We start from the raw sequence: 113,517 nt of genomic DNA on the forward strand, positions 1-113,517 counted from the left end.
GAGACACCGTAGGGAAGGAAGCGGACCTTGCGATTCGGATCCACGTTGTCCCGGTGGGCACGCAGAGCATCGAGTTCGGTCGCGAAGACCTGATCGACGCTCGCCGACCCGTCGGAGTCGACGGAGTAGACGGCCCACACCCCGTCGCCCTTCTGACCCGTGGTCTCCGGCTCCGGGGTGGACTTGGTCGCGGCGGGCGTGAACATGCCGACCCACGGAGCGCCTCCGCCCGACTGATCGGCCATCTTCATGGCCTGGCCCAGCATGTCCCGCAGGCCCTCGCCCGCTTCGCGAGCGACGCGCTCGAAGTCCTCGGGATCGAAACCGAACTGTCCTTTACCGCTCATGGTGTACCTCGCAGAGTGTGGTGTGACGGGCTTTACTCCCCCAACGACCGGTGAGCTTCATCCGTTCCCGGGTCAGTGCGGCGCGGACGGGTACACCATGACGGCAAGTACCCCTCGACGAACGGACATCACCGCATGACGAAGCTTCTGTACGTGGTCACCGGATCGGATCACTGGACGCTGAAGGACGGAACCGCGCACCCCACCGGGTACTGGGCGGAGGAGCTCGTCGAGTCGCACCGGACCTTCACCGAGGCCGGCTGGGACATCGTCGTCGCGACGCCCGGTGGTGTGACCCCGACCGTCGACGAGGGATCGCTGGCCGTCGAGGCGAACGGCGGCGACGAGGCGAAGGTCGCCGATCTGAAGTCGTACCTGGAGTCGGTGAAGGACGTGCTCGCGTCACCCGCGCGCCTCGAGGATCAGACGGCGTCGTCCTTCGACGCGGTCTTCGTCCCCGGTGGCCACGGTCCGATGGAGGACCTCGCGGTGTCGGACGACTTCGGCGCCCTGGTCACCGAGTTCCTCGACTCGGGCAAGATCGTGTCGGCCGTGTGCCACGCACCCGCCGCGCTGCTGTCGGCGAAGCGCGACGACGGCAGCTGGCCCTTCTCCGGCTACCAGCTCACGGGCTTCACCAACCAGGAGGAGGAGCAGGCCGGACTGGCCGACAAGGCGCCCTGGCTGCTCGAGACCCGTCTGCGCGACGGTGGAGCGAGCTTCTCGGCGGCGGATGCCTGGTCGCCCCACGTCATCGTCGACCGCACCGTCTACACCGGCCAGAACCCGGCATCGACCAAGGCATTGGCGGATCGGCTCGTCGCTGCTCTGAGCTGACGGCACCCCGGCTGACTCCCGGCGCCCGCTGACCCCCCCCGCGAGTACGTCCACACTGTCGCGATTCCACGCCGATTCACGACGCTTCGGACGTACTCGCCGGGAGCGGGCGGGGGGAAGGGGGTCAGACCATCGCGGCTGCAGCCCGCTCGGCCAGGTCGAGCAGCGGTTGCGGGAAGACCCCGAGCACCACGGTGGCGACGGCCGAGACGGCGACGGCCACGGTCGCGCCCGTTCCGTGGGTGATCGTCGCCGAGGGTCCCTCCGGTTCGGTGAAGAACAGCACCACGATGACGCGGATGTAGAACGACGCGGCGATGGCACTGCTGACGACGCCGACGATCACCAGCACGGCACCGCCGTCCTCGAGTGCGGCCTGGAAGACGGCGAACTTGCTCGTGAAGCCGCTCGTCAACGGGATGCCGGCGAAGGCGAGCAGGAACAGCGCGAAGGCCGCTGCGGTCAGGGGCGACGATCGTCCGAGGCCCGCCCACCGGGACAGTTCGGTGACCTCGCCGCCCTGATCCCGCACGAGGGACACCACGGCGAAGGCGCCGAGTGTGCTGAAGGCGTAGGCCGCGAGATAGAACAGCGTGGCGGACACGCCCGCCGCTCCCGCGGAGACACCCGTGAGGATGAAGCCCGCGTGGGCGATCGACGAGTACGCCAGCATCCGCGTGACGTCGGTCTGCGTCACCGCGATCACGGCTCCCACGAGCATGGTGACGATGGCGACGGCCCACAGCATCGGCCGCCACGCGTCCTGGAGATCGGGCACGCCCACGACGAGAATGCGCAGCAGCGCTCCGAAGGCCGCCACCTTCGTGGCCGAGGCCATGAACGCGGTCACGGGCGTGGGTGCGCCCTGGTACACGTCGGGGATCCACGAATGGAACGGCACCGCACCGACTTTGAACAGCAGGCCGACGGCCACGAGACCGACCCCCAGCACGCCGAGAACCTGGTCCCCGTCGGCCACGTCGGCGATGTCGTCGAGTCGGACGCTGCCTGCGTAGCCGTAGAGCAGCGCCGTGCCGAACAGGAAGAAGGCCGACGAGAACGCTCCGAGGAGGAAGTACTTGAGCGACGCCTCCTGGGACAGCAGACGCCGACGACGCGCGAGACCGCACAGCAGGTACAGCGGGAGCGAGAGCACCTCCAGCGCGACGAACATGCTCAGCAGATCGTTCGAGGCCGGCAACACCATCATGCCGCCGACGGCGAACAGGGTGAGCGGGTAGATCTCGGTACGGGTGACCCGGGCAGTGACGGCACGGGCCTCGGCGACCGTGCCCGGCACCGTGGACGCCGCGGGCGTGAAGGCATCGACCGCAGCCACTTCGGGATGGTCGGACGAGCGATGCGCCATCAGTACGACCGACGCCGCGGACACCGCGACGATGACCCCCTGCAGGAACAGTGTGGGCCCGTCCACGGCCACCGACCCCACCGCGGCGACGGTGCTGGTTCCGGCCAGCGCGACGACGGCGGCGAACGCTGCCGCGAGTGCGCCGAGGGCGAGCACGAGATGGGTGACGCGGCGCCGATCGGCGGGAACGAACGCCTCGACCAGGACGCCGATCACCGCGGCCGCCAGCACGATGATCATGGGCGACAGCAGGCTGTACTCGAGGGACGGGGTGTCGATGGTCATGGCGCGGCCACTCCTGTCTCGAGTTGCTCGACCGATGTGCGTTCGACGGCCGGCGTGAGGATGTCCAGCGCGGGTCTCGGGTACACGCCCAGCGCGATGACGAGCACGAGAAGTGGCGCGACGACGGCGATCTCGCGCGGCACGAGATCGCGGATCCGTTCCGAGCCGGCGGCGACGGGCCCGGTCATCACCCGTTGATACAGCCACAGCACGTAGATCGCCGAGAGCACCAGCGCCGACGCCGCGATCACCGCCGCGACGCCGTAGCGCGGGAACGTTCCCACGAGGACCAGAAATTCGCTGACGAACGGGGCGAGTCCGGGAAGCGACAGAGTGGCCAGTCCGGCGACGAGGAACGTGCCGGCGAGCACGGGCGCCACCTTCTGCACACCCCCGTGGTCGGCGATGACCGCGCTCCCGCGCCGGGTGACGAGGAACCCTGCGACGAGGAACAGTGCGGCCGTGGCGATCCCGTGGTTCACCATGTACAGCGCGGACCCCGCCTGCGACTGGCTCGTCATGGCGAAGATGCCGAGGATGATGAACCCGAAGTGCGAGATGGAGGTGTACGCGATGAGGCGCATGATGTCGGTCGCGCCGATCGCCAGCACCGCGCCGTAGACGATCCCGACGACGGCGAGCGTGATCACCGCCGGCGCGAAGGTCGCCGACGACTCCGGGAACAGCTGCAGGCAGTACCGCAGCATCCCGAAGGTGCCCACCTTGTCGACGACGGCCATCATCAGTACCGCGGTCGCCGGGGTGCTCTCGGTCGCCGCGCCGGGCAACCAGGTGTGCAGCGGCCACAGCGGCGCCTTCACGGCGAAGGCCACGAGGAATCCCAGGAACAGCGCGTTCAGCACGCCGGGCGAGGCGCCGAGTTCGCCGGCCGCCGCGGCGTCCGCGATGGCGCGCAGGTCGAACGTGCCCGCCGAGAAGGGACTCGCATCCGAGGCGGTGACGACGTACAGGCCGATGACGGCCGCCAGCATGACGAGCCCGCCCGCGAGGTTGTAGAGCAGGAAGGTCACCGCGGCGGAACGCGCTCGTCCGGCGTCACGGCCGAAGCCGCCGATGAGGAAGTACATCGGCACGAGCATGGCCTCGAAGAAGAGGTAGAAGAGCAGGATGTCGAGGGAGACGAACGAGACCATGACCATCGACTCGACGACGAGGATCAACGCGACGTAGGTGTGGGTGCGGCGTGAGCGCGACGCGGGCGGGGTGTCGTTCCACCCGGCCAGCAGGAGGATCGGTACCAGGACCGCGGTCAGCAGTACGAGAGTCAGTGCGATGCCGTCGATCCCGAGTGTGTAGCCCGCACCGAAGCTCGGGATCCACTCGTGCTCCTCCACGAACTGGTATCCCGGCGCGCCCGCCTCGAATCCGATCGCACACAGCACGGCGAGGATCAGCACGACGCACGATGTCGTGAGCCCCACCGCGCGGGCGGCCGGAGACCGGGTGGGCGGCACGGCGATCACTACCAGCGCTCCGATCAGCGGGACGAGCCAGAGCGCGCTCAGCACGGGAAGGTCGGTCATCGCGTCACTCCCAGTGCCACGGTCAGGGCGACGACCACCAGGACGGCCCCGGCGAACATCGAGAGGGCGTACGACCGGACGAACCCGTTCTGCCACCGGCGCAGTCGTGTGGAGGACTCCCGGACCGCGGTGGCGACGGCACTCACCACTCCCTCGACGCCGACGCGGTCGGCGGTGACCACCGCGGCGGTCGCCCGCTGACCCGGCCGCATGAAGACGGCCTCGTTCACCGCGTCCCCGTACAGATCTCGGCGAGCGGCCGCGGTGAGGACCGACCCCGTGGGTGCGGTCACCGGGACCGCCGATCGGCCGTACATGCGCACGGCCACGCCCACCCCCGAGGCGACGGTCACGAGCACCGCGAGGGTGACGGCCCACGCGGGTACGAGGTGTGCGGGGTCGTGTTCTCCGACGACCGGGGCGAGCCATACCTCCAATCGGGTGCCGATCGCGAGAAGCGCACCGGCACCGACGGATCCGACGGCCAGCACGATCATCGGGCCGGTCATGCTCGCGGGTGCCTCGTGCGGGTGGACTCCGCTGCGCCACCGCCGCTCGCCGAAGAACGTGAGGATCATGACCCGCGTCATGTAGAAGGCGGTGAGTCCCGCGCCGACCAGGGTGGCCGCGCCGAGTGCCGCACCCTTCGCACCGCCGGCGTCGATCGCGGCCTCGATGATGCCGTCCTTCGAGAAGAACCCCGAGAACGGTGGGACACCGATGATGGCGAGATAGGCCAGCCCGAACGTCACGTAGGTGATCGGCAGGACGGTGCGCAGTCCGCCGTACCGCCGCATGTCCGTCTCGTCGTTCGTCGCGTGCATCACGGACCCGGCGCCGAGGAACAGGCCGGCCTTGAAGAATCCGTGCGTGAGCAGGTGCAGGATCGCGACCGCGTACCCGGCGGGGCCGAGACCGGCCGCGAGCACCATGTACCCGATCTGGCTCATCGTCGACGCGGCCAGAGCCTTCTTGATGTCGTCCTTCGCGCAGCCGATGACGGCCCCGAAGAGCAGCGTCACGGCGCCGACCAGCACGACGACGTTCTGGGCGGCCGGGGACGCCTCGAAGACGGGCCCGGACCGGACGATGAGGTACACACCGGCGGTGACCATCGTCGCGGCGTGGATGAGCGCCGAGACGGGCGTCGGGCCCTCCATCGCGTCGCCCAGCCACGATTGCAGCGGCACCTGCGCCGACTTGCCGCACGCGGCGAGCAGGAGGACGAGGCAGAGGGCGGTCGCGGTGCCATCGCCCATGCCGTCGACTCCGGCGAACACGTCGTCGTACGAGACGGATCCGACGGACGAGATCATGATCATCAGCGCGACGGCCAGTCCGATGTCGCCGACACGATTGACGACGAACGCCTTGCGTGCGGCCGAGGCCGCCGACGGACGGGTGGACCAGAACCCGATCAACAGGTACGACGCGAGGCCCACGCCCTCCCATCCGACGTACAGGCCGAGGAAGTTGTCCGCCATGACCAGCAGCAGCATCGCGGCCACGAACAGATTGAGGTACGCGAAGAATCGGCGGCGCGCGGGATCGTCCCGCATGTACCCGATCGAGTACACGTGGATGAGGGTTCCGACGCCGGTGATGAGCAGGACGAAGCACACCGACAGCTGGTCGAGGCGGAGACCGAACTCGATCTGCAGCGACTCGACCGGAACGTAGGTGAAGACCGTCTGCGAGAGCGCGCGGTCCTCCGCTGCCCGCCCGGCCATGTCGACGAAGGCGACGACGGCCAGCGCGAACGACGCGAGCATCGCCGCGCACGCGAGGAGGTGGCCCCACGCATCGCTCCGGCGTCCACCCAGCAGCAGCACGACGGCTCCGGCGAGGGGAATGAGCGGCAGCAGAACCAGAGTCGTCGCCATGTCAGTACTTCAACAGACTGTCGTCGTCGACCGAGACGGATCGACGAGAGCGGAAGATCGCCATGATGACGGCCAGACCCACCACCACCTCGGCGGCGGCGACGACCATCGTGAAGAACGCGAAGACCTGTCCGTCCAGGCCGCCGTGCATCCGCGAGAACGTCACGAAGGCCAGGTTCGCGGCGTTGAGCATCAGCTCGATGCACATGAATACGACGATGGCGTTGCGGCGCAGGAGGACACCGGCGGCGCCGATGGTGAACAGGGCCGCGGACAGGTACAGGTAGTACTCCGGGTTCATCGGCTCGGCCCGTCGCGGAACTGCCGACTGACCGACGACTCGGCGTCGCTGCCGTCGGGGAGACGAGCGGGCCGGTCCACACCGTTGTGGCGTGCGTAGACACCTGGGCTCGGCAGCGGTGTCACGCGGTCTCCGAACCGGAACCTGTCCTGCGACAGCTCCTTCTGGGTTCTGGTCCGGCCGACGGCGTCCCGGTGGGTCAGCACCATGGCACCGATCGTGGCAGTGATGAGCAGCGCTCCGGTGAGCTCGAAGGCCCACACGTAGCGCACGAACACCAGCTCGGCGAGCCCCTCGACGTTCGCCGGCGACTGCGCGGTGAAGCCGCGGAAGTCGCTCAGCGCGGCATTGCCGAGCCCCCCGATCAGCAGGACACCGAATCCGAGACCCACGACGATGGCCGCGATGCGGTGCCCCCGTAGCGATTCGACGAGCGAGTCCGACGAGTCCACCCCCACGAGCATGAGTACGAAGAGGAAGAGCATCATCACGGCGCCGGTGTAGACCACGATCTGGACGACACCGAGGAAGACGGCACCCTGGACGATGTAGAAGATCGCGAGCACCACCATCGTCGATGCCAGGAACAGAGCCGAGTACACGGCTTTCGCCGACGCCACGACGCCCAGCGCGCCGATGAGAGCGAGCGGGGCGAGGATCCAGAAGGCGATGGCCTCGGCGGTCGAGACGATCATCGGTCCGCCTCCCGCCGGGCGATGACGGCCCCGCGGTAGTAGTCCTCGTCGGTGGCGCCGTCGGCCATGGCGTGCGGGGGCGCGTCCATCCCCTCGGCGAGCGAGGCCAACAGATCGGTCTTCTCGTAGATCAGATCGGCGCGGTTGTCGTCGGCCATCTCGTACTCGTTGGTCATGGTCAGGGCGCGGGTGGGGCACGCCTCGATGCACAGACCGCACCCGATGCACCGCAGGTAGTTGATCTGGTAGACGCGCCCGTACCGTTCGCCGGGCGAGTACCGCTCGGTCTCCGTGTTGTCGGCGCCCTCGACGTAGATGGCGTCGGCGGGGCACGCCCACGCGCACAGTTCGCAGCCGATGCACTTCTCCAGGCCGTCCGCGTAGCGATTCAGCTGGTGACGGCCGTGGTACCGCGTCGCCGTCGGTACCTTCTCCTCCGGATACGACTCGGTCTCCGGCTTCTTGAACATGGTGGCGAAGGTGACGCCGAAACCCGCGACAGGTCCCAGGAATTCAGGCATCGGTCGTCTCCTTGGTGATGGGTCGAGGGCGTGCCGGACCGGGTGAGCGGTCCGGCATCGGAGGCACGGGGAACCCGCCCGCCGCGGCATCGACCCCCTGCTGGTCCGCCGTCGCACCGGAGTGGGTCCGTTCCAGGCGCCCACGCCGTAGCGTCCGGGCGAGCACGGCGATCAGGGCGGCGGTGTAGACCAGTGACACCACCACGGTGACCGGCCGGACGTGCGGGGAGTCGAGGAGGAGGACGCGCACGGCCGCGATGACCATGATCCACAGCAGCGCAGCGGGAATGAGCACCTTCCACCCGAAGTTCATGAACTGGTCGTAGCGCAGGCGTGGCAGGGTGCTGCGGAGCCAGACGAAGACGAACAGGAAGCCCCACACCTTGATCGTGAACCAAAGAACGGGCCACCAGCCCTGATTGGCGCCGTCCCACAGGCTGATCGGGAAGGGGGCGCGCCAGCCGCCGAGAAAAAGCGTGGTCGCGAGCGCCGAGACGGTGACCATGTTCACGTACTCCGCGAGCATGAACATGGCGAACCGGAGCGAGGAGTACTCGGTGTGGAATCCGCCGACCAGTTCGCCCTCCGCCTCGGGGAGATCGAACGGCGCACGGTTGGTCTCGCCCACCATCGAGGTGATGTAGACGAGGAACGACGGCAGCAGCATCACGACGAACCACAGGCGCTCCTGCGAGGCGACGATGCCGGACGTCGACATGGTGCCCGCGTAGAGGAACACGGCCGCGAAGCTCAGGCCCATGGCCACCTCGTACGAGATCACCTGCGCGGTCGAGCGCAGTGCTCCCAGAAGCGGATACGTGGAACCGGACGACCACCCGGCCAGGACGATGCCGTACACACCGATCGAGGTCACGGCCAGGATGTAGAGCACCGCGACGGGCATGTCGGTCAGCTGGAGCGGCGTGATGTGCCCGAACACCGACACGGTAGGGCCGAACGGGATCACGGCGAAGGCCATGAAGGCGGGGACGACCGAGATGATCGGTGCCAGCAGGTAGATCGGACGGTCCACGCCCCTCGGGACGATCCCCTCCTTCATGGCGAGCTTCACACCGTCGGCGAGGCTCTGCAGGATGCCCCACGGCCCGACCCTGTTGGGGCCGATGCGCATCTGCATCCAGGCCATGACCTTGCGCTCGGCGTAGATCGCGATGAGCGGTGTCAGCACTAGGAAGCCGAAGACGGCGAGCGCCTTGGCGACGACCAGCCACAGTGGGTCGATCCCGAAGACGGAGAGGTCGGTCATGACGGGGCTCCTGCCGAGAGACGCACGGCGGCACCGGGTGCGACGTGGAGGGTCGCACTGACGCGGGACGGTGCCGAGTTCCACGGCAGCCACACCACGTGGTCCGGCATGGCGGTGACGCGGAGCGGCAGCGTGATCGACCCCGAGTCGGTGGAGACGGTCAGTGGCTCACCGTCGGACACCCCGGTGTCGGCCGCGGTCGCGGGCGACAGCCGGGCGACGGGGGTCCGCGCCGTGCCGGCGAGATCGGTCTCCCCGTCCTGCATCCGCCCGGCGTCGAGCAGCATCCGCCAGCCGGCCAGTACGGCGGTTCCTGCGCCGAGGGCGGTCGGTGCCGCGCTGCCGCGGTCCGGAACGTCGGGGGATCCGGGTGCCGACCCGGCCGCGTCGAGTTCGCGGCGTGCCGCGTCGGCGTCCGGCAGTCCGAGGCGGTGACCCATCTCGGTGGCGATCGCGTCGAGGACCCGCAGGTCGGCCATCATGGACGGCGTCGGGAGTGCTGCTCCGAACGTGCGCCGGCGGCCTTCCCAGGTGGTGAACGATCCGGCTTTCTGCGCGACGGCGGCGACCGGGAACACGACGTCGGCCCGGTCGGTCACCTCGCTGCTGCGCAGATCCAGTGCGACGACGAAGGGGGCTCGGTCGAGCGCGGCGCGGGCCGCGTCGGGATCGGGGAGGTCGTCGAGCTCGACACCGGCCACGACGAGCGCGCGGAGGTCGGCGCCGAGGATGCCGACCGTGTCCCGGCCCGGTGTCGCCGGCAGATCGTCGACACCCCACGCCGCGGCCACCGCGTGCCGAGCCGCGGGGTCGTCCACCCGGCGACCTCCGTGCAGAAGGGTGGGGAACGCACCCGAGTCGAGGGCGCCGCGGTCACCGGCACGGCGGGGGATCCACGCGACGCGGGCGCCGGTGGTGTCGGCGGTGCGCGCGACCGCGGCGAGGGTGCCGGGGCTCGACGCCGCGCGCTCGCCGACGAGGATCACCGCGCCCGGCACGCGCAGCTGGTCGAGCACGTCCGGGTCCGCCAGCCCCGCGGCCTCCGTCCCCGGCACCGTGGGACGCACGTCGGCTCTCAGCTTCGTGCTGCCGGGCGACGTGAAGGGCGCCAGTGTCAGTACGCGAGTGTGTCCCCCGCGCACTGCCTTCCGCAGGCGGAGGAAGACGATGGGGCTCTCCTCCTCCGGTTCGACGGACACGAGGACGACGATCGGTGCGTCCTCGAGTGCCGCGTACGTGACGTCGATCCCGCGGCCGGCCACCCGAGCGGACAGGAAGTCGGTCTCCTCCTCGGAGGTCTGGCGGGCCCGGAAGTCGATGTCGTTGGTACCCAGCGCGATCCGCGCGAACTTGCTGTAGGCATACGCGTCCTCGACGGTGAGACGGCCACCGGTGAGCACCCCGGCGTGTCCGCGAGCCTCCGCCAGGCCCCGAGCGGCCACCGCCAGGGCCTCCGACCACGACGCGGGCTCGAGGGTGGTTCCGCGTCGGACCAGCGGGGTGTCGAGGCGATCGGGCAGCGTGCCGTACGCGAACGCCCAGCGGCCCTTGTCGCAGCTCCATTCCTCGTTGACCTCGGGATCGTCGCCGGCCAACCGACGCAACACCTTTCCGCGGCGATGGTCCGTGCGCTGGGCGCACCCACTGGAGCAGTGCTCGCAGACGCTGGGAGTCGACACCAGGTCGAAGGGCCGCGCGCGGAATCGGTAGGCGGTGTTGGTGAGTGCACCCACCGGGCAGATCTGCACGGTGTTGCCGGAGAAGTACGACTCGAACGGCTCGGCGCCGTAGATGCCGACCTGTTGCAGCGCACCGCGTTCGAGCAGATCGATGAACGGGTCACCGGCGATCTGCTCGGAGAAGCGCGTGCACCGGGCGCAGAGGACGCACCGCTCCCGGTCGAGCAGGACCTCGGTCGACAGGGGGATCGGCTTGGGATACGTGCGTTTGGTCTCCGTGAAGCGCGACTCGGTGCGGCCGGTGGACATGGCCTGGTTCTGCAGCGGGCACTCGCCACCCTTGTCGCACACCGGGCAGTCGAGCGGATGGTTGATCAGGAGCAGTTCCATCACTCCGCGCTGCGCCTTCTCGGCGATCTCCGAGCTGTGCTGCGTCCGGATCACCATGCCGTCGGACACCGTGGTGGTGCACGACGCCAAGGGCTTGCGTTGGCCCTCGACGTCGACCAGGCACTGCCGGCACGCGCCGACCGGGTCGAGCAGCGGGTGGTCGCAGAACCGCGGGATCTGCACACCGAGCATCTCGGCCGCCCGGATGACCAGGGTGCCTTTCGGGACCGACATCGGGACGCCGTCGAGGGTGATGTCCACCGTCGTCTCGGCGCGCGCGCCGTCGTTCTGCACCGCGGTCATGTCAGTTGTCCTGCCATCAGGGTGGAGAGGTGCGGATCGAAGGGGCATCCACCCTGCTCCACGTGCGCCACGTACTCGTCCCGGAAGTGGGCGATCGACGAGACGATGGGGCTGGCCGCCCCGTCTCCCAACGCGCAGAACGACTTTCCCAGGATGCTGTCGGCGACGTCGAGCAGCTTCTGCAGGTCACCCTCCGATCCGGTGCCGTTCTCGAGGCGCGCGAGTATCTGCACCAGCCAGTAGGTGCCCTCGCGGCACGGGGTGCACTTCCCGCACGATTCGTGCGCGTAGAACTCGCTCCAGCGACGGACCGCGCGGACCACGCACGTCGTCTCGTCGAAGATCTGGAGTGCTTTCGTGCCGAGCATCGATCCCGCGGCACTCACGCCCTCGTAGTCGAGCGGGACGTCGAGGTGCTCGGCCGTGAAGATCGGGGTGGAGGATCCGCCGGGTGTCCAGAACTTCAGCGTGTGCCCGGCGCGGACACCGCCCGCGTGCTCGAGCAACTCGCGCAACGTGATGCCGAGCGGCGCCTCGTACTGTCCGGGGCGGGTGACGTGGCCGGAGAGCGAGTACAGCGTGAAGCCGGGTGACTTCTCACTGCCCATCGAGCGGAACCATTGCGTCCCGCGCGCCAGGACCGTCGGCACACTCGCGATGGACTCGACGTTGTTGACGACGGTGGGGCTCGCGTAGAGGCCCGCCACGGCGGGGAACGGTGGCCGCAGCCGGGGCTGGCCGCGGCGCCCCTCGAGGGAGTCGAGCAGTGCGGTCTCCTCGCCGCAGATGTAGGCGCCCGCCCCCGCATGGACGACGAGGTCCAGATCGAACCCGGAGCCCTGGATGTCCGTGCCCAGATACCCCGCGGCGTAGGCCTCGGCGACCGCGGCCTGCAGCCGCCGCAGCACCGGCACCACCTCACCGCGGAGGTAGACGAACGCGTGCGACGAGCGGATGGCGTACGCCGCGATCACGATGCCCTCGACCAGCGCGTGGGGTGTGGCCATCAGCAGCGGCATGTCCTTGCACGTGCCCGGCTCCGACTCGTCGGCGTTCACCACCAGGTAGTGCGGCACGGTCTGGTCCGCGGGTGTCGGGCCGTCCTGGGGGATGAAGCTCCACTTCGTGCCGGTGGGGAAGCCGGCGCCGCCGCGACCACGCAGGCCGGAGTCCTTGACCGTGCCGATCACCTCGTCGGGTGTCATCGCCAGGGCTGCGGCGAGACCGTCGTACCCGCCGTGGCGGCGGTAGGTGTCCAGAGTCCAGGACTCGGGCTCGTCCCAGTAGCGGCTCAGAACCGGGGTGAGTGTCACGGCCGGGCCTCCTTCGCTGCAGTGCCGTCCGGGCGGGGCACATCGGCCGACGGGGCGGGCGCGGGCTTGTCCGGGGTGGAGTCCGTCGGCGGCTCGGCTGCCGCCGCCGCGTCGGGTTCCGCGTGATCGGGGGCGCGCATGTCCTTCTCCCGCGCGACACGCAGGCCTGCCAGCGTCGCCTCGCCGGCGGTCGGTGCGTCGAGCGCGCCGGGCCGGGTGTCAGGGAAGCCCGCCAGGATGCGCGAGGTCTCGCGGAAGGTGCACAGGGTCGCACCGCGCGTCGGGGTGACCGGGCGCCCGGCGCGGAGTTCGTCGACCAGCGTGCGCGCCGACTCGGGAGTCTGGTTGTCGAAGAACTCCCAGTTCACCATCACCACCGGTGCGTAGTCGCAGGCGGCGTTGCACTCGATGTGTTCGAGCGTCACGGTGCCGTCCGTGACGCCGTCGAGGTGGTCGACGAGGGCCTCGTGAATGGCGTCCCCGCCCATCACGGCGCAGAGAGTGTTGGTGCACACGCCGACGAGGTAGTCGCCTGTCGGCTCGCGGCGGTACATCGAGTAGAACGTCGCCACCGCCGCGACCTCGGCACCCGTGAGGTCGAGTGTGTGCGAACAGAAGTCGATCGCGGCGGGGGTGAGGTACCCGTCCTCGGCCTGGAGCAGATGAAGGATCGGGATGATCGCGGACCGGGCGCGCGGGTAGCGGGCCACGATGGTGGCGGCGTCCGCCTCGAGGCGAGCCAGCACGTCCTCGGGGTAGGTCCGCCGGGCGCCTGGTCGCACGAGTTGGACGCGTTCCTCCGGACGGGGTCCGAAGGGTATCGCCACCGGTTCCCGTGCGCTCATCGGTCCACCCCACCCATCACGGGATCGATGCTCGCCACGGACGCGATCACGTCGGACACCATGCCGCCCTCGCACATCGCCGCGACGGCCTGCAGATTGGTGAACGACGGGTCCCGGAAGTGCACACGGTAGGGCCGGGATCCACCGTCGGAGACCATGTGCACACCCAGCTCGCCGCGGGGTGACTCCACCGCGACGTAGACCTGTCCCTCGGGCACGCGGATGCCCTCGGTGACGAGCTTGAAATGGTGGATCAGCGATTCCATCGATCCGTCCATGATCTTCTGCACGTGCTCGCGGGAGTTGCCCAGTCCGTCGGGGCCCGAGACCAGGTCCGCAGGCCACGCGATCTTCTTGTCCGACACCATCACGGGCCCCGGCGCCAGTCGGTCGAGGCACTGTTCGACGATCTTCAGCGACTCGCTCATCTCGTCGACACGGATGAGATACCGCGCGTAGCAGTCACTCTCCTGTTCGGTGATCACGTCGAACTCGTAGGTCTCGTAGCCGCAGTAGGGCTCCGTGCGACGGAGATCGTGGGGCAAGCCCGTGGCACGCAGCACCGGACCGGTGATCCCGAGTGCCATGCACCCGGTGAGATCGAGGTACCCGATGCCGCGGGTCCGACCCTTCCAGATGGGGTTGTCGTCCAGCATCGCGCTCATGTCGCGCAGGCGGATCGGCAACAGGTGCAGCAGGTCCCGGATCTTCGGCACGGCGTCGTCGGGCAGGTCCATCGCCAGCCCGCCCGGCCGGACGAACGCGTGATTCATCCGCAGGCCCGTGATCGTCTCGAAGATGTCGAGGATCAGTTCACGTTCCCGGAATCCGAAGAGCATGGCGGTGACCGCGCCGAGCTCCATGCCGCCGGTGGCCAGAGCGACCAGGTGCGAGGAGATGCGGTTGAGTTCCATCAGCAACACCCGGATCACGGTCGCGCGTTCCGGCACGTCGTCGGTGATGCCGAGCAGCTTCTCCACGCCGAGGCAGTACGCCGTCTCGTTGAAGAAGGGCGACAGGTAGTCCATCCGCGTCACGTAGGTGACGCCCTGCGTCCAGTTCCGGTACTCGAGGTTCTTCTCGATACCGGTGTGCAGGTAGCCGATTCCGCACCGCGCCTCGGTGACGGTCTCCCCCTCGATCTCGAGGATGAGGCGGAGGACCCCGTGCGTGGAGGGGTGCTGCGGTCCCATGTTGACGACGATGCGCTCCTCACCGGCGGTGCCGGCCAGGTCGACGATCTCGTCCCAGTCCTGGCCCGACGCGGTGTAGACGGTCGGCGTGGTGTGATCCTTCTCGAGTGTCATCAGTTGTACGACCTGCGCTGATCGGGGGGCGCGATCCGCGCGCCCTTGAACTCCACCGGGATGCCGCCCAGCGGGTAGTCCTTGCGTTGCGGGTGCCCCACCCAGTCGTCGGGCATCTCGATGCGTGTCAGGGACGGGTGCCCGTCGAACTCGATGCCGAAGAAGTCGTACGTCTCGCGCTCGTGCCAGTCGGTGGTGGGGTAGATGCCGCACAGCGACGGAACGTGCGGGTCGGACTCCGGCACAGACACTTCGAGACGCAACCGACGACCGTGCGTGATGGACTGCAGATGGTAGACGGCGTGCAGCTCGCGTCCGGTCTCGCCGGGCTGGTGGACGCCACTGACGCCGAGACACAATTCGAAGCGGAGTGCCTGATCGTCGCGTAGCGCGGACGCGACAGCGGGCAGGTGCGTACGCGCGATGTGCAGAGTCAGCTCACCGCGGTGGAGCACGGCACGCTCGACGGCGTCGTCCCAACGTTCGTCCCGAGCCGCGAGCGCCGACTCCAGTGCGTCCGCCACGACGTCGTGGTCCCCACCGAACGGTCGACTCGCGTTGTCGTGTCGGGGTTTCGGCGGCGCCAGTCGGCCGTAACCCGACGTGTCGCCCGAACCGCGCACTCCGAACATGCCCCGCGCTCTCATCGCAGCAGCGTCTTCGCGTCGATGACGGACGGAGAACTCAGCGCGGCCTTCTCGGTCTCGGCGATGGCCCTCTCGCGGTCGACGCCCAGCGGCATCGCCTGGATCGACGCGTGCAACTGCAGGATGGCGTTGATCAGCATCTCGGGCCGCGGCGGACAACCGGGCAGATAGATGTCGACCGGTACCACGTGGTCGACGCCCTGCACGATGGCGTAGTTGTTGAACATTCCTCCCGAGGATGCGCAGACACCCATCGCCAGAACCCATTTCGGCTCGGCCATCTGGTCGTACACCTGCCGGAGCACCGGTGCCATCTTCTGGCTCACCCGTCCCGCGACGATCATGAGATCGGCCTGGCGGGGGGAGGCGCGGAAGGCTTCCATACCGAACCGGGCGAGATCGAACCGGCCGGACGTCGTCGACATCATCTCGATCGCACAGCACGCCAGTCCGAAGGTCGCGGGCCACAGAGACCCCTTGCGGGCGAAGCCGGCGAGGCCTTCGACAGTGGTCAGCAGGAAGCCGCTCGGCAGCTTCTCTTCCAATCCCATGCGATCACTTCTTCCACGGCGAGTGGATCAGTCCCAGCTGAGACCTCCACGACGCCACTCGTATGCGTAGGCGACGGAAACGTTGACGATGAACAGGGCCATCGCGGCGAGACCGAACACACCCAGTGCCTCGAAGTGCACAGCCCACGGGTACAGGAACACGATCTCGATGTCGAAGATGATGAAAAGCATTGCGGTGAGGTAGAACTTGACCGGAAAGCGACCGCCGCCGATGTGCTGCGGGGTGGGCTCGACGCCACATTCGTACGCGTCGAGCTTGGCGCGGTTGTATCGCTTCGGTCCCACTTCCGATGCCACGAGGACCGAGAACAGCGCGAAGGCGACCGCGATCGCGCCGAGGACGAGGACCGGCACATATGCGTTCATGCCACTCGAACTCCTGCCCGTGTCGTGGGTTCCGACCGGAACCGCCTTACGCCTCGAGGTGATCTGTGCCACACAGTAGGACTTTTTCGTCGCGATGGGTCCGGTTTGGTGACTCGGGCTCACAATCGTCGCGAATCGGTGATCCCCCGGCGTCGCGGATCGGAGATCCGGCGGGACCTCAGGCAGGGTCGCGGAGCAGTCCCACCACGGCGCGGCCGAGTTCGAGTGGGTCGATGGGGTGCGACACCGACGCGTCGGCACGCGACCAGGTGGCCAACCACGCGTCGTCGGGGCGGCCGGTGAGCACGAGAAGTGGTGGACACGGGTCGATCTCGTCGCGCAGTTGCTTCGCGAGGCCCATCCCGCCGACGGGAGCGCTCTCACCGTCGAGGATCACGAGATCGACACCGCCGCGATCCAGGTGCTCGATCACGACGGGCGCCGTCGCCACGTCGAGATACTCGATCTCGGGCAGGCCGGGGTGCGGGCGACGGCCCAGCGCCTGGTGGACGAGCGCCCGCGTGGACGCGTGGCTGCTGTAGATCAGCACCGACAACGTTGCGTCCGCCACGGGTGGGACGTTACCCAGTGCGCTTCGCGCCCGTGCGCCTTTTGCGTATGCCTGGATGCGCAAAAGGCGCACAGGCGCGGAGCGCATCTACGACCGGTACAGCGACTCCTCGTATGCCGGCCCGTAGTACGCCCGCAGTTCCTCGAGCGATTCCGGCGAGTCGGGGATCAGCGTCTTGGAGATCTCTGCGACCGTCGGCAGCACCGACGGATTCCAGGTGTCCGGCTCCCACAGCCGTGACCGCAGGAACGCCTTGGCGCAGTGATGGAAGACCTGCTCGATGTCGACGACGAGCGCGAGGATCGGGCGGTGTCCCTTGACCACGAGGTCGTCGAAGAACGGCGCGTCGGAGATCAACCGCGCGCGGCCGTTGATGCGCAGCGTGTCCCCGCGTCCGGGAACCAGGAAGTCGAGACCCACGAACGGGTTGCTCAGCACGTTGCGGTACCCGTCCATCCGCTTGTTGCCGGGCCGTTCCGCCAGCGCGATGGTGGCGTCGTCGAGGACGTGCACCAACGAGCCGGGCGGGTCTCCCTTCGGCCCGACGTCGCACCGTCCGGTCTCGTCGGCGGTGGCCACCAGGCAGAACGGCGAGGCCGCGAGGAAGTCGCGGTCGAGCGGATGCAGCCGGGGGCGATCCTTGTGGGCGGCGCGGAAGCTCGGCGTGCCGAACATCGCCGTCAGCGTCTCGCCGTCGGTCACCTGTGTCCACGTCACGACGCGTCACCCACCGGGAGTGCCGGGAGATTCTGCTCGATCTGCTCCCGCGTCGGCTCGAGCCACGGCGGCAGCTTCAACGAGCGCCCGAGTTCGAGCAGTGGCTCGTCGACGTCGAATCCCGGCGCCTCGGTCGCGATCTCGAACAGCACGCCGCCCGGCTCCCGGAAGTAGATCGACTGGAAGTACTGCCGGTCCAGGATCTCGGTGACGTGCGCGCCGCTGTCGACCAGCTCGGTGCGCCAGGCGGTGAGCGTCTCGTGGTCGGGCGCACGGAAGGCGACGTGGTGAACGGTGCCGCCTGCCTGCAGACCACGGTCGCTGCGGTCGGTGACGACGTCGACCAGCGCGCCCGCGCCGCCCGCGGCCATGGCGAACCGCGCGCTCGCGGCACCGTCCGCGGCGACGGTCATGCTCATCCGGTCGGTGAGCAGCTCGGCTGTCGCGTCGAGTGTCGTCTCGGTGAGGGTGACCGAGTGCAGTCCGCGCACCGCGTGTTCGGTGGGCACCGATGCCACGCCGTCCCAGCCGGAGCGGGTGTCCCCGTCGGAGGCGATCAGGTCGAGGACCATGCCGTCGTGGTCGTACAGGCGCAGGACCTCGTCGTCGCCGCGGGTCACCGGCGCCTCGACGCGCACGTTCAGCTCCCGGAGCCGGTCGTGCCAGAAGGACAGCGACGAGCCCGGAACGCTGAACGCTGTCGAGGTCGCGAGTCCGGTTCCCTGTCGTCCGCGCTCGACGTCCTTCCACGGGAAGAAGGTGATGAGCGACGACGGGCTACCGTGCTCGTCCCCGTAATACAGGTGGTAGGTGCCGGGGTCGTCGAAGTTGACGGTCTGCTTCACCAACCGCAGGCCGAGCACGCGCGTGTAGAACTCCACGTTCCGGCCGGGGTCCGACGCGATGGCGGTGACGTGGTGAAGACCGAGAGGGGCGAGTGTCGTCATGGGACCATCGTCCTACGTGTGCGCCGATATCTCCGTGAAAGGGATGCAGTGACCGAAACGAACGATGCCTGGCCGGAACTCGTCGTGGACTCGTGGCAGGACACCCGCGACACCGTGCACATGTGGACGCAGATAGTCGGCAAGGTGCGCATGGCTCTGGCGCCACCGCTCAACCACTGGTGGGGCGTGACGTCCTACGTCGATGCGTCCGGACTCACCACCTCGCTCATGCCGTACCGCGGCGGCGGAGTCGAGATCCGCTTCGACTTCCTCCGACACCGGCTGACCATCGAGACCACGTGGGGCGACGCACGCGAGATGGAGTTGCGGCCGCGCACGGTCGCGGACTTCCACGACGAGTTCTTCGCCCACCTCGAGGCGCTCGGGGTCCACGTCTCGATCATGGGCTCCCCCGTCGAGGTCGACCCGTCGATTCCGTTCGCCGAGGACACCGTGCATTCCAGCTACGACGCCGAAGCGATGACGCGATACTGGCGCTCGCTGGTGTCGGCTCATCGGGTGTTCTCCGCGTTCCGCGGCGGGTTCCGCGGGAAGTCCAGTCCGTCCCACTTCTTCTGGGGGGCCTTCGACCTGGCTGTGACCCGGTTCTCGGGTCGCCCCGCGGCGCAGCATCCGGGCGGGGTGCCCAACTGCCCCGACTGGGTGATGCACGAGGCCTACAACGAGGAGGTGTCGAGCGCCGGGTACTGGCCCGGCGGGGCGTCGGAGGGCATCTTCTACTCGTACGCCTACCCGCAACCCGACGGGTTCGACACCGCGGTCGTCGAGCCGGCGCAGGCGTACTTCGATCGCGATCTCGGCGAGTTCGTGCTCCCCTACTCGGCGGTGCGTGAGGCCGAGGACGGCGATGCCCTGCTGCGGGAGTTCCTCGAGAGCACTGCACGCATCGCCGCGGACCTCGCGGAGTGGCCCGACGGTCAGGGCAGGATCGAGTCCACGTAGCCGCCGTCGACTCGCAGTGCGCCGCCCGTGGTGGCCGACGCGAGAGGTGAACTGAGGTAGACCACCATGTTGGCGATCTCCTCGGGCTCGATGAGTCGCTGGATCAGGCTCTGCGGGCGGTACTTCACCATGAACTCGTGCTGCGCCTCGGCCCATGGCAACTCGTCGCCCACCAGATCGCGGACGAAGGTCTCGACACCTCCCGTGTGTGTCGGTCCGGCGATGACGGAGTTGACGGTCACGCCCGAGCCGGCCGCCTCCTTCGCGAAGCCGCGCGACACCGCGAGCAGCGCGGTCTTGGACATGCCGTAATGGATCATCTCGGCCGGAATCACGACGGCCGAGTCGCTGGCGATCGACAGGACCCGTCCCCAGCCCCGGTCCTTCATACCCGGAAGGTAGGCGCGGATCAGACGCACGGCGGCGAGGACGTTGACCTCGAAATAGCGGCGCCACTCGTCGTCGTCGATCTCCAGAGCCGGTGTGGCGCCGAAGATTCCGAGATTGTTCACCAGGACGTCGACATCGGGGTGTGCCTGCACCAGGGCGCGTGTGCCGTCCTCCGTGCTGACGTCCGCCGGGGCCGCGACGACCGTCGCGTCGGGTACCTCCGCGGTGAGATGGTCGAGTGCCGCACCGACGGACGCGTCGGACCGGCCGTTGATCAGCACGGTCGCTCCCGCTCGGGCGAGGCCGACGGCGATGGCGTAGCCGATGCCCTGCGTGGAACCCGTGACGAGGGCTGTCCGGCCGCTCAGATCGATCTGCATGTGTCCTCCTGGTGTCAGGTACGGGTCAGCAGCATCGGCAGGTGGTCTATTCCTGCCTCCAGATAGTTCGGCCCGGTGCGCACGAAGCCGAGGCGCACGTACCACTCCTCCAGGTAGGCCTGGGCGGAGATCGCGACGTCGGTGCCCGCGAACTCGATCGCCGCCCGCACCAGGTCGGCGGCCAGCCCACGTCCGCGTGCCGCCGACGCCGTGGCGACGCGGCCGATGTGGGCCGGCACCTCGTCCTGCAACACCCGCAGTGTCGCGAGCACGTCGCCGTTCGGCTCCTCCGACCAGAACAAGGTGGTCGTGGGTTCGAGATCGCGCCCGTCGATCTCCTGCTCGCCGACGATGCCCTGCTCGTGAATGAACACCTCGGTGCGCAACTGCAAGACGCGGTACAGCGCAACGGGATCGACGTCTCGAACGGTGGCGTGATGGATGCTGGTCACCGCACCACTATCCCAGGGCCGCGAACCCCACCGGATCCGAGAGCAGGGTCGCGACGGTGGACAGGAACTTGGAGCCCTGTTCGCCGTCGACGAGCCGGTGGTCGAACGACAGACTGAGGGTCGTGACGTGTCGCAGCGCGATCTCCCCGCGGTACTCCCACGGCTGACGCCGGACGGCCCCGAAGCACAGGATGGCGGCCTCGCCGGGCGTGAGGATCGGGGTGCCCGAATCGATGCCGAACACGCCGATGTTGGTGATCGTGATGGTCCCGTCGGCGAGCTCCGCCGGACCGGTCTTCCCCTCCTTGGCGACGGCGGTGAGCGCGGACAGTGACGAGCACAGGTCGCGGAATCCGAGGGTCTGCGCGTTCTTGATGTTGGGAACCATCAGCCCGCGCGGTGTCGCCGCGGCGATACCGAGGTTCACGTACTTCTTGGTGACGATCTCGTTCGCCGCCTCGTCCCATGACGAGTTGAGGCTCGGGTGCTCCCGGACGGCGATGAGCAGGGCCTTCGCGACGAGAGCGAGCGGCGTCACGCGGACACCGGCCAGCAGTGGGCTCGCCTTCAGCTCGTCGAGCAACTCCATCATCGGTGTGACGTCGACGGTGACGAACTCGGTGACGTGCGGCGCGGTGAACGCGCTGCGCACCATGGCCTCGGCGGTGTGCTTGCGGACGCCCTTGATCGGCGTGCGCTCCTCGTCCGCGTGCGGCGCGGAGGAGACGGCCAGGTCGTCGCGGGTCACGTTGCCGTGCGGTCCCGTCGGGGCCACGGTCGCGAGGTCGATACCGCGCTCACGCGCTTCCTTGCGTACCGGCGGCGCGGCCAGGGGCCGACGACTCGATGTCTCCTCCGCGACGCCGTAGCCGACGAGGACGGGCGTCCGCGTCGGCGCGGCCTCGACCGTCTCGGACTCCGCCTTCTCGACCGACGGCTCGGGACGCGCGTCGGCTGCCGCCTCGTCGGCGGTCTCGGGCGAGGCCGGACCGGTCGTCGCCGGACCCGCCACCTCGATGTCGAGGAACGGTGCGCCCACGTCGATGGTGGTGCCCTCCTCGGCGTGCCGCGCCACGACCACGCCGGCATAGGGAGACGGCAGTTCGACGGACGCCTTCGCGGTCTCGACCTCGGCGATGGTCTGGTTGAGCGTGATGGTGTCGCCGACGTCGACCGACCAGGTGAGCAGCTCGGCGTCGGCGAGCCCCTCGCCGAGGTCCGGCAGCAGGAATGTCTTGACCGTGGACATGGCGGATGCTCCTCGTGAGTGCACTCGTGAACGCTGTGTGTCAGGTCACACAATCACCACACCGCACAGTGCGCAAGAGACGGTCGACCGAGTGAGCACGATGACCAACGGCGGCGGTCGAGCGAGGCAGTCGGTCGTGCACCGTGCGTCAGCGCAGTGCAGCCACGATCTCGCGCGCGGTGTTCTGGTGACTCGCCGCCGTGGGGTGCAGCGGCACCACCGCGTCCGGAGACGTCGGCACCGCGCCGACCATCCAGCTGTCGGCGGCGCACACGTCGTGGTCACGGGTGGTCGGCGCGAGGTCGACGAACGTGGCGTCGTGCGCGGCGGCGGCGCGACTCATCACCGAGTTGAGCTGATCGATGCGGGCCTGTAGGTAGGTCGCGTCCGCGGGCCGCACGGGCTGCGAGTCGAGGCAGCCGCCGGGCCGGATGCCGGTGGGATACCCGACCATCACCACCTGCGCGGCCGGCGCCCGGCGGGCGATCTCGTCGAGGATCGTGTCGTACGTCGCGGCGAACGCGTCGATACGGTCGCTGTAGGTGTCCGGACGATCGGAGCACGACGGCGTCAGAGGAGCCGGGAGCACGCTGATACAGCCCGCCGCGAGCTGAACCAACTGGATGTCGTTGCCGCCGATTCCCAGGGTGACGAGCGTGGTGTCCGGACCGAGCGCGTCGAACTGCGGTGCGGCGACTCCGCCGCCGAGCCCGGTCTGCGGTCCCGCGAGGTTCTCGCTCTCCGCGGCGCCGCACGTCACGTCGCGCACCGTGTCGATGCCGAGTTCGCGAGCGACGAGCGTGGGGTAGTTCACCGCGGACCGGCCGCAGATCCCGGACGGTGTCTGCGGTGCGATTCCGCTGCCGGCGGAGAACGAATCACCCAGTGCGACATACGCACCGGGTGCCGGCGCGGCGGCCGCGGGAGCGGCGGACAGAGTGATCGCGGCGGCGGCAGCCGCCACTGCGACGACGAGTCGGCGTGTCGACATGGGCGCAGTCCTAGTCGGCGTCGTTCGATGCTTCCGACTCCGCGACGTCGGGTGCGTTCTCCCGCGTCGCCATACCGCCGGCGCCGCCCTGATCGGCGGGTCCGGGTCGGCCGCCCTTGGGCTCGTCGGTGGAGTCGTTCGTCGTCGTCTTCTCGGCCATGGACTCAGCGTAAACGGCCGTGGCGCCGTCGGACGTCGAAAGGTCGGGACCGGGTGCGCGCATCCCCACCGCCGCCAGTTCGAGCGCCGCGAGCGAGCGGACCACGTCGGGGTCGCCCGCGCGCCAGGCGCCGGCAGGATCGGGATGGATGTGCGTCAGTTCCGTCAGCGGTCGCCGTGCGAGAGCACGCAGCGCGAAGAGGTCGAGGTCGGCGCCGGACCGGAGAAGCGCCGCCGCGGCGGTGGCCTGCCGGGCGAAGCGGATCCGCCGCGGGAGCCACAGGAGCAGCAGCGCGACGATGGGGAGCAGGGCGACGGTGACACCGAGGAACGACGCCAGCGCCTCGACCGCCGCGACCTGCGCCTCACCTGCGCCGCGCAGTGCGGCGCCGGCGTCCCCGGCCCGGTCGAACGGTGTGCGGACGTCGTCACCGATGAGTGGGACGGAGGACACCCGTTCGCCCGCGGACCGGAGGTTGTTCTCCAGTCCGCTTCCGGCGTCGGCGATCTCGCGTCCGGGCGCCGCCAACGCCATCACCGCGTCGTGCAGCGCCAGGCCCACCCGGATCCAGACCACGGTCCACACCGCGACCACCACGTCGGCGACCACCTGGCGGGTCCGGCGGGCGGGCAGCTCCGAGTAGAGGGTCAGCACACGGACTCCGACCAGACGCCTGTCGCGAGGAAGTGGTCGATGCAGGCGCGGTGTGCGTCGAGGTTCATGCCGTGGCTTCTCACCCAGGCGTCGTCGTAGTAGGTGCCCTCGTAGCGCTCTCCGCCGTCGCACAGCAGCGTGACGATGCTCCCCTGCTCTCCGCGAGCCTTCATGTCCGCTGCCAACCGGAACGCGCCGACGAGGTTGGTCCCGGTCGATCCACCGGCGTGCAGGCCCGTCACCTGGTCGAGCATGCGGACGGCCGCCACCGAGGCGGCGTCGGGGATCCGCACCATGTGCTCGATGACGGCGGGGACGAACGACGGCTCGACGCGGGGCCGACCGATTCCCTCGATGCGCGATCCGGTGCCGACGGCGTCGCGGGTGTCGTCGCGCCACGCCTCGAAGAACGCGGATCCCTCGGGGTCGACGACGCACACCCGGGTGGGCACGCGCCGGTAGCGGCAGTACCGGCCGATGGTCGCGCTGGTGCCACCGGTGCCGGCGCCGACCACCACCCAGGTGGGGACGGGGAACCGTTCGAGGGCCATCTGATCGAAGATGGAGGCGGCGATGCTGTTGTTGCCACGCCAGTCGGTGACCACCGACGCATTGGTGAACTGGTCGAGATACAGCCAGTCCTTCTGCGCACCCAGTTCCTCCGCGACGTCGTACACGGCACCCGAGTGCTCGACGAGGCGACAGATGCCGCCGTAGCGCTCGATCAGCGCGATCTTCGTCGGGCTGGTGGTGGCCGGCATGACCGCGACGAACTCGAGGCCGATGAGCCGGGCGAAGTACGCCTCCGACACGGCGGTCGACCCGGACGACGCCTCGACGAGCGTGGTGCGGGGCCCGATGTCCCCGTTGGCCAGGCCGAAGAGGAAGAGCGACCGTGCGAGCCGATGCTTGAGCGATCCGGTGGGGTGGACCGACTCGTCCTTGAGGTAGAGATCGATGCCCCACTCGGCCGGCAGTGGGAAGGGATGCAGATGAGTGTCCGCGCTGCGGTTCGCGTCGGCCTCGACGATGCGCAGAGCGTTCTCCACCCAGGAACGGTCCTCGATTCTCATGACGGTCATTCTGTCCGACGCGCGGACCCGCTCGGTGGTTGACTGCGGTGGTCAGGGGGAACTCGACCTGTCGAGCCCCCACCTTCACGAGAGGCACCTGTGACGATCGCATACATCAATGCCATCTCGACCGCCGTTCCCGAGCACGACGTCCACGACGACTTCGTCGCCTACGCCGACAGCACGTTCACGCTGCGACGTAAGCAATTGCTGTTCCGCCGCATGGCGGATCGCGCGCAGATCTCGCACCGGTGGTCCGCGTTCCCGTCCATCGCCAGTTTCTACGGCGACGATCCCAACGCCGTCGACACGCAGGCGCGGATGCAGGAGTTCGAGCGCACCGCTCCCGGACTCGCCGTTCGTGCCGTCGACGGGCTCGGCCTCGGCGAAACGGCAGGGGCCATCACCCATCTCATCGTCCTGACATGTACCGGGTTCTACACTCCGGGAATCGATTTCGAGATCATGAAGCAGTGCGGCGTGCCCACCACGGCAGAGCGCACCCAGGTCGGCTTCATGGGCTGCTTCGCCGGCATCAACGGTCTCAAGCTCGCCCACCACATCGTGCGCTCCGAGCCCGCCGCGAAGGTGCTCGTGGTCAGCGTCGAACTGTGCTCGCTGCACATGCAGCAGACCGACGATCTCGAGACGATGCTGTCGTTCCTGGTGTTCGGCGACGGCGCCGCGGCCGTGCTGGTCACTGCCGAGTCCACCGGTCTGGCCATGGACTCCTTCCAGGCCCTCATGATCGAGGACTCCCGCGACCTCATCACCTGGCGCATCGGCGGCATGGGGTTCGACATGGTGCTCTCCGGCAAGGTGCCGGGCTCGTTGTCACGCGCGTTGGACGAGACCACGATGAAGACGGTGCTCTCGGGGGCGGAGACGTCGTCGATCGACCTGTGGGCCGTGCATCCCGGTGGTCGCTCGATCCTCGACGCGGTGGAGGGCGCGCTGCACCTCGACGCAGACGCTCTGACGTCGTCGCGCCGCGTGCTCGAGAACTACGGCAACATGTCGTCGGCCACCGTGCTGTTCGTGCTCGCGGACATGCTCGAGCGGGGTGACACCGGGTCGGGATGCGCGATGGCGTTCGGCCCCGGACTCACCGCCGAGACCATGCTGTTCCACGCAGCCTGATCACCCCAGCCGTTCGATCGACCCAGCCGTTCCGTCAATCCAGCAGGCGCGTGGCTTCCTCGCGTAGTTCGATCTTGCGGATCTTGCCGGTCACGGTCATGGGGAAGGCATCCATGACGCGCAGGTAGCGCGGGATCTTGTATCGCGCGATGCGGCCGTCGCAGTAGGCCAGGAGATCGTCGACGGTCATGGCCGCCGCGCCCTCACGCAGACGGACGCAGGCCATCAGTTCCTCGCCGTACTTGTCGTCGGGCACACCGATGACCTGGGCGTCCAGGATGTCGGGGTGGGAGTACAGGAACTCCTCGATCTCACGGGGGTAGATGTTCTCGCCGCCGCGGATCACCATGTCCTTGATGCGCCCGGTGATGGCGACGTAGCCGTCGTCGTCCATGGTGCCGATGTCGCCCGTGTGCATCCAGTGCTCGGAATCGAGTGCCTCGGCGGTCTTCTCGGGGTCGTCCCAGTAACCGAGCATCACGGAGTACCCCCGTGTGCACAGTTCACCGGGCTCTCCGCGGGGAACCGTCTCCCCGGTGACGGGGTCGACGATCTTCACCTCGAGATGCGGTCCGACTCGTCCGACCGTGGACACGCGCTGCTCGATCGTGTCGTCGGAGCGGGTCTGCAGTGACACCGGGGACGTCTCGGTCATCCCGTAACAGATGGAGACCTCCGCCATTCCCATGACGTCGATGACCTGCTTCATCACCTCGGTGGGACAGGGTGATCCGGCCATGATGCCCGTGCGCAGCGACCGAAGATCGTGCTCCGCCAGGTCGGGAACGGCCAGTTCCGCGATGAACATGGTGGGAACTCCGTAGAGCGAGGTGCACCGCTCGGCGGAGACCGCGGCCAGTGTCGCTGCCGGATCGAACAACGGCCCCGGGATCACCATGGTCGAACCGTGCGAGGTGCAGGCGAGGTTTCCCATCACCATCCCGAAGCAGTGATAGAACGGCACGGGAATGCAGACACTGTCCGCCTCGGTGTAATGGCAGAGCTCGCCGACGAAGTAGCCGTTGTTCAGAATGTTGCGGTGGCTCAGCGTCGCGCCCTTGGGGAATCCCGTGGTGCCGGAGGTGTACTGGATGTTGATGGCGTCGTCGGGACCGAGTTCGGCACTGCGCCGGTCGAGTTCGTCCACATCGACGGACTCACCGTCGGTGACGAGGTCGCTCCAGTCGTCGGTGCCGAGGTACACGACGTGGGCCAGATCGGTGCACTCGCCGCGCACGGCGTCGATCATCGAGGCGTAGTCCGAGGTGCCGTGCGCCCGGACCGCCACCAGCATGGTGGCGCCGGACTGGTCGAGCACGTACTGCAGCTCGTGCGCACGGTAGGCAGGGTTGATGGTCACCAGCACCGCGCCGATCTTCGCGGTGGCGTACTGGACGATGGTCCACTCCGGGCAGTTCGGTGCCCAGATCCCCACGCGATCCCCGCGACGGATTCCGCGCGCGAGCAGGCCGCGGGCGAGATCGTCGACGTCGGATCGCAACTCGTCGTACGTCCACCGGCGACCGGACGCGACGTCCACGAGAGCGTCCGACGAGCCCACCCGCGCGGCGGTGCGATCGAAGTTCCGTCCGATCGTCTCGTCGAGCAGCGGCGTGTCGGTCGGGCCGGACGAGTAGGAAGTCTGCGGTGACAAAGTCGCTCCTCGAGGCTCGGGTACCTCCGCGACGCTAATCCATGGGACGGCCGCCCGTCTGCGGTTTCCCCGATTTCGGTTAATCATGATTCATCGAAGTGGCGGTGGTTTCGTTCGGCGTTCACCGGGGGTCCCTATGCTTCGTCGATGCCGCTGCAACGACGACTGACCACGCGCGACGCCGTCGTCATCGGCGTGGGGTCGATGGTCGGCGCCGGGGTGTTCTCCGCCTTCGGCCCGGCCGCGGCGGCCGCGGGTGGCGGGCTGCTGGTCGGGCTCGCCGTCGCCGCCGTCGTGGCGTTCTGCAACGCGACGTCGACTGCCCAGCTCGCCGCGGTGCACCCCACGTCCGGCGGCGCCTACGCCTACGGGCGAGCGCGACTCGGTGACCGGTGGGGCTTCCTGGCGGGCTGGAGCTTCGTGGTCGGCAAGACCGCGAGTTGTGCCGCCATGGCCCTGACGTTCGGCGCGTACGCGTGGCCCGAGCACGCACGGGCGCTCGCCGTGATCGCGGTGGTGGCGCTGGCGGCGGTCAACTGCCTGGGCATCACCCGCACCGCGTCGGTCACGCGCGTGCTCGTGGCGGTGGTGCTCGTCGTGCTCGTCGCGGCACTGATCGTCGGTGCGACCGGCTCGTCCACCGTGACGGGCGCCGGGTTCTCGGCGACCTCGGGTCCGGTGGGCGTTCTGCAGTCCGCGGGGATCCTGTTCTTCGCCTTCGCTGGGTACGCGCGCATCGCGACGCTCGGAGAGGAGGTGCGGGACCCGGCGCGCACCATCCCGCGCGCCGTGGTCGGCGCCCTCGCGTGCGCGGTCGTGATCTACGCGGCCGTCGCAGTGATGCTGCTGCACGTTCTCGGGGCGGACGCACTCGCGCGCTCGACGGCTCCGGTGGCCGCGGCAATGGACGCGGTCGGGGCACACTGGGCGGGCCCGGTGGTGCGCGTCGGGGCATCGGCCGCGGCTCTCGGAGCCCTGCTGGGACTGATCGCGGGGATCGGCCGCACCACGATGGCGATGGCGCGGGAAGGGGACATGCCGCGATACCTCGCGCACGTCGACGAGCGCCGCTCGGTTCCGCGCGCCGCGGAGATCACCGTGGCCGCCGTGGTGGTCGTCGTGGTTCTCACGCTCGACGTGCGGAACGCGATCGGATTCTCGTCGTTCGGAGTTCTCGTCTATTACGCCGTGGCCAATGCCGCGGCATTCACGCAGACCGGTTCCGATCGCCGGTGGCCGCGGGCACTGCAGATGCTCGGGCTCTGCGGCTGCGTCCTGCTGGCGGTCACACTGCCCGCGGCGGCGGTGGTGGTCGGAATCGGGGTTCTGTCGGCAGGGTCGGCCGGACGGTGGATGCTGCAGCGCCGGCGCGCACTGCGGTCATGACATCACTACTGCCCTGACGTCACTGGGCGGAGTTGTACGCCTCTTCGACCTCGGCCGGAATACGTCCGCGGCTCGAGACCGTGTACCCGTTCTGATTCGCCCACTCGCGAATGGCTCTGGTCTGCAGAGGATCTCGCGGAGACGAGCCGACCTGCGTCGCCGTTCCGGTCGCCTTCTTCGCCGTGGCCTTCTTGCCACGTGACGACACCTTCGTGGCGTGCTCGGCCCAGTAATCGAGTTGCTTGCGGAACTCCTTGGCATTCTTCACACCGAGGTCGATCTCGTACTCCACACCGTCGACCGAGAAACCGATGGTCTCCCCTTTACCCGATTTGATGGGTGCGCCGTCGATATCGTCGACCAATTCCACGAAGACCTGTTTCGCCATGACGCTGTGGTTCCTTTCGATGATGAGTTCCCCGACCGAACCGGACATGGATTCATCGAGCCGTCGTCGACTCGTGGGTCCGACCACCATCGCGGTTCTTCCGCCAGAGTTTATCCATCTCGAAGCCCGATTAGCGAGTCACCGCCAATTCCGGTTCGATGTCGTGTACTCGTGCCGGTCCTTCGATACCGCACGGTTCGGTCGTTCGAGGTCACGCGGCTCGGGAAATATTCTCCGCCGGGCGGGCGTTCGCACCTGAGAAGTCTTCTTTTTCTCGAAAGGGTGAACGCACGTGGCCGTACCACTGTCCGTACTCGATCTCGCACAGGTCGGCGTAGGTGAAACTCCTCGAAGCAGTTTCGATGCCAGTGTCGCGTTGGCCCGCCTCGCGGAGGAGAGCGGATATCGGCGAGTCTGGTACGCGGAGCACCACAACATGCCCTCCATCGCGTCCTCGGCGACGTCGGTCCTCATCGCACACGTGGCCGCGCACACCTCGTCCATTCGTCTCGGATCGGGTGGAGTGATGTTGCCGAACCATTCTCCGCTGACCATTGCCGAGCAATTCGGAACGCTGGCCACACTCCATCCGGACCGTATCGATCTCGGTCTCGGCAGAGCGCCGGGATCCGATCAGACCACCATGCGTGCGCTGCGCCGTGACCCGTCGTCGGCCGATTCCTTCCCGCAGGACGTTCTCGAACTCCAGGGCTACCTGTCGGGTTCGAGTCGGGTTCCGGGAGTACAGGCAGTGCCGGGCGCGGGAACCGATGTGCCGCTCTACATTTTGGGATCCTCGCTCTTCGGTGCTCAGCTCGCAGCACATCTCGGCCTTCCGTATGCCAACGCGTCGCACTTCTCTCCCGACTCGCTCGAGGAGGCCGTGGCCGTCTATCGGGACACGTTCGAGCCGTCCGCACAGCTCGCCGAGCCCTACGTCATCGCCGCCGTCAACGCGACGGTCGCACCGACGTCCGCTCGCGCGCACGAGCTGTTCACGGCCGGTCTGCGGCGCCGGGTGGTGCAGATGGTGGGACGCGGCCGTTCCTTCTCCGAGGAGGAGGTCGACATGATCATGGACTCTCCCGCGGGCCGACAGATTCAGGAAATGGTGAAGTACTCGGCCGTCGGAACGCCGGCGGAGGCGTCGGACTACATCGATCGTTTCGCCGCGCACGCCCGGGCGGACGAGGTCATCGTCGCCAGCGGTATCGACGACACCGACGAGCGACTGCTCTCCTACCGCCTGCTCGCCGAGCAGCATCTGCACGCCACCGCGGCCTGACGCCGCACGACCGACACCGCCCGAGCGATGACTTTTCCGCCCGGGCGGTGTCGGTAGTGGTGAGTGGCTCTGACGCCGGGGCCGACGACACCACACCAGGAGACACCATGTCCGGCATGATCTTCGTCAACACCTTCGTCCAGGACGTCGCCGCGAGCCGCGCGTTCTTCACGTCGCTGGGATTCTCTTTCAACGACACCTTCAGCGATGAGAACACCGCGTGCCTGATCGTCAACGAGCAGGCCGTCGTGATGCTGCTGAACGTCCCGCGCTTCAAAGATTTCATCCGCGACGACGTCGCGGACCTCTCCACCTCGCGCGAGATGCTGCTGGCCGTGTCGGCCGACAGCAAGGAGGCCGTCGACGCCATGGCCGACGCGGCGCTCGCCGCGGGCGGCAGTGACTGGATGGATCCGCAGGACCACAGCTTCATGTACGGGCGGTCGTTCCGCGACCTCGACGGTCACGTGTGGGAAGTGACCTGGATGGACCCGGCCGTCGCCTCGGGCGAGGCCACGCCTCCCGACATGTGAGCCGCGGCTGGTGACCCGGGCTCAGCCCGGGTACACCGGTGGCAGTCCGAACCGATCGAACAGCGTGAGATCGAAGAAGCACGCCACATGCGCGACGCGGGCGTCGATGATCTCGAGGACGTGCAGCTGGAACGGACGGTGTACCCCGTCCTCTCCGAGCATGTAGAGGCCGAAGGCCGGCTGCCCGTTGGCGGTGGTCGCCATCATCCGCATCGATTCGGGGCCGGTCGCGGGGCACTTCGTCGAGATGAGGGCGCCGATGTCGGCCGGGCCGCGGTACCACCCGGTGAACGGCGGCATCTCCCAGACCGCCTCTGCGGCGAAGAGTTTCACGATGCCGTCGATGTCGTACGTCTCGAATCCCTCGACGTAGCGTCGCAACAACTCTCGCGTCTCCGGTGACTCCGGCTCGGACACGGAGTTCTCGTCGGGCATGATCGCCTCGATCTGGCCGCGCGCACGTTGCAGCAGGCTGTTGACTGCAGCAGTGGAGGTGCCGAGCAGTTCGGCCACCTCGGACGCCTTCCACTGCAACACCTCTCGGAGTACGAGGACGGCTCGCTGCCGGGCGGACAGATGCTGCAACGCGGCCACGAACGCGAGCCGCACCGATTCACGCGAGCCGATCAGCGATGCCGGGTCGTCGTCCACCGGATCGCCGAACGGCGGCGCCGGCTCGAGCCACGCGATCTCGTGGCGCTCGACCAGCTCGTCCGACGGATCGGACGACGGCGTACCCAGCCCCGACGGCATCGGTCGGCGCTTGCGGCCCTCGAGCGAGGTGAGGCAGGTGTTCGTGGCGATGCGGTAGAGCCACGTGCGCAGCGACGAGTCGCCCTTGAAGTTCGCGTACCCCTTCCACCCTCGGACCAGGGTGTCCTGCACCAGATCCTCCGCGTCGTGGATGGATCCGGTCATGCGGTAACAGTGCGCGAGGAGCTCGCGGCGGTACGGTTCCGCGAGAGTCATGAAGTCGTTGCCGAGCTCCTGCGTCGCAGTCATGCGAGGAGGATAGTCCTCGCAGGAACGACTCGCCGAGGAAAATTTCGGGGCTTCGTGATGAGTTTCCGTGGCGTACGCGGTCGACAGTCACATGACCACACACCTCACCCGCGCCACCACCACCGCACCGTCCCGCGGAGCCGTTCGAGCAGGATGGATCGTCAGCGCGCTGGTGGTCGTCTTCATGCTGTTCGACGCCGTGATCCATCTGCTGAACCTGGACGTCGTGAAGGACGCGTCCGCCGAACTCGGACTCCCCGTCGACATGGCCCCGAAGATCGGCGTCGTCTGCCTCGTGATCGTGACCCTGTACGTGATTCCGCGGACCGCGCCGCTGGGTGCCGTCCTGTTGACCGGCTACCTCGGTGGAGCGGTGATCACGAACTGGCGCACCGACCAGCCACTCGTCAGCACGGTGTTCTTCGCGATCTACGTCGGCATCGCCGCGTGGCTCGGACTCTGGCTGCGTGACGGCCGAGTCCGAGCCCTGCTCGCAGGCTGAGTCACACCACCGAGGACCGGAAGGATCGGAGCCGCAGGCTGTTGGTGACGACGAAGACCGACGACAGCGCCATCGCGGCACCGGCCAGCATGGGGTTGAGCAGTCCGGCGGCCGCGAGCGGGATCGCCGCGACGTTGTAGGCGAAGGCCCAGAAGAGATTGACCTTGATGGTGCGGAGGGTCGCGCGCGAGAGGCGCACCGCGTCGACCGCGACGCGCAGATCTCCCCGCACCAGCGTGAGGTCGCCGGCCTCGATCGCGACGTCGGTGCCCGTGCCCATCGAGAGTCCGAGGTCCGACGTCGCCAGTGCCGCAGCATCGTTGACGCCGTCACCGACCATGGCGACGACCTTGCCCGACGCCTGCAGCTCGCGGATCGCGTCCACCTTCTGCTCCGGCAGCACACCGGCGATGACGGTGTCGATACCGACCGAGGCGGCTACCGTGCGGGCTGCGGACTCGTTGTCACCGGTGAGCATGATCGGATCGAGACCCAGTGCGCGGAGCTCCGAGACCGCCTGCGCGGACGTCTCCTTCACGGTGTCGGAGACCGCGATGACGGCGCGGGCCTCGTCGTCCCACCCGACGACCACCGCGGTGGCCCCGGTGGCCTCGGCGTCCTCGAAGGCCGTCTGCAGAGCGCTGGGCAGTGCGCCGCCCACCAGGCCGGGGCGTCCGACGACCACGCGGTGGCCGTCGACTGTCGCGGTCACACCGCGTCCCGCCGTGGTGGTGAAGTCGGTGGCCGCGACGGGCTCTCCGTGCGCGGTCCGGTACGCGTCGACGATCGCGCGGGCGACCGGGTGCTCGGAACCGGACTCCGCCGCCGCGGCGAACCGCAGCGCGTCGTCGCGAGCGTCTCCCACGACGGACTGCACGCTCATGACACTGCTGGTGATGGTGCCCGTCTTGTCCAGCACGATGGTGTTCACGCGGCGGGTGCGCTCGAGCACCTCGGGTCCCTTGATGAGGACGCCGAGTTGGGCGCCGCGTCCGGTGCCCACCATCAGGGCTGTCGGAGTGGCCAGGCCCAGCGCGCACGGGCACGCGATGATGAGGACCGCGACGGATGCGGTGAACGCGGCGGACCAGCTGCCGCTGACGAGGACCCAGCCCAGCAGGGTGGCCAGGGCGAGACCGATCACGACGGGGACGAAGACGCCCGAGATGCGGTCGGCCAGGCGCTGCGCCTCGGCCTTGCCGTTCTGCGCGTCCTCCACGATGCGGGCCATGCGCGCGAGCTGCGTGTCCGCGCCCACGCGGTCGGCGACGACGGTGAGCGCGCCACCCACGTTGACGGTCCCGCCCGTGACCGTGGCGCCCGGACCGACCTCCACGGGGATGGACTCACCGGAGATCATCGAGGCGTCGACGGCGGACGTGCCGCTCTCGACGGTGCCGTCGGCGGCAATCTTCTCGCCCGGCCGGACGACGATGCGGTCTCCGACCACGAGCTCGTCGGCGGGCACGCTGACCTCACTGCCGTTGCGCAGCACGGTCGCGTTCCTGGAGCCGACCTCGAGCAACGCACGCAGAGCGGCGCCGGCACTGCGCTTGGACCGCGCTTCCAGATACCGACCGGCGAGCAGGAACGTCGTGACGCCGGCCGCCGCCTCGAGATAGATGTTCGCGCTGCCGTCGCCACGCGAGACGGTGAACTCGAAGGCGTGGCGCATGCCGGGCATGCCCGCGTGGCCGAAGAAGAGCGCGTACAGCGACCAGCCGAAGGCGGCCAGCGTGCCCACCGACACGAGCGTGTCCATGGTGGTCGCGCCGTGCCGCGCAGTGGTGACGGCGGCGCGGTGGAACGGCAGTCCGCCCCACACGACGACGGGCGCGGCGAGGGTGAGCGAGAGCCACTGCCAGTTGTCGAACTGCAGCGGCGGGATCATCGCCATCGCGATGACGGGAACGGACAGCAGCGTCGACACGAGCAGACGCGTGCGCAGGGGATCGGACTCGGCTGCGGCGGCATCGGACTCGGCTGCGGGAGGGCCGGCCGGTCGGTGGGGTTCGTGCACGGTCGCGGTGTAGCCGGCCTTCTCGACGGTGCCGATGAGATCCCCGGTCTCGACGGTCGCGTCCGTGGCGATGCTCGCCTTCTCGGTGGCGTAGTTGACCGTCGCGGTCACACCGTCGAGGCGGTTGAGCTTCTTCTCGATGCGATTGGCGCACGACGCGCAGGTCATGCCGCCGATGTCGAGCTGGATGTTCGCGGCCTTCTCCCCGGTGGTCACGGCTGAGCCAGCTCGTACCCGGCCTCGTCCACCGCGGCTGCGAGGGCAGCGTCGTCGACGGGTGTGTCGGACTCGACATCGACGCGTCCGGACTCGAGGTCGACGTGGACCGAGGTGACTCCCTGCAGGGCGCTCACCTCCTCCGTCACCGCTGCGACGCAGTGCTGGCAGGTCATTCCGAGGACGGTGACAGTCTTCGTGGTCATGAGAACTACCATACCCCCCTACGGTATGCCGTCAACCCCGTGTCGCCCGGCGTTCGGCGGCTCGACACCTCCTGTGGTTAGTGTGGACGAGCCCGGTACACACAGGGTGACCGAGCTCCGATCCGGGAGCACTGGGAAGCGAGAACTCATGGAGCCAGTCGAGCAGACCTGGCGCACCGCCGAGCATCCACGGCCGGACCATTTCCTCCTGCACATCAGTGACACGCACCTGGTCGGCGCCGGCGAGTTGTACGACGCGGTCGACAGCGAGGCGCGTCTTCGCCAGATCTTCGCGGAGCTCGAGGCGACGGGTGCCCGGCCGGAGGCTCTGGTGTTCACGGGTGATCTCGCGGACAAGGGCGAGCCCGACGCGTACGACTCGTTGCGCGCGCTGGTCGATCCGGTCGCCGCAGCACTGGGGTCCGAGGTGATCTGGGCGATGGGCAACCACGACGACCGAGCGGCGTTCCGTCGCGGCCTGCTCGACGAGCGCGGATCGACCGAGCCCGTGGACAGGGTCTACGACATCGGTGGGCTGCGAGTCATCACGTTGGACTCGACCGTCCCCGGCCACCACTACGGCCAGATCTCCGAGGAACAGTTGCGGTGGCTCGCAGCAGAACTGGCGATGCCGGCGCCGGACGGCACAGTGCTCGCGCTGCACCATCCGCCGGTTCCCTGCGTGCAAGATCTCGCGGTGTTGGTGGAACTCCGCGACCAGGACTCGCTCGCGGAGGTGCTCGCGGGCAGCGACGTGCGGGCGATCCTCGCGGGCCACCTGCACTACTCCACGTCCGCGACCTTCGCCGGAATCCCGGTGTCGGTGGCGTCGGCCACCTGCTACACGCAGGACCTCAACGTTCCGGTGGGTGCGCAACGCGGGCGCGACGGGGCGCAGGCCTACAACTTGGTGCATCTGTACCAGGACACGGTGGTCCACTCGGTGGTGCCCATCGGGACGGGCGACACCGTCGGCACCTACGTGTCGGCCGACGAGGCCGCCCAGCGCCTGCACGATGCCGGCGTCGTCATCGCCGACGCTCCCCAGAAGGCGATCAGCCGGCAGTCGTAGCTGTGGCGATCAGCCGGCAGTCGTAGCTGTGGCGATCAGCCGACCGGTGTGACGGCGTGTTCCCAGGGCGCCGGCACCGGGAAGTAGGTGCTCAGGAACGTCGTCACCGCCGCTGCGCGCTCGTCGGCGTCGATCTCGGGGAAGCTGCCGTCGTTGAGGCAGAAGAAGTCCATCGACCGCTTCGCGAGCAGGCGGTCCATGTCCCGCAGTCCACTGCGCATCGTCGTGTCGACGTACTTGACCGAGGCCTGCGTCTGCACCACGGCGCGGCCGGTGAGCAGGGCGTAGTAGTGGTACAGCGAGTTGGTCACCGAGATGTTGGAGCTCGCGCGGAATCGACTGGCGGCCGTGGCCGCGAACTCGTCGGGGAACTCCTTCTCGAGCTCGAACATCACACTGCGCCGGAGCGGCACGGGAGCGTGCTCGAGGTGGCGCGTCGTGATGCGACCGAATCGGTCGTGGAGCAGGCGACGGTTGACCCGCGCGGCGTTCTCGAATCCGCTGCGCTGCTCGTCGTTGGCGCCCAGTCCGATCCGGGTTCCCGCCTCGACGAACATGCTGATGCCGCCGGGTGAGAAGAACATCTGGGGACCGACCGGGCGGCCGAAGAACATGTCGTCGTTCGAGTACAGGAAGTGCTCGGCGAGACCGTCGATGTGGTGGAGCTGGCATTCCACGGCCTGCGAGTTGTAGGTGGGCAGCACGGAGGTGTCGGTGAAGAACTCCTCGCTGCGCACGAACGTGACGTCGGGATGATCGTCGAGCCACCCCGGCTTCGGTGAGTCGGTGACGACGAAGATGCGCCGGATCCACGGCGCGTACAGGTGTACCGAGCGCAGGGCGTACTTGAGTTCGTCGATCTGGCGGAAGCGGGCCTCGTGATCGTCGCCCTCGCCCACGACGACCTCACGCAGCATCGCCGCGCGTTCCGCCTGCCACTCCACGTCGGTGCCGTCGACCCAGGAGAAGATCAGGTCGATGTCGAAGTCGATGTCCGACGCGTGGTCGGCGAACATGTTCTCGATGGTCGGCCAGTGTCGGCCGAAGCGCTCGACCGTGCCACGCACCGCCTCGTCCTGACGGATGGTGCGTCGGGTCAGCGAGTTCTCGACGGGGAGAACGATCGTGTCGTCCGAGAACTCCCACAGTTCGATCTGGATGCCCTTGCCGGATCCGTAGAAGAGCCCGCTCGGGCGGTGCGCACGAGGGCGGAACAACCGGAAGATCCGCGCCTGCGTGGCCGACGCCAGGAGTCCGTCCGCGATGAGCAGGGCCGGGGATCCCTTGACGTCCATCGGCTTGGAGTAGAACGGCTCGTCCGCGCAGGCCGCGACCAGGGCGTCGCGCAACGTCGGCCTGTCGTGCCTGTCGATGGCGATGACGGGCCGCTCGTCGTTGCCGCGGACGAGCAGGTACTCGATCGCGGTCGCGTCCAGCACATCGCGGACGAACAGGAGGTCCTCCACCATCGCCTCGTGGGGCGTCGTGGTGGTGATGGACAGTGCGAACTTGTCCTTGACCCACACGATGTCGGAGCGCTCGGTCAACCGATGTCGGGACGCCGCGGACGCGACGCGCGCCCGTTCGATCTCGCCGCTGTCGGGCGGGACGAGGTAGACATCGGGCGTCTCGACGTTCTGCAGGGCTGGCGGCTGTGTGATGGTGGACCTTCCCGACGTGCTGGTGGGCGAGCCTGTACGGCGCTGTGACCTGCTCATTCTAAGTGATGCCGAGGGTGGGTCCGGACCACGGGAGTCATCGGCCGCGAAGCTGGCCGAGTGCGTCCTGCACGTGCGTCAGGTGTCGGCTCATCGCCTCGGACGCGGCCTCGCCGGACCCCGAGTCGATGGCGTCGACGATGCTCTCGTGCTCGACGTTGGACCGGTGCCGACGGTCGGGCAGCAGGTTCACCATCTCGGACTGCTGCGACAGGGCCTCGCGGATCTCGGTGATGACGGCGGCGAAGACGTCGTTGCCGCTCGCGGTCGCGATGAGCAGATGGAACTCCGCGTCGAGACGGACCCACTCCTTGGGATCGTTCTCGGCGATCATCCGATTCAACAGGCTGCGGATCGCGTCCATCTGCTCCGGTGTCCGCCGTTCGGCAGCGAGTGCGGCGGCAGGAATCTCGATGTGCGGGCGGGCCTCGCGCAGGGACTCGACGGAATGGTTGCCGAAGACTCTGTCGGTCTCGACGGTCTTCGCCAGGACGAACGTTCCCTTGCCGGTGTGCGTCTCCGTCAGTCCGAGAGCCGTGGTCGAGCGCAGTGCCTCGCGGACCACCGACCGGCTCACGCCGAAGCGCGTCGCGAGAGCGGCCTCGGACGGGAGCTTGGTGCCGACCTCGAGTTCGCCGCTCTCGATCGCCGAACGCAGCTCGCGCAGGACGGCCTCGGCCGCCCCCACGCGCGTCACCGTGGCCTGTTTGCTGGCCCAACTGTCCGACAGGGTCATGGCGTCACTGTGAACGAGGAATGGTGGTCAGGCAAATCGGACGTGCGCAGGACGATATTCATGTTTCTAGTCGCATCGCTAGAGAGCGAGAGAGAGCCCGATGGAACGGTGATCGGGTGCAGTCCGACACACATCCGTGCACTCGGTCGACTGCCGGATCTACGGTCGAGGGGGAACGAAGGAGTTCACATGGCGCACAGCATCGTCACCGTCACAGGCGCGGCCGGCAGCATCGGCTACGCGGCACTGTTCCGCATCGCATCGGGTGCGATGCTCGGTCCGGACACGGCCGTCACGTTGCGGCTTCTCGAGATCCCGCCGGCACTGCGCGCAGCCGAGGGCACGGCCATGGAACTGCACGACAGTGCGTTCCCCCTGCTGCGGTCGGTGGAGATCCACGACGATCCGGTCGACGCCTTCGACGGCGCGAACGTCGCGCTGCTGATCGGCGCTCGCCCTCGTACCGCGGGGATGGAGCGCGCCGACCTGCTCGAGGCCAACGGGTCGATCTTCGGGCCGCAGGGCGCCGCTCTCGAGGCGGGCGCCGCGTCCGACATCCGGGTGGTCGTCGTGGGCAATCCCGCCAACACCAACGCGGCCATCGCCGCGGCGCACGCACCCAGCATCCCCGCCGATCGGTTCACCGCGCTGACCCGGCTCGATCACAACCGCGCCGTCGCGCAACTGTCCGCTCGTGCGGACGTCCCGGTGGGTGAGATCTCGCGGGTCAGCATCTGGGGCAACCATTCCGCCACGCAGTACCCGGACATCTTCCACGCGCGAGTCGGTGACCGGTCGGGCGCCGAGTTCGCCGCGGACACCACCTGGCTCGAGGACGTCTTCGTGCCGACGGTGGCGCGCCGCGGTACCGCGATCATCGAGGCGCGCGGTGCGTCGTCCGCTGCCTCCGCGGCGAACGCCACCATCGATCATGTGCGCGACTGGGTCCTGGGCACTCCCGCCGCCGACTGGACGTCCGTCGCACTCCCGTCGACGGGCGCGTACGGCGTGCCCGAGGGACTGGTGTCCTCGTTCCCCGTGCGGTCCTCCGGCGGCGCCTGGCAGATCGTGGAGGGCCTCGAGATCGGCGAGTTCTCCCGGCGCCGTATCGACGCATCCGTCGCGGAACTGCAGGCCGAGCGCGAGGCCGTCACGAGACTCGGGATGCTGCCGAACTGACTCGACCGTCCATGTCCCGCCGTCGAGGCTGTCGTGGCCACACCGTGTAGGTGATCGCGGCGACGACGTCGACGGCGAGCACGACGAGGGGCACGGGCATGAAGGCCGTCAGCGCCTCGGTTCGCTCGGGAGACCCGACCAGCGCGACGAGGCCGGCGAGCAGCCCGACGGTGACGGCCACGGCGATCAGGGTTCTGACCACGTCCGCCCAGCACGCTCTCGCATAGGCAGCGCCGTGGAGACGAACCGGCGCGGGCCCGCCGCGGAAGTGGTGGGCCACTCGCACGTCTGCCCAGCGAATCATGCGGTGTCCGTACGCGATCGAGAAGCCGATGTAGGCAGCGGCCAGCGCGTGATGCCACGTGGCGGTACTGCCCGACCGCAGGTCGATGACGGTGGCGCAGAGCAGGACGAGATCGACGACCGGGGCGCAGGCCAGAACCACGGCACCGGCACGAGGTCGCCGTGCGCCGTACCGGAGCGTGAGGCCGGCGGCGATGGCCACCCAGAATCCGATCTCGCACGCGACGATGACTGCCAGAACCATGAGCGCTCCTTGTTGGTACAATCGTGTTCACAACAAAGTAGCACAACTGTGTACATTCAGGGAGTGCCGAAACTGATCGATCACGACCAGCGGCGACGCGACGTCGCCGACGCCGCCTGGCGCATCATCGGTCGAGACGGCCTGCTCGATCTGTCGGTGCGCAACGTGGCCGAGGAGGCCGGGCTGGCGACGGCCTCCCTCCGTCGCTCCTTTCCCACTCAGGACGACCTGCGAGCGTTCTGCCTCGAACACGCAGCCGAACGCGTCGTCGAACGCCTGGAGCGCATCGACCCGCAGCTGTCACCCCGCGAGTACTGCGAGGCGAGCCTGCGAGAGTTGTTGCCGCTCACCGACGAGAGTCGCCTCGAGATGGAGGTGCAGATGTCGCTGGGCGCTCTCGCCTTCACGAACGCCGCGATGCGCGTCGCCTACGACCGGGCGCACCAGTACCTGGCCGCGGGGTGCAGGCGACTGGTGAACCTACTCGCCGAGAACGACACCGACTACGCGTCACTGTCCGACCGGGTACCCGACGAGGCGCGTCGACTTCATGCATTCCTGGACGGACTCGCGCTGCACCTGGTCCACGCGCCACACGACGAGAACCGCGCGTGGGCCGAGGCGGAGCTGGCGGCACATCTCGACTCGCTGCGAGGGCCGTAGGGTCTACAGCCATGCCCGACACCTGCCCGTGCGGCACTCCCCTACCGATGTCCGAGTGCTGTGGACCCTTGCTCGAGGGACGGATCGGTGCGCCGACCGCCGAGCGGCTCATGCGCTCGCGGTACACCGCCTTCACGGTGCTCGACGCCGAGTATCTGCTGCGCACATGGCATCCCGATACTCGACCGTCGGCGCTCGACCTCGACGACCGCCGCCGGTGGACCGGGCTCGAGATCCTGGGCACCACCGGAGGCGGCATGCTGCACACCACGGGCACGGTCGAGTTCGTGGCTCACTTCCGTGACGCGGGTGCCCGGCGACCGGGTTCGCAGCGGGAGAACAGCACGTTCTCCCGCGTCGATGGAGCCTGGGTCTACGTCGACGCGGTCTGACGCCGCGACTCGATGCCGTCGACGAACTCGGACGTGATGCGCGCGATGTCCCACGGATGCGACAGCGGCGACCAGTGTCCTGCATCGAGATCGGTTCGCGACAGGTCGGCCACCCAGCGCGGCGTGTCCTCGTAGTGGAACGGACGCACCGCCGCGTCACGGGTGTTGACGATCAGATGCACGGGCACGGTGACGTAGCGACGTCGCGGAGAGGTGAAGCGCGGCAGAAGATTTGCTCGATAGATGCTCAGGCCGTTCCACGCGTCGTCGAGAAGTGTCGGTGACTCCTCCACCATCGCGGCGGGGACGTCGGAGAACTCGCCGATGAACTGGGTCCAGCCCTTGCGCTTCATGCGGTACATCCGCACCCGAGCCAACGGCGGGACGTGGAAGGTGACCGTGTACCAGGACGCTCGCGTCTGGGCGAACACCTGTGCCAGGTTGCGCGGTGTGGGCCTACGGAGCCGCGAGCGGGCCCACAGTGCGAGGTGGTCGAGGTTGGGTCCCGACACGGACGTGTAGGACGAGATGCGGAGCGGCGCATCGGCTTCGGCGACGAGCTCCCAGGCCTCCACCGCGCCCCAGTCGTGACCGAGCACGTGGACCGGGGCGTCGGGACTGACCGCGTCGATCACCGCTCGCAGATCGGAGGCCATCGCGTCGAGTCGGTACCCGCGGGTCCGTGCGGGGACCGTGGAGTCACCGGCGCCGCGTGAGTCGTAGGTGACGACGCGGTAGCGGTCGGCGAGCAGGCCGACGACGTGGTTCCAGAGAGTGTGATTGTCCGGCCAGCCGTGCACCAGCACGAGAGTGGGGCCGTCGGACACGCCGGCGGTGTACACGGCGAGCTCGACGTCACCGTTCCGCACGGTGGAGCGCTCGGACTCGAACGGGCGGGTGACGGTCATGGACGCTCCGGAATCGGTGGACGTGGGGTGTGCGGGGGACATCAGACGTCGAGCGTGAGGTGGTCGGAGTCTGCCCGAGACACGCACGGCAGCATGTGTTCCCGCTGCTCGGTGGGACTCAGTCGAGTCTCGCGGTGCTCGGGCGTCCCCGCGAGAACACGCACCTTGCAGGTGCCGCAGAAGCCTTGGCGACACGAGTACGCGACTGTCGGGTCCTCGTCCACGATGACGGACAGTGCAGACCTGTCGGCGGGAACTGTCAGCGTGCGCCCGCTTCTCGCGAGAGTGACCGTGAACGGCCGACCGCCCACCACGGGTGGGGCCCCGAAACGTTCGAAGTGCAGAGCAGACGCGCCGCAGCCCGCGAACGACGTGCGCACGGTGTTCAGCATCGGCGTCGGTCCGCAGCAGTACACCGCGCCGCCACGGGCGGCCGGACCCAGAAGGTCCGTGGCAGTGGGCAGTCCGTCCTCGACGTCGGTGCGGACGGCGACACGCGGCGAATCCCAGCTCTCGATCTCGTCGAGAAAGGGCATGCTCTCGCGGGAGCGTCCGCAGTAGACGAAGGTCCAGTCCAGGCCGAGATCGCGAGCGGCGCGGACCATCGGCAGGATCGGGGTGATGCCGATGCCGCCGGCGACGAAGTGCACCGAGCGTTCCTGCGCGAACAGGAAGGCGTTGCGGGGACCGCGCACCGTCACCGTGTCGCCGGGGCGCAGGGCGTGCATCCGCTCCGAGACGGTGCCGATGCGTCGGACGGCGATGCGGTACCGCGTCGTGTCGGCGGGGTCGCCGCACAGCGAGTACTGCCGCCGGAGCGGTCCCGACGTCGCGTCGCCCTCCAGGTGCACGTCGATGTGGCAGCCCGGCTGCCAGGCCGGCAGTGACGATCCGCCCGCATCGACGAGATCGATCTGCGCGACATCGCCGTCGCTGGTCACCGGCGTGACACTCGCGACCGTCAGTGTGGCCGCGGTGTCCGGGGGACGCAGGGCCACCCGAGGGTCGTAGGGGACACGCGACATCGCACCGAGGTAGTTGCCGACGACCAGGCCGATCAGGCCGAGGGCCCGGTCGCCCCGAGGTCGTCCGCGGAGGTCGCGTGGTGCGTCGATCATCGCGACGCTGCCCGCGCCGCGGGCGAGGAGGCCAGATAGGCGACGGCCTGCGCCGTCGAGCCCTCCTGACTGGGGTGGTAGCTGCGACGGAAGTAGCGCGAGAGCCGCAGGCCGAGATCGACAGGCCCCGGCACGGTGCCCTTCTTCGCCGCGCGGCGCCAGGCGAGTGGCGTGGGACGGCGCCGGGACGCCGGTCCGTCGGCGAGAAGCGGATCGTTCTGCATGAGGAAGCGGGTTCCGCGGATCCACAGGTAGACCAGCAGCGGTGCCGCGAGTGCCTGGGTGCGAAGGCGTCGGACCTCGCGGCGATCGAAGTAGCGCATCGTCTCGTAGGCGACAGAGCGGTGCTCGACCTCCTCGGACCCGTGCCATCGCAGCAGGTCGAGCATGGTCGGGTGGATGTCGGCGCGGTCGAGCCCCTCGGCGTTCAGCACCCAGTCGCCGAGAAACGCGGTGATGTGCTCGATGGCCGCGATGATCGCCAGGCGCTCGACGAGGTAGTTCTTCTCGCGGCTGCTGGTGATGGGTCGAGGGCCGATGACCTTGCCGAAGACCCAGTTCATCTGGTCGGTGAACGGCGTCGGATCGAGTCCGCTGCGCTGCAGGTGCTCGAGGACACCGGAGTGCGCCGACGAGTGCATGGCCTCCTGGCCGATGAACCCGATGACGTCCTCGCGGAGCTTCTCGTCCTCGATGAACGGGAGCGCCTGGCGGAACGTCTCGACGAACCATTCCTCCCCGGCGGGGAGGAGCAGGTGCAGCACGTTGAGCGCGTGTGTGGAGAACGGCTCACCCGGGATCCAGTGCATCGGCAGGTCGTCCCAGTCGAAGTGCACGTCGCGCGCCTGCAGCACGAGATTGTCGGCATCGGCGGTCATGTCGGGTCCTTCCGGTGTGGCTTCGTTCACACAAATCTTAGTATGACAACTGGTAACAGTAAAGCACCTCGGGTAAGCGAGAACACATGTGACGTGACGCGAACGACCTTGCCGAGGTCACACGCTGCGCGGACGCTGGACAGAAGGTCGGACACGCAGGACACCCGCCGCCGTCACGGCGCACGGGGTCCGTGACGCAGGCAGGACACGAGACGATGGCGGACAATTCCAAGAGGGCGGAGCGCGGGACCGACGACACTCGGCGGACCGTGGCGCGCACACCGCGCAACCCGCTCGTTCGAGGCGTCGACCGCGCGGAGGCTCGACTGCACCGTCTTCTCGTGACGCTGTTCCTGCTCGCCGTCCCGTTCGTCGCCGTGATGGGCGTCAGCCTCTACCACGATCAGCAGACCATGGCGGCCGACGCCGTGACGTCGTCCTCGTCGGTGCTCGCCACGACCACCGCGGACGCCGTGGCGCCGGTGGCGTCGGACGAATTCGCGGCGGTCACTCCCACCGTGTTGGCTCCCGCGACCTGGTCCTCCGACGGCGTGAAGCACGTCGGGTCGGTTCCTGTTGCGGCGCAGAGTCCGTCGGGTACCGAGGTGACCATCACCGTCGACGCGGACGGTCGTCGCATCGCACCCCCGCCCACCGGGGTCGACGTCGTGGTGGTCAGCATCTTCGGCGCTGCAGCACTTCTCGCGCTCGTGGCGATCGTGCTCGTGATCGTGCGCAGCGTCTTCGCGCGGGTCTACGACCGTCGCCGGGACCGGGAGTGGGACGACGCGATCGCGCGATTCCTGTCCTGACGGACGCGTGGAGAAGGCTCTCGCTACCTCGTCAGAGCGTCGCGAATCGCGACGCCGAGTTCTGCTCTCGGTGAGTCCGGGAACGTGTGATGGGTGGCGCCGTCGAGGATTCGGGTACTGATCGACGGCCAGTTCTTCTGGATGCGATCTCGCACCGCAGCACTGTCGTGAATCCGGCTGGACCCGGCGAGAACGACCGTCGTGGTCGCCTGGAGCGAGTGCAGCGCCGAAGAACTCGGCCGCCTCGGAACGATGGGTCGACGACGAGGGTGATGGGCTGTTCCGAGTTCGGACAGTCGGGACAGGTCGGCGTCGAGAACTGCGTCGCCCGTCTCCCACGCCGTGAATCGTCTCTGTCGCTCTTCCGACGGTCGCAGCAGGAGCGGTAACGCATGAGCCAGGTAGGCGGCGCGCATGCCGGCGAAGCACGAATTCGGATCGAGCAGGACGAGGCGGTCGACGTCGGCCGGCCGACGGAGAGCGAACGCCAGAGCGATCATCGCGCCGTACGAGTGAGCGAGAATCGACGGTCGCCGCAGTGCCGACCCGGCGAACACATCGTCCAACCACAGCATGAGGTCGTCGACGTTCCTCGCGGGTTCACCCGCCGGAACCGATCGCCCCACGTCACCGAGAATGTCCACCGCGACCACTCGGTGGCGACGACTCAGTTCGGTCGCCTGGCCGGTCCAGGCCATCGAGGTAGCCCCGGATCCGGGGAGCAGTACGACAGGGCGACCGTCGGTGGGACCGGCCGAGGTGACATGGGTGTCGCCGAATCGTGTCGGCACCATCGTCGTGGTCGTTTCCGCCGGCCACGTCCCGAGTACGCGGTCGTAGGCCGCAGCGAACTCCCGCCCCTCGGGCGATCGATGGAACGTCTGCATCGCGTCTGTCATGCGGCACCCCGTTGTCTCGATGGTCGAGTAATACGATAGGTGACATACTGATGCCGTGGACGAAGTCGATGCAACCCCCTCGGTGGACACGGACGTCATGGACCTGGTGCACGGCCTGCGTGCGCTCGTCGTCGAGCTCGATCTGCTGGGTGCGGGATTCGCCGAGAAGCACCGCATGCACAGCACCGACGTGCGGGCATTGATCGTTCTTCTCGATGCTGCTCGTGCCGGTCGAACGGCTACTCCGTCCTGGCTGCGGACGCAGCTGGGAATCACCTCGGCGACCACGACGGCACTCGTCGACAGGCTCGAACTCGCCGGCCACGTCGAACGGCAGTCGGTCGTCGGTGACCGCCGCAAGGTGGCCCTGAGGGTCACCGACAAGGCACAGCGACTGGGCACAGAGTTCTTCGGCCCGCTGATCCTCAGGGCGGCCACGCAACTCTCCGAGTTGTCGGACGACGACCGAGCAACCATCCGTCGGTATCAGTCCGCGATGCTGGCCGCCATCAGATCGACTGCGCCGGGCTCGTGAGAGCCGTGTGATCGCCGACTACTGGTTCTGCATCCGATTAGCCGCAGCGACAAGGGCTTTGGCGGTCGACTCTGTCGGATCCGAGCCCGTCCCCATGGCCCACGTAGTGCGGTGATCCTGCTGTCCGCGGATGTAGGTGACGTATCCCGTCTCGGTGATCTGCTGGTGGAACGACAAGATCTCGAGGTTGACGCCGGCGTCGTAGAGCATCGACGTCATGGCCTCGGCGGGCCCGTGGCAGACGATCGACGAACTGCGGATGGTGTCGCCGATGGCGAGGGTGGCCGTGAACTCGAACCTGCCCGCACCCTTCGGCGCACACTCTGCAGAACCGAGCCGGATGGGGCCCGAGGTGGGCGAGTAGGTGTGGACGAACTCCGCGAAGGACATGCCGTCAGCCTCCGCGCGCAACCCGTGCGGCAGAGCTGACGAGGCGTGAATGGCAGCGGAACTGTGCGAGAAGTGTTCGGTGAGGGAATGTGCGCTGGTGCTCATGTCGCTGGGGTCTTTCCGGTGAGAGGAAGGACCGACGGGCGCTCGTTCGACCCGCAGCGGGGGGTCGGTCCGAGATCAGACCCCGCTGCGGTGAACTACGAGAATGCGCGACATGGCCCCAGAGTAGCTGCGTCGCGGCGTCACAGGCAAGGGTCCGGTTCTCGATTGCTCTCTGTTCGGTTCTAGGACACGCGCTAGAGAAGGGCAGAGAACGCTACCGACGTTGCTACCGTCACGCCATGGACCCCGTTCGCAATCCGTACGCACCCGGCGCCGGCCAGCGGCCACCCGAGCTCGCCGGCAGGTCCAAGCAACTCGACGCGTTCGACGTGGTGCTCGAGCGCATCGCGCGCGGTCGGCCCGAACGCAGTGTCGTGCTCACCGGGTTGCGCGGCGTCGGCAAGACGGTGCTGCTGAACCACCTGCGATCGGCGGCGATCTCGCGGAAGTGGGGAACCGGGAAGATCGAGGCCCGCCCCGACCAGGACCTGCGGCGACCGCTGTCGTCGGCGCTGCACATGGCAGTGCGGGAGATCGCGGTGGCGCATCGCGATCCCGAACGCGTGGACCAGTTCCTCGGTGTGCTGAAGTCCTTCGCTCTTCGTGCGTCCGCAGACAAGGGCATGCGGGACAAGTGGCAGCCCGGCATCGACGCGCCCGCTCTCAAGGGGCGCGCGGACACCGGTGACATCGAGATCGACCTGGTCGAACTGCTGCTCGACGCCGCGTCGCTGGCTCGGGACGTCGGCGTCGGTATCGCCATCTTCATCGACGAGATGCAGGATCTCGCGGCGGAGGACATCTCCGCGATCTGCGGCGCGTGCCACGAACTGAGCCAGGACGCGGCTCCGCTGATCGTCGTCGGCGCCGGTCTTCCCCACCTGCCTGCGGTGCTGTCCGCGTCGAAGAGCTACTCCGAGCGCCTGTTCAGCTACCACCGCATCGACCGCCTGGACCGCGCTTCGGCGGACCGCGCCCTCATCGCACCGGCCGAGCGGGAGGACGTCGAGTACACGAGTGAGGCACTCGACGCGCTGTACGAGGCCGCGGACGGGTACCCCTACTTCGTTCAGGCGTACGGCAAGGCGACGTGGGATCTGGCCGCGGACAGCCCGATCACGGTCCACGACGTGCGGGTCGCAGCACCGACGGCCGAGGACGAGCTGGCCGTCGGGTTCTTCGGATCCCGTTACGAGAGAGCAACTCCCGCCGAACGCGAGTACATGCGAGCGATGGCCGACCTGTCCGGCGACGACGGTCCCGTCTCCACGTCGAAGATCGCCGTGGAACTCGGACGGAAACCTGCGTCGCTGTCCCCCGCACGCGACGGGTTGATCAAGAAGGGACTGATCTACTCCGCCGAGCGTGGGTCGATCGGCTTCACCGTCCCCCACTTCGGGCGGTACCTGAGGGCGCAGGCCGACTAGCGCCGACCTGCACGCTTTCGGTGTGTCGACACCCCTTGCAGCAGGCCGCTCGGGGTGTGGGTGGCTGGAAAGTGTGCGCCGCTCGAGCCGGAGCCCCGCACACCCCTCCCCGCCGCGGCACGGGCCGCGCGCGGCGGGAGGGGGTGTGGAACCGGCTACTCGGCTGCGGGAACCCGCAGGATGAGGGCGTCGCCCTGTCCGCCGCCGCCGCACAGTGCTGCGGCGCCGACTCCGCCGCCGCGTCGCTGCAGCTCCAGTGCGAGGTGCAGGGCGATGCGGGCGCCGGACGCGCCGAGGGGGTGACCGATGGCGATGGCGCCGCCGTTGACGTTGACCTTCTCGGGGTCGATGCCCAGTTCGCGGGTGGAGACGATGCCGACGGCGGCGAACGCCTCGTTGATCTCGACGAGGTCGAGGTCGGTCGGGGCGATGCCCTCCTTGGCGCAGGCGGTGGTGATGGCGTTGGCGGGCTGGGACTGCAGCGAGGAGTCGGGTCCGGCGACGACGCCGTGGGCGCCGATCTCGGCGAGCCACGTCAGTCCCAGTTCCTCGGCCTTGGCGCGGCTCATGACGACGACGGCAGCGGCGCCGTCGGAGATCTGGGACGCGGAGCCGGCGGTGATGGTGCCGTTCCTGTCGAACGACGGGCGGAGCTTGGCGAGGCTCTCGCTGGTGGTGTCGGCGCGGATGCCCTCGTCGCTGGTGACGACGACGGGATCACCCTTGCGCTGCGGGATGCTGACGGGAACGACCTCGTCGTCGAAGACGCCGTTCTTCCAGGCTGCGGCGGCGCGCTGGTGCGACGCGGCGGCGAAGGCGTCCTGCTCCTCGCGGGTGACGAAACGGGTGTCGGCGTTGCGGTCCTCGGTGAGGGCGCCCATGGCCTGGTCGGTGAAGATGTCGTACAGGCCGTCGTAGGCCATGTGGTCCTTCATGGTGACGTCGCCGTACTTGAATCCGCTGCGGCTCTTCTCGAGCATGTGCGGGGCGAGGGACATCGATTCCTGGCCGCCGGCGACGACGATGTCGAACTCTCCGGCGCGGATCATCTGGTCGGCGAGGGCGATGGCGTCGACACCGGACAGACACACCTTGTTGATGGTCAGGGCAGGAACGCTGAGGGGGATGCCGCCGGCGTGGGCGGCCTGGCGTGCGGGAATCTGGCCTGCGCCGGCCGTGAGGACCTGGCCCATGATGACGTACTGGACCTGGTCACCGCTGATCCCGGCCTTCTCGAGGGCGCCGGCGATGGCGACGCCGCCGAGGTCCGAGCCGGAGAGGGTCGACAGCGATCCGAGTAGACGGCCGATGGGAGTGCGGGCACCGGCCACGATGACGGACGTGGTGCCGGAAGGTGCGGTCATGCTGTTTCCTCACTGGTGGGGGCAGATGTGATGGTGGATGCGGCGGGGTCGATCCCCAGAGCGGTCAGAGCCATGGTGGACAAACGGTGTCGGAGCAGCGACGCGGGCACGCGGCCCATCGACTGCGGAGTGGAGTTGAGCAGACCGAACGCCGCGTGAGCCTGGACGCGAGCGTCGTCCTCGGAGCAGTCCGAGTCGAGTTCCCGCAGGGTTCGGACCCAGATCTCGACGTAGCGGCGCTGCAGCGAGCGCACCGAACGCTGGGCGTCGGTCGGCAGGTTCGCGAGATCGCGGAACTGGATCTCGATGAGGCGCGGCGAGGTCATGGCGAAGTCGAGGTGGAACGCGACCAGTTCGTGCAGCGTCGGCAGCGGTGCCGACCGTCGCGCCAGGACCTCTTCCCCACCGGCGTGAAGGTACTCGGAGATTCCCACCAGCAGTTCGACGAGGACGGCTTCCTTGTTCGGAAAGTGGCGATACACGGCGGGACCGCTGATCCCCACCGCGGCGCCGAGGTCCTCGAGTCGTAGACCGTGGTACCCGCGCTCCGCGACGAGGACGGCGGCGGCGTCGACCAGTGCGCTGCGGCGCTCGGCCTTCATCCGTGAACGTTCGGTGGACGCGGAGCCCGCCGCGATACGGTTCACCACCCGGGCCTCCCACCTGTCGTCGGTCGCGAGCAGCCAGTTTACCGTATTCGGTTAGTGACCATTCACTTGGTGACCGCGCTCTCTTCGCGGGATTTCCGCGATGCGCGCCCGTCGGCGGCGGTACATTCATTCCGTCCATGTCGGTCGGGGTCACGAGAGAGGCAGCATGGTCTCGATGTCCTCGCCGACCCGTTTTCTCGTGGTAGGTGCGCTCGCGATCGCCGTGTACGCGACGCTTCCGCCCGGCGTGGTGTCCAGCGTGCTGTACTGCGTCATCGCCGTGGGTGCGGTGGCGTCCATTCCTGTCGGCATCCGCGCACACCGCAAGGTGAGCACCCATTCGTGGTGGATCGTCGCGTCGGCGCTGTCGTTCTGGGTCGTCGGCGACATCGCGATCGCGGTGATGGAGAACTCGGGCGGCGGCGTACCTCTCCCGTCGGTGGCGGACGCCGCCTACGTCCTGGGGTACCTCCTCATCGTCGTGGCCCTGCTGTCGGTCCGCAGTTCGGGGACCCCGATGCTGAGTCCGGCGGACGGACTCGAAGCCGCGATCATGACCGCGGGGGTGGGTCTCGCGTCCTGGGTCGTGGTGTCCGGTCCCCGAGGCGAGCGCGTGCCCGACGCCGGAACGTGGCTCGGCATCTTCTACACCGAGATCGACGTCTTCCTGCTGGTACTGCTCGTCTTCGTCGTGTTGAAGCGACGCGCGGGCTCCACCACCCACTGGCTGCTGGGTGCGGCCACGGCACTGATGGTGGTCGCCGACTACACCTCGTACGTGGTGGTCGCGGACGGTCCCGCCGAGAGCACGATCCTCAACGTCTGCTGGCTCGCGTCCTACGTGCTCTTCGGGGCGGCGGCGTTGCGACACGACGAGCGTCCGCGTGTCAGCACCATCAGTCGTGCGCAGACGGGGATGGCTCGACTGATCCTGCTGACCTCGGCCGTGGCGATGACGCCGGTCGTCATGAGCATCGAACTGATGCGCGGCACTCCGGTCACTCGCTGGGGGCCCGCGGTGGTGATCGCCGCCTCGATCATCGTCGTCCTCGGCGCCGTGCGGATGACCTCGTTCCTCACACTGCTGCAACGACAGTCGCGGGCACTGCGCCTTGCGGCCGACACCGATTCCGTCACGGGACTGGCGAACCGCGGCCGGCTCGGGCGTCGGCTGCACGAGATCCTCGGTCCGGAGGGCCGCGACGGAGTGGCCCTGGTGCTGGTGGATCTCAACCGGTTCTCCGACATCAACCAGACCTTCGGCTACGCGGTGGGAGATCAGGTGCTCACCGAGATCGGTCGCCGCCTCGTCGACACGGTGGACTCGTCGGCGACGGTGGGACGTCTCGGGGGTGACGAGTTCGCCCTCGTCCTGCCGGGCCCCGTCGACAGGCACGACGCCGTGGCGGTCGCGATCGCGGCGCAACGCGCGGTCGGGGCCCCGCTCGAGGTGCGGGACATGAAGCTGACGCTGGAAAGCAGTGTGGCCGTGGCACTGTCGACCGACACGCCGCACCCACGATCCGAGGAGCTGGTGCAGCGGGCGTACGCCGCCGTGGTGGCCGCGAAGTCCCGGCAACCGCGACTGGCCGTCTACGACCACACGATGGACATCGACAGGATCGATCAGCTCCGCAGGATGGGCGAGTTGGAGGACGCCATCACGGGAGGTGAGCTCGAGGTGTTCTTCCAGCCCCGCCTCGATCTGCGCACCGGAGCCGTGTCGGGAATGGAAGCCCTTCTGCGGTGGCGACATCCGCGCGAGGGGCTGCTGCTGCCGGCCGCGTTCCTGCCGAGTGCGGAGCAGACCGGCATGCTCCCGGCCGTCACCTCGTTCGTCATCGACACGGCGATGGCCGCGTGCCGACGCTGGCGGCTGGCGGGACTGGACATCGACGTGGCCGTCAATCTCTCCGTCCGGGATCTCGTGGACTCCTCCCTGGCGTCCCGAGTGCGAACGGCTCTGGACGACCACGGCCTTCCCGGGCACGCCGTCGTCTTCGAGGTCACCGAGTCGTCCGCGATGACCGATCCCGAACGATCCATCGACACGCTCGAAGCGCTTCGCGCGCAGGGAGTCTCACTCTCCATCGACGACTTCGGCACGGGGTACAGCTCCTTGACGTACCTGGCGTCGCTTCCGGTGCAGCAGCTGAAGATGGACCGGTCCTTCGTCACCTCGCTCGCGTCGGACTCCGCCAACCTCGCGATCGTCCGATCCACCATCGCTCTCGCGCACAGCATGGGTCTGCACATCGTGGCCGAGGGCGTCGAGGACGAACACACCCTCGACGTGCTGCGCGGACTCGGATGCGACGCGGTGCAGGGCTTCCACATCGCGCGGCCGGTTCCCGCGGGCGACGTCGTGCGCACGGTGAAGGCCGTGAACTCTGCAGTGGGCGCCGCTCGTACTGCTGTGTGACCCAGCGCACCGGCGACGGCGGGTTCTTTGTAACCTGAGGCCCGAGTCGACTCGCACCACCCCTCGACCGTCGACCGGCGAAAGGACAGTCCGTGCGCGCAGTGCAGGTGACCACCCTCGAAGGCCCCGAAGCCCTCACCCTCACCGATCTCGACGAGCCCACCGGCGACGGCGTGGTGATCGACGTGCGTGCGGCCGGCGTGGCCTTCCCCGACGCACTGCTCAGTCGTGGTCTCTACCAGTACAAGCCGGACCTGCCGTTCGTGCCCGGAAGCGAGGTCGCCGGTGTCGTGCGGTCCGCGCCCGAGGGCTCGGGATTCGCGCCCGGTGACCGAGTGGCGGCGCTGACCGGATTCGGAGGCGGTATGGCCGAGGTGGCGGTGGCGACCCCCGACCTCGTCTTCGCGCTGCCCGACGCCGTCTCGTTCGAGGCCGGTGCGGGACTGCTCTTCAACGATCTGACGGTGCACTTCGCCCTCCGCGAGCGCGGACGTCTGGCCGAGGGCGAGACCGTCCTGGTCCACGGCGCCGGTGGCGGCATCGGGACATCGACGCTGCGACTCGCCCCGGTACTGGGAGCGTCACGCACCATCGCGGTGGTGAGCAGCGAGGCCAAGGCCGAGGTCGCTCGCGCCGCGGGCGCCACCGATGTGGTGATGCTGCAGGGCCCGAACGGCGAGGGCTGGAAGGACACGGTCAAGGAACTCACCGGTGGCCGCGGAGTCGACATCGTCATCGACCCCGTCGGCGGGGATCGCTTCACCGACAGCATCCGATCGCTGGCGCCTGCGGGTCGACTCGTGGTCATCGGCTTCACCGGTGGCGACATCCCGACGGTCAAGGTCAATCGACTGCTGCTGAGCAACGTCGAGGTCGTCGGCGCCGGATGGGGTGCGTGGTGGATGAGCCGGCCCGGTTACACGACGACGCAGTGGGCCGAGCTCGAGCCGCTGTTCGCCTCGGGCGCGCTGGTGGCGCCGGAGCCGGTGGTGTACCCGCTCGACAAGGCCGGCGAGGCCATCGCATCTCTCGAGAACCGGACCGCCACAGGCAAAGTCGTGGTGACGCTGCAGTGAGTGATGCCTATCGGGACGGTCTCGCGGTCCGCCGCGAGGTGATGGGCGAGACCTTCGTCGCGGCCGCCCTCGAGAACAGCACGGGCACCGACTCGGAAGCGTTGCAACGCCACGTCACCGAGCACGTGTGGGACGCCGTGTGGAACAGGCCGGGCCTCGACCGACGGAGTCGGAGCCTGCTGAACATCGGCATGCTGATCGCCCTCCGGGCCGAGCAGGAGCTCGGCGGGCACATCCGGGGCGCACTCACCAACGGTCTGACCCGCGAGGAGATCGTGGAGTCCGTGGTCCACGCCAGTGGCTACTGCGGCGCGCCGGCGGCGCTCGCAGCGATGCGGGTGGTGCAGCGAGTACTCGACGAGGAGCTGGGTCCGCTCGAGTAAGGTCGGGACATGCGTATCGGTGCACACGTCCGCAACTCGGAGAACCCGCTCGGCGAGGCCGAGGATCTCGACGTCGACCTGGTGCAACTGTTCCTCACGGACCCGCAGAAGTGGAACAAGCCCGTTGTCGGTTCGGGGTTGGAGGCGGTCCGGGACAGTGCGGTCGACATCGTCGTCCACTCGTCCTACGTCATCAACGTCGCGAGCCTGAACAACCGCATCCGCATCCCGTCCCGCAAGGCCGTCGCGCAGCAGGCCGACGTGGCCGCAGAGATCGGTGCTCTCGGGTTGGTGGTCCACGGTGGACACGTTCGCGACGGGGAGGATCCCGCCGAGGGAGTGGCCAACTGGCGCAAGCTGTTCGAACGGCAGTCGGAATCCGGTGGATTCGCGGTTCCGATCTGGATCGAGAACACCGCCGGCGGCGACTTCGCGATGGCGCGGCGCTTCGACGCCATCGCTCGCCTCTGGGACGCCGTCGGAGAGTTCGGAGCAGGGTTCTGCCTCGACACGTGCCACGCCTGGGCCGGCGGCGAGGACCTCGTGGACGCCGTGGAGCGCGTCAAGGCGATCACCGGACGCATCGACCTGGTGCACCTGAACAACTCTCGCGACGAGTTCGATTCGGCTCGCGACCGTCACGCCAATCTCGAGAGCGGCGAGATCGAGGCCGAGGTGCTGGCCGCCGTCGCCGCCGCGGCGGACGCTCCGGTGATGCTGGAGACGCCCGCCGACGGCATGAAGGACGACGTCGCGTACCTCCGCTCGCTCTGAGTCAGACCGCGTCGGCGGGTACCGGCTTCTCGGACCGGACGCTCGCGAGAGCGAGCAGCGCGATGGTCGCGCCACCGGTCATCGCGATGGCCATGGCCGGGCCGTCGTTGCCGAGGACGCCCACCAGGGGCGCGATGAGCGCACCGATGCCGAACTGCGCGGCACCCAGCAGAGCGGCGGCGGTGCCGGCGGCCTCACCGTGGCGTGACAGGGCGAGCGCCGGGGAGTTGGGCATGACGAATCCTGCCGACGCCAGCACGAACAGCACGGGCACCATGAATCCGACGATGCCGCCGAATCCGGTGGTCGTGGTGATGATGAGGGCGGCGCCGGACGCGGCCATCGCGACCAGTGCCACGGTGACGATCCGCTGCGGGGTGAAGCGCTGCAGCGCCAGGACGTTGAGTTGCGACGCGCTGATCAGTGCGACGGCGCCGATGCCGAACACCAGGGCGAACTGCTGCTCGCCGAGTCCGTACCCGTCCTGCAGCACGAACGAGCTGCCGGAGATGTAGGCGAACAGCGCGGACATACCGAGGCCGGCCACGAGAACGAGAACCACGAACCGTCGGTCGCCGAGCAACGATCCGTAGGTGCGCAGGACGGGCAGGAACTCGTTGGGTCGACGACGCTCCTCGGGGAGCGTCTCCTTCAGCAGGAACATCGCCACGAGCATGAGGGCGGCACCCACGACCGCGAGCCCGGCGAACACGCCGCGCCACGACCCGTGGATGAGGACGAGGCTGCCGAGGCTGGGTGCCACGATCGGCGCGACGCCCATGACCAGGACCAGACGCGACATCACGGTGGCGGCGGCCCTGCCGTCGAACAGGTCGCGGACGATGGCGATCGCGATGACCATGGCGGCGGCGGCACCGAAGCCCTGCAGGGCTCGGGTCACACCCAGGACGCCGACGGTCGGAGCGATCATGCACAGGAGCGACGCGACGATGTGGATCATCGTTCCGGCGATGAGGGGCCGTCGACGTCCCAGGGAGTCCGAGAGCGGCCCGATCACCAGCTGTCCCACGGCCAGTCCGATGAGGGTGCCGGTGAGGGTGAACTGCACCGCGGCATCCGTGGACCCGAGGTCCTCGGTGATCGCGGGCAGCGCCGGGAGGTAGACGTCGATCGTGAGCGGCCCCAGCGCGACGAGGGCGCCGAGAACCAGGATGGTGCGAAGCCTGGAGGGTGCGGCCGGCTGGTCGGAGGTACCGACTGCCGTGCCGGGAGTCGCCGAGGTGGTGCGGGAGTCTGTCGTCACCCGGGGTGCAGCACCGTGCGGCCGCGATGTGTTCCCGATCCGTGTGACGGTCAGGTGAACTGTCGGCGATGCGTGAGGTGCGGGACTGTCGGAAGCGGGGACTCCCCGCGGTCCAGCGCAGCCACCAGAAGGTCGGCCCACCGCATCAGGCCCGCGATGTCGATGTCGTGGGGTGCGTCGGCGTACGTCCCGATGCGATCACGTCCCTGCGTCAACAGCGAGGTGGCTCCCACGCGATTCCCCCGCAGCAGGTGGGTGAGACCGACGGCGAGCTGGGCCAGACCCTGCCACAGTGCACGTTCCCCTGGCGTACTGATCTTCCACGTGCCTTCGAGGATCTCGTGCGCGTGGAAGGGCATGCCGTCGTCGAGGAGTTGCTGGGCACGGACCAGGGACTCGACCGGCGGGAGCTGGACGTCGTCCGGAATGCGCTCGACGCCCTCGGCTCCGCGGGGCAGGGGACGTCCGAGCCCGTCGCGGGGCCGGCCGTTCTGCGGCCGGCCCTCGGGGTTGCGCTCTCGTCTCGGCGTGACCACCGAGACGACGCTACTCGCCGACCTTGTCCGACAATGCGGTCAGACGGTCGAGCTCGTCGGCGGTCAGCGACAACGTCGAGGCGTCCGTCAGGGACGCGAGCTGTTCGAGACGGCTCGCGCTGGCGATGGGTGCCACGATGCCGTTGCGGGAGAGCAGCCACGCCAGTGCCACGGTGGGGATCGCGGAGCCGTGAGCGTCCGCGATGTCGGCGAGCGCACCGACGACCTCGAGGCCGGCGTCACTGAAGTAGCCGGACGTCATCGCTGCACGGGGTGTGCCCTCGATGTCCTCGCGCGTGCGGTACTTGCCCGTCAGGAAGCCCGAGGCGAGCGCGAAGTACGGGAAGACGCCCAACAGATTCTTCTCGGCGACCTCCATCAGCTCCGGCTCGTAGCTGCGGCGATGCACCAGGTTGTAGTGCGGCTGCAGCGCCACGGGTGCGTCGAACCCCTCGCGCTGTGCGATGTCGATCCACTGCCGCGCGCGCTCCGCCGTGTAGTTGGAGATGCCGACATACCGCACCTTGCCGGCCTTCACGAGTGAGTCGAAGGCGGCCACCGTCTCCTCGAGCGGGGTGTCCGCGTCATCGAAGTGTGCGTAGTAGAGGTCGATGCGATCGGTCTGCAGGCGCTGCAACGACGCGTCGGCCGCAGCAGCGACCGTGCCCGCGGCCAGACCCTTGAACTGCGGGTGCTGGCTCACCTTGGTGGCCAGGACGACGTCGTCGCGCCGGCCCGTCGAGGTGAACCAGTTCCCGATCACCGTCTCCGACTCGCCGCCCGAGTTGCCGGGGGCGAAGGCGGAGTACGAGTCCGCGGTGTCGATCAGCGAACCACCGGCTCCGAGGAAGGCCTCGATGATGCGGTGCGAGTCCGGCTCGTCGCTCGTCCATCCGAAGGTGTTGGCACCGAGTGCGAGCGGGAAGACGTCCAGGTCCGAGGTTCCGATACGAGTCATGTTCGGTGCAACACCTGTGAGCCGTCGCTATTTCCGCCCGGCACCGGGTGAGAGGCGTCCGTCAGGACAGCGCCGCCGTGCTGACGCCGATGCCGCCCGTGGTGTCGGCGCCGTATCGAGCGATCTCCGCGTCGAGGTCCAGCGGAGCGATGCTGGAACGACCGTGGAGGACGGCGTCGTCGATGCGGTCCGCGGGAACGAGCCAGGCGATCTCGAACTCGATGCCGTCGGGATCCTGGCCGTAGAGACTCTTGGACGTCGAGTGATCGGATGCGCCGACCAGTGCGCCCGCGGTGGCCAGCTTCTCCCGCAGGTCGACGAGATCGGACAGCGTCTGCACCTCCCAGGCCAGGTGGTAGAGCCCGACGGTGCTGCGGCCGGCCGGGGACGCGCCCGCTCCGTCGCCGACGGAGAACAGGCCGAGGTCGTGGTCGTTCGTGCTGTCCGGCGCCTGCACGAACACGGCGCGATCGCCCATGGACATGACGACGCGGAAACCGAGCACGTCCGAGTAGAAGCGTGCGCTGCGCTGGGCGTCGCGCACGTAGAGCACGGCGTGGTTCAGGCGGGAGATGGCCATGAGAGGTCCCTTCGGATCGAGGCGTTGTTGTTAGCTTGAAGCTTCAAGTTAAACTGTACCCCGATTGTTCCCGCAGCCGCGAGGACACAGCTGCGTGAACCGAACACCCGCTCCTGCGTGCAGGAGATCGTGTGGGCTCACCAGTACCTGTGTGCACACACCTTCCAGCGTCCGTCAGTGCTGGCGGTGGTCGGTGACCACGGTGCGCGGACCGAACTTCGGGCGCAGGGCCGTTCCGCTGACCTCGAGCAGACGTACCGCGCGATAGCGGTGCGGCCGGATCGGCGCCAGGTACTCGAGCATCTCGTCGTCCGTCATCGGTGCCCCCGTCAACGTCCATCCGATCACCGACGCGAGGTGGTAGTCGCCGACGGACAGAGCGTCCGCATCTCCCAGCGCCCGTTGCATCACCTCGGCCGCGGTCCACACGCCGATTCCGGGAACGTGGCGCAACCGGCGCTCGGCATCCTCCCTCGTCATGGACACGATCGGTTCGAGCTTGTCGGCCAGGGCGGCGCTCCGCACGATCGTCTTGGAGCGCTTCGGATCCACGTTCGCCCGGTGGAACTCCCAGGACGGCACCCGCCGCCAGACCTCGGCGGGCGGCGGTACCCGCATCCCCGCGGGCGCCGGTCCCGGTGCCGGCTCGCCGAACTTCGAGAGCAGGTAGCGCCATGCCGCGAAGGCAGCGACCCCGTGCACCTTCTGCTCCAGAACGGCCGGGACCAGCGCCTCCATGATCTGCCCGGTGCGGCCGATACGCAGGTGGGGAAATCGACGATGCGCCTCCGCGAGGATGCGATGCTCGGGCGCGAATCCGTCGGCGTCGTCCTCCATGCCCACGAGCCCCGGAAGAGAGTCGAGGAACTCCGCGGAGCCGGCGCCCCAGGCCTCGCAGGTCACCTCGAACCGGTCCACCTGGCGCAGGCGATACGTCACCGGCCCCGTGCGAAACCGTGAGGTGCGCCAGATGGATCCGTCGGCCTCCACCCGATGGGCCGGATCGCCCGCTCCGCGGCGGTGTGGCGACAACGAATACCGCAGGGCGAGTGGGCGATCCGAGGTGAGCGTGATCTCCACCGCGCCGCCGCGGGAAGTGTGTCCGGGGTCGAGCACGGGAAACGAGCTAGCCGACACGGACGAGGGTGCGACCGATGGTGGCCCCGTCGCGCAGAGAGTCGAGCACTCTCGCCACCCCGTCGAGAGTCACCTCGGTGGTGACCTCGGCGAGCCGACTCGGGCGCAGGGAACCGGCCAGGTCGTTCCACAGGGTGCGTCGGGCCTCGATGGGCAACTGCACCGAGTCGATGCCCAGCAGGGCCACTCCCCGGAGAATGAAGGGCAACACCGTGGTCGAGAGCCCGGCTCCCCCGGTGAGCCCGCTGGCGGCGACCGCGCCGCCGTACCTCGTGGTGCTGAGTACGTGTGCGAGGGTCTTGCCGCCGACACAGTCGACCGCGGCGGCCCACTGCGCCTTCCCGAGGGGACGCGGCGCCGCGTCGGGGTCCTCGGGGAGGCGGCCGATGATCGAGGACGCGCCGAGTGTGGTCAGCAGGTCGTGTGCCGACTCCTTGCCGGTGGAGGCGACCACCTCGAACCCGGCCTGCGACAACAGGTCCACGCTGACACTGCCGACCCCGCCGCTCGCTCCGGTGACCAGTACCGGACCGTCGGACGGGGTGAGGCCACGCGCCAGCAGGGCCTGCACGCTGAGTGCGGCGGTGAAGCCCGCAGTGCCGATGGTGGCGGCGTCGGCCGTCGACAGTCCGTCCGCGAGTGGCACGACCCACTCGGCCGGAACGCGCGCGTACTCGGCGTAGCCGCCGTGACGTCCGGTGCCGATCTCGTAGCCGTGTGCCACGACGCGGTCACCGACCGACACCCCGTCGGACGTCGAGGAGACCACCACACCGGCGAGGTCGATGCCGGGGACGATGGGGTACTCCCGCACCACTCCGCCCTTCGGGGTGACGGCCAGGGCGTCCTTGTAGTTGGCGCCCGAGTACTCGACGCGGACGACCACCTCGCCCTCCGGCAGGAACGACAGGTCGACCGTCTCGGACGTCAGATCCACACCGTCCTCGGTCTGCCGGGCGACCAGGGCGCGGAAGTTCTCCGGGATCTCGGTGGCGGATCGATCGTCGGTCGGCGAGGTCACGTGTCGTCTCCCTGTGTCGGTCCAGATCGAAGTCTGGGCTGATGGTTCACGTTCGAGAGTAGGCCGAGCCGTGGACAGGGTGTGCGCTCGGCGCGGGACCGCGGAATTGTCGGTCCTCGGCCGTACTGTCTCGAGGGTGATCATCGTGAGTACCGACGGTTCGTGCCTGAAGAACCCCGGCGGGGCCATCGGCTGGGCCTGGGTCGACCACACCGGCCCGTCCGCCTCCGGCGGAGAAGCGTCCGGCACGAATCAGATCGCCGAGCTCAGGGCGTTGTACGAGGCCGTGGCCGCGCATCCGGGTCCGGAGCCGATGCTCATCGAGTCGGACAGCCAGTACGCCATCAAGTGTGCGTCGGAGTGGCTCGCCGGATGGAAGCGCAAGGGCTGGCGCACGTCCACGGGTGGGCCTGTGCGCAATCTGGAACTGGTCCGCGCGATCGACCGTGCCATCACCGAGCGCGAGGGTCCGGTGCGGTTCCGCTGGGTCCGCGGACACGTGGGCAACCAGTTCAACGAGATGGCGGACGAGCTGGCAGGAATCGCTGCGCGGGCGATCCGAGACGGTTCGCTGACGCCGTGCGAGCCGGTGGGCGCACAGGAACCCGTCACGCTCTTCTAGAGCAGAGGCTCATTCCTGGCGAGCGGTCTGCTTGTCGTCCTTGTCGCCGGCGGTCACGTCGCGCGGACTCGGGGCGGGCAGATCCTTGCCCTCGTCCACGGCGGCCTCACTCCGATCGAGGGTCGGCGCCGGCTCGGCCTCGGCATGGTTGTCGAACTCGCGCACGGCCTCGTCGCGCTCGTCCGGACTCTGTGCAGTGTCCGCACCCGTGCCCTTGGACTCCTCGCGCGGGTCGATGGATGCGGTGTCGACGGGCTCGTTCACGGAATCACTCATGAGCACCGGTGTGCCCGATCGACCGCGCGGTCAACCCTTCCGCACCTGTCACGGCGTCGGAGCGGGCGTCAGGGTCACCGAGAACTGGTTCTCCAGATTGTCGGTGAACTGCTGCTGGCACTGCTCGACCCGTGTCGCGTCGCCACCGGCGTCGCTGAGGCAGGTCGCGAGGTCGCCGACTCCCACCTCGTTGAACACCCATACGGTCAGGGCGATGAACACCGCGCCACCGATGATGCCGAGGACACCCAGCACCAGCCCCGTCGTGGCGACGCCGCCGTTCGTGGCTTCGCGGCGCTTGACTCGGCCGCGGCCGAGCACGCCGAGCACCACGGCGATGATGCCCAGGAAGATGCCGAATCCGAAGGTCCAGAAGGCCAGGATCGACAGGATGCCGAGAATCAGCGCCGCGATTCCCACGCCGTTCTTCGGGCTGACCGGGGGCTGGCCGTAGCCGCCGTCGTAGCCGCCGGGTGGTGGGTACTGCCCGCCGGAACCGGGCTGCTGACCGTACTGAGGCTGCTGACCGTACTGAGGCTGCTGGCCGTACGGCGGTTGCCCGCCGTACTCGGGCTGCTGGCCGTACTCGGGCGTGGGACCGCTCACTGGTCTCTCCTGACGGGCGACTCGGCTGGTGTCTCGCACTGTAGCGCCGGACGGCACCTTCGGCGTGGGTGCGTGATCGCACCGTTACCGCAGGTGTCCGGTGGGGTATCTCAGCAGGATGAGTACGTGGACCGTCAGCGACGGCACAGTCCTGCACTACACCGATCAGGGAACGGGGCGGCCGCTCGTGATGCTGCACGGGTGGGGATTCAGCGGCCGATTCTTCGACGGCAGTGTCGATCGACTCGCCGAGCACGCCCGAGTGATCACCGTCGACATGCGCGCACACGGTGATTCGGAGGACCCGGGCCACGGTTACCGGGTGTCGAGGTTGGCCAAGGACCTCCGCGATCTGCTCGTGGGCCTGGAGCTGACGGACGTCACCGTTCTGGGGTGGTCGCTGGGCTGTCCGGTGATCTGGAGTTACCAGGAACTGTTCGGCAACGACCTGTTGGCGCAGGCGATCTACGTCGCGCAGACTCCGCGGCAGTACCGGACGCCCGAGTGGACTCTGGCGCACACCAGCATCTTCGACGACGCGTCGCTGGCCGCGGTGCAGGGCCGTGTGACGTACGACCGCGAGAACTTCGACCGCGAACAGCTCGACGAGATCACCGCCACCGACCTCCCCGCCGAGCGTGTCGAGGTCCTCCTCGCGGAGATGACGAAGATGCCCTCGGACGCGCGCAACGCGGTGATGGCGGACCACACCCATCACGACTGGCGCGATCTGCTGCCGACACTCGATCTGCCGTCGCTGGTCATGGTGGGCAAGCACGACAAGGCGTTCCCGTGGGAAGCGGCACAGTACGTGGGTGACACGATTCCCGGCGCGCGCACCGTCGTGTTCGAGAACAGCAGTCACGCACTGTTTCTCGACGAGCCGCGCAAGTTCGAGGACGAGGTGCTCGGCTTTCTCGCCGAGCACTCGTGACCTCGATGGTTTGCGGACAGCAGTTCGCGGACACCCGGCAGGCATGAGCCAAGACCTGTACACCGCCACTGTCACCGCCACCGACGGATCGATCTCCTCGAGCGACGACGTGCTCTCCCTCGATGTCCACGAGCCCTCCGACCTCGGCGGTCCGGGTGGGGCCACCAACCCCGAGCAGCTGATGGCCGCTGCACTGAGCTCCTGCCTGCTCGAATCGCTGCGCATCGCAGTCGGTACCGCGGGTGGATCCCTCGAGGGTGCATCGGTGGAGGGACAGGTGACGCTGTCCTCCGCGGACGGCGCGGGCTACGACGCGGCCTACCGCCTCGGCGTGACACTGCCGGGCGTCGACAACGCGGGCGACGTGCTCGAGCAGGCACGGTCGATCTGCCCGTTCCTCAAGACCGTCACCGGCGTGGACGTGACGCTCAGCGAGTGAGCGCCGCCGGCTGACCGTTCCCGCGGGTGTTCCGCCTCGCCGTAGTGGTTGCAGCCGCTGCGGGAGCATGGAATGCCTGCGGGAACCACTCTCGGGCCCGCCATGTCCGCCTCCAGCGAACGCCCTCATCTGCGGGAACACCGGGGCCCACCGCCAAGTTGAGCTGATCACGCTGAACTTTGGAGGACCCCATGAGCGAATCGACTCGCTTGCCCGTTCTGTTCCTGACCGACCCCGTCGTCCTGCCCGGCATGGTCGTGCCGGTCGAACTGGACGACGCTGCCCGCGCTGCGGTCGACGCCGCGCGGACCAGCGCCGACGGCACTCTGCTGATCGCCCCACGACTGAACGACCGCTACCCCGCCTACGGTGTGGTGGCGACGATCGTGCAGGTCGGCCGTCTCGCGACCGGTGAGCCGGCTGCGGTGCTGAAGGCGGAGAAGCGTGCGCACATCGGCACCGGAGTCAGTGGCCCCGGCGCCGCTCTGTGGGTAGAGGCCGAGCCGGTGTCCGAGCCGGAGCCGACGGACGCCGTACGGACTCTCGCCGCGGAGTACAAGAAGCTCGTTCTGGCCATGTTGCAGCGCCGCGAGGCATGGCAGGTCATCGACTCGGTGAACAAGCTGTCGGACCCGTCCGCGCTGGCCGACACCGCCGGCTACGCGTCGTGGCTCACCGATGTCCAGAAGCGACAGTTGCTCGAGACCCCGGACGTGGCAGCACGATTGACGGTGCTGACCGAGTGGACCGCCGACCACCTCGCCGAGGTCGAGGTGACAGACAAGATCGCGGGCGACGTCCGCGACGGCATGGAGAAGACGCAGAAGGAGTTCCTGCTGCGCCAGCAACTCGCCGCCATCCGCAAGGAGCTGGGCGAGGGCGAGCCCGACGGTGCCGACGACTACCGCGGACGCGTCGAGTCCGCAGACCTGCCCGACTCGGTTCGTGAGGCGGCGCTGCGCGAGGTGGGCCGGCTGGAGCGCTCGAGCGATCAGAGTCCCGAGAGTGGTTGGATCCGAACGTGGTTGGACACGGTCCTGGAATTGCCGTGGACGGTGACGACCGACGACAGCACGGACATCGTGGCAGCGCGCGCCGTTCTCGATGCCGACCACCACGGACTCGACGACGTGAAGGACCGCATCACCGAGTACCTGGCCGTCCGGTCGAGGCGTGCTTCACGCGGTCTGACGGTGGTGGGCGGACGTGGATCCGGTGCCGTCATGGTGCTGGCCGGTCCTCCCGGCGTCGGCAAGACCTCGCTGGGCGAGTCGGTGGCGAAGGCTTTGGGCCGCAAGTTCGTTCGCGTCGCCCTCGGTGGCGTGCGCGACGAGGCCGAGATTCGCGGACACCGGCGTACGTACGTCGGAGCCCTGCCGGGCCGGATCGTGCGTGCGATCGCCGAGGCAGGCTCGATGAATCCCGTCGTCCTGCTGGACGAGATCGACAAGATCGGATCGGACTTCCGCGGTGACCCCGCGGCGGCGCTGCTCGAGGTCCTCGATCCGGCTCAGAATCACACGTTCCGTGACCATTACCTGGACCTCGATCTCGACCTGTCGGACGTGGTGTTCCTGGCGACCGCCAACGTGATCGACCAGATTCCGACAGCGCTGCTGGACCGTATGGAACTGGTGACCATCGACGGCTACACCGAGGACGACAAGGTCGTCATCGCACGGAACCACCTGCTCCCGCGGCAGGTCGACCGCGCTGCACTGACCGATGCCGAGGTGACCGTCACGGACGCTGCACTCCGCACGATCGCCGCCGACTACACCCGTGAGCCCGGTGTCCGTCAGTTCGAGCGACTGCTGGCGAAGGCGTTGCGCAAGGTGGCGACCGTGCTGGCGCAGGACGAGCGGCCCATCACCGTGGACGAGCCCGATCTGGTCACCTACCTCGGACGGCCCCGCTTCACCCCCGAGGCACACGAACGCACCGAGGTCCCCGGTGTCGCGACGGGCCTGGCCGTGACCGGTCTGGGCGGCGACGTCCTGTTCATCGAGGCGAGCTCGACGGGTGACACCGCCGGCCTCACCCTCACCGGTCAGCTCGGCGATGTCATGAAGGAGTCGGCGCAGATCGCGCTCTCCTACGTGCGGTCGCACGCGGCGGAACTCGGGGTGGACCCCACGGCGCTGGACAAGGCGATCCACATCCACGTGCCGGCCGGCGCCGTACCGAAGGACGGCCCGTCCGCGGGCGTCACGATGGTCACCGCGCTGGTGTCGATGGCGACGGGCCGTCCCGTGCGGTCCGACGTCGGCATGACGGGCGAGGTCTCCCTGAACGGTCGGGTACTCCCGATCGGTGGGGTGAAGCAGAAATTGCTCGCCGCTCAGCGCGCCGGACTCACCACCGTGTTCGTTCCCGCGCGGAACGAGCCCGATCTCGACGACGTGCCGGCCGAGGTACGGGCTGCCGTCGACGTCCGGCCCATGTCGGACGTCGCCGATATCGTCGCCCAAGCCCTCGAACCTGCGCGGGAGCAGATCGCCGCGGCCTGACCACGGAATGAGCGGGGCAGCGCGGGGGTTGCCCTCAGTGCAGGTGAACGGGCCGCGCCGTGGGTGTGCAGAGATCGTGACGAGTAACAGGAGGTTCCACATGAGTATGGAAATGACCGCGTGGAACCAGATGTACCGATCGATGCACACCAACGGCGACGATCACCGACCGTTCTCCCGGGTGACCGTGCGGCGGATCATGGTGTTCGCGCGGCCCCTGCGCTCCCTGCTCGTCGGGTTCCTGATCCTCAGCGTCGTCGCGGCGGTCCTGGCCGTTGCGACGCCCGTGCTGGCCGGCCGTGTCGTGGACGCGATCGTGCAGGGCCGCGCGTACGGGACGGTCCTCGTGCTGGCCGTCATCATCGCGGTCGTGGCGTTGCTCGATGCCGGTACGGGGCTGGTGAACCGGTGGCTCTCGGCGCGAATCGGCGAGAACCTCATCCTCGACCTCCGTACTCGCGTGTTCGACCACGTGCAGAAGATGCCCATCGCCTTCTTCACACGCACGCGCACCGGTGCCCTGGTCTCGCGGCTGAACAACGACGTCATCGGGGCGCAGCGCGCCTTCAGCGGCACGCTGTCGGGTGTCGTCAGCAACCTCGTGACGTTGCTGCTCACCCTCGTCGTCATGCTCGGGATCTCCTGGCAGATCACCCTGCTGGCACTGTTGCTGTTGCCGATCTTCGTGCTCCCGGCCCGCAGGATGGGCACTCGGCTCGCCCGCCTGCAGCGTGAGGCCGCCGCGCACAACGCGGCCATGTCGACGCAGATGACGGAGCGTTTCTCCGCTCCCGGCGCGACACTGATCAAGCTGTTCGGACGCCCGGACCACGAGTCGGCCGAGTTCGCGCTGCGGGCGGGCCGCGTCCGCGACATCGGCGTGCGGTCGGCCATGGTCCAGACCGTCTTCGTGACGGCGCTGACCCTCGTGTCCGCGCTGGCACTCGCGCTCGTCTACGGCCTCGGTGGCTTCTACGCGCTGCGGGGGCAGCTCGACGCAGGGTCGGTCGTGACTCTCGCGCTGCTTCTGACCAGGCTGTACGCGCCGCTCACCGCACTGGCGAGCGCCCGCGTCGACATCATGAGCGCCGTGGTGAGCTTCGAGCGGGTCTTCGAGATCCTCGACCTCGATCCGCTCATCACCGACAAACCCGATGCCCGGGCGGTTCCGGAGGGCCCGGTCACCGTCGAGTTCGACGACGTTCGCTTCGCCTATCCGTCGGCCGACAAGGTGTCACTGGCGTCTCTGGAGGACGTGTCCGTCCTGGATGCTCGCGGCGGCGAGGAGGTGCTCCACGGGGTGTCCTTCCGCGCCGAGCCCGGACACATGGTGGCCCTGGTCGGCTCGTCCGGTGCAGGAAAGTCGACCATCGCGCAGCTCGTCTCGCGGCTGTACGACGTGGATTCCGGTGCCGTGCGCATCGGTGACGTCGACGTGCGGGATCTGACGGCCGAATCGATCCGGCGCACCGTCGGCATGGTGACGCAGGACGGCCACCTGTTCCACGAGACGTTGCGCTCCAATCTCACCCTGGCGCGCCCGGATGCGACGGAGGAGGAGATCTGGTCCGCGCTGCGGCGTGCGCGTCTCGAGGAGTTGGTGCTGTCGCTGCCGGACGGCCTGGACACCGTGGTCGGCGAGCGCGGCTATCGCTTCTCCGGTGGTGAGCGTCAGCGCGTCACCATCGCCCGCCTGCTGCTGGCGCGTCCCACCGTCGTCGTGTTGGACGAGGCCACCGCGTCACTGGACTCCACGTCCGAGGCCGCGGTGCAGGAGGCACTCGCCGAGGCACTGGAGGGACGGACGTCCATCGTCATCGCGCACCGGCTCTCCACCATCCGGGCGGCCGATCTCATCCTGGTCATCGAGAACGGCCGCGTCGTCGAGCGCGGTACGCACACCGAACTGCTGGCGAACTCGGGTCGTTACTCCGAGCTCTACCGCACGCAGTTCGACGAACCGGTCCGCGCCTGACCCTCCGATCAGCAGGTGCTGGGTGCAGGCAGGCCGGCGAAGCGATCGTTCAGCCACTGCAGTGCGGACGGCAGCCCGAGCAACGCGCCACTGAGGTGGTCGGGTGTCGGGGTGAGCAGCGTCTGCACTCGAGCGCCGGCGCTGCAGTACCGGGCGGTGGTGCTGTCGATGGCTTCGACGGGGATGAGCCCGTCGGTCGGGCTGTGCCACTCGAAGATCGGTGCGCGCGGAACGCCGGGGTAGAGCTCGACACTGTTCTCTTCCACGACGGCACGGCCCTGCGGATCCGCGAACACCGACTTGTTCGCGGTGATCTCCGCGGCGCTGTGGTTGGCGCCCACGGCCAGGATGTCGTTGGTGCAGGAGTCGGCGATCTGATTCATCATCGACGTGCCCTGGGGAGTCAGGTTCTGCGACACGGGCATCCGGTCCGGGTACTCGCGACCGAGACCGATCGCCGCGGCCAGTGCCAGCCCGAACACGGGGTGCGGTGTGTTCTCGCCGAGCATGTAGGCCATCTTCAACAGGTTCATCGGAACGCCACCCTGGGCGCTGCCCACGATGTTCAACTCGGGTGCGTACGAGGGTGCCAACGCGGCTGCCCAGGCGGTGGCCATGCCGCCGCCGGAGTAGCCGCCCATGCCGACGGGGCTGTTGCGCAGCTGCAGCGGATCGAAGTTCTTGGCAGCGCGGATGCCGTCCAGCGTGATCTGACCGCCCAGCTTGGCGGCACCGTAGGCACTGTTGGGGCCGAGGTGGTCCGGCATCGAGACCGACCAGCCGCGGGTGAACACCGCGTTCAAGGCGGCGGCGTCGCGGATGACGACGTTCGGGTCGGTCGACCACAACGCCTGCGAGGGCGCGCACTTCAGGCCGAGAGCATTGACGATCTGCTGGTAGGAGAGCAGCGGGCCGTCGGGCGCCTTCCCCAGCGGGACGAAGACGGTGGTGACACCGACGATGGGGTTGCCCTCGCTGCCGGTACTGCGGAACGCCAGTTGCCACGTCGACACGCCGATGAAGTTGGGCGGGTTGGGCATCGGACGGCTGGCGAGGATCGTGCCCGGTGCGAGCCCGGAGATGTCGCCCGGCGCGGAGTAGAACGGGTCGGCACTGGGGGTCGGGTACTGGGCGTCTGCGGCTGCGGTCCCCGGAAGGGCGGCAGCGACGACGGCTGCGGTGACCACGGCGAGCACGAGGCGACGAATGGATCTCACTGGAACACTCCTACAAACCGACTGTGCGGTTATCGAACGACAGCCACATTGAACACTGCCCGAGCGCACGGTTCCACTCGGGAAACGGCGCCCCGGCCCCGTGATCGAACCGTAAGCAAGCGACACGACGGCGACAACCGTATTCGAGGGTTCTTGTGTAAGGTCCAAACTTTGCCCACTCGAGTGGGAGCGCTCAGTCCTCGCGGTGAACGTCCTCGACGGTCTTGTCCTCACGCAGGCCCCGCCAGCTCGGATGGCGCAACGAGCCGCCGTCCGTCCACTCGAAGAACCGCACCTCGCCGACGACGGTGGGGGCCACCCACGTCGCATCGCGGCGGTCGGCGGTGGGGAGAGGGTCGTCGAACGGTGACTCGTCGACGACGTTGGGGCGCAGCAGTGTCAGCAGGTCCGCGCGCTGGCGCTCGGTGAACCCGGTGCCGACGCGCCCGACGTAGTGCAGTCCGTTCTCCGACGGGATGCCGAGCAGGAGCGACCCGATGCTCCCGGTGCGGGAACCCTTGCCGGCGCGCCATCCGCCGATGACCACCTCCTGCGTCCGCCAGTTCTTCACCTTGATCCACGAGGTGCTGCGTCGGCCCACCTCGTAGGTCGAGTCCCGCCGCTTCGCGACGATGCCCTCCCACCCGCGGCGTTCGCTCTCGGACAGTGCTCCCGCCGCTGTGCCGGGCAGGAGCGGCGAGACGGTCGCTGTCTCGAGGCCGGTCAGGAGCAGTTCGAGGATCTTGCGCCGGTCGGTGAACTTCTTGCCCGTCAGATCCGTGCCGTCGAGGTGGAGGATGTCGAAGCAGATGAACTGCACGTCGTCGGGATGCGCGTCCTGCAGTGCCTGGAAGCTGGTGACTCCGTCCGCGCGGTAGACCACGGCCTCACCGTCCAGTACGACCGCATGGTCGGACAGATCCGCGGCGAGCGCCGTGATCCCCGCGTAGCGGCGCGTGAGGTCCTGTCCGGTCCGACTCTCGAGCACGACGTCCCCGTGGTCGAGGGTCGCGACGATGCGGACGCCGTCCCACTTCCCCTCGAACGACCACTCGTCGGCTTCGAGTCCGGACAGCGTTCCGGCGGACGCCAGCATCGGCCGCAGGTGCTGGGGCAACTCCGTGCGTGTCGGCTGGGGGCGCGATGTCATCCGGTGCACGAGCCACTGGTCCCGGTCGGTCCGGATCAGTGCGTACCGGCCCGCGACGCGCTCACCCGCGAGTTCGACGATGACCTCGTCGTCCCGCCACTTCTCGGTGATGAAGGTGCCGTGATCCCAGACGCTCACCTCGCCGCCGCCGTACTCGCCCTGCGGGATGGTCCCCTCGAAGGATGCGTAGTCCATCGGATGGTCCTCGGTGTGCACGGCGAGATGGTTCTTCTTCTCGTCCGTCGGCAGATTCTTCGGGACCGCCCACGAGACCAGCACGCCGTCGCGCTCGAGTCGGAAGTCGTAGTGGAGTCGACGTGCGTGGTGTTCCTGGATGACGAAGATCGGGTCCGCGGATTCCCGAGTCGTCGATGTCGTCGGGACGGGTTCCGGTGTGCGCGAGGCAGTCCGCTTGCCGCGGTACGGACCGAGGCTGTCGGTGATCGTCGACGCCTCCGGCTCCGGATCGAGGCCGGCGAGCAGATCGCCGTCCCGGTGGAAGCGAGCGAGCACCTCCTCGAAGCTCAGTTGGGCGAGACCGCCGCCGGAGAGCTCGTCCCACGTCCGCGGAGCCGCGACGGTCGGGCGGTCGCGTCCGCGCAGCGAGTACGGCGCGATGGTGGTCTTCTTGCCGTTGTTCTGACTCCAGTCCAGGAAGATCTTCCCGGGCCGCAGAGCCTTCGACATCGATGCGGTGACCAGATCGGGCATCTTCTCCTCGAGAAGCGTCGCAACGCGTTTCGCGACGGTCGAGGCACCGGACGACGAGACCGGCTTCTCCAGCGGGACGTACAGGTGTATGCCTTTGCTACCACTGGTGAGGGGGTGGGCGGTGAGCCCGATGTCGGTGATCATCGCCCGTACCTCACAGGCCACGGTCGCGCAGGTGTCGAGGTCGACGCCCTCGCCCGGATCGAGATCGAAGACGATGCGGGTGGCTTTGCCCTGCTCGTCGCCGTCGAAAGTCCATTGCGGCACATGGGCTTCCAGCGCAGCCTGCTGTCCCAGCCACGCGAGATCGGCGGCGGTGTGGAAGACGGGGTAGACCACGACGCGGTCGGAGTGGTGCAGACGTCGTCGATCGAGCCAGTCCGGGGCCGACGCGGCGAGGTTCTTCTCGAAGAACGAGCCTGCCTGGACCCCGTTCGGCCATCGCTTCCGAGTGACCGGGCGTCCGAGAAGGTGGGGGAGCATCGCGGGCGCGATGTCGACGTAGTAGTCGATCACCTCGCCCTTGGTGGTGCCCGTCTCCGGCCACAGCACCTTGTCGACGTTGGTCAAGGCGATCTGTCGCCCCGCGACCTCCAGCGATGCCATGGGTCCAGGATAGATTGCGTGCTTCGCGAGCTGGGTATGTTCGAGAGCGGTGCCACGCTCGGTGGCAGGACCCGCGCGCGGGACCGACGAGGCAGGAAGCGAGGGCCGCGTGGCCGGAGTGAACGTGACGGTGGATTCGACGATGACACCGGACGAGGCGTGGGCCAGGGCGTCCGATCTGTCCAGCTTCCAGGAGTGGATGACCATCTTCGGTGGATGGCGCAGTCCCGTGCCGGACACGTTGAAGGAAGGCGTCACCATCGATTCGCTGATCAAGGTCAAGGGTTTCCGCAACGTGATCACCTGGACGATCACCGAGTACGAGAAGCCCTACGAGATCGCGCTGCTCGGCAAAGGCAAGGGCGGCATCAAGATCGATCTGAAGATGTCCGTCGCGCCGAAGGGCGCCGGATCGGAGTTCACCCTCGACGCGAACTTCCGCGGCGGGTTGCTGTCCGGCCCGATCGGCGGGGTCGTCGCGAAGGTGCTGGAGTCGGACGTGCGCACGAGTGTGACCAACCTGGCGAAGCTGGGGTAGTCACGCTACGGGTGTGGTCCCCGCCCTACCGGTGTCCGTCCGGCGCAGCCACCACAGCGCCGCGATCGGCAGGATCACCGGGATGAACAGGTAGCCCGATCCGAAGTGCGACCACACCGTGGGCTCCGGGAACTCCTGCGGCACGGCGTAACTGGCGATCGAGACGGCGAGCACACCGACTATCTCGACGACGCAGGAGATGGTCGCGATGCGGCGCGACACCACGGAGGCTCGTGCGAGACACACGGTGCCGACGATGTAGACCAGGGCGGCGAACGCGGACAGCAGGTACGCGACCGGTGCGTCGTCGAACCGGGTCCCGATCTGCACCGCCGAGCGCGACGCGGCGGCGACGGAGAACAGGGCGTAGAGGGCGATGAGGACGCGCCCGATGCCGGACCGGGTGGCCGTCTGCAGGTCCGTGCGTGCGGTGTCAGGCATGGCCGGCCCAGATCTGGTTCAGACGCAGCACCATCACCGCGAGGGTGAGGGTGACGACGATCAGGACGGCGGTGCCGCCGCGACTTCGGTCCCCGAGGGACCACCACACACCGATCGGCAGCAGCAGCGCGAGACCGATGAGGTACGCGCCGAAGGTGACGGTGTGCACATCGCGGTCGGTGGTGGCCAGGGCGACGAAACCGACCACGGCCTGCGCGAGCACGAGCAGCTCGATGCCGACGAGGAACCGGAAGAACACGCGGTCACCGCGGTTCGCGAGGAGCAGCGCCTGATTGCGGATCAGCTTCACCAGTGCCCAGACCGCGGCGACGAGTGGCAGCACGTAGAGGGCGACCGTGATGGGTGTGAGCATGGTGAGCCCAGTTTATCCCCGTCCGATTCGTCCCTCGGCAGGTGAGGTTGCGGCCCCCGGACGGTCGGACCCGTCGTGTCCGAAGCGCGCGACGCAGTGCCAGAGCTGTGTGACGTGCTGATCGTCGTGCTCACCGGTATTCGCGGCCTGACCGACGATGCACGCGGTGAGACGCCCGTCTCTCGCCACGGACCGTGCGAGGTCGGCGATGTGTGGTCCGCGGTAGTCGGCGCAGTGATCGAACCGACTCGATGTCAGCTCGAACCCGTGGTGCCACCGCACCGGAACGGGTGCCCGGCATGCGATCGCGTCCAGCTCGGTCCCGCGGAACGACGGGTCGAGAACGAGTGCCTCGACATCGGTGTCGAGTCGTAGCGGTCCGTGGACATGGGCCTCGATGTAGTCGTCGAGCACGTCGACGTCGTGGTGGGAGAGTGCCGTCTCGACGAGTGGCATGCGCTCACCGGTGCCGAAGGCTGTCGGCTCGTGGACGGAATCGGGGTAGCAGAAGGTCGTCCGGGGGAGCACGTCTCCGCGGAGCACCAGGTGGGCGGAGCCGAAGCGCACCGATCCGCCCGCGGGCTCCAGGCGGTGATTCAGCGAGCCGTAGATCGGGCGCTCCGATGCCGGGCCGTGGTCGTACGCCCCACCGAACATCCGGGACTCCCATGCGTGGCGACGACCGCCGGGCGCAGGATCGAACCCGCCGTTGCTCGTGCCGGTGACGAACTGCGATCGGTACAGGTTCTCCTCGATCAGCACCTCGAGCAACGGTCGGCCGGCCACGAGCCGATCGGGATGGAAGTGCACGGTCACTCTCGTCGCCGGCGGCACGGGTGGGCCCGCCTCGACTCGCGACGCGACGTGCGCGAGTGCGAGGAGGCGTCGGGCACCCGAGGCGTCGACCACACTCCGACGGTAACGCGGCGGTGTGTCGTCGGGGTTACGCGAGTGAGCAGGACGAAACAGGGCGTTGTTCCGCGGGTGACCATCCGGACATCGAGCGGGCCTGTACTGGTGTCAGCGGGACGGACGTCTCCGCACCCGAGTACTCGCTCACTCATCTTCCGGAGGTTCCCGTGGCCGCGTTCGATCAGACCATCCTCGACAACATGTCCGCCTCACTCGCCGAGATCCCGCACCCGTCACTGCCCAAGGGCAGCAACATCTACGGCGGAACCAAGATCTTCCCGGACTACAAGGCGGAGGACGGCGAGTCGTACTTCACCCTCTTGCACGGCATCGCCCACGAGTCGTCGGTGAGCTTCGTCGCCGTGCTGCAGGCGACGCGCGCTCTGCGCAAGGGCTACGAGTCGGCGATGTACTTCTACGGTCCCGGTGCCATCAACTGCCTGGCGACCCGCGGCTTCCCCACCACCGGAGACTCCGGTTTCCCCGGCGAGCAGAACATCAACGACGCTCTCGCGACGTTCATCTCGGAGGGCGGCACCGTGTTCTGTTGCCGATTCGGGCTCGCGCTGCACGGCGGCCGCGAGGAAGACCTCATCGAGGGCGTCGTGCCCGCGCACCCGCTGGACGTGCAGGACGCGTTGATCCACTACGCCCGCAAGGGCGCGATCATCAACTCCACGTACATGGTCTGAGGTGAGACGGCGATGTCCGACGTTCGACTGCAGACCCCGACCGGCCTCCGGCCTTCCCGCCCGACCAGGAACCACCGGGTCGATCTGGCCCTGCTCGGCATCCGTGGGACCCCACCGGTGCGCCGCACCGCGGGTGCGGGACCGAGCGACGACGGCCACGTGAGCATCGACGGACTCGGTGCAGCGCTGCCCCGCAATCCGTCGAGCCCCTACGTCCTGGACGGCGATCGGGTGCTGTTCGACGGGGACGACATCGGACTGGACATCGCCGCCATCGCCCGGCCGGCCTTCTACGACCTCACCACCGACGACGGTGTGCCCTACGAGAAGCTCGCCAAGCTCCACGGCAAGGGGGTGCTGGCCACGACCGTGGTCCAGACCTGCATTCGCTACGACGAGTCGCAACGGTGTCGGTTCTGCTCCATCGAGGAGTCGTTGCGCAGCGGCGCCACCGTGGCGGTGAAGAAGCCCGCCGATCTCGCCGCCGTGGCCGAGGCGGCGGTGCGACTCGACGGCATCACCCAGATGGTCATGACGACCGGGACCTCGGCGGGCCGAGATCGCGGGGCGTTGCACCTGGCACGCTGCGTCCGCGCGGTGCGCGCCGTGCTCCCCGACCTGCCGATCCAGGTGCAGTGCGAACCGCCCGGTGATCTCGCGACCCTCACCGAGGTGTACGACGCCGGCGCACGGTCCATCGGTATCCACGTCGAGTCCCTGGACGAGGACGTGCGGCGCCGCTGGATGCCGGGCAAGGCGTCGGTCTCGCTCGACGAGTACCGCGCGGCATGGGCGGAGGCGGTGCGGGTGTTCGGACGCAACCAGGTGTCGACGTATCTGCTGGTCGGGCTCGGCGAGGACCCGGACGAGGTGGTTCGCGGCGCCACCGAGCTGATCGCGATGGGGGTCTATCCCTTCGTCGTCCCGTTCCGGCCACACCCGGGGACCCTCGCGGTGGACGTCGACGGGGCCGGGGCGCCGTCCGCCGAGCTGTTGACGGACGTGAGCACTCGGGTGGCCGCGGCACTGGTGGACGCGGAGATGCTGGGGACCGACCAGAAGGCCGGGTGCGCAGCGTGTGGTGCGTGCAGCGTCCTGCAGACGATGGGTGGCTGACATGAGCACCGAACTGTCGATCCTCACCGGGGCACCCACCGTCGGCGCTGCCCCGTTCCTCGTCCGGCCGGCCGAGTCGGCGGCCGATCTCGCCGCCTATCACCGTCTTCGACGCGAGTCGTTCGTCGTCGAGCAGGGCTTGTTCTCGGGTACCGACCGGGACGGCGTCGACGACGATCCGCGCGCGGTCGTCCTTCTCGCGACCGCCCCCGACGGCACCGTCCTCGGCGGGGTCCGGGTGGCTCCCTGCACGGACGTCGACCTGGGATGGTGGTCGGGCAGCCGCCTCGTCGTCGCGCGGGAGAAGCGTAGTCGCGCAGTGGGACCCGCTCTGATCCGAGCCGCCTGCGCTCATGTGGAGACGGCCGGGGTGGTGCGGTTCGACGCCACCGTGCAGTCTCGCCACGTCCCGATGTTCACGGCGCTCGGGTGGACCGCCACCGGCCCCACCGTGCTGGCCGGCGCCCCGCACGAGACGATGCGCTGGACCATCGACACGGTGGCACGTCTCGTCCGGTCGACCAAGGCCGTGCTCGCAGATGTGCTGGCACCCCTGGCCACTGCGCCACTGGGGTTGGGGGCGAGTGGTTTCCGAGGCGACGACGGAGTGCCGGTGCCCGGCTCCGACATCATCGCCGCGTGCGACGCCATCGTGCCCTCGATGGTCGAGCGCGACCCGGAGTGGGCCGGATGGTGTGCCGCCCTGGTGAATCTGAACGATCTGTCCGCCATGGGTGCGACCCCGGTGGGCATGCTGGACGCCGTCGGCGCTCCGACGACGTCGCTCCTCACCCGCGTGATCCGGGGCCTCGCCCGCGCCGGTGACGCGTGGGGGGTTCCCGTGCTCGGCGGCCACACCCAGGTGGGTGTGCCGGCGGCGCTGTCGGTCACGGCACTCGGACGGACGTCGTCGCCGGTGCGTGCGGGCGGCGGTGAGGTCGGTGACGAGCTGAGTCTCACCGCCGACCTCGGGGGCGGCTGGCGACCCGGTTACCACGGCCTGCAGTGGGACTCGACCTCCGCACGCTCCGGGTCGGACCTCCGCGAGATGGGCTCGTTCGTGGCCCGTGCAGCTCCTCGTGCGGCGAAGGACGTCAGCATGGCGGGGCTCGCGGGCACCGTCGGCATGCTGGCCGAGGCATCAGGTACGGGCGCCGAGATCGACGTCGCCCGCATACCCCGACCCGGCGGTGCCGACCTCGGCCGATGGATCACGTGCTTCCCCGGGTTCGCGATGATCACCGCGGACCGCCCCGGACGTCGGCTCCCGCCGGCCGGTCCGGCGACATCGGCCGCCTGCGGCCGCCTCACCTCGGAGCCGGGAGTCACCTTGCGGTGGCCCGACGGCGCCACCACCTCGGCGGTCTCCGCCGCAGTCACAGGATTGGGACCAGCATGAACGACGTAACTCTCTCGGTGGCGTCCGAGCGCTTCGGCCGCGACATGGACGAGTCGTACGCCACCATCGAGCGCACCATCGCGGAAGCACGGCGACGCGGCAGCGCGCTGCTGGTCCTGCCGGAGGCGTGCCTCGGGGGCTACCTCCCGAGTCTGGGAGGCGGAGACGAGTCGGAGGAGAAGCGCCGCACCCGGCTGCAGAACCTGCCGCCGGCCCTCGAGCTGGACGGTCCGGAGATCGCGCGAGTGTCGGCGATGGCCGGGGACATGGTGGTGACCTTCGGTTTCTGTGAGGCGGACGGTCTCACGCGGTACAACGCCGCGGTGACGGTGCACGGTGACGGGGTGCTGGGCTCGTACCGCAAGGTGCACCAGCCACTGGGCGAGAACCTCTGCTACTCGGCGGGATCCGAGTACCGCGCCTTCGACACCCCGGTCGGCCGGATGGGCATGCAGATCTGTTACGACAAGGCGTTCCCCGAGGCGGCGCGGGAGATCGCACTCGACGGGGCCGAGATCATCACCTCGCTGTCGGCATGGCCGACCTCGCGAACGGGTCGTGCTCCGAACATGGCCGACGATCGATGGAAGCTGCGCTTCGACATCTACGACCAGGCGCGAGCACTGGAGAACCAGGTCGTGTGGATCGCGTCCAATCAGGCGGGGTCCTTCGGGTCGCTGGACTTCGTGTGCAGCGCCAAGATCGTCGGTCCGGGAGGGGAGATCCTCGCCGGCACGGGCGTCGAACCCGGCCTGGCGACAGCGACTCTCGATGTGCAGAAGGCGATCGCGGCGGCTCGCGGAGGTGGCATGTACAACCTTCGGGACCGCCGTCCGTCCGTGTACGGGACCCTCGTCGACGGCGACAGCATGTCTCGGGTGGACCGGGTGATGAGCCGTGCCTGAGATGACCTTCACCGTCCAGTGGCCCAACGGGTGCCGCCAACAGTGCTACTCACCGTCACTCGTCGTCCGTGACCATCTCACGGTCGGGACGCGCTACGAGATCGCCGACTTCGTGCAGCGCAGTCGACTCGCGCTCACCGAGGCCAGTGACCGGGTGCGGGCCAAGTACGGCTTCGCGTGTACCTCGGCAGCGGCGACTCTGCGCGAGATCGAGACCACCGCAGCGGCGTTCGACCGCGGCACCGTGCACGTGCTCGACCTGGGAGGAGCGCGATGACCGAGCATCACACCGTGATCGTGATCGGCGCGGGCCAGGCAGGGCTGTCCATGAGCTGGCACCTGACCCGACGCGGTGTCGACCATGTCGTCCTCGAACGGGACACCATCGCCCACGAGTGGCTGGACGGGCGGTGGGACAACTTCACCCTGGTGACACCGAACTGGCAGTGCGTCCTGCCCGGGTACGCCTACGACGGCGACGATCCCGACGGATTCATGACCCGAGACCTGGTGTACGACTTCGTGCGTCGCTACGCCGACTCGTTCGGCGCTCCGGTCCGCGAACACGTCGCGGTGCTGTCGGTGCAGCAGGCACCCGGCGGCGGCCACGTCGTGTCGACCTCCGCCGGGTCGATGACCGCGGATCAGGTCGTGGTGGCCGTCGGTGGCTACCACGTCCCGTCGATTCCACGCCTCGCCGAGCGGGTGCCGGAGACGATCACGCAGATCCACTCGTCGGGGTACCGCAGCGCGGCGGCGCTTCCTCCGGGTGGGGTCCTGGTGGTCGGTACCGGGCAGTCCGGCGCGCAGATCGCCGAGGATCTGCACCTCGAGGGCAGGCAGGTGCACCTCGTCGCGGGGTCCGCGCCTCGTGTCGCCCGCTTCTACCGCGGACGGGACTGCGTCGCGTGGCTGCAGGACATGGGGGTGTACGACGTGTCGATCTCCGAACACGCCGGCGGACTCTCCAAGCGGGAGAGCACGAACCACTACGTGACCGGGCGGGACGGCGGACGCGACATCGACCTGCGTGCCTTCGCGCTGGACGGGATGCGGCTGTACGGGCGGTTGACCGACGTCGGTTCGGACGGTGTCCTGCGTTTCGCGCCGACTCTCGAGCAGTCACTCGACGCGGCGGACGCGGTGTCGGAGGGCATCAAGAACGACATCGACGCCTACATCACCAGGGCGGGACTCGACGCTCCCGTCGAGGAGCGATACACACCGGTCTGGCGGCCCGAGTCGGAACCCACCGAGCTCGATCTCGAGGCGGCGGGCGTCACGTCCGTCGTGTGGGCCGTCGGCTTCCGCCGGGACTACCGCTGGCTGAAGGTCGGGGTGTTCGACGGTGAGGGCCACCCGGCTCACACCCGCGGTGTGACCGCGGCGGAGGGCCTGTACTTCCTGGGTCTGCCATGGCAGAACACCTGGGGCTCGGGCCGATTCGCGGCGGTGGCACGGGATGCGGAGTACCTCGCGGAGCAGATGTCCCCGGCGGTCGGCGCCCGCGTGCCCGCGGCGGTCTGACCGCGAGATGGCGCCGATCCGGGCGGCGGCGCTCGCGGGACACTTCGGCCGTGACGTCGAGCGGTCCGTCGAGAAGATCGTGGGCATCATCGAGCAGGGCCATCAGCGGGGCATCGACCTGTTGGTCCTGCCCGACGCCTGCCTCGGCGGTTACCTCGGTGATCTCGCGCGGCCCGATCTCGAGGAGCTGCCGCCGGCGCTCGACGAGGACGGACCCGAGCTCGCGGTGATCGCTGCTGCGGCCGGTGCGATGACCGTGTGCGTGGGCTACACCGAGAGGGCGGCCCTGGTCCGTTACAACGCCGCCGTGTGCCTCACGGGCGACGGTGTGTTGGGTCGTCATCGAAAGGTGCACCAACCGGCGGGGGAGTCGTTGGCCTATGCGGCGGGAGATCGGTTCTCGGCGTTCGACACGCCGGTGGGCAGGATGGGCATGCTGATCGATTACGACAAGACATTCCCCGAGGCGGCGCGCACCTTGGCTCTGGACGGTGCGCGCATCATCGCGGCGCTGTCGGCGTGGCCGGCCAGTGTGACGGACAGGGCGTCGAAGTTGGCCAACGACAGACAGTCTCGCCTGTTCGACCTCTACGACGCCGCCCGGGCAGCCGAGAATCAGGTGGTGCTGCTGTCGTCCAATCACACGGGGGTGACGGGATCTCTGCGCTTCCTCGGGCAGGCGAAGATCGTCGGTCCCGGCGGCGAGGTCCTGTGCCGGACGCGAGACAAGGGTGGCCTGGCGTGCTGCGACATCGACGTGGACGCGGAGGTGGACCGGGCCCGTCGGGTGCTGCGTCACCTCGACGAACGACGACCGGACACCTATCACTCACAGGCATCGAAGGAGACCACGTGCGTGTCGCCCTCCTGACCTACTCGACGAAACCGCGAGGGGGAGTGGTCCACACCGTCGAACTGGCGGAAGCACTGGCGCGCGCGGGAGCGGACGTGACGGTGTGGTCCCTGGCGCGCGGCGGCGACGAGGGCTTCTACCGTGCGATCGATCCCGCGGTGACGGTTCGTCTCGTTCCGTTCCCGGCGCGCGAGGACGAGTCGGTGGGCGATCGCATCCTGCGGTCGATAGCACTGATGCGCAGTGCCTTCGACCCGGGTGACGCCGACGTCGTGCATGCCCAGGACTGCATCACCGCGAACGCCGTCGGACGCTGTGTCCGCACGATCCACCACCTCGAGGAGTTCACGACACCGGAACTCGCCGCCTGCCACGAGCGCGCGGTCGTCGAGCCCCTCGCCCGTATCTGTGTCTCGCGCGCCGTGGCCGACGAGGTGCGTGCGGGATGGGGCCTGTCGCCGACGGTCATCCCCAACGGGGTCGACCATGCTCGGTTCGCGGCGGCACGCGGCGACGAGTGGCGCACCCGTCTCGGCCGATATGTCCTCGCGGTCGGTGGCATCGAGCCGCGCAAGGGGAGCATCGACCTGCTCGAGGCCCACGCCGCGCTTCGAGAGCGGTGTCCGGACGTGGGTCTGGTGTTCGCCGGCGGTGAGACGTTGTTCGACTACCGGGGGTACCGGGCGGAGTTCGACACCCGACTCGTGGAACTGGCGGGCAGGCCGGAGGCCGGTCGGTCGACAGGCGACAGGGGGCCCGCACCGCGGGTGCTCGGCACCGTCGACCACGACGTGCTCCCGTCTCTCGTCGCGGGCGCGTCGGCATTCGCGTTCCTCTCCACCAAGGAAGGCTTCGGGCTGGCCGCGATGGAGGCTCTCGCCGCCTCGGTTCCCGTCGTGGTGCGGGATCTCCCCGTGTTCCGCGAGGTGTTCGGGGACGCGGTGCGCTACGGCGGCGACGCGGAGGGGACGGCTGCCGCACTCGAGGACGCTCTGACGTCGGACGACCGTGCCGCTGCCGGGCGCGCACTGGCTGCCCGCACGAGTTGGGACGACGCCGCGGCCGCTCATCTCGCGTTCTACGAAGGGCTCGCGCATCGCTGATCAGCGCAGGGGCGATGTGCCCGCGTCGTCGGGTCCGTCGTCGGGGAGGTGTCCCGGCGACGTGGTGTCGACCGTCGCGTCGAAGAACAACTGGACGAACGACAACGGAGACGCGCGTTGCTCGCTGTCCCGCTCGGGCTCGTCGGACATGGTGGCACTCCCTTCTCGACGTGGATCGCCGGACCGATCATCTCAGATTCTGAATAGTTGAACAACTGAGAGATATACCGGTGTCGAGGGGAAAATGATGTGATCCACTTCTCAGAGCGCAGAAACTATGTTAAGACATACAGACATGGTTCGAACGTCGCTGGGCGGCTCGGACCCGCCACGCCGACGATGGGATGTCATGTCTTCGCAAGTCAGCACCACGGGAAGTGCACTACCGCCGGACGCACCCGGTCCCCACTCGCGTCGCCTCGGCGTCATCGCCGTGGTGGCGACCTTCGGTGGCCTGCTGTTCGGATACGACACGGGCGTCATCAACGGCGCGCTGGAGCCGCTGAAGGAGGACCTGTCGCTCACGGCCTTCACCGAGGGCTTCGTCGTCAGCATCCTCATCTTCGGGGCGGCCATCGGCGCACTGGTCGGGGGCCGACTGTCGGACAAGTACGGCCGTCGGCACAACATCCTGATGCTGGCCGGCATCTTCGTCCTCGGCACTCTGGGCTGCGTTCTCGCCCCGTCGTGGGAGGTGCTGGCGGTGTTCCGCTTCATCCTCGGCCTCGCGGTCGGCGGAGCGTCCGCGACCGTGCCGGTGTACCTCTCGGAGGTCTCACCGTTCGAGCGCCGCGGTTCCCTGGTGACGCGCAACGAGGTCATGATCGTCAGCGGCCAGTTCGCGGCCTTCGTGATCAACGCCCTCATCTTCAACATCTGGGGCGAGCACGACTCCGTCTGGCGCTACATGCTGCTGGTCGCCGTGTTGCCCGCGTTCGCACTGTTCTTCGGCATGCTGCGGATGCCCGAGAGTCCGCGCTGGCTCGTCTCGCAGGGCCGGGACGACGACGCCCTGGCGGTGCTGAAGCAGGTGCGGTCCCCCGAACGTGCGGAGGCCGAGATGGCCGAGGTGCACGCGCTGGCCGAGGAGGAGAAGCTCTCGCAGACCGGCGGCGCGGCCGACCTGTCGGTGCGGTGGATCCGACGGTTGATCTACATCGGTGTGGGACTCGGTGTGTTCCAACAGTTCACGGGCATCAACTCGGTGATGTACTACGGCACCCAGCTCCTCGGCGACGCCGGATTCTCGAGCAGCTCCGCCATCATCGCGAACACGCTCAACGGCCTCTTCAGCGTCCTCGGCATCACGGTCGGCCTGCTCATCATGAATCGGATCGATCGCCGAACGATGCTGATCGCGGGCTTCTCACTGACGACGCTCTTCCATCTCCTGGTCGGACTGTCCGCACTGCTGCTGCCGGACGGCACCGCCAAGGCATACTTCATCCTCGTCTTCGTCGTGCTCTTCGTCTTCTGCATGCAGGGCACGATCGGGCCGCTGGTCTGGCTGATGCTCGCAGAGATCTTCCCGCTCAAGATTCGCAGCTTCGCCATCGGTGTCTGCGTGTTCATGCTGTGGATCGCCAATGCTGCCGTCGCACTGGCCTTCCCGCCGGTGGTCGACGCGCTCGGCATCGCGCCGACGTTCTTCATCTTCGTCGGACTGGGCATACTGGCCCTGGTCTTCATCATCACGCAGGTGCCGGAGACCCGCGGTCAGAGCCTGGAGGAGCTCGAGGCCCGGTTCCGCCGCGAGTACTCCTGACACGATCACCCCACTTCGAGAAGGACGGCGAGACATCATGGCAGTACTGGTGGCAGTGACCGACAGCGACGAGGGCCGACACGCACTGTCGGAGGCGGTGTCGGAGGCGCGCATGCTCGAGACCGACGTGATCGCGGTGAACCTGACCCTCGGCGCGCTCGACACGAGCGACGTGGGCGGTGACGTGGCGGTGCGAGTGATCGACCGGGCGGGGCGCGAGGACCGCGACCCGGTGATCGCGGTGATCGACGAGATCGAGGCGCACCCGGAGGTGACGCGACTCGTGATCGGGATCAAGAAGCGCAGTCGGGTGGGAAAGGCATTGCTGGGCAGCGTCAGTCAGCGTCTGCTGATGACGTCACCGGTGCCGGTGCTCACCGTTCGACCCAGCTGAGCCGAACGGTGAGCGGTGGCAGAGGTCAGACGGTGCAGAGCGGGCGGATCTCGTTGCTGCCCTGAGTGGTCGGCGACGTCAACAGCAGGCAGGCGTTGTAGCCGCGGCTCTCGACGACGCTCCGGATCTGCTTCCACTGATCGGCACTCACCTGCGGCGACCGCGACAGGACGAAGCCGGACGTGCGGAACGGATCGCCCACCAGCGCCCACGAGTAGTCGTCGGCGATGTAGGTGACGATGTAGTTGGTGGGTCCCTCGGGATTGTCCTGGGTGGGCACACCGGGGAAGCTCACGTGCAGCTGCGCCTGCGTGACCGGATCGTTCACCCGGGCGTTGCCGATGATCTCGTTGGCTCCGCCGTCCCAGCGGGTGCAGTTGTTCTGCACGCGCACGTTGCTGGGGTCGAGCACCTGGTAGTTGGCCCGGGTGTCCTTGGCGCAGTTCAGGTTGAACGGCTGCGGGACGGCCGCGATCTGCCACCAGTCACCCGCGTAGCGCTGGACGTCCAGCTGAGCGATGGGCTGCAGCGGCTCGAACAGGGGCTGCGCGGACGCGGCGCTGCCGCCGGCGAGCAGAGCTCCGGTGACCAACGCTCCGGCGACTGCCGTGCGGATGATGCTGCGGATCATGAGGTGACTCCTTCTTTCGTGGCGTTCGGACTGTCTTCGGAGTGCGGGTCGAGTTCGGTCGGCCACCAGATGCGGGGACCGATCAGGGTGAACAGGGCCGGAATCACGATCGTGCGGACCACGAAGGTGTCGAGCAGGATGCCGAGGCCCACGACGATCCCGAGCTGCGTGAGCAGAATGAGTGGCAGGACGCCCAGCACGGTGAACACCGCGGCGAGCACGATGCCCGCACTGGTGATGACCGCGCCCGTCGACGCGACGGCGCGCACGATGCCCGTCCGCGTCCCGTACGACGGTGTCTCCTCACGTGCCCGGGTGACGAGGAAGATCGTGTAGTCCACACCCAGGGCCACGAGGAACAGGAACCCGAACAGCGGCACGTTGTCGCCGAGGGCGGGGAAGCCGAAGATGTTCTCGCTGGCCCAGCTGCCGATGCCCAGAGCCGCCAGCGTGCTGAGCACCGTCGTGGCCACGAGCACCAGGGGTGCGAGGGCCGACCGGAGCAGAACGAACAGCACCAGCAGAACCACCAGCAGGATCACCGGGATGATCACCAGGCGGTCGCGAGCTGCGGCATCGGACGTGTCCAGCGCCTGCGCATCGCTGCCGCCCACCAGAGCGTCGGCACCCGTGATCGGAGCGACAGATGCACGCAGGTTCTCGACCGCGGCGAACGCGCCGTCGGAGGACGGTTCCGCGTCGAGCACGACGGACCACTCGGTGAGACCGGTGCCGGAGGTGCCGGGCCGGGAGTCCGCAGTTCGGGACACCGACACCACGCCGTCGGTGTCCTGCAGCGCTGCCTCGACCTCCGAGGCCGCCGCGGTCCGGGCGACGACGACGGTCGGATCTGACTGCCCCGCCGGGAAGTGCTCGGCGAGCGTGTCGATACCGGTGACGGATTCGGCGGTGACGCGGAACTGCTCGGTCTGCGACAGGCCCACGTTCGTTCCGACGAGGCCGAGAATGCAGACGGCCAGCGCGACCAGCGACACCGCCGCGGCGCGGCCGGGTCGACGACCGACGGCGTTGGCGACGCGGAAGAACACGCCCTTGTCCGTCGGCTCGGGATCGCCCACACGAGGAACGAACGGCCAGAACAGTTTCCGGCCGAACAGTGAGAGCAGTGGCGGAAGAACGAAGAGCACGAAGACGGCGGCGACCACGAGACCGGCCGCGGCCAGACCGCCCAGGCTGCGCGTACTCGGCAGAGTGCCCAGCAGCAGCGTCAGGAGCGCGAGCACCACCGTCGCGTTGCTCGCCACGATGGCCGGGCCGGCGCGTCGCACGGCATGGTGCAGGGCGACCCGGTGGTCGCTCTCGCGGCGCAGTTCCTCGCGGTACCGGGAGATGAGCAGCAGCGCGTAGTTGGTCCCGGCGCCGAACACCAGGACGCTGGTGATGCCCGAGGTGCTGCCGTCGAACGAGAGCCCGGTGAGCCCGGACACTGCGGTGCCGACCGTCGAGGCGACCCGGTCACCGAAGCCCACGACGGCGAGCGGCACGAGCCAGAGAACCGGTGACCGGTACGTGGCGATCAGCAGCAGGGCCACCACCAGCGCGGTGACGCCGAGCAGCGTGACATTGGCCCCGGAGAAGGAGTCGGCGATGTCGGCGGCGAACGCGGGACCGCCCGTGACCTGCGCCGTCAACCCGTCGGGGAGGCCGTCTGTGGCAGCGGTGCGCAGCTCGGTGACCAGGTCGGCCAGTCCCGTTCCGGACTCCGACGTCGACACCTGGACGGGGGCGATGGCCGCCTCGCCGTCGGGTGCGGGAACGACCGGGGCGTCGGGCGCACCCGCGTCCACCCCGCGCTCGACACCGTTCATCCGCATCCTCGCGGCAGCGACGTCGGCGAGGTCCTGTTCGGACAGGGCGCCGCCGTCGGCGCGCGTCACCACGAGGATCACCGGCGAGAGGTCGGAGTCGGGGAATTCCTCGAGCAGGGCGTCGACCCGTGCCGATTCCGCGTCCGAGGGGAGCGATGTCGGCGAACTCTCGGCGGCGGAGTTGCTCCCGACGCCGCCGATGAGCGCGCCGGCGGCAAGGACGACGAGCAGGGCGACGATCCAGGACCGAGGCCCCGAGACGAGGCCGGCCACGCGGTTCCACACAGAGTTGTCGCTCACCGGAAAAGTGTCTCAGTTAGTTGATCGTTAAGCAACTGAGACATTGCTCGGAGGTCCGGCGAGTACGCTGACACCCGAGTTTTCGAAGGAGAATCTGTGTCAGCACACGAACGGTCGGAGCGGTCCGACGCGACCGACGCCGACGGTGCCCGGCGCGATCTCGAATCCACGATCGCCGCCGACATGCGCGCCATGACAGCCGAGTCGGATCAGCTCGGCCGTGTGTTCGGCTCTCGACACCACCTCAGCGCGAACGACTTCCGAGCCCTACTGCACATCATGGTCGCCGATGTCGGTGGACGTCCGGTGTCGCCGGGCGAGCTCGGCTCTCTCCTCGGACTCTCCTCCGCCGCCATGACGTATCTGGTGGAGCGGATGATCGCGTCGGGTCACATCCGCCGCGAACCCGACACGCGGGACCGACGGCGGGTCATCCTCCGCTACGACGAGCCGGGAATGGACGTCGCACGGCAGTTCTTCGGCCCGCTCGGACAGCACGTCCACGAGTCGCTGTCCGCGCTGCCGGACACGGATCTCGCTGCGGCGCACCGTGTGTTCGGAGCTCTCACCGACGCCATGCAGACCTACCACCAGGAGATCAAGAGCACCGGGTGATCAGGCCCCGAGCTTCTGAGCGAACATGACGATGATGCCGCTGGGTCCGCGCACGTAGGTCAGTGCATAGACACCCTCGTAGTTGGCGACACCGCGCAATGGGTGGCAGCCGTGCCGAGCGGCCACTGCCAGAGCCTGCTCGAGGTCGTCGACCTCGAAGGCGACGCGGTGCATGCCGATCTGATGCGGGAGCGTCGGTTCCGTCTCGATCATGGTGGGATGGCGGTTCTGGAACAGCTCGATGCGGCCCGCCCCGTCCGGCGTCTGCAGCATCGCGATGTCGGCGTGATTGCCGTCGAGACCCACCGCCGTGTCGGCCCACTCGCCCTGGACCGTGTCACGGCCGAGGAGTGTCAGACCCAGATCGGTGAAGAACGCGATGGCCTCGTCGAGGTCGCGTACCGCGATCCCGACGTTCTCGAGTCGTATCGACATCGCTCGACTCTAACGACCAGTGTGCTCCACGATGACGTCCTTCACGCGATCGACGTCCGCGGGGACGACGTCGAAGCGCTGCGGCAGGTCCTCGATGCCCTCGAACGCCGGTGGACGCTCGGGTTCGGTTCCCAGCGCCTCCCGCACGATGTCCGCGAACTTGGCGGGCAACGCGGTCTCGAGCACGATCATGGGCACGCCCTCGCGCAGGTTCCGGCGGGCGACACTCACGCCGTCGGCGGTGTGCGGGTCGATGGTCACGCCGTAGCGCTCGGCCACGTCGCGGATGGTCTCGACGCGGTTCGCGTGCGTGCTGCGGCCGGACACGAAGCCGAACTCCTGGATGCGATCGAACTCGAGAGTACCGGAGAAGTCGAAGCCGCCGTCGGTGTCGAGCGCGCGGAACAGCTCACCGAGCCGGACCGCGTCCTGATCGACGAGGTCGTAGAGGAAGCGCTCGAAGTTGGACGCCTTGGAGATGTCCATGCTGGGGCTCGAGGTGTGGTGGGTCTCGGCGGCCGCGCGGGGACGGTAGACACCCGTGCGGAAGAACTCGTCGAGGACGTCGTTCTCGTTGGTCGCGACGACGAGCTGGTCGATCGGCAGACCCATGCACCGGGCGATGTGCCCGGCGCACACGTTGCCGAAGTTGCCGGACGGCACCGAGAACGACACGCGCCGGCCCGGCCCGTCCGTCGCGAGGAGCCACCCGTGCACGTAGTAGACGACCTGCGCGACGACTCGACCCCAGTTGATCGAGTTGACGGTGCCGATGGCGTGGTGCGCCTTGAACTCGGCGTCCTTGGAGACGGCCTTGACGATGTCCTGGCAGTCGTCGAAATTCCCCTCGACCGCGAGGTTCACGATGTTCTCGTCCTGCAGGCTGAACATCTGTGCCCGCTGGAAACTGCTCATCCGGCCGTGCGGGCTCAGCATGACGACGCGGATGTTCTTCTTGCCGCGCATCGCGTGCTCGGCGGCGCTGCCGGTGTCACCCGATGTGGCGCCCAGGATGTTGAGCTCCTCGCCGCTGCCCGCGAGGGAGTACTCGAACAGGTTGCCCAACAACTGCATCGCCATGTCCTTGAATGCCAGCGTCGGGCCGTTGGACAGCCCCAGGAGATGGAGCGAGGTGCCCTGCTCCTCGCCGAGTGGACGCAGCGGGGTGATGAGTGACGTGTCGTCGCCGGGTCGGCCGTTCGAGTAGACCTCGGCGGTGTACGTCCGGCGCGTGATGTCGCGGAGGTCCTCCGCGGGAATGTCGTCGGCGAACTTCGAGAGCACCTCGAAGGCGAGGTCGGCGTAGGACAGTGAGCGGAACGACTCGAGCTCGTCGGCGGTCAGCTGCGGGTACTCGGCAGGCAGGTAGAGACCACCGTCGGGGGCCAGGCCGCCGAGGAGGATGTCCGAGAAGTGCTGGGGCAGGTTGTGACCCCGCGTCGACTGATACTGCATCTTCGTCTCTCTCGTCCGGTGGCGCGCCCGGCTGACAACTGTGCCACATCCGCCGGTCCGGACCGGATCTGGTGCAGTAAACCGTGGAGAGCACGGTTAGCTGCACCGGATCAGCCGGTGACGAAGCGTCGCACCTCGGCCGCCACCTCGTCGGGCCGTTCGACGAGGTCCCGCCACGTGTACCGCAACACCGTCCACTCCCTGCTGAGGACGTTCTGTCGGATCCGGTCGCGGTGGAACGCGGCGCTGTCCGAGTGGAAGGCCCACCCGTCGATCTCCACGCAGACCCTGGCGTGCGGGAACGCGAAGTCGAGGATGTAGCCCGCGTACGGCAGGTTCACCCGCAGCCCGGTGATGTGCGCGGATCTCATGATCCTGCGGAACAGCCGTTCGGCCTCGGACCGGGCACCGCCCTCGGCGGCGCGCAGGAGCTGCTCCGCTCGCACGTACCCGCGACGTCCGGGGTTGCGAGCGTGCGCTCGTCGGAGATGGTCGAGGGTCATCGTCTTCTGCAGGGCTCGATCCATGACCTCGGGGCCCAGCACCGTCGACGCCTCCAGAACGGTCAGCGGCGTCCTCGTCACGAGGACACGGCGCACGATCACGACGTCGATGCCCGGTAGGTCGCGCCGCCGCAACCGGACACCCGTGATTCCGCGACCGGAGCCTGTCCGGGGCACGGTCACCTCGATCGTCTCCGGGGCCCGCGGAAGCATGCGATACCAGTACGCGGCTGCAGGACCGGACAGCGCGCCCGTACTCGTGGACCACACCGCGCACCGGATCCGCGCGTCGTCGGTGAACGGTCGGTCGACGGCGAAGAACACTCCGCGACTCGTGCGCCGCCAGCGGCCGGTGTGGACGCGCCACTCGATGGCCTCGGGGGTGAGTCCGGCGGTGCGGGCCTGCGCGGTGGTCACCACCCCGTCCTGCTCGGCCAGCAGTCTCTCGATCATCTCGCACTGGACGCGCGCGCCTCCGCGGCAGTTCCGTGGATCGGATCCGGTGCAGTGAACCGGGTACAGCACGGTCGGCTGCACCGGATCACGGCCGCTCCGGCCCCGGCTGGCAGTGCGGGCACCACCAGGTCCGCCGTCGTTCCGGATCTCCCGGCACCTCCGCGACCACGCGCACGGTGGTGCCGCATCGCAGGCACGGCTTGCCCGCGCGACCCGCCACCCAGTGCTGCCGACCTGGCCGGGTGTCTCCGGTGGTCACCTGCATGGCCCGCGGGGTGGACACCGAGTGGCGCATCGCCTTGCGAGTGAGGGCGACCAGTCGAGTGGCATCCACGTCGCACGCCGGCACCCACGGCCCGAGACCACGAAGGAAACACAGTTCGTTGGCCCACAGGTTGCCCGGCCCGGCCATGACGCGCTGGTCGAGCAGTACCGCGACGATCGGGCGCGGGTCCCGCGCGATGTTCGCCGCCGCCTGCGCGGCGTCGAAGTCGTCGTGCAGCGGATCGGGGCCGAGATACGACAGCGCCGCGTCGGCGTCGCGAGTGGTGGAGAACTCGACCACCGGGAGCAGCAGCCCGTACGCGGTGGGCCCGTCGCGCACGGCCAGCCGCACGCGCACGTCGGGATCGAGGCGACGGGGCAGTCGTCGGCCGGGGGCGGTGACGGTCCACGACCCCGTCATCTTCAGATGCGTGTGGAGCGTCAGGTCGCCGTCGAGATCGGTGAGCAGGTGTTTGCCGTGCGTCCGGTGCCGTTGGATCGTGCGTCCCGCGAGGTTCTCCGTCGCATGTGCGGGGACGTTCAGCCGGCCCTCGGCCAGTTCCCGGCCGTCCAGCGCCGCCCGCAGACGTGCCGCGAGCGCGTGGACCGTGTCCCCCTCCGGCACGTCAGGTCCAGTACAGGAGCTGCGCCGCGGGCAGGACGTCCCGTAGTTCCTCGGTGAACCAGCTCTTCATCTCCGCCATGGTGTCCTTCGGGTAGACGTACTTGACGCCCCCGAACTTCGAGCGCTTGGCCGAGCGCGAGTCCTCGTCCATCTCGAGCTTCGTGGCCGGGTACCAGCTCAGCAGCACGTCCTTGCTCGACGGAGTGAACCGGTGCGTGATGATCTCGGCGGTGAGGTCGACGTCCGGGACGTCGGCCAGCGCCGCCGCGATGTCGGCGAGGAGCTCGCCGTACTGCTCGCGCCAGCCGGGCACGGGCATGATCGGAGCGATGGTCACGCCCACCGGGTACCCCGCCTGCGCGAGCGCACGCAGCGCCGCGATGCGGGCGGGCATCCGAGCCGTGCCGCCCTCGAAACGGTTCCCGATGTCGCGGGCGTTGACCGACAGTCGCACCCGGGTACGCCCGCCGTGGTCGAGGCCGACCAACTCGGTGACATCGTCGAACTTGGTGGTGAAGCGGAGGGAGGCGCCGGGTCCGAACTCGCCGGCACCGACCCGCGAGATAGCGGCGGCCAGTGATCCGGTGACGTGCTCGATGGCGAGAGGGTCGGTGTAGCAGGACATCTCGAAGGTGGTGCCCTCGTGTCCACGCTCGGCGGTGCCGCTGGTGATGGTGCCGCGGCCGACATGCGTCGCGATCGGGGCCAGGACGTCGTCGAGATTGGCGTACACCCGAGTGACAGGTGGGCCCGACAGCGAGCCGGCGAGGTAGCAGTACTGGCAGTGCGCCGGGCAGCCCTTCGCCAGGTCGATGCGCCAGTCGGCGCTGGGTGGGATGGGTTGCGGCTTCAGTGCACTGGGCGGAGCGACCACGACCGCGAGCGTCGACTTCGCCCGCGCGTAGGTCTCCCGCTCGGACTCGCCGCGCAGCCCCGTGAGGCGATCCGCCGGGAGGACGTCGATCTCCGACACACCCGCCGCCTCGCACCGCCGCACGATCTCGGCGGTGTGTGACAGTTCGGCGGCCGACTTGGTGATCATCACCCGCCGGGGTGTCCACAGGCGGGTCGGAGTGAGCAGCGCATCCGTCATCACCTGACGTCAACGCTCGGTGTCGCGCGATCCTTCCCGCTGGTGATCGCGATTGCGACGCAGCGCGTAGGTGCGTAGCTTGCTGAAACCGCGCACCCGCAGGGGGCGTAGCGACTTGAGGTAGAACTCGTCCTCGCCCGACAGCGCGTCGGCCGTCTCGCTGTCCACCAGCACCGTGCCGGGGTGCGCGTTGCTGGTCAGGCGGGCGGCCATGTTGACCACGGACCCGTACAGGTCGCCGAAGCGGGCGAGCACCGGACCCACGGCGATGCCGACGCGCAGCGCGGGAACGTCGTCCCGGTCGGCGAAGGCGTCGTGCAGCTCCAGGGCGATCCGTGCCGCGTCCCGGGGGCCGGTGGTCTGGAACATCACCTCGTCGCCGACGTTCTTCACCACCGATCCGTGGCCGCGGGCGATGATCGTCGTGGCCACCGACTCGAACTCCTCGAGCAGCGAGGTCAGCTCGGAGACATCGAGTCGACGGGTGAGCGAGGTGTAGCCGACCATGTCCGCGAAGCCGACCGCGAGCACCGTGTCGGTCTCCCCGCTCGACTCGACGGACAGTGCGCGCCCGGCCACCGCGGCGAGATGGCGCCGCCACACGTAGTTCTGCAGTTTCTCCATGGTGGGCACCGTGTCCGCGGCGGTGACCCGGGACTCCGATCGAATGGCGTCCGGATCGGCGGCGTCGGCAGCGATGCGCGAGCGGATGTAGGAGTTGACGACGCCCACCTGCCACTCGGCCAGTCGTGACATCGACTGCCCCAGCGTCCGCGCGACCGCCACCTCCATCGACTTCTCGACGACGTTCTCGTCGACGAGTGTCGTGAGCAGGCGCAGCGCCTCGATGTCGGCATCGGTGAACATGACGGCGTCCGGATCCGGGCTGACCGGGAAGCCCATGGCGATCCACAGTTGTTGCGCGCGTTCGAGATCCACGTTCGCCAGCTCGGCGACCTGATCGCGGGTGTACGTGGGTTCCTCTCCCAGCAGAGTATGTTCGACCTCGTTCTGCCGGAAGGTGGGCCGGCCGGCGTCCGGTGGGCCCTGGTCAGGCATGGTCGAGAGTCCGCTCGTAGACCGCCCGGACCTCCGCGATGTGCTCGTCCAGTGTCTCCGCCGTCCAGTCCGTCGTCGGGATCGGTTCTCCCACAGTGACGGTGACGGTGCCGGAGTGCGCAGTGAACGAGGACTTCCACATCACGTCGCCCGCTCCCTGGAGGATCAGGGGAACCACCGGGACCCCGGCCGCCATGGCCAGATGGAACCCGCCCTTCTTGAAGCGCCCCAACCGCTCCGTCGGCATGCGGGTGCCCTCCGGGGCCACGGCCACCGACACGCCGCTGTGGAGCTTGTCGATGGCCGGCTTCATCGCTTCGCGCGCCGCGGCGTTGTTCGATCGGTCGACGTAGGCCACGTCGAAGAGAGCCCCGAGGGGGGCGAACCGGGGGTCGCGGCTCAGTTCCTTCTTCGCGACGGCCGTGATGTCCCGACGCAGGACGCGGGCGACGACGATCATGTCCATCGTGGACTGATGGTTGAACAGGAACACCGCCGGTCGGTGGCTCCAGGCGTTCTCCTCGTTCACCACGTTCACCGTGATGCCGGTGAGGGCCAGAGCGACCTCCGGTGCGACGGCGTTGGTGACGTTGGCGCCCACTCGGCGGCTGCCGCTGAGCACGCCCAGGGTCGCACCCAGTCCGGCACTCGCCAGGACCGAGCCGAGGGCGGCGACGCTGCGCACGGTGGACGTCAGATCGGCTCCGCGCGTGGGCCTGCGCAGCTGGACACGGGACCAGCCGCGGTCACGCGCCGTGCGGTCGAGTTCGGGGTCCGGGTTGAGCGCGACGGGACGACCGACGGTCTCGAGCATCGGGACGTCCTCGATGCCGTTGGAGTAGCCGAAACACACGGAGGTGTCGACGCCCTCGGCCGTCGCCCAGTCCTCGATTCCCTCGGCCTTGCGCGGACCCCACAGCGACCGGCCGTCGAGGAGGCCGGTGAGGACGCCGTCCGGCCCGATCTCGGGGTGGGTGCAGATCAGGTCGTCGAAGCGGAGGTCGTCGACCACGGGCTGAGCCTGGTACGGGGTCGCGGACGTCGACATCACGACGCGGTGACCGGCCCGGCGATGCGCGGCGACGAGGGTGCGGACCTGCGGAAAGATCTGCGAAGCGATCTCCGAGCGGAAGAGCCGCTGCGCCTGCTCCATCAACTCGTCGTGCGTCTTGCCGGCCAACGCGTGCACGGCCTTGTCCATCAGGTTGTCGACGGTGGTCCCGCGCACCCGCATCTCCACGACGGCGCTGCTGATCTCCCACAGCTCGAACAGGTCGACGTCGAAGCGGCGAAGACGTTCCTTGAACACGGCGGTCGCGGAGTAACCGTCGATCACGGTGCCGTCGAAATCGAAGAACGCCACCACGTCCGGACCCTTCGGAGCCTGTGCGACCTCGTCGAGCAGATCCTGGAACGTGTGTGCTGGGTGAGTGCTGGTCACCGGTGTCCTCCGGAAGCGTTGTCTGGTCGATCGGGTGCGTCCGCACCGTCGACGGAGTCGAGGGCCACGTGCACCATCGTGCGGATACGTCTGCTCACACGTCCCCACGCCGCGATGTCCGCAGCGAATTCCTGACGGCGGGAAGCGATGTCGTCGTCCTCGGTGGACAGGAGACCACGATTGTCGGCCAACTGCAGGGCGGTGTCGAAGAGCTCGTTCGAGATGGCCTCGCTGTGCTCGAGCTGCTGTCGGAGTCGCCGCGACTGCGCGACGCCCAGGCAGTCGTCGAGGAACGACACCTTGTCGAACTTCGCACCCGGTGTGAGGGTGAGCAGCTGGTCGGCCACCACCTGATACGCCTCGAAGATCGGCTGCAGTACCCGGTGCGCCAGATGAAAAGGCTGCGACTGCAACGACTTCAGCGCGTATCCGGGTCGATCGAGACCGGTGCGCCAGTGCGGATCGATGAGATCGACCTCGGCTTCGAGGCGCTCCCCGAACTCACGCTTCTCGCCGAAGAAGAACTCGAACTTCAGCATGTCCCGCAGTTCCAGCGCGGACTTCCACAGATCGTCGGCGGCCACCTCGCCCGTGGGGCAGTCCTCGGTGCGTAACACCACCAACTCGCCGATCGCCCGCATCACGAAGAAGTGAATGGCGTTGTTGCGGAAGAACGACGCGACGAGATGCTTGTCCTGCGCGAGCAGGAACAACGGCTCCGGGCCGTCGTCGAAGCGCCGCACCACACCGGCCGCGACCTGCGCGCGCACAGCGGCCGTCATGACGTCGATGTCGGTCAGATCCACCCCACCCGCCGTCGGGAGACCACGCTGCTGGATGTACGACGCCAACGGCTCGATGATCGACCACATCTCACGCTTGTTCAGCGCGCGGTCCTCGATACCGAGCATCGCCATCGCCACCAGCGCCGCCGGCGTCACCGGAGTGGACTCGTTGATGGCGTGCGACACCGCCAGCGCCGCACGCTGCACCGCGACCCGCTTGTCGTCGTACTCGTCGAGGAACTGCCGTGCCGACATCGGAGTCCCGAACCGCAGGTAGACGGTTCCGCGTAACTGGCCCTGGGCGCGGACGTACCCGATGGCCATCCGGATTCCCTCGGCCTGCTTCGTCGCACCGTGCGACTCCTTGGCCATCTCGCCGACCTCGTGCAACCGGTCGTACGTGATGGACGTCGGGACGAGGTACGCGTCGGCCGCCGTGCTGTTCTCCAGTGCGTCGAACAGATAGGTGAGCAGGCCGAAGCGCGGAGGCCGGAGCTTGCCGGTGCGAGACCTGCCGCCCTCGATGTACCACTCGAGGTTGAACTTCTTGCTCAACAGGAAGCTCATGTACTGGCGCAGGGTCCACTTGTAGACCGCGTCGGAGAACTTGCGCTGGATCAACACCACACCGCTGCGCTTCGCGAGCGGGCCGATGGGCCAGAACCCGACGTTGATGCCGCCCATGACGTGATTGAGCGGGAAGCCCTGCTCGAGCAAGGCGGGGCGCAGAACCAGTGGGTCGAGGTAGGAGCGGTGGTTCGGCAGGAAGACCAGGGGGAACGACTTGTCGAGATCGCGCAACTCGGCGAGCTTCTCGGTGTCCACCTCCACGCGGTAGGCCCGCGAGAAGAAGGCGCCGAGCTGACCCCAGAGTTCGACGGCGCCCTTGTTCTCGGTCGCCACCATCTCGTCGAGGATCTCGTGGACCCGGGCATTGACCGCCGACACCGGAGTGTCCACCGATGCCGCCAACTCGGCCAGATCGGCACGGAACTGCGAGCGTTCCGTCATCTCCTCGACGACGAAGCGCGGCACCTTGTACTCGCTGCCGATGACCTCGCGTTCGGCCTTGTCCAACGTGAGGCTCGCCTGACGCGCGATGTAGGACGACAGGGAGCGGCCCGCCGTCGCCTCGAACCGCTCCCGCAGCGCCGACAACGAGGCGGGTTCGCCCTCGATGATGCGCGACTCCCCGCGGCGTGCCCGCCCCAGACGCAGACCGAAGCCCTTCCTCGGAGCCTTGGTCCAGCTGACGCGGATCGGGGTGATGAGTGGATCGGCGCCGCCGGCACGCTCGGTGAGTTCGTCGAGGGCCTTGCCCGTCATGACGACCGACTCCGGTCGGCCGTTACCGTGGTGACGATCGATCCAGTCGTCGGCCGCGTGGACGTCGACGTCGGAGACCGCGTCGATGAGGAAGACCTGATCGTCGGAGGACGAGGATCTCCCCGTCAGCGGATGCTCGGTCGAATCCAGTTGAGACATGTCCGCTCGCCTTCCCCCTCCGATGCGCCACCGGTGGTGGGCCGTGCACGTGATGGTCCGCAACGCTACGCCCGGGACAGGTACCCCGGTGCCACTTTCACGAGCCGCCCCGGCCGCGGAACCGAAGTGGTGCATCCGTCACGACATGTCGACCTTCTCGTTGTCACCCACGTCCGGCTTGTCGCCCGTGATGCGCGACTTGGCGTACGCGATGAGCGTCGAGACCTTGGACCCCGGCGCCGACCAGAACTCGGCTCCCTCCGACTCCACCCGGATGAGGACGACCTCGTCGGACTCGGGACCGTTCTCGAACCACGCGGCGACGCCCTGGCTCCAGAGATCCTTCTTCTTCGCGTCGTCCAGCACCACGCTCGCGCGCCCCGACAGCGAGACCCACGACGTGCCCGACTGGAACGACACGTTGACCGACGGATCGGAACGGATGTCGGCGACCTTCCTCGAGTCGTTCGCGGCGAAGAACCACAGATCGCCGTCGAACTCCGTCTCCTGCAGAGCCATCGGCCGTGCCTTGAGGTGTCCGTCCGTGCCGTGGGTGGTGAACATGCAGAGCTTCGCGTCGGACAGCAGTTCGGCGACGCGGGCGGTGCCTTCGGTTCTCTCGTCAGTAGTCATGGGGCACGGCTACCCGCGGTGGTGGTGGCGCAACCGGGCGTGCAGGACTCGGTGCGTCGAACGGTGTCGGTGGGTCGTGCAAAACTTCTGTCGCGTCCGTTCTGCCCCACGCCCGGACTCGCCGATCCCCAGCCACGACCCGCTCCACTCACGACGAGAGGCACCCGATCATGAGCGCTCCCGCCCGGCGCCGCGCCCCCCGACCCGGCGAGGCGCTGTCCGCCGAGGACCTCGCGACTCTCGAGGCGGGGCTCGCGGCCGGTCGCCGCGTCACCGTCTACCTGCGGGAGGCGACGCCGTCCCTCGGCCTCGAGGCGGGCGCCTCGGCGCGGGTGATCTCGGTCGACGGCACCACGGTGACGGTGAGCCCCAAGGGCATCGACGACCAGCTGCCGTACGAGGCGGACGAGTTGCGTCTGAGCAAGGACGCGCCGGCGCCGGCGCGCAAAGCCACGAAGGTCGCTCCGCGCACGACGGCGGCGCGCCCGACAACCCGCCCCGCCGTGGTCCCACCCCCCGTCGTCCCACATGCAGCGACGCCCCGATCGGAGACTCCCGTGCCTGTAAAAGCAGCACCCGAGAAGTCGGTGGCCACGCCGGCTCTCGCGCCGGAGACGTCGGTGAAGCCCGCGGCTCGGCCGGCTCGGCGCACGAAGGCGCAGCCCGCGCCGGTGTCGGTGACCGTGACGTCGGGGCCCGACGATCAGTGGACCGTCACCGTGTCGCACGGTGCGAAGAAGCTGGCCAAGCCGTCGGACGTGACGGCAGACCGGGTCCTCCGCGCGATCCGCGAACTGGGCGACGATGTGGCTTCCGCTGCCGTCGAGGACAAGATCGAGGCGGCTCGGGCTGCCGCGCTCGAGCGGGTCGAGGCCCTGAGTCGAGAGCTCGACGAGGCACGCCGCGCGCTCGATCGACTGAAGAACGAGTAGAAGCGTCGCGTTCCGGGTCCCGCGTATTGCTACGGTGTGCGTGACCTCGGAGGGGATACATGCTCAAGAAACTCGTGCTCGTTGCCACCACAGCGCTGGCGCTCGCCGGCGGGATCGGCGCCGGAACCGCGTCGGCTGCACCCGTCGCCGTGCTCGGTGGCGGATCCGGAGTGCTCGTCGCAGACAGCACCGGCAAGGGCAAGTTCGACTGCACACTGACCACCATCGGCAACGACGCCGCCGGTCGACTCGTCGGCATCACCGCAGGTCACTGCGGCGTTCCCGGTGATCTGATCGGCGCCGAGTACCTGCCCGACGCGGGCGCCGTCGGCCGCATCGTGAGCTCGGTCCCCGGCCTCGACTACGCCGTCATCGAGTTCGATCGGGGCCGCGTCGCACCGACCAACCGCGTCGGCAACGTGACCATCACGGGCGTGGGGGCGCCCGCGACCTTCCCCGGCATCATGTGCAAGGAGGGCCGCACCACCGGTAACACGTGCGGCATCACCTACGGGGAGCTCTTCCAGAACGACCGCACCTACACGCAGATCTGCGTCCAGCAGGGTGACTCGGGCGGCCCCGTCGTCGCCGGCACCACGTTGGTGGGCATGGTCAACGCGTACCTGGGCATCCCGTGCATCGGTCCCGAGGTGGGCACCAACATCCAGACGGTGCTCGACGACATCAACCGCGGCGGCGGCGCCGGTACCGGGTTCACCGTCACGGGCTGATCGCCGGACCCCAGCCACACGACGAAGGCCGTGACTCCCGAGAGGGGGTCACGGCCTTCGTCGTGTCGGCTGGGTGGAGCTGTGGATCAGTTGACGCGCAGGCACGCCTTCAGCGTGGTGAGGTCGCCGGCGAATCCGGGGCCGTCGCAGGTGACGCCGCCGAGGGAGTCGACCGTGACGGTCGAGCCCGGTGCCGCGATGGCGATGGACAGACCCGGGTTCAGGCCGAGTGCCTCGGCGACGGAACCCGGTCCGAACGCGATGGCGGCCGGTGCCGCGTAACCGACGGCCGAGCTGCTGGCGATGCCGCCGTTGAGGCCGAGCGCCAGGGCGAGGGCGTTGCGGCTGGCGTCGGCGGACGCGTCACCGTAGGCGGCAGCGGCGCTGGAGGCGTCACTGGTCGCCGAGCACAGGCCACCGGCGGGCACGGCGTCCGCACCGAACGGTGCCTGGCATGCCGTGACCGGTGCGGCCGAGGCGGTGGCGGGCAGGAATGCGGCGACACCGAGTGCGACGGTGAACGCTCCGGCGATGGTTCTCTTGACGACTGACATGACGTGGGTTGCCCTCTCCCGAAAACGATCGACGGCAACGATCGTTGCCGCGTCTTGTCCTCGAAGAATGCCCCCGCCGGGTATCAGCCAACTCTGCCGACGGTCACGGTCAGGTCACGGTCTTGTCACCGCGCGGTCTCAGCTGCAGACGGCGCCCTGCGACGCGGACCCCACGAGCTTGGAGTACTTGGCCAGCACGCCACGGGTGTAGCGAGGCGGAAGCGGTGCCCACTTCGCCTTGCGTGACTCGAGCTCGGCGTCCTCGACCAGCAGGTCGAGCGTTCCGTTGGCGACGTCCAGGCGGATGCGGTCGCCGTCGCGGACGAACGCGATCGGTCCGCCGTCGACGGCCTCGGGAGCGATGTGCCCGACACACAGGCCCGTCGTGCCACCCGAGAACCGACCGTCGGTCATCAGCAGGACGTCCTTGCCGAGGCCCGCGCCCTTGATGGCTCCGGTGATCGCCAGCATCTCGCGCATGCCCGGGCCGCCCTTGGGGCCCTCGTACCGGATGACGACGACGTCGCCGGACGTGATGGTGCCGTCCTCGAGAGCGTCCATCGCGGCGCGCTCACGCTCGAAGACGCGGGCGGTGCCCTCGAAGACGTCGGAGTCGAAGCCTGCCGACTTCACGACTGCGCCGCCGGGAGCCAGCGAGCCCTTCAGGATCGTGATGCCGCCGGTCGGGTGGATCGGCTCACTCATCGCGCGCAGCACCAGACCGTCGGGATCCGGCGGGGCGATGTCGGCGAGGTTCTCCGCCACCGTCTTGCCGGTGACCGTGAGGCAGTCGCCGTGCAGCAGGCCGGCGTCGAGCAAGGCCTTCATGACGACGGGAACGCCGCCGATGCGATCGACGTCGGTCATGACGTGGCGGCCGAACGGCTTCACGTCGGCGAGGTGCGGCACCTTGGCGCCGACGCGGACGAAATCGTCGAGGGTGAGTTCGACACCTGCCTCGTACGCGATCGCGAGGAGATGCAGCACGGCGTTCGTGGAACCGCCGAAGGCCATGACGACGGCGATGGCGTTCTCGAAAGCCTCCTTCGTCATGATGTCGCGCGTGGTGATGCCGCGACGCAGCAGTTCGACGACGGCCTCGCCGCTGGCACGAGCGAATCCGTCGCGACGCTTGTCGGGAGCGGGCGGAGCGGCGCTGCCGGGGAGCGACATGCCCATGGCCTCGGCCGCGCTGGCCATCGTGTTGGCGGTGTACATACCGCCACAGGCGCCCTCGCCGGGGCAGATCGCGCGTTCGATGGTGTCGACGTCCTCACGCGACATCAGGCCGCGCGAGCAGGCGCCGACGGCCTCGAACGCGTCGATGATGGTGACCTGGTGCTCGCTGCCGTCCGAGAGCGTCGCGAAACCGGGAAGAGTGGAGCCCGCGTAGAGGAAGACACTCGCGAGGTCGAGGCGCGCGGCCGCCATGAGCATTCCGGGCAGCGACTTGTCGCAGCCGGCCAGCAGCACGGAGCCGTCGAGGCGCTCGGCGCTGATCACGGTCTCGACCGAGTCGGCGATGACCTCACGGGAGACCAGCGAGAAGTGCATGCCCTCGTGGCCCATGGAGATGCCGTCGGACACGGAGATGGTGCCGAACTCGAGGGGATAGCCGCCGCCCGTGTGCACACCCTCCTTGACCGCCTTCGCCAGGCGATCGAGCGAGAGGTTGCACGGGGTGATCTCGTTCCACGACGACGCGACGCCGATCTGGGACTTGCCCCAGTCCGCGTCGCCCATGCCGACCGCGCGCAGCATGCCGCGCGCTGCGGTCTTCTCGAGACCGTCGGTGACGTCGCGGCTGCGGGGCTTGACGTCGGCCGTGTCGGCGCTGGTGGAGGTGGTGGCGTCTGCGGGGGTGCTGCTCATGGCAAAAACCCTAGACCGCACCGGAATCACCGATCATCGGGCACCGGACTCGACCTCAGCCACCGTGACCGTTCCGTTATCAACCAGTGACCCGATCGCGACACTCGCGATGCGCTACCGCGTGGTAGCGCTGGCATCGTCATGCCTATCGAGAGCACGTCCCGCGTTCGACGGATCGAGGTGAAGACCGTGAATACACTTGTTGCACAGCCGCTTACGGATGATTCGGCGGTGTCTACCGAACCTCGGCCCGCGGCTCGCTCGACGGCGGAACTGTCGGCTCTGCTCCAGGCTGTCGGCCGTGGTGACCGTGAGGCGTTCGCCCGGTTCTACGACGCGACGTCCTCCCGAGTCTACGGAGCCGTGCTCCGGGTGCTCCGCGATCGTGGATTCTCCGAGGAGTGCGTCCAGGACGTCTATCTCGAGGTGTGGCAGAAGGCCCCCACGTTCTCGCCCGAACAGGGGTCGCCGGCGGCGTGGTTGGTGACCATGGCGCACCGGCGAGCCATCGACCGCGTGCGGTCCGAGCAGTCGCGGACCGATCGCGAGTCGAAGTATGCGATGCTCGACGCCGCCGTGGGGATCCACGACACGTCGGACCGCTTCCTCGACCGCCGTCCGGTGCTCGACGCGATGCAGGAACTGAGTGGCCGGCAGCGGGAATGCCTGTTCATGGCGTTCTTCGAAGGTCTCACGTATGCGGAGGCCGCCGATCGTATGGGCGTGCCGGTGTCGACGATGAAGTCGCGGATCCGCAGCGCACTCGCGAAGATGCGCGTCGATCCCCGCGTGGCCTGCCTGGCGGAGTGACCGTCAGCGGCCGTCCGTCACGGGCGGTCCGGACACGTCGCAGTGCATCGGCGTGCGACCCGTCGGGCGAGGTGTGCGGATCGAGACGGCGGCGAGTGCCCCGGCGAGAGTCAGCACGGCCGCACAGATGAGCATCGCGGCGCGGAATCCCGAGGAGAACTGCGCGGGATCCAGCTGCCCGGAGATGCCGACGATGCCGGGAATCGCGGCGACCGAGAGCAGTTGAGCCGTGCGCGCGACCGCGTTGTTCACCGCGGACGCGGTACCCGCGTGCGATGCCGGTGCCGCACCGATGACGGCCGCGGTGAGTGGCGCCACGAGCAGGGAGAGCCCCACGCCGAACACGACGACGGCCGGCAGCACGGCACCGAGGTAGGTCGATCCCGGCTCGATGCGGACCATGAGTACCAGCCCGACCGCGGCCACCAGTGGTCCCACCGTCATGGGCAGACGAGGTCCGATGCGGCCGGCCAGCGCGCCGGCGCGCGCCGACAGCAGGAGGAGCGCCGCGGTGATCGGCAGTGTCGCCGTGCCGGCGGCGAGGGCCGAGTAGCCGAGCGCGACCTGCAGTTGCAGCAGCAGCAGGAAGAACACGCCGCCGAGCGCGGCGTAGGCCGCGAAGGTCACGATGTTCGCCGCGACGAAGACCCTGGACGAGAAGAGCGACGGCGGCACCAGAGGGTGGGCCGTCCGGCGCTCGACGACCACGAACACGGCCGTGCCGACCAGGCCGATCGCGATGATCGGCCACCGTCCGTCGATCGCCCCGTAGGTCAGTGCCGCGAGAGCGAGGGCGACGACGGCAGCTCCGGGGACGTCGAGTCGGCCGGAGGTCTCGGGGTCTCGCGTCTCGGGCACGTGGCGCAACGCGACGACGACGACCGCGACGGCGAGCGGCACGTTGAGCAGGAAGATGGACCGCCACCCGGCGATCTCCACGAGCCAGCCGCCCAGCAGCGGGCCCACCGCGGACCCGATGCCACCGAAGCCCGACCACAGGCCGATGGCCGCACCCCGATCCTTCGGGTCGATCGAGGCCGACAGGATCGCCAGCGAACCCGGCGTCACCAACGCAGCGCCGATGCCCTGCACGACACGAGCGAGCACGAGGAACTCGACGTTCGGCGCCAGACCGCACGCGACCGACGCGACCGCGAACCAGATCGTGCCCAGGACGAAGATGCGCCGCCGTCCGACACGGTCGCCGAGCGAGCCGCCCAGCAGCACGAACGCGGCAAGCGTCAGGGTGTAGCCGGTGACCGTCCACTGCAGCCCGCTGACGTCGGCGCCCAGTTCGGTCCCGATGTCGGGGAGGGCGATGGTGACCACGGTTCCGTCGAGCAGCGACAGGGTCGATCCCAGCACCGTGGCCAGCACGATCCACCGGCCGCGCGCCGACGACAGGGGGACGGTCGGCGGGGGCGAGGTCACTGGTCGTCGAGACAGACGACGAAGGCGCGCTCGTCGTAGACGTAACTGCGTGACGACGGGCATTCCGACGCGTCGGTCGTGCCCTGCAGGACGTCGACGACCCGGACACCGCCGATCATCGGGGCGTCGCAGTCCGAGCGCTCCGGGTCGGGCGTGCCCAGATCCATGCATCCCCCGACCACGAAGTCGATGTCGAGGCACAGCGCGCCCTGTTCGATGCCGGCGAGCGTCTCGTAGTACGTCTGGTCGACGTCACCGGGACAGAAGTCGGTGGAGACCTCGCCAGACACCACGCGGTAGTTCGATTCGGGAGACCCGCACGCGGCCTCCTCGATGGTGGCCTCGTCGACCGTGCCGCCGAGACGCACGCAGTCACCCGCCTGCGCGTCGATGGAGACGTCGCCGCCGGTGCCGGACGGAGTGGTGGGGACCGGCGGGAGGATCGAATCGTTCGGCAACTCGGGCACCTCGGACGCGGGTACGGAGCCCTGCTGAGCGACGGGGGTACCGGTGATCGTCGACGAGCATCCTGCCAGCAGAGCGACCGCCGTCAGCACGAGGAGAACGGCCGGAGCGCGCCGCGTTCCCGGTCGCCGAGAAATCGTCATGGACGACACTGTATGCCCGTTGCACCGTTTGTCCGACGTGTAAGTATTGAGCGGTGGACCTCCCCGTTTCACCCCCGTTGCAGCCCATGCTCGCCAAGGCCTCCAAGACGGTCCCCGACCAGCCCGACTCGGGGGATCCGGCGTGGTCCTACGAGCCGAAGTGGGACGGCTTCCGCACGATCGTCTTCCGTGACGGGGACGAGGTCGTGCTCGGGTCACGCGGTGGTAAGGACCTGGCCCGGTACTTCCCGGAGATGGTCGACGCCGTGCGCGAGGAACTGCCCGAACGATGTGTCGTCGACGGCGAGCTGGTGGTCGCTCTCGAGACCGACGGATCTTGGCGGCTCGACTGGGACTCGCTGTCCGAGCGGATCCACCCCGCCGACAGTCGCGTGCGGATGCTGGCCGAGAAGACCCCCGCGCAGTTCATCGGATTCGATCTCCTGGCTCTCGGTGACGAGGACCTGACCGGTCTTCCCTTCGCCGAGAGGCGTGCCCGCCTGGAGACGATCCTCGACACGGGTCGGACCGAGCCGCGGTGCCACGTGACGCGCGTGACCGCGGACGCCGCTCTGGCCACCGACTGGTTCGACCGGTTCGAGGGAGCGGGACTGGACGGGGTCGTGGCCAAGCGGCTCGACGGCGTGTACGTGCCGAACAAGCGCGAGATGATCAAGGTCAAGCACGCCCGCACGGCCGACTGCGTTCTCATCGGGTACCGCATTCACAAGAGCGGCAACGGTATCGGGTCGATGCTGCTGGGTCTCTACAACGGTGACCAGCTCCAGATGATCGGCGGCGCGTCCGCGTTCACGGACGCGAAGCGGTTGTCCTACCTCGAGGAACTGGAACCGTTGCGGCTCGGTGACGACATCGTCTCCGACGGCGAGCAGACCCGCTGGCGCTCCGGCATGGACCGTACATGGATCCCGGTGCGGCCCGAGCGGGTTCTCGAGGTGGCCTACGACCAGATGGAGAAGTCCAGGCTGCGCCACGCCGCGCGCTTCGTCCGCTGGCGCCCCGACCGGGATCCGCTGAGCTGCACGTACGACCAGCTCGACGTGCCCGCGGACTACGACGTCTCCGACATCCTCGAGAGGTCCTGACCGTGGCCGCGAAGTCGACGCCCGTGATGCTGCAGGTCGGGGAGCGTGAGGTGAAGGTCTCGAGTCCGGACCGCATCATCTACGAGGCCACGGACCGCACACCGGACATCACCAAACTGCAGGTGTGCGAGTACTTCTCGACGGTGGGCGAGCCGTTGATGCGCGCCCTGGGGGACCGTCCCACCGCGATGGAGCGCTGGCCCGACGGGTATCGCGACGGGATGCGCCTGGCCACCGGCCCGCAGGACAAGGGTGGCGACGGCTTCTATCAGAAGCGATTGCCCAGAGGTGCACCCGATTTCGTCGAGACCGTCGAGATCACGTTCCCGAGCCGGAGGCGCGCAGAGGAACTGTGTCCCACCGAGCCGGCGTCGCTGGTGTGGGCCGCCCAGATGGGCACCCTGACCTTCCACCCGTGGCCGGTCCGTCGGCCCGAGGTCGACCGTCCCGACGAGTTGCGCATCGACATCGACCCCCAGCCGGGAACCTCGTTCACCGACGCCCGCCGCGTCGCTCTGGTGACGCGAGAACTGTTGGAGGAACTGGGTCTTCGTGGCTACCCGAAGACCAGTGGCAACCGCGGCATCCACGTGTACGTGCGGATCCGGCCGGAGTGGACGTTCGAGGACGTGCGTCACGCCGCGATCGGCCTGGGCCGTGAACTCGAACGCCGCGACGACGGCGTGACCACGGCCTGGTGGAAGGAGGAGCGCGGTGCGCGCCTCTTCATCGACTACAACCAGAACAACAGGGACCGCACCATCGCGAGTGCGTGGAGTCTGCGGGCGCGTCCCGGCGCCCCGGTGTCGACGCCGCTGACCTGGGAGCGCCTCGCCGAGACCAGCGACCCCCGTGAGTACTCCCTGGTCACCGTCCCCGACTACCTGCAGGACGGCGATCCCTGGGCGTCGATGGACGACGAGGCGTACTCGTTGGCTCCGCTGCTCGATCTGTGGGAGACGCTGCCCGGCGGCGAACTCAACTTCCCCCCGGACTACCCCAAGATGCCCGGCGAGCCGCCCCGCGTCCAGCCGTCGAAGAAGGTGGCCGCCCATTGGGACGAGGACGGCAACCGGGCGCAGGAGTAGGCGACGTCAGTCGGCGACAGGCCGGCGGGCGGCTGCGCGCATCGCCTCGAGCTCGCGGATGATGGTCGCGGCGTCGTGTGGGCCGCTGTGGCGCTGCGGAACCCGGCCCTCGACGCCGAGATAGAACGTCGGTGTCCCCGGTAGCTCGCTGGTGAGCGCGTCGAGTTCGTCGTCCTCGACGCGGGTGACGAAGTCGCCGGTCCGGAGGTCGTCCTCGAAGCGATCCATGTCGAGCCCGAGGTCCGCGGCGTAGCGGTCGATGTCGTCGCGCTCGAGGGCGTCGCTGTGCAGGAACAGCGTGTCGTGCATCTCCCAGAACTTGCCCTGTGCCGCAGCAGCTTCCGACGCCTCGGACGCGTACCGGGCATGCGGGTGGTAGTCGTCGAGCGGGTAGTGGCGGAAGATGTAGCGCACCTGATCTCCGAAGTGTTCCCGCACCTCGCGCGTGCTTCCGGTCGCCTTGCTGCAGAACGGGCACTCGAAATCGCCGTACTCCACGATGGTGAGCGGCGCGTCCACCGGTCCGCGGATGTGGTCCCGCTTCGGGCTCACGCGGCGGAGGAGGTCCAGTGACGGTTCCGCGGGCGGCGGCGCGAATCGGTTGCCGAGCGAGAACACCAGCCAGCCGAGCAGCGCGGCGATCACGGAGGCACTGAGCACGCCGACGCGGGCTTGATCTGCAAGAGCCGGGTCGTCCAGCGCGAGATCGACGATGAACAGCGAGATGGTGAATCCCACGCCGGAGAGCGCGGCGCCGCCGGCGATCTGCGGGAAGGTGAGCCCCGGCGTCATGGATCCCGGCCGGAGCTTCGCGAACACCGCGCTCGCCGTCGTGATGCCGACGAACTTGCCGAGCACCAGGCCGACGACGATGCCCCAGGTCAGCGACGACGTGGCGGCGGCACGCAGCGTCTCCGAGCTCAGGACCACACCCGCGTTCGCGAGGGCGAAGATCGGCACGATGATGAAGGCCGTGTACGGCTGGTAGAGCCGCATCAGCCGCTCGTTCACCGAGACGGCGCGCTCGAGTCCGAGCCGCGCGGCGCGGGCGTACTCCGGATTGGGGGACTGCCGGAACGCCCGGGTCAGCGCGGCGGCATGTTCCACCTCACGCCGCCGCGGCGGGTAGACGGGCAGGATCAGGGCGATCATGACGCCCGCGAGAGTGGGGTGGACGCCGGACTCGTACATGGCGACCCAGGTGACCACCGAGACGAGTCCGTAGCCCGCGCCGCGCCACACCCGCAGGCCGCGCAGCGACGCGATCAGAGCGAGGCCCGCCACGGACACGAGCAGGGGCCCGATCCGCAGTTCGTCGGTGTAGAACACCGCGATGATGGCGAGTGCGCCGACGTCGTCGGCGACGGCGAGGGTCAGCAGGAAGATGCGCAGACGCACGGCTCGGGCGGGTCCGACGACCGCGAGGAGCCCGACCACGAACGCGGTGTCGGTCGAGATCACCACACCCCACGCCGCGGCCTCGGGCCCGGTGGGATTGAGGAGAAGGAACAACGCCGCGGGCAGTGCGAGCCCGGCGATCGCCGCCACGATGGGAACGGCGGCGCGGGACCGGTCGCGGAGCTCGCCCATGGCGAACTCCCGCTTGACCTCGAGCCCGACGACGAAGAAGAACAGAGCCATCAGACCGTCGTTGACCCAATGCTGCAGGTCGAGCTCGATGCCCTGATCACCCAGCGTGATCGACAGCGGGGTGTGCCAGAACGACTGGTAGGTCTCACCCCACGGCGAGTTCGCCCAGATCAGCGCCACCACGGTGGCGACGAGGAGGAACGCGGCAGCGACGGTCTCGCTGCTGTCTCCCCGACGCGCGTCGGCGATCTTGTCGACCAGGCCTCTGAACCGCGTCCGATGCGCGGTGATCGACTCCGTCACCGCACGAAACTACAGCAGCGCCGCACCCCTCGCGGGGTGCGGCGCTGTGAGCTCGTGCGGTGGAGACGGAGTGTCAGCTCGCGTCGCGTGCCGCTTCCTTCTCGGAACCTGCGCCGGCCGTCGAGAGCTGGCCACCCGCGTTCTCGAGGTGCGCACGCACGAACCAGTGGAACAGCTCCAGCTGGCCGCTGTGTCCGATGAGCAGGTCCTCGGTGACGGGGTCGACCTTGCCGACCTCCTCGATTGCCGCGCGGTAGTCCGAGATCACGCCGGTGTAGACGAGGTCGAGCGCGCCGAGGTGCTCGATGGCCGGCGCGCGGCCGATGCTGTAGTCGTCCCACTTGCGCTGCGAGACGATGGTGCCGGGGGTGCCGAGTGCGGACGAGCCCAGCGTCGCGATGCGCTCCGCGACGTCGTCGGCGAAGCCGCGCACGGCCTCGACCTGGGGATCCAGCATCTCGTGGACGGAGATGAAGTTGGGTCCGACGACGTTCCAGTGCACGTGCTTGAGCGTCAGATGCAGGTCGTTCAGGGCGTTGAGGCGGTCCTGGAGGACCTCCGCCACATGGGCGCCGTCGGCGACGTCCATGCCGGGAACGGTGTACGAGGCCGTCTTCTGCGTCGTGTCAGTCATGCACCGTGGATTCACCGTCGGCCCCTCGTTCAAACCCCCCGGCGTCGCAGGTCACACCGGCTCGGGGGCATGGTCTCGGTGTGGTCCGGAGCGACCCCGCATCTGCGTAGGCTGAGCGTCGTAGCGTTGTCGAGAAGGGTGTTCCACGAGTCATGCGAGTCTTCTTCTGCCGCAAGTGCGGTCAACAGCTGTCGTTCGAGAACTCCATCTGCCTGAGCTGTGACAGCAGGCTGGGATTCCACCTGCCGAGTCGCAGCATGCAGGTGCTCGACGACGATCTGTCCGTGGTCGTGGACGGCACCACCTGGCGACGCTGCGCCAACATCAAGTTGGCGCAGTGCAACTGGTTGGTCGACGCGACGGACGGGGACACGCTGTGCCTGTCCTGCGCCCTCACCCGCACGCGGCCCGCCGACTCCGACCAGGAGGCCATCGCCGAGTTCGCCTCCGCGGAGACGGCGAAGCGCCGGGTGGTGCTCGAGCTCGACGAGTTGCACCTGCCGATCATCGGGCGGGACGAGAACCCCGAGGGTGGTCTCGCTTTCGACCTGCTCTCGAGCGCCAACCGCAACGTCATCACCGGTCATGCCAACGGTCTGATCACGCTGGACCTCGCCGAGAGCGACGACGTGCACCGCGAGCAGCTGCGGGTGTCGATGGACGAGCCCTATCGCACGCTCGTCGGCCACTTCCGGCACGAGATCGGTCACTTCTATCAGATGGTGCTGATCGGCAGCGGTGAGCATCGCGCGCGGTTCGAGGAACTCTTCGGCAACCCGGACGACGACTACCAGGCGGCACTGGATCGGCACTACAGCGAGGGTGCACCGGACGGCTGGAAGAAGAACTACGTGTCGTCCTACGCGACGATGCATCCGGCCGAGGACTGGGCGGAGACGTTCGCCCACTACCTGCACATCCGGGACACCCTGGACACCGCTGCGGCCTACGCCTTCGCGCCCGCCGGATCCACCTTCGAGGCGCCACTGGCCGGAGACGTCGGTTTCAGCCGGATCATCGACTGGTGGCTACCGCTGACGTGGGCACTCAACCAGCTGAACAGGTCCATGGGACACCAGGACCTCTACCCCTTCGTCCTGCCGGCGAAGGTGCTGGAGAAGATGCGCTTCGTCCACTCCGTCATCGTCCCCGACGAGGTCTGAGCAGGCGCCTTCTACCAGGAACCGCTTCGTTCGGGAGGCAGCCGGGCGATGAGGGACCGCGCGCACTCGATGGTCAGCGTCGTGTCGTGGGACAGCACGTAGTCGTACCGACGTTCCATGTCGGGTCCGGTGTCGCCGAGGTCGCGGGCCGCGAGCACCGCGGAGAAGTGGGGCGTCAGCACGACGACGTCCCATTCCTCGCGCAACGCGTCCGACGCGGCGAGGTTGGCGCCGCGGATCTTCGGGGCAGGCTCGGTGCCGATGTTCTCCGCGAGCGCGCCGACGAGCGTCGCGTTCATGGCCATCAGCTCCCACCGTCGTCCGGTGATGGGCGTGAAGTGCTTGACGTGCTGGAACGCTCCGAGCATCAGCGCGGTCTGCTGGCTGTCGGTCGCCATCGCCTCGAGGTTCTTGCTGATCTCGATGAGCAGACGCTTGCTCGCGCGGCGTACGTCGCGACCGCCGGCAGCCAGGTTGTACGGCGTCGACATCGGGGTGAAGCCGCGATCGCGTGCGATCTCGAACTCGAGGGGTGATCCCACGGGACTGTCGACGGAGAGGTCGGTGGTCGATCCGTAGAGGGAGCCCTCGCCGACGCGCGCTCCCATGGCCTGCGCCGTGAGCGCTGCTCGTGGGGTGTCGATGCCCTCGGCCATGACCACGGCGCCGGTGCGCTCCACCTGGGCCGCGACGGCGTTGACCACGCGGGCCGTGAAGCGATTGGGGCGCGTGGCCAGAAGGGTCCGGTCCAGCTTGATCACGTCCGGCTCGAGCAGCGGGAGCAGAGCGAGGGACTCGGGCCGTACTCCCACGTGGTCGACGGCGATGGCCCAGCCGAGTCGTCGGACCTCGGCGACCACCTGCATCAGGTGCGCCGGTCGTCGGATGAGCGCGGTCTCGTCGAACTGCAGCACCGCGCCGCCCATGTCGTGGTCCCGCAGATCGGGCAGTTCCGTGAGGGAGTCGGGGTCGACCGCGATGAACAGGGGCAGTTCACGAGGAAGCTCGGCGCGCGCGGCCTCGCTCAGCGCTCCGTTCCACCGCGCGGCGTCGAGGTCGGGTGTCATGCCCATCGACTTCGCGGCCGACGCGAGTGACACGGGGTCGGCGAACGACGAGTCGGCGGGACCCAGAACGACCGCCTCGTACCCGACGATGGCATCGGTCTGCAGATCGATGATGCGCTGGAACGACGTGCGGAGGCTCTCGGGACCGAGCAGATCGCTGAGTCCGCCCCCGTCCCGGTCGCCGGAGAACAGCACGGGACGGGCCGGCCTGCTTCCGGCTGTGTTGGTTCGGTCGTCGATCACCACGGCGTGTGCCCTTCCGTCATGTCGGCGCGTTCGCGAGGAACGTGCTCGACCCTCGACCGCCGCCGTGGTTTGACAGGAGTCCTACGTCATCCCGACACGGCGCAGTCAGCGCCCTCCCGGGTGTCTCACCACATTACCCGATTGGCGATGGGGACCACCCGTATGTGTTAATTGCGGTGCGATCAGGTAAAGCGACTTCGCTAGGGATGGTTCACAAGCATGGGTGCTCGACGTTCGGTTCGTTTCCTCGCTCGTTCGGCTGCAGGCGTCCTCGCCGCGGCCGCCGTCACCGTCGGGGTGGCCGTGCCCGCGTCCGCGGCGCCGCTGTGGCCCGGTGGCCCGGACATCTCGCTCCCGCCGATCCCCGGCATCACCGCCCCCGCGCCCGGTGTCCCGACACCGCCGGTCGCCCCGCCCGCACCCGTCGAGGCGCCGCGTGGTCCCGCGAACTTCTCCGCTCCCGCACTGAACCCGTCCGCGGGCGAGGTCGTCGGTGTCGCGCAGCCGATCATCGTCCGGTTCGCCGCCCCGATCGACGACCGCGCGGTCGCCGAGCGGGCGATCGACGTGACCACGTCCGCCGGCGACGTCGCCGGCCGCTTCTTCTGGTTCTCCGACAGCCAGGTCCGCTGGCGACCCGACGTCTTCTGGCCGGCGAACACGACCGTGACGGTGACCGCGGGAGATGCGTCGTCCACCTTCACCGTCGGCGACGCGATCGTCACGACGGCCGACGACGACACCAAGACCATCACCGTGACGCGCAACGGCGAGGTGGTGCGCACCATGCCCACCTCGATGGGCAAGGTCGGCCACGAGACGCCCAACGGCACCTACATCGTCGGCGAGCGTTTCCGCGACATGTACATGGACTCGTCCACCTACGGCGTGCCGGTCGATGCGCCCGAGGGCTACCGGACCTACGTGGAGTACGCCACCCGCATGTCGAACAGCGGCATCTTCGTCCACGCCGCGCCGTGGTCGGTGGACAGCCAGGGTGTCGAGAACGTCAGCCACGGCTGCCTCAACGTCAGCACCGAGGACGCGAAATGGTTCTTCGAGACGGCCCAGAAGGGTGATCCGGTGGTGGTGCAGAACACCGACGGCGGCATTCTGAACGGCCGCGACGGCCTCGGCGACTGGCAACTCTGAAACGATCACATCTCGGACCGATACTGATCGGTCCATGTTCACCATTCGTTCGCTTTACCTACGCTAATGTCCCACCGGTGAGAGCAAGCCCGCCGCGATCGCGGCCGGTGGTCCAGCGCACCTTGCCGGAACTGCCACCCGCACAACGATCTTTCCTCCGTCGACCGTGGCGCGACTACGCGCTGTTCCTGGTGTTGGTCGGGCCGAACCTGGTCCTGCTGGGCGTGTTCACCTACCGGCCGCTGCTGGACAACATCAGGCTCTCGTTCTTCGACTGGAACATCTCGTCGCCGACGTCGACCTTCATCGGTCTCTCGAACTATCGCGAATGGTGGGGGCGCAGCGACACGTGGCAGATCGTGTCGAACACCGTCATCTTCACCATCGCGGCGGTGGCGGGCAGCATGCTCCTCGGACTCGTCCTGGCGATGCTCCTCGATCGCAAGTTGCGCGGCCGCAACATCGTCCGCTCGGCCGTCTTCGCTCCGTTCGTCATCTCCGGCGCGGCCATCGGTGTGGCGTTCCAGTTCGTGTTCGATCCGAACTTCGGCCTGATCCAGGACGTCATGCGGCGGTTCGGCTTCGAGGGAGTGCCGGACTTCTACCAGAGCCCCGGGTGGGCGCTGTTCATGATCACCGTGACGTACCTGTGGAAGAACCTGG

Annotated in this window: 115 protein-coding genes (3 of these 115 cut by a window edge); 44 read left to right on the forward strand and 71 right to left on the reverse strand. The window is 68.6% G+C overall.

Going from position 1 to position 113,517, the window contains the following annotated elements; genetic code table 11:
* A protein-coding gene (locus tag HQ312_RS03870) for a YitT family protein (protein ID WP_222637873.1) crosses the window boundary here: on the forward strand, positions 1-12 show its final stretch. It extends 684 nt beyond the left edge of the window; the window shows 12 of its 696 coding nt (coding positions 685-696); its start codon lies off the left edge, out of view; the stop codon is at positions 10-12.
* Here the strand turns inward: HQ312_RS03870 and HQ312_RS03875 are convergent.
* Positions 1-347, reverse strand: partial view of a hypothetical protein gene (locus tag HQ312_RS03875; RefSeq protein ID WP_027506026.1) — the 5' portion only. 46 nt of this gene lie to the left of the window's left edge; only the first 347 of its 393 coding nucleotides appear in the window; its start codon is at positions 345-347; the stop codon falls past the left edge of the window. The two genes, HQ312_RS03870 and HQ312_RS03875, sit on opposite strands and share 58 nt — an antisense overlap.
* A 135-nt stretch (positions 348-482) precedes the next feature.
* On the opposite strand from HQ312_RS03875, the gene HQ312_RS03880 reads away from it, so the two are divergent.
* Positions 483-1,184, forward strand: a complete 702-nt coding sequence (locus HQ312_RS03880; protein ID WP_204869380.1) for a type 1 glutamine amidotransferase domain-containing protein — start codon at positions 483-485, stop codon at positions 1,182-1,184.
* A gap of 124 nt (positions 1,185-1,308) precedes the next feature.
* Here HQ312_RS03880 and nuoN read toward each other — a convergent pair whose 3' ends face one another.
* From nuoN to HQ312_RS03965, 17 genes are all read right to left on the reverse strand, one after another.
* Positions 1,309-2,838: an NADH-quinone oxidoreductase subunit NuoN gene (gene nuoN / locus HQ312_RS03885; RefSeq protein ID WP_222637874.1), complete on the reverse strand. Its 1,530-nt coding sequence runs from the start codon at positions 2,836-2,838 to the stop codon at positions 1,309-1,311.
* Positions 2,835-4,382: an NADH-quinone oxidoreductase subunit M gene (locus tag HQ312_RS03890; protein WP_222637875.1), complete on the reverse strand. Its 1,548-nt coding sequence runs from the start codon at positions 4,380-4,382 to the stop codon at positions 2,835-2,837. Before HQ312_RS03890 ends, nuoN begins: the two co-directional genes overlap by 4 nt.
* A complete protein-coding gene (gene nuoL / locus HQ312_RS03895; RefSeq protein ID WP_222637876.1) occupies positions 4,379-6,265 on the reverse strand; it encodes an NADH-quinone oxidoreductase subunit L in 1,887 nt (628 codons plus the stop codon). Before nuoL ends, HQ312_RS03890 begins: the two co-directional genes overlap by 4 nt.
* Position 6,266: 1 nt before the next feature.
* On the reverse strand, positions 6,267-6,566 hold the full coding sequence (gene nuoK, locus HQ312_RS03900) for an NADH-quinone oxidoreductase subunit NuoK (protein ID WP_056440973.1): 300 nt from the start codon (positions 6,564-6,566) through the stop codon (positions 6,267-6,269).
* Positions 6,563-7,261 (reverse strand): NADH-quinone oxidoreductase subunit J, encoded by a 699-nt coding sequence (locus tag HQ312_RS03905; protein WP_222637877.1) that lies wholly within the window; start codon positions 7,259-7,261, stop codon positions 6,563-6,565. The genes nuoK and HQ312_RS03905 overlap by 4 nt, the downstream gene beginning before the upstream one ends.
* Entirely contained in the window at positions 7,258-7,782 is a 525-nt protein-coding gene (gene nuoI / locus HQ312_RS03910) for an NADH-quinone oxidoreductase subunit NuoI (protein WP_027506032.1), read from the reverse strand. Before nuoI ends, HQ312_RS03905 begins: the two co-directional genes overlap by 4 nt.
* Positions 7,775-9,049 carry an NADH-quinone oxidoreductase subunit NuoH gene (nuoH, locus tag HQ312_RS03915; protein WP_222637878.1) on the reverse strand — a complete coding sequence of 425 codons (1,275 nt, stop codon included), beginning with the start codon at positions 9,047-9,049 and terminating at the stop codon, positions 7,775-7,777. Before nuoH ends, nuoI begins: the two co-directional genes overlap by 8 nt.
* Positions 9,046-11,421, reverse strand: a complete 2,376-nt coding sequence (locus HQ312_RS03920; protein ID WP_222637879.1) for an NADH-quinone oxidoreductase subunit G — start codon at positions 11,419-11,421, stop codon at positions 9,046-9,048. The genes nuoH and HQ312_RS03920 overlap by 4 nt, the downstream gene beginning before the upstream one ends.
* Positions 11,418-12,734, reverse strand: a complete 1,317-nt coding sequence (gene nuoF / locus HQ312_RS03925) for an NADH-quinone oxidoreductase subunit NuoF (protein WP_222629538.1) — start codon at positions 12,732-12,734, stop codon at positions 11,418-11,420. The genes HQ312_RS03920 and nuoF overlap by 4 nt, the downstream gene beginning before the upstream one ends.
* The gene (gene nuoE / locus HQ312_RS03930; protein WP_082544271.1) at positions 12,731-13,579 is read right to left on the reverse strand and encodes an NADH-quinone oxidoreductase subunit NuoE; all 849 of its coding nucleotides are present in this window, start codon (positions 13,577-13,579) and stop codon (positions 12,731-12,733) included. The genes nuoF and nuoE overlap by 4 nt, the downstream gene beginning before the upstream one ends.
* Entirely contained in the window at positions 13,576-14,886 is a 1,311-nt protein-coding gene (nuoD, locus tag HQ312_RS03935; RefSeq protein ID WP_222637880.1) for an NADH dehydrogenase (quinone) subunit D, read from the reverse strand. Before nuoD ends, nuoE begins: the two co-directional genes overlap by 4 nt.
* Positions 14,886-15,533 (reverse strand): NADH-quinone oxidoreductase subunit C, encoded by a 648-nt coding sequence (locus tag HQ312_RS03940; protein WP_222637881.1) that lies wholly within the window; start codon positions 15,531-15,533, stop codon positions 14,886-14,888. The genes nuoD and HQ312_RS03940 overlap by 1 nt, the downstream gene beginning before the upstream one ends.
* Positions 15,530-16,084: an NADH-quinone oxidoreductase subunit B family protein gene (locus HQ312_RS03945; protein WP_027506037.1), complete on the reverse strand. Its 555-nt coding sequence runs from the start codon at positions 16,082-16,084 to the stop codon at positions 15,530-15,532. The genes HQ312_RS03940 and HQ312_RS03945 overlap by 4 nt, the downstream gene beginning before the upstream one ends.
* 27 nt (positions 16,085-16,111) lie before the next feature.
* Positions 16,112-16,471: an NADH-quinone oxidoreductase subunit A gene (locus HQ312_RS03950; RefSeq protein ID WP_027506038.1), complete on the reverse strand. Its 360-nt coding sequence runs from the start codon at positions 16,469-16,471 to the stop codon at positions 16,112-16,114.
* 178 nt (positions 16,472-16,649) lie between these two features.
* Complete coding sequence (locus tag HQ312_RS03955) at positions 16,650-17,042, reverse strand: hypothetical protein (RefSeq protein WP_222637882.1); 393 nt, start codon at positions 17,040-17,042, stop codon at positions 16,650-16,652.
* Between the two features lie 87 nt (positions 17,043-17,129).
* Positions 17,130-17,759 carry an MSMEG_1061 family FMN-dependent PPOX-type flavoprotein gene (locus tag HQ312_RS03960; RefSeq protein ID WP_308123786.1) on the reverse strand — a complete coding sequence of 210 codons (630 nt, stop codon included), beginning with the start codon at positions 17,757-17,759 and terminating at the stop codon, positions 17,130-17,132.
* Positions 17,756-18,706 (reverse strand): ring-cleaving dioxygenase, encoded by a 951-nt coding sequence (locus tag HQ312_RS03965; protein ID WP_222637883.1) that lies wholly within the window; start codon positions 18,704-18,706, stop codon positions 17,756-17,758. Before HQ312_RS03965 ends, HQ312_RS03960 begins: the two co-directional genes overlap by 4 nt.
* A 48-nt stretch (positions 18,707-18,754) precedes the next feature.
* Here HQ312_RS03965 and HQ312_RS03970 point away from each other — a divergent pair, with 48 nt between their 5' ends.
* Positions 18,755-19,669 carry a DUF5996 family protein gene (locus tag HQ312_RS03970; RefSeq protein WP_222637884.1) on the forward strand — a complete coding sequence of 305 codons (915 nt, stop codon included), beginning with the start codon at positions 18,755-18,757 and terminating at the stop codon, positions 19,667-19,669.
* On the opposite strand, the gene HQ312_RS03975 is transcribed toward HQ312_RS03970, so the two are convergent.
* From HQ312_RS03975 to HQ312_RS04000, 6 genes are all read right to left on the reverse strand, one after another.
* The gene (locus tag HQ312_RS03975; protein ID WP_222637885.1) at positions 19,645-20,439 is read right to left on the reverse strand and encodes an SDR family NAD(P)-dependent oxidoreductase; all 795 of its coding nucleotides are present in this window, start codon (positions 20,437-20,439) and stop codon (positions 19,645-19,647) included. The genes HQ312_RS03970 and HQ312_RS03975 overlap by 25 nt on opposite strands.
* Before the next feature lie 14 nt (positions 20,440-20,453).
* Positions 20,454-20,891 (reverse strand): GNAT family N-acetyltransferase, encoded by a 438-nt coding sequence (locus HQ312_RS03980; protein ID WP_027506044.1) that lies wholly within the window; start codon positions 20,889-20,891, stop codon positions 20,454-20,456.
* A 7-nt stretch (positions 20,892-20,898) separates the two neighbouring features.
* On the reverse strand, positions 20,899-22,140 hold the full coding sequence (locus HQ312_RS03985) for a dihydrolipoamide acetyltransferase family protein (RefSeq protein WP_222637886.1): 1,242 nt from the start codon (positions 22,138-22,140) through the stop codon (positions 20,899-20,901).
* A gap of 148 nt (positions 22,141-22,288) precedes the next feature.
* Complete coding sequence (locus HQ312_RS03990) at positions 22,289-23,131, reverse strand: SGNH/GDSL hydrolase family protein (RefSeq protein ID WP_222632346.1); 843 nt, start codon at positions 23,129-23,131, stop codon at positions 22,289-22,291.
* A 10-nt stretch (positions 23,132-23,141) separates the two neighbouring features.
* Positions 23,142-23,945 (reverse strand): hypothetical protein, encoded by an 804-nt coding sequence (locus tag HQ312_RS03995; RefSeq protein ID WP_222638121.1) that lies wholly within the window; start codon positions 23,943-23,945, stop codon positions 23,142-23,144.
* Positions 23,939-25,027: a PLP-dependent cysteine synthase family protein gene (locus HQ312_RS04000; protein ID WP_222637887.1), complete on the reverse strand. Its 1,089-nt coding sequence runs from the start codon at positions 25,025-25,027 to the stop codon at positions 23,939-23,941. Before HQ312_RS04000 ends, HQ312_RS03995 begins: the two co-directional genes overlap by 7 nt.
* 90 nt (positions 25,028-25,117) lie before the next feature.
* Between HQ312_RS04000 and HQ312_RS04005 the strand changes: the two genes are divergently transcribed.
* Positions 25,118-26,158, forward strand: a complete 1,041-nt coding sequence (locus tag HQ312_RS04005; RefSeq protein WP_222637888.1) for a type III polyketide synthase — start codon at positions 25,118-25,120, stop codon at positions 26,156-26,158.
* A 34-nt stretch (positions 26,159-26,192) separates the two neighbouring features.
* Here the strand turns inward: HQ312_RS04005 and HQ312_RS04010 are convergent, their stop codons facing one another.
* Positions 26,193-27,812, reverse strand: coding sequence for an AMP-binding protein (locus HQ312_RS04010; RefSeq protein WP_261782036.1), 1,620 nt, complete (start codon positions 27,810-27,812; stop codon positions 26,193-26,195).
* Between the two features lie 147 nt (positions 27,813-27,959).
* On the opposite strand from HQ312_RS04010, the gene HQ312_RS04015 reads away from it, so the two are divergent.
* Entirely contained in the window at positions 27,960-29,198 is a 1,239-nt protein-coding gene (locus tag HQ312_RS04015) for an APC family permease (RefSeq protein WP_222637890.1), read from the forward strand.
* Between the two features lie 19 nt (positions 29,199-29,217).
* On the opposite strand, the gene HQ312_RS04020 is transcribed toward HQ312_RS04015, so the two are convergent.
* Positions 29,218-29,586, reverse strand: coding sequence for an Lsr2 family protein (locus HQ312_RS04020; protein WP_027506050.1), 369 nt, complete (start codon positions 29,584-29,586; stop codon positions 29,218-29,220).
* A gap of 292 nt (positions 29,587-29,878) precedes the next feature.
* On the opposite strand from HQ312_RS04020, the gene HQ312_RS04025 reads away from it, so the two are divergent.
* Together HQ312_RS04025 and HQ312_RS04030 are read left to right on the forward strand one after the other, a co-directional pair.
* Positions 29,879-30,871 carry an LLM class flavin-dependent oxidoreductase gene (locus HQ312_RS04025; RefSeq protein ID WP_222637891.1) on the forward strand — a complete coding sequence of 331 codons (993 nt, stop codon included), beginning with the start codon at positions 29,879-29,881 and terminating at the stop codon, positions 30,869-30,871.
* Between the two features lie 107 nt (positions 30,872-30,978).
* Entirely contained in the window at positions 30,979-31,404 is a 426-nt protein-coding gene (locus HQ312_RS04030) for a VOC family protein (RefSeq protein ID WP_222637892.1), read from the forward strand.
* A gap of 21 nt (positions 31,405-31,425) precedes the next feature.
* Here HQ312_RS04030 and HQ312_RS04035 read toward each other — a convergent pair whose 3' ends face one another.
* On the reverse strand, positions 31,426-32,406 hold the full coding sequence (locus tag HQ312_RS04035; RefSeq protein WP_056441007.1) for a sigma-70 family RNA polymerase sigma factor: 981 nt from the start codon (positions 32,404-32,406) through the stop codon (positions 31,426-31,428).
* 91 nt (positions 32,407-32,497) lie between these two features.
* Between HQ312_RS04035 and HQ312_RS04040 the strand changes: the two genes are divergently transcribed.
* Positions 32,498-32,908, forward strand: coding sequence for a DoxX family protein (locus HQ312_RS04040; protein ID WP_027506054.1), 411 nt, complete (start codon positions 32,498-32,500; stop codon positions 32,906-32,908).
* A 1-nt stretch (position 32,909) separates the two neighbouring features.
* On the opposite strand, the gene HQ312_RS04045 is transcribed toward HQ312_RS04040, so the two are convergent.
* A complete protein-coding gene (locus tag HQ312_RS04045) occupies positions 32,910-35,144 on the reverse strand; it encodes a heavy metal translocating P-type ATPase (RefSeq protein ID WP_308123787.1) in 2,235 nt (744 codons plus the stop codon).
* Entirely contained in the window at positions 35,141-35,350 is a 210-nt protein-coding gene (locus tag HQ312_RS04050; protein WP_222637893.1) for a heavy-metal-associated domain-containing protein, read from the reverse strand. The genes HQ312_RS04045 and HQ312_RS04050 overlap by 4 nt, the downstream gene beginning before the upstream one ends.
* A gap of 148 nt (positions 35,351-35,498) precedes the next feature.
* Between HQ312_RS04050 and HQ312_RS04055 the strand changes: the two genes are divergently transcribed.
* The gene (locus HQ312_RS04055) at positions 35,499-36,422 is read left to right on the forward strand and encodes a phosphodiesterase (protein WP_222637894.1); all 924 of its coding nucleotides are present in this window, start codon (positions 35,499-35,501) and stop codon (positions 36,420-36,422) included.
* Positions 36,423-36,457: 35 nt separating this feature from the next.
* Here HQ312_RS04055 and HQ312_RS04060 read toward each other — a convergent pair whose 3' ends face one another.
* Both HQ312_RS04060 and HQ312_RS04065 read right to left on the reverse strand, forming a co-directional pair.
* Complete coding sequence (locus tag HQ312_RS04060; protein WP_373425307.1) at positions 36,458-37,891, reverse strand: stealth family protein; 1,434 nt, start codon at positions 37,889-37,891, stop codon at positions 36,458-36,460.
* Positions 37,892-38,177: 286 nt separating this feature from the next.
* Positions 38,178-38,876, reverse strand: a complete 699-nt coding sequence (locus HQ312_RS04065) for a FadR/GntR family transcriptional regulator (RefSeq protein WP_027506059.1) — start codon at positions 38,874-38,876, stop codon at positions 38,178-38,180.
* Between the two features lie 189 nt (positions 38,877-39,065).
* Here HQ312_RS04065 and HQ312_RS04070 point away from each other — a divergent pair, with 189 nt between their 5' ends.
* Positions 39,066-40,055 (forward strand): malate dehydrogenase, encoded by a 990-nt coding sequence (locus HQ312_RS04070; protein ID WP_222637895.1) that lies wholly within the window; start codon positions 39,066-39,068, stop codon positions 40,053-40,055.
* Here HQ312_RS04070 and HQ312_RS04075 read toward each other — a convergent pair.
* Entirely contained in the window at positions 40,027-40,602 is a 576-nt protein-coding gene (locus tag HQ312_RS04075; RefSeq protein WP_027506061.1) for a hypothetical protein, read from the reverse strand. The two genes, HQ312_RS04070 and HQ312_RS04075, sit on opposite strands and share 29 nt — an antisense overlap.
* A gap of 63 nt (positions 40,603-40,665) precedes the next feature.
* Here HQ312_RS04075 and HQ312_RS04080 point away from each other — a divergent pair, with 63 nt between their 5' ends.
* Together HQ312_RS04080 and HQ312_RS04085 are read left to right on the forward strand one after the other, a co-directional pair.
* Positions 40,666-41,265, forward strand: a complete 600-nt coding sequence (locus HQ312_RS04080; RefSeq protein WP_027506062.1) for a TetR/AcrR family transcriptional regulator — start codon at positions 40,666-40,668, stop codon at positions 41,263-41,265.
* A gap of 11 nt (positions 41,266-41,276) precedes the next feature.
* Positions 41,277-41,657, forward strand: a complete 381-nt coding sequence (locus tag HQ312_RS04085; protein ID WP_056441019.1) for a YchJ family protein — start codon at positions 41,277-41,279, stop codon at positions 41,655-41,657.
* Here the strand turns inward: HQ312_RS04085 and HQ312_RS04090 are convergent.
* From HQ312_RS04090 to HQ312_RS04100, 3 genes are read right to left on the reverse strand one after another with little or no spacing between them, the layout of a single operon-like run.
* On the reverse strand, positions 41,639-42,565 hold the full coding sequence (locus HQ312_RS04090) for an alpha/beta fold hydrolase (protein ID WP_222637896.1): 927 nt from the start codon (positions 42,563-42,565) through the stop codon (positions 41,639-41,641). The two genes, HQ312_RS04085 and HQ312_RS04090, sit on opposite strands and share 19 nt — an antisense overlap.
* Before the next feature lie 41 nt (positions 42,566-42,606).
* Positions 42,607-43,683, reverse strand: coding sequence for a PDR/VanB family oxidoreductase (locus HQ312_RS04095; protein ID WP_222637897.1), 1,077 nt, complete (start codon positions 43,681-43,683; stop codon positions 42,607-42,609).
* A complete protein-coding gene (locus HQ312_RS04100) occupies positions 43,680-44,561 on the reverse strand; it encodes a metal-dependent hydrolase (protein WP_222637898.1) in 882 nt (293 codons plus the stop codon). Before HQ312_RS04100 ends, HQ312_RS04095 begins: the two co-directional genes overlap by 4 nt.
* 215 nt (positions 44,562-44,776) lie before the next feature.
* Here HQ312_RS04100 and HQ312_RS04105 point away from each other — a divergent pair, with 215 nt between their 5' ends.
* Positions 44,777-45,373, forward strand: a complete 597-nt coding sequence (locus HQ312_RS04105; protein WP_222637899.1) for a hypothetical protein — start codon at positions 44,777-44,779, stop codon at positions 45,371-45,373.
* 23 nt (positions 45,374-45,396) lie between these two features.
* On the opposite strand, the gene HQ312_RS04110 is transcribed toward HQ312_RS04105, so the two are convergent.
* Positions 45,397-46,272, reverse strand: coding sequence for an alpha/beta fold hydrolase (locus HQ312_RS04110; protein ID WP_222637900.1), 876 nt, complete (start codon positions 46,270-46,272; stop codon positions 45,397-45,399).
* 55 nt (positions 46,273-46,327) lie between these two features.
* Between HQ312_RS04110 and HQ312_RS04115 the strand changes: the two genes are divergently transcribed.
* Positions 46,328-46,807, forward strand: a complete 480-nt coding sequence (locus HQ312_RS04115; protein WP_308123788.1) for a MarR family transcriptional regulator — start codon at positions 46,328-46,330, stop codon at positions 46,805-46,807.
* Between the two features lie 18 nt (positions 46,808-46,825).
* Here HQ312_RS04115 and HQ312_RS04120 read toward each other — a convergent pair whose 3' ends face one another.
* Positions 46,826-47,302 carry an alpha-isopropylmalate synthase regulatory domain-containing protein gene (locus HQ312_RS04120; RefSeq protein WP_222637901.1) on the reverse strand — a complete coding sequence of 159 codons (477 nt, stop codon included), beginning with the start codon at positions 47,300-47,302 and terminating at the stop codon, positions 46,826-46,828.
* Between the two features lie 239 nt (positions 47,303-47,541).
* On the opposite strand from HQ312_RS04120, the gene HQ312_RS04125 reads away from it, so the two are divergent.
* Positions 47,542-48,729, forward strand: a complete 1,188-nt coding sequence (locus HQ312_RS04125) for an AAA family ATPase (protein WP_027506071.1) — start codon at positions 47,542-47,544, stop codon at positions 48,727-48,729.
* A gap of 155 nt (positions 48,730-48,884) precedes the next feature.
* On the opposite strand, the gene HQ312_RS04130 is transcribed toward HQ312_RS04125, so the two are convergent.
* Together HQ312_RS04130 and HQ312_RS04135 are read right to left on the reverse strand one after the other, a co-directional pair.
* Positions 48,885-50,093 carry an acetyl-CoA C-acetyltransferase gene (locus tag HQ312_RS04130; protein ID WP_222637902.1) on the reverse strand — a complete coding sequence of 403 codons (1,209 nt, stop codon included), beginning with the start codon at positions 50,091-50,093 and terminating at the stop codon, positions 48,885-48,887.
* The gene (locus tag HQ312_RS04135) at positions 50,090-50,695 is read right to left on the reverse strand and encodes a TetR/AcrR family transcriptional regulator (RefSeq protein ID WP_051613430.1); all 606 of its coding nucleotides are present in this window, start codon (positions 50,693-50,695) and stop codon (positions 50,090-50,092) included. Before HQ312_RS04135 ends, HQ312_RS04130 begins: the two co-directional genes overlap by 4 nt.
* A 223-nt stretch (positions 50,696-50,918) precedes the next feature.
* On the opposite strand from HQ312_RS04135, the gene HQ312_RS04140 reads away from it, so the two are divergent.
* The 4 genes from HQ312_RS04140 (at position 50,919) to HQ312_RS04155 (ending at position 55,398) form a co-directional block, all read left to right on the forward strand.
* Positions 50,919-53,165 carry a bifunctional diguanylate cyclase/phosphodiesterase gene (locus HQ312_RS04140; RefSeq protein WP_222637903.1) on the forward strand — a complete coding sequence of 749 codons (2,247 nt, stop codon included), beginning with the start codon at positions 50,919-50,921 and terminating at the stop codon, positions 53,163-53,165.
* A 92-nt stretch (positions 53,166-53,257) separates the two neighbouring features.
* Positions 53,258-54,241: an NADPH:quinone oxidoreductase family protein gene (locus tag HQ312_RS04145; RefSeq protein ID WP_027506074.1), complete on the forward strand. Its 984-nt coding sequence runs from the start codon at positions 53,258-53,260 to the stop codon at positions 54,239-54,241.
* 41 nt (positions 54,242-54,282) lie between these two features.
* The gene (locus HQ312_RS04150; RefSeq protein ID WP_222638096.1) at positions 54,283-54,624 is read left to right on the forward strand and encodes a carboxymuconolactone decarboxylase family protein; all 342 of its coding nucleotides are present in this window, start codon (positions 54,283-54,285) and stop codon (positions 54,622-54,624) included.
* A 9-nt stretch (positions 54,625-54,633) separates the two neighbouring features.
* Positions 54,634-55,398 carry a deoxyribonuclease IV gene (locus HQ312_RS04155; protein ID WP_222637904.1) on the forward strand — a complete coding sequence of 255 codons (765 nt, stop codon included), beginning with the start codon at positions 54,634-54,636 and terminating at the stop codon, positions 55,396-55,398.
* A gap of 1 nt (position 55,399) precedes the next feature.
* On the opposite strand, the gene HQ312_RS04160 is transcribed toward HQ312_RS04155, so the two are convergent.
* The 6 genes from HQ312_RS04160 to HQ312_RS04185 form a co-directional block, all read right to left on the reverse strand.
* On the reverse strand, positions 55,400-56,662 hold the full coding sequence (locus HQ312_RS04160) for a multidrug effflux MFS transporter (RefSeq protein ID WP_037185969.1): 1,263 nt from the start codon (positions 56,660-56,662) through the stop codon (positions 55,400-55,402).
* 50 nt (positions 56,663-56,712) lie between these two features.
* Positions 56,713-57,198, reverse strand: coding sequence for a DUF309 domain-containing protein (locus HQ312_RS04165; protein WP_056441033.1), 486 nt, complete (start codon positions 57,196-57,198; stop codon positions 56,713-56,715).
* A 10-nt stretch (positions 57,199-57,208) separates the two neighbouring features.
* A complete protein-coding gene (locus tag HQ312_RS04170) occupies positions 57,209-58,156 on the reverse strand; it encodes an aldo/keto reductase (RefSeq protein ID WP_222637905.1) in 948 nt (315 codons plus the stop codon).
* Between the two features lie 61 nt (positions 58,157-58,217).
* Positions 58,218-58,736: a VOC family protein gene (locus tag HQ312_RS04175; RefSeq protein ID WP_027506079.1), complete on the reverse strand. Its 519-nt coding sequence runs from the start codon at positions 58,734-58,736 to the stop codon at positions 58,218-58,220.
* Positions 58,737-58,910: 174 nt separating this feature from the next.
* Positions 58,911-59,873, reverse strand: coding sequence for a DNA-3-methyladenine glycosylase (locus tag HQ312_RS04180; protein WP_374198275.1), 963 nt, complete (start codon positions 59,871-59,873; stop codon positions 58,911-58,913).
* The gene (locus HQ312_RS04185; RefSeq protein ID WP_308123790.1) at positions 59,863-60,894 is read right to left on the reverse strand and encodes an oxidoreductase; all 1,032 of its coding nucleotides are present in this window, start codon (positions 60,892-60,894) and stop codon (positions 59,863-59,865) included. Before HQ312_RS04185 ends, HQ312_RS04180 begins: the two co-directional genes overlap by 11 nt.
* A gap of 136 nt (positions 60,895-61,030) precedes the next feature.
* On the opposite strand from HQ312_RS04185, the gene HQ312_RS04190 reads away from it, so the two are divergent.
* Complete coding sequence (locus HQ312_RS04190; protein WP_027506082.1) at positions 61,031-61,516, forward strand: ribonuclease H; 486 nt, start codon at positions 61,031-61,033, stop codon at positions 61,514-61,516.
* A 9-nt stretch (positions 61,517-61,525) separates the two neighbouring features.
* Here HQ312_RS04190 and HQ312_RS04195 read toward each other — a convergent pair whose 3' ends face one another.
* Positions 61,526-61,792 carry a hypothetical protein gene (locus HQ312_RS04195; protein WP_056695702.1) on the reverse strand — a complete coding sequence of 89 codons (267 nt, stop codon included), beginning with the start codon at positions 61,790-61,792 and terminating at the stop codon, positions 61,526-61,528.
* Between the two features lie 48 nt (positions 61,793-61,840).
* The gene (locus tag HQ312_RS22140) at positions 61,841-62,398 is read right to left on the reverse strand and encodes a DUF4190 domain-containing protein (RefSeq protein WP_235578862.1); all 558 of its coding nucleotides are present in this window, start codon (positions 62,396-62,398) and stop codon (positions 61,841-61,843) included.
* Between the two features lie 118 nt (positions 62,399-62,516).
* On the opposite strand from HQ312_RS22140, the gene HQ312_RS04205 reads away from it, so the two are divergent.
* The 4 genes from HQ312_RS04205 (at position 62,517) to HQ312_RS04220 (ending at position 68,256) form a co-directional block, all read left to right on the forward strand.
* Positions 62,517-63,332 carry an alpha/beta fold hydrolase gene (locus tag HQ312_RS04205; RefSeq protein ID WP_222637908.1) on the forward strand — a complete coding sequence of 272 codons (816 nt, stop codon included), beginning with the start codon at positions 62,517-62,519 and terminating at the stop codon, positions 63,330-63,332.
* A gap of 43 nt (positions 63,333-63,375) precedes the next feature.
* On the forward strand, positions 63,376-63,771 hold the full coding sequence (locus HQ312_RS04210; protein WP_222637909.1) for an OsmC family protein: 396 nt from the start codon (positions 63,376-63,378) through the stop codon (positions 63,769-63,771).
* Positions 63,772-63,962: 191 nt separating this feature from the next.
* Positions 63,963-66,281, forward strand: coding sequence for an endopeptidase La (lon, locus tag HQ312_RS04215; protein WP_222637910.1), 2,319 nt, complete (start codon positions 63,963-63,965; stop codon positions 66,279-66,281).
* Between the two features lie 100 nt (positions 66,282-66,381).
* A complete protein-coding gene (locus tag HQ312_RS04220; protein ID WP_222637911.1) occupies positions 66,382-68,256 on the forward strand; it encodes an ABC transporter ATP-binding protein in 1,875 nt (624 codons plus the stop codon).
* Between the two features lie 8 nt (positions 68,257-68,264).
* Here HQ312_RS04220 and HQ312_RS04225 read toward each other — a convergent pair whose 3' ends face one another.
* Entirely contained in the window at positions 68,265-69,473 is a 1,209-nt protein-coding gene (locus HQ312_RS04225; RefSeq protein ID WP_222637912.1) for a lipase family protein, read from the reverse strand.
* 193 nt (positions 69,474-69,666) lie between these two features.
* On the reverse strand, positions 69,667-71,940 hold the full coding sequence (locus HQ312_RS04230; protein ID WP_222637913.1) for an ATP-dependent DNA ligase: 2,274 nt from the start codon (positions 71,938-71,940) through the stop codon (positions 69,667-69,669).
* Positions 71,941-72,049: 109 nt separating this feature from the next.
* Between HQ312_RS04230 and HQ312_RS04235 the strand changes: the two genes are divergently transcribed.
* Complete coding sequence (locus tag HQ312_RS04235) at positions 72,050-72,478, forward strand: SRPBCC family protein (protein ID WP_027506089.1); 429 nt, start codon at positions 72,050-72,052, stop codon at positions 72,476-72,478.
* On the opposite strand, the gene HQ312_RS04240 is transcribed toward HQ312_RS04235, so the two are convergent.
* From HQ312_RS04240 to HQ312_RS04250, 3 genes are read right to left on the reverse strand one after another with little or no spacing between them, the layout of a single operon-like run.
* Positions 72,479-72,919 (reverse strand): hypothetical protein, encoded by a 441-nt coding sequence (locus tag HQ312_RS04240; protein ID WP_222637914.1) that lies wholly within the window; start codon positions 72,917-72,919, stop codon positions 72,479-72,481.
* The gene (locus HQ312_RS04245) at positions 72,912-73,292 is read right to left on the reverse strand and encodes a hypothetical protein (RefSeq protein WP_027506091.1); all 381 of its coding nucleotides are present in this window, start codon (positions 73,290-73,292) and stop codon (positions 72,912-72,914) included. The genes HQ312_RS04240 and HQ312_RS04245 overlap by 8 nt, the downstream gene beginning before the upstream one ends.
* A 12-nt stretch (positions 73,293-73,304) precedes the next feature.
* Positions 73,305-74,201 carry a DUF3626 domain-containing protein gene (locus HQ312_RS04250; RefSeq protein WP_308123793.1) on the reverse strand — a complete coding sequence of 299 codons (897 nt, stop codon included), beginning with the start codon at positions 74,199-74,201 and terminating at the stop codon, positions 73,305-73,307.
* 170 nt (positions 74,202-74,371) lie between these two features.
* On the opposite strand from HQ312_RS04250, the gene HQ312_RS04255 reads away from it, so the two are divergent.
* The 8 genes from HQ312_RS04255 to HQ312_RS04290 are packed head-to-tail and all read left to right on the forward strand — an operon-like array spanning position 74,372 to position 81,799.
* Positions 74,372-74,896, forward strand: coding sequence for an MSMEG_0572/Sll0783 family nitrogen starvation response protein (locus tag HQ312_RS04255; protein WP_222637915.1), 525 nt, complete (start codon positions 74,372-74,374; stop codon positions 74,894-74,896).
* 12 nt (positions 74,897-74,908) lie between these two features.
* Positions 74,909-76,012 (forward strand): MSMEG_0568 family radical SAM protein, encoded by a 1,104-nt coding sequence (locus HQ312_RS04260; RefSeq protein ID WP_222637916.1) that lies wholly within the window; start codon positions 74,909-74,911, stop codon positions 76,010-76,012.
* Between the two features lies 1 nt (position 76,013).
* Positions 76,014-77,411, forward strand: coding sequence for an MSMEG_0567/sll0787 family protein (locus tag HQ312_RS04265; RefSeq protein WP_037185974.1), 1,398 nt, complete (start codon positions 76,014-76,016; stop codon positions 77,409-77,411).
* Positions 77,408-78,316, forward strand: coding sequence for a carbon-nitrogen hydrolase family protein (locus HQ312_RS04270; protein WP_037185976.1), 909 nt, complete (start codon positions 77,408-77,410; stop codon positions 78,314-78,316). The genes HQ312_RS04265 and HQ312_RS04270 overlap by 4 nt, the downstream gene beginning before the upstream one ends.
* A complete protein-coding gene (locus HQ312_RS04275) occupies positions 78,309-78,593 on the forward strand; it encodes an MSMEG_0570 family nitrogen starvation response protein (protein WP_056441075.1) in 285 nt (94 codons plus the stop codon). The genes HQ312_RS04270 and HQ312_RS04275 overlap by 8 nt, the downstream gene beginning before the upstream one ends.
* Positions 78,590-79,843: an MSMEG_0569 family flavin-dependent oxidoreductase gene (locus HQ312_RS04280; RefSeq protein WP_037185980.1), complete on the forward strand. Its 1,254-nt coding sequence runs from the start codon at positions 78,590-78,592 to the stop codon at positions 79,841-79,843. The genes HQ312_RS04275 and HQ312_RS04280 overlap by 4 nt, the downstream gene beginning before the upstream one ends.
* A 7-nt stretch (positions 79,844-79,850) precedes the next feature.
* Positions 79,851-80,714, forward strand: coding sequence for a carbon-nitrogen hydrolase family protein (locus HQ312_RS04285; protein ID WP_056441078.1), 864 nt, complete (start codon positions 79,851-79,853; stop codon positions 80,712-80,714).
* A complete protein-coding gene (locus HQ312_RS04290; protein ID WP_222637917.1) occupies positions 80,696-81,799 on the forward strand; it encodes an MSMEG_0565 family glycosyltransferase in 1,104 nt (367 codons plus the stop codon). Before HQ312_RS04285 ends, HQ312_RS04290 begins: the two co-directional genes overlap by 19 nt.
* On the opposite strand, the gene HQ312_RS04295 is transcribed toward HQ312_RS04290, so the two are convergent.
* Positions 81,800-81,949: a hypothetical protein gene (locus HQ312_RS04295; protein ID WP_222637918.1), complete on the reverse strand. Its 150-nt coding sequence runs from the start codon at positions 81,947-81,949 to the stop codon at positions 81,800-81,802. It lies immediately after the preceding gene.
* Positions 81,950-82,148: 199 nt separating this feature from the next.
* On the opposite strand from HQ312_RS04295, the gene HQ312_RS04300 reads away from it, so the two are divergent.
* Both HQ312_RS04300 and HQ312_RS04305 read left to right on the forward strand, forming a co-directional pair.
* Entirely contained in the window at positions 82,149-83,564 is a 1,416-nt protein-coding gene (locus tag HQ312_RS04300) for a sugar porter family MFS transporter (protein WP_056441079.1), read from the forward strand.
* A 37-nt stretch (positions 83,565-83,601) separates the two neighbouring features.
* Positions 83,602-83,958, forward strand: coding sequence for a universal stress protein (locus tag HQ312_RS04305; RefSeq protein WP_027506099.1), 357 nt, complete (start codon positions 83,602-83,604; stop codon positions 83,956-83,958).
* 25 nt (positions 83,959-83,983) lie between these two features.
* On the opposite strand, the gene HQ312_RS04310 is transcribed toward HQ312_RS04305, so the two are convergent.
* Positions 83,984-84,589, reverse strand: coding sequence for a lipocalin family protein (locus HQ312_RS04310; RefSeq protein ID WP_027506100.1), 606 nt, complete (start codon positions 84,587-84,589; stop codon positions 83,984-83,986).
* A complete protein-coding gene (locus tag HQ312_RS04315; protein WP_308119333.1) occupies positions 84,586-86,718 on the reverse strand; it encodes an MMPL family transporter in 2,133 nt (710 codons plus the stop codon). The genes HQ312_RS04310 and HQ312_RS04315 overlap by 4 nt, the downstream gene beginning before the upstream one ends.
* Positions 86,719-86,901: 183 nt before the next feature.
* Between HQ312_RS04315 and HQ312_RS04320 the strand changes: the two genes are divergently transcribed.
* The gene (locus tag HQ312_RS04320; RefSeq protein WP_051613432.1) at positions 86,902-87,333 is read left to right on the forward strand and encodes a MarR family winged helix-turn-helix transcriptional regulator; all 432 of its coding nucleotides are present in this window, start codon (positions 86,902-86,904) and stop codon (positions 87,331-87,333) included.
* Here the strand turns inward: HQ312_RS04320 and HQ312_RS04325 are convergent, their stop codons facing one another.
* The 9 genes from HQ312_RS04325 to HQ312_RS04365 all read right to left on the reverse strand — a co-directional run bounded on the left by HQ312_RS04325 (position 87,334) and on the right by HQ312_RS04365 (position 97,567).
* Entirely contained in the window at positions 87,334-87,768 is a 435-nt protein-coding gene (locus tag HQ312_RS04325) for a VOC family protein (RefSeq protein WP_056441082.1), read from the reverse strand.
* A 9-nt stretch (positions 87,769-87,777) separates the two neighbouring features.
* The gene (gene thrC, locus HQ312_RS04330) at positions 87,778-89,223 is read right to left on the reverse strand and encodes a threonine synthase (RefSeq protein ID WP_222637919.1); all 1,446 of its coding nucleotides are present in this window, start codon (positions 89,221-89,223) and stop codon (positions 87,778-87,780) included.
* Positions 89,224-89,333: 110 nt separating this feature from the next.
* Entirely contained in the window at positions 89,334-90,179 is an 846-nt protein-coding gene (locus HQ312_RS04335; protein WP_222637920.1) for a type IV toxin-antitoxin system AbiEi family antitoxin domain-containing protein, read from the reverse strand.
* Between the two features lie 88 nt (positions 90,180-90,267).
* Positions 90,268-91,071: a DNA-formamidopyrimidine glycosylase family protein gene (locus HQ312_RS04340; protein WP_222637921.1), complete on the reverse strand. Its 804-nt coding sequence runs from the start codon at positions 91,069-91,071 to the stop codon at positions 90,268-90,270.
* A gap of 1 nt (position 91,072) precedes the next feature.
* Positions 91,073-92,164, reverse strand: a complete 1,092-nt coding sequence (locus HQ312_RS04345) for a spore photoproduct lyase family protein (RefSeq protein ID WP_222637922.1) — start codon at positions 92,162-92,164, stop codon at positions 91,073-91,075.
* A gap of 9 nt (positions 92,165-92,173) precedes the next feature.
* A complete protein-coding gene (locus tag HQ312_RS04350) occupies positions 92,174-93,223 on the reverse strand; it encodes an adenylate/guanylate cyclase domain-containing protein (protein ID WP_222637923.1) in 1,050 nt (349 codons plus the stop codon).
* The gene (locus HQ312_RS04355) at positions 93,216-94,664 is read right to left on the reverse strand and encodes an HAD-IB family hydrolase (RefSeq protein ID WP_056441091.1); all 1,449 of its coding nucleotides are present in this window, start codon (positions 94,662-94,664) and stop codon (positions 93,216-93,218) included. Before HQ312_RS04355 ends, HQ312_RS04350 begins: the two co-directional genes overlap by 8 nt.
* Entirely contained in the window at positions 94,661-96,934 is a 2,274-nt protein-coding gene (locus tag HQ312_RS04360) for a glycerol-3-phosphate 1-O-acyltransferase (RefSeq protein ID WP_222637924.1), read from the reverse strand. Before HQ312_RS04360 ends, HQ312_RS04355 begins: the two co-directional genes overlap by 4 nt.
* A gap of 138 nt (positions 96,935-97,072) precedes the next feature.
* Complete coding sequence (locus HQ312_RS04365; RefSeq protein ID WP_027506110.1) at positions 97,073-97,567, reverse strand: pyridoxamine 5'-phosphate oxidase family protein; 495 nt, start codon at positions 97,565-97,567, stop codon at positions 97,073-97,075.
* Positions 97,568-97,737: 170 nt separating this feature from the next.
* Between HQ312_RS04365 and HQ312_RS04370 the strand changes: the two genes are divergently transcribed.
* Complete coding sequence (locus tag HQ312_RS04370) at positions 97,738-98,499, forward strand: DUF6319 family protein (RefSeq protein ID WP_222637925.1); 762 nt, start codon at positions 97,738-97,740, stop codon at positions 98,497-98,499.
* Positions 98,500-98,558: 59 nt separating this feature from the next.
* A complete protein-coding gene (locus tag HQ312_RS04375) occupies positions 98,559-99,230 on the forward strand; it encodes a S1 family peptidase (RefSeq protein ID WP_222637926.1) in 672 nt (223 codons plus the stop codon).
* A gap of 86 nt (positions 99,231-99,316) precedes the next feature.
* On the opposite strand, the gene HQ312_RS04380 is transcribed toward HQ312_RS04375, so the two are convergent.
* Complete coding sequence (locus tag HQ312_RS04380) at positions 99,317-99,784, reverse strand: DUF6764 family protein (RefSeq protein WP_037185983.1); 468 nt, start codon at positions 99,782-99,784, stop codon at positions 99,317-99,319.
* Between the two features lie 138 nt (positions 99,785-99,922).
* Positions 99,923-101,656 (reverse strand): dihydroxy-acid dehydratase, encoded by a 1,734-nt coding sequence (ilvD, locus tag HQ312_RS04385; protein ID WP_222637927.1) that lies wholly within the window; start codon positions 101,654-101,656, stop codon positions 99,923-99,925.
* Positions 101,657-101,887: 231 nt separating this feature from the next.
* Between ilvD and HQ312_RS04390 the strand changes: the two genes are divergently transcribed.
* A complete protein-coding gene (locus HQ312_RS04390; protein ID WP_308123794.1) occupies positions 101,888-102,466 on the forward strand; it encodes a sigma-70 family RNA polymerase sigma factor in 579 nt (192 codons plus the stop codon).
* A 3-nt stretch (positions 102,467-102,469) separates the two neighbouring features.
* Here the strand turns inward: HQ312_RS04390 and HQ312_RS04395 are convergent, their stop codons facing one another.
* A complete protein-coding gene (locus tag HQ312_RS04395) occupies positions 102,470-103,960 on the reverse strand; it encodes an MFS transporter (protein ID WP_222637929.1) in 1,491 nt (496 codons plus the stop codon).
* A complete protein-coding gene (locus HQ312_RS04400) occupies positions 103,894-104,505 on the reverse strand; it encodes a hypothetical protein (protein WP_056441104.1) in 612 nt (203 codons plus the stop codon). The genes HQ312_RS04395 and HQ312_RS04400 overlap by 67 nt, the downstream gene beginning before the upstream one ends.
* A gap of 53 nt (positions 104,506-104,558) precedes the next feature.
* On the opposite strand from HQ312_RS04400, the gene HQ312_RS04405 reads away from it, so the two are divergent.
* Complete coding sequence (locus tag HQ312_RS04405; protein ID WP_222632253.1) at positions 104,559-105,611, forward strand: ATP-dependent DNA ligase; 1,053 nt, start codon at positions 104,559-104,561, stop codon at positions 105,609-105,611.
* A 2-nt stretch (positions 105,612-105,613) separates the two neighbouring features.
* Positions 105,614-106,699 (forward strand): DNA polymerase domain-containing protein, encoded by a 1,086-nt coding sequence (locus HQ312_RS04410; RefSeq protein ID WP_027506119.1) that lies wholly within the window; start codon positions 105,614-105,616, stop codon positions 106,697-106,699.
* Positions 106,700-106,705: 6 nt separating this feature from the next.
* Here HQ312_RS04410 and nhaA read toward each other — a convergent pair whose 3' ends face one another.
* The gene (gene nhaA / locus HQ312_RS04415) at positions 106,706-108,550 is read right to left on the reverse strand and encodes a Na+/H+ antiporter NhaA (RefSeq protein ID WP_261782070.1); all 1,845 of its coding nucleotides are present in this window, start codon (positions 108,548-108,550) and stop codon (positions 106,706-106,708) included.
* A 115-nt stretch (positions 108,551-108,665) separates the two neighbouring features.
* Positions 108,666-109,226, reverse strand: a complete 561-nt coding sequence (locus HQ312_RS04420) for a Dps family protein (RefSeq protein ID WP_056441116.1) — start codon at positions 109,224-109,226, stop codon at positions 108,666-108,668.
* 152 nt (positions 109,227-109,378) lie between these two features.
* On the opposite strand from HQ312_RS04420, the gene HQ312_RS04425 reads away from it, so the two are divergent.
* A complete protein-coding gene (locus tag HQ312_RS04425; protein ID WP_027506122.1) occupies positions 109,379-110,389 on the forward strand; it encodes a putative zinc-binding metallopeptidase in 1,011 nt (336 codons plus the stop codon).
* An 11-nt stretch (positions 110,390-110,400) separates the two neighbouring features.
* Here the strand turns inward: HQ312_RS04425 and HQ312_RS04430 are convergent, their stop codons facing one another.
* On the reverse strand, positions 110,401-111,702 hold the full coding sequence (locus tag HQ312_RS04430) for an EAL domain-containing protein (protein ID WP_235578864.1): 1,302 nt from the start codon (positions 111,700-111,702) through the stop codon (positions 110,401-110,403).
* Between the two features lie 219 nt (positions 111,703-111,921).
* Between HQ312_RS04430 and HQ312_RS04435 the strand changes: the two genes are divergently transcribed.
* Both HQ312_RS04435 and HQ312_RS04440 read left to right on the forward strand, forming a co-directional pair.
* Positions 111,922-112,854 (forward strand): L,D-transpeptidase, encoded by a 933-nt coding sequence (locus HQ312_RS04435; protein WP_027506123.1) that lies wholly within the window; start codon positions 111,922-111,924, stop codon positions 112,852-112,854.
* Positions 112,855-112,931: 77 nt separating this feature from the next.
* Positions 112,932-113,517: the 5' portion of a carbohydrate ABC transporter permease gene (locus tag HQ312_RS04440; protein WP_051613419.1), read on the forward strand. Its footprint extends 374 nt past the window's final position; 586 of the gene's 960 nt are visible here — the first part of the coding sequence; the start codon lies at positions 112,932-112,934; the stop codon falls past the right edge of the window.

The organism is Rhodococcus sp. BP-316, from assembly GCF_019836105.1.
Classification (GTDB): Bacteria; Actinomycetota; Actinomycetes; order Mycobacteriales; family Mycobacteriaceae; genus Rhodococcoides.

Coding starts and splice junctions, on each gene's coding strand:
- HQ312_RS04085 (WP_056441019.1), top strand. CDS start 41,277: ATGCCCGACACCTGCCCGTGCGGCACTCCCCTACCGATGTCCGAGTGC.
- nuoI (WP_027506032.1), bottom strand. CDS start 7,782: ATGCCTGAATTCCTGGGACCTGTCGCGGGTTTCGGCGTCACCTTCGCC.
- HQ312_RS03965 (WP_222637883.1), bottom strand. CDS start 18,706: ATGACGACACTCGCCCCTCTCGGTCTTCACCACGTCACCGCCATCGCG.
- HQ312_RS04135 (WP_051613430.1), bottom strand. CDS start 50,695: ATGAAGGCCGAGCGCCGCAGCGCACTGGTCGACGCCGCCGCCGTCCTC.
- HQ312_RS04125 (WP_027506071.1), top strand. CDS start 47,542: ATGGACCCCGTTCGCAATCCGTACGCACCCGGCGCCGGCCAGCGGCCA.
- HQ312_RS03920 (WP_222637879.1), bottom strand. CDS start 11,421: ATGACCGCGGTGCAGAACGACGGCGCGCGCGCCGAGACGACGGTGGAC.
- HQ312_RS04240 (WP_222637914.1), bottom strand. CDS start 72,919: ATGCCTGACACCGCACGCACGGACCTGCAGACGGCCACCCGGTCCGGC.
- HQ312_RS04365 (WP_027506110.1), bottom strand. CDS start 97,567: ATGACTACTGACGAGAGAACCGAAGGCACCGCCCGCGTCGCCGAACTG.
- HQ312_RS04400 (WP_056441104.1), bottom strand. CDS start 104,505: ATGACGATTTCTCGGCGACCGGGAACGCGGCGCGCTCCGGCCGTTCTC.
- HQ312_RS04230 (WP_222637913.1), bottom strand. CDS start 71,940: ATGGCATCGCTGGAGGTCGCGGGGCGACAGATCGCCTTGACCAACGTC.
- nuoL (WP_222637876.1), bottom strand. CDS start 6,265: ATGGCGACGACTCTGGTTCTGCTGCCGCTCATTCCCCTCGCCGGAGCC.
- ilvD (WP_222637927.1), bottom strand. CDS start 101,656: ATGAGCAGCACCCCCGCAGACGCCACCACCTCCACCAGCGCCGACACG.
- HQ312_RS03975 (WP_222637885.1), bottom strand. CDS start 20,439: ATGCAGATCGATCTGAGCGGCCGGACAGCCCTCGTCACGGGTTCCACG.
- HQ312_RS04210 (WP_222637909.1), top strand. CDS start 63,376: ATGAGCCAAGACCTGTACACCGCCACTGTCACCGCCACCGACGGATCG.
- HQ312_RS04420 (WP_056441116.1), bottom strand. CDS start 109,226: ATGACTGACACGACGCAGAAGACGGCCTCGTACACCGTTCCCGGCATG.
- HQ312_RS04170 (WP_222637905.1), bottom strand. CDS start 58,156: ATGACTCGTATCGGAACCTCGGACCTGGACGTCTTCCCGCTCGCACTC.
- nuoH (WP_222637878.1), bottom strand. CDS start 9,049: ATGACCGACCTCTCCGTCTTCGGGATCGACCCACTGTGGCTGGTCGTC.
- HQ312_RS04110 (WP_222637900.1), bottom strand. CDS start 46,272: ATGACAGACGCGATGCAGACGTTCCATCGATCGCCCGAGGGGCGGGAG.
- HQ312_RS04295 (WP_222637918.1), bottom strand. CDS start 81,949: ATGTCCGACGAGCCCGAGCGGGACAGCGAGCAACGCGCGTCTCCGTTG.
- HQ312_RS04040 (WP_027506054.1), top strand. CDS start 32,498: ATGACCACACACCTCACCCGCGCCACCACCACCGCACCGTCCCGCGGA.
- HQ312_RS03890 (WP_222637875.1), bottom strand. CDS start 4,382: ATGACCGACCTTCCCGTGCTGAGCGCGCTCTGGCTCGTCCCGCTGATC.
- HQ312_RS03950 (WP_027506038.1), bottom strand. CDS start 16,471: ATGAACGCATATGTGCCGGTCCTCGTCCTCGGCGCGATCGCGGTCGCC.
- HQ312_RS04350 (WP_222637923.1), bottom strand. CDS start 93,223: ATGCCTGACCAGGGCCCACCGGACGCCGGCCGGCCCACCTTCCGGCAG.
- lon (WP_222637910.1), top strand. CDS start 63,963: ATGAGCGAATCGACTCGCTTGCCCGTTCTGTTCCTGACCGACCCCGTC.
- HQ312_RS04105 (WP_222637899.1), top strand. CDS start 44,777: ATGGCGGACAATTCCAAGAGGGCGGAGCGCGGGACCGACGACACTCGG.
- HQ312_RS04155 (WP_222637904.1), top strand. CDS start 54,634: ATGCGTATCGGTGCACACGTCCGCAACTCGGAGAACCCGCTCGGCGAG.
- HQ312_RS04195 (WP_056695702.1), bottom strand. CDS start 61,792: ATGAGTGATTCCGTGAACGAGCCCGTCGACACCGCATCCATCGACCCG.
- HQ312_RS03880 (WP_204869380.1), top strand. CDS start 483: ATGACGAAGCTTCTGTACGTGGTCACCGGATCGGATCACTGGACGCTG.
- HQ312_RS04325 (WP_056441082.1), bottom strand. CDS start 87,768: ATGTCGATACGACTCGAGAACGTCGGGATCGCGGTACGCGACCTCGAC.
- HQ312_RS03945 (WP_027506037.1), bottom strand. CDS start 16,084: ATGGGATTGGAAGAGAAGCTGCCGAGCGGCTTCCTGCTGACCACTGTC.
- HQ312_RS04360 (WP_222637924.1), bottom strand. CDS start 96,934: ATGTCTCAACTGGATTCGACCGAGCATCCGCTGACGGGGAGATCCTCG.
- HQ312_RS04375 (WP_222637926.1), top strand. CDS start 98,559: ATGCTCAAGAAACTCGTGCTCGTTGCCACCACAGCGCTGGCGCTCGCC.
- HQ312_RS04380 (WP_037185983.1), bottom strand. CDS start 99,784: ATGTCAGTCGTCAAGAGAACCATCGCCGGAGCGTTCACCGTCGCACTC.
- HQ312_RS04065 (WP_027506059.1), bottom strand. CDS start 38,876: ATGACCCTGTCGGACAGTTGGGCCAGCAAACAGGCCACGGTGACGCGC.
- nuoD (WP_222637880.1), bottom strand. CDS start 14,886: ATGACACTCGAGAAGGATCACACCACGCCGACCGTCTACACCGCGTCG.
- HQ312_RS04305 (WP_027506099.1), top strand. CDS start 83,602: ATGGCAGTACTGGTGGCAGTGACCGACAGCGACGAGGGCCGACACGCA.
- nuoE (WP_082544271.1), bottom strand. CDS start 13,579: ATGAGCGCACGGGAACCGGTGGCGATACCCTTCGGACCCCGTCCGGAG.
- HQ312_RS04425 (WP_027506122.1), top strand. CDS start 109,379: ATGCGAGTCTTCTTCTGCCGCAAGTGCGGTCAACAGCTGTCGTTCGAG.
- HQ312_RS04070 (WP_222637895.1), top strand. CDS start 39,066: ATGGCGCACAGCATCGTCACCGTCACAGGCGCGGCCGGCAGCATCGGC.
- HQ312_RS04245 (WP_027506091.1), bottom strand. CDS start 73,292: ATGCTCACACCCATCACGGTCGCCCTCTACGTGCTGCCACTCGTCGCC.
- thrC (WP_222637919.1), bottom strand. CDS start 89,223: ATGCAGTATCAGTCGACGCGGGGTCACAACCTGCCCCAGCACTTCTCG.
- HQ312_RS04150 (WP_222638096.1), top strand. CDS start 54,283: ATGGGCGAGACCTTCGTCGCGGCCGCCCTCGAGAACAGCACGGGCACC.
- HQ312_RS04280 (WP_037185980.1), top strand. CDS start 78,590: ATGACCGAGCATCACACCGTGATCGTGATCGGCGCGGGCCAGGCAGGG.
- HQ312_RS04095 (WP_222637897.1), bottom strand. CDS start 43,683: ATGATCGACGCACCACGCGACCTCCGCGGACGACCTCGGGGCGACCGG.
- nuoN (WP_222637874.1), bottom strand. CDS start 2,838: ATGACCATCGACACCCCGTCCCTCGAGTACAGCCTGCTGTCGCCCATG.
- HQ312_RS04300 (WP_056441079.1), top strand. CDS start 82,149: ATGTCTTCGCAAGTCAGCACCACGGGAAGTGCACTACCGCCGGACGCA.
- HQ312_RS04035 (WP_056441007.1), bottom strand. CDS start 32,406: ATGACTGCGACGCAGGAGCTCGGCAACGACTTCATGACTCTCGCGGAA.
- HQ312_RS04020 (WP_027506050.1), bottom strand. CDS start 29,586: ATGGCGAAACAGGTCTTCGTGGAATTGGTCGACGATATCGACGGCGCA.
- HQ312_RS03905 (WP_222637877.1), bottom strand. CDS start 7,261: ATGATCGTCTCGACCGCCGAGGCCATCGCCTTCTGGATCCTCGCCCCG.
- HQ312_RS04100 (WP_222637898.1), bottom strand. CDS start 44,561: ATGACCGCCGATGCCGACAATCTCGTGCTGCAGGCGCGCGACGTGCAC.
- HQ312_RS04310 (WP_027506100.1), bottom strand. CDS start 84,589: ATGATCCGCAGCATCATCCGCACGGCAGTCGCCGGAGCGTTGGTCACC.
- HQ312_RS04285 (WP_056441078.1), top strand. CDS start 79,851: ATGGCGCCGATCCGGGCGGCGGCGCTCGCGGGACACTTCGGCCGTGAC.
- HQ312_RS04345 (WP_222637922.1), bottom strand. CDS start 92,164: ATGACGGATGCGCTGCTCACTCCGACCCGCCTGTGGACACCCCGGCGG.
- nuoK (WP_056440973.1), bottom strand. CDS start 6,566: ATGAACCCGGAGTACTACCTGTACCTGTCCGCGGCCCTGTTCACCATC.
- HQ312_RS04205 (WP_222637908.1), top strand. CDS start 62,517: ATGAGTACGTGGACCGTCAGCGACGGCACAGTCCTGCACTACACCGAT.
- HQ312_RS04090 (WP_222637896.1), bottom strand. CDS start 42,565: ATGACCGTCACCCGCCCGTTCGAGTCCGAGCGCTCCACCGTGCGGAAC.
- HQ312_RS04220 (WP_222637911.1), top strand. CDS start 66,382: ATGAGTATGGAAATGACCGCGTGGAACCAGATGTACCGATCGATGCAC.
- HQ312_RS04060 (WP_373425307.1), bottom strand. CDS start 37,891: ATGGTGGAGGACCTCCTGTTCGTCCGCGATGTGCTGGACGCGACCGCG.
- HQ312_RS04435 (WP_027506123.1), top strand. CDS start 111,922: ATGGGTGCTCGACGTTCGGTTCGTTTCCTCGCTCGTTCGGCTGCAGGC.
- HQ312_RS04335 (WP_222637920.1), bottom strand. CDS start 90,179: ATGATCGAGAGACTGCTGGCCGAGCAGGACGGGGTGGTGACCACCGCG.
- HQ312_RS04270 (WP_037185976.1), top strand. CDS start 77,408: ATGAACGACGTAACTCTCTCGGTGGCGTCCGAGCGCTTCGGCCGCGAC.
- HQ312_RS04030 (WP_222637892.1), top strand. CDS start 30,979: ATGTCCGGCATGATCTTCGTCAACACCTTCGTCCAGGACGTCGCCGCG.
- HQ312_RS03940 (WP_222637881.1), bottom strand. CDS start 15,533: ATGAGAGCGCGGGGCATGTTCGGAGTGCGCGGTTCGGGCGACACGTCG.
- HQ312_RS04140 (WP_222637903.1), top strand. CDS start 50,919: ATGTCCTCGCCGACCCGTTTTCTCGTGGTAGGTGCGCTCGCGATCGCC.
- HQ312_RS04075 (WP_027506061.1), bottom strand. CDS start 40,602: ATGGTTCTGGCAGTCATCGTCGCGTGCGAGATCGGATTCTGGGTGGCC.
- HQ312_RS04260 (WP_222637916.1), top strand. CDS start 74,909: ATGTCCGACGTTCGACTGCAGACCCCGACCGGCCTCCGGCCTTCCCGC.
- HQ312_RS04050 (WP_222637893.1), bottom strand. CDS start 35,350: ATGACCACGAAGACTGTCACCGTCCTCGGAATGACCTGCCAGCACTGC.
- HQ312_RS03990 (WP_222632346.1), bottom strand. CDS start 23,131: ATGTCGACACGCCGACTCGTCGTCGCAGTGGCGGCTGCCGCCGCCGCG.
- HQ312_RS03985 (WP_222637886.1), bottom strand. CDS start 22,140: ATGTCCACGGTCAAGACATTCCTGCTGCCGGACCTCGGCGAGGGGCTC.
- HQ312_RS04000 (WP_222637887.1), bottom strand. CDS start 25,027: ATGACCGTCATGAGAATCGAGGACCGTTCCTGGGTGGAGAACGCTCTG.
- HQ312_RS04015 (WP_222637890.1), top strand. CDS start 27,960: ATGCCGCTGCAACGACGACTGACCACGCGCGACGCCGTCGTCATCGGC.
- HQ312_RS04265 (WP_037185974.1), top strand. CDS start 76,014: ATGAGCACCGAACTGTCGATCCTCACCGGGGCACCCACCGTCGGCGCT.
- HQ312_RS04175 (WP_027506079.1), bottom strand. CDS start 58,736: ATGGCCATCTCCCGCCTGAACCACGCCGTGCTCTACGTGCGCGACGCC.
- HQ312_RS04055 (WP_222637894.1), top strand. CDS start 35,499: ATGGAGCCAGTCGAGCAGACCTGGCGCACCGCCGAGCATCCACGGCCG.
- HQ312_RS04320 (WP_051613432.1), top strand. CDS start 86,902: ATGCGCGCCATGACAGCCGAGTCGGATCAGCTCGGCCGTGTGTTCGGC.
- HQ312_RS04395 (WP_222637929.1), bottom strand. CDS start 103,960: ATGCCCGTCGTCACGCAGTTACGTCTACGACGAGCGCGCCTTCGTCGT.
- HQ312_RS04130 (WP_222637902.1), bottom strand. CDS start 50,093: ATGACCGCACCTTCCGGCACCACGTCCGTCATCGTGGCCGGTGCCCGC.
- HQ312_RS04370 (WP_222637925.1), top strand. CDS start 97,738: ATGAGCGCTCCCGCCCGGCGCCGCGCCCCCCGACCCGGCGAGGCGCTG.
- HQ312_RS04120 (WP_222637901.1), bottom strand. CDS start 47,302: ATGAGCACCAGCGCACATTCCCTCACCGAACACTTCTCGCACAGTTCC.